This window comes from Micromonospora sp. NPDC048905, assembly GCF_040649655.1.
GTDB lineage: Bacteria > Actinomycetota > Actinomycetes > Mycobacteriales > Micromonosporaceae > Micromonospora.
This window is the reverse complement of the sequence record NZ_JBEZFV010000002.1, coordinates 227,819-343,161: the sequence shown is the minus strand read 5'-3', so window position 1 is coordinate 343,161 and position 115,343 is coordinate 227,819. Positions and strand designations below refer to the sequence as shown.

General features: G+C 71.5%; 90 protein-coding genes (2 of these 90 running past the window's edge). 50 read left to right on the top strand and 40 right to left on the bottom strand.

The features are described from left to right. On the bottom strand, positions 1-713 hold the beginning of the coding sequence (locus AB0C01_RS06400) for a hypothetical protein (protein WP_357570432.1). Its footprint begins 2,386 nt before the window's first position; the window shows 713 of its 3,099 coding nt (coding positions 1-713); it begins with the start codon at positions 711-713; the stop codon falls past the left edge of the window. Between the two features lie 186 nt (positions 714-899). Between AB0C01_RS06400 and AB0C01_RS06395 the strand changes: the two genes are divergently transcribed. After that, positions 900-1,574, top strand: a complete 675-nt coding sequence (locus AB0C01_RS06395) for a hypothetical protein (RefSeq protein ID WP_357570431.1) — start codon at positions 900-902, stop codon at positions 1,572-1,574. Between the two features lie 368 nt (positions 1,575-1,942). After that, entirely contained in the window at positions 1,943-2,797 is an 855-nt protein-coding gene (locus AB0C01_RS06390; RefSeq protein ID WP_357570430.1) for a hypothetical protein, read from the top strand. Between the two features lie 232 nt (positions 2,798-3,029). Here the strand turns inward: AB0C01_RS06390 and AB0C01_RS06385 are convergent, their stop codons facing one another. The 3 genes from AB0C01_RS06385 to AB0C01_RS06375 form a co-directional block, all read right to left on the bottom strand. Continuing rightward, the gene (locus AB0C01_RS06385) at positions 3,030-3,605 is read right to left on the bottom strand and encodes a hypothetical protein (protein WP_357240280.1); all 576 of its coding nucleotides are present in this window, start codon (positions 3,603-3,605) and stop codon (positions 3,030-3,032) included. Between the two features lie 203 nt (positions 3,606-3,808). Continuing rightward, complete coding sequence (locus AB0C01_RS06380) at positions 3,809-4,786, bottom strand: hypothetical protein (RefSeq protein ID WP_357570429.1); 978 nt, start codon at positions 4,784-4,786, stop codon at positions 3,809-3,811. 26 nt (positions 4,787-4,812) lie between these two features. Then, positions 4,813-5,310 (bottom strand): sigma-70 family RNA polymerase sigma factor, encoded by a 498-nt coding sequence (locus tag AB0C01_RS06375; protein ID WP_357240275.1) that lies wholly within the window; start codon positions 5,308-5,310, stop codon positions 4,813-4,815. A gap of 367 nt (positions 5,311-5,677) precedes the next feature. On the opposite strand from AB0C01_RS06375, the gene AB0C01_RS06370 reads away from it, so the two are divergent. Continuing rightward, positions 5,678-5,851 (top strand): hypothetical protein, encoded by a 174-nt coding sequence (locus AB0C01_RS06370; protein WP_357570428.1) that lies wholly within the window; start codon positions 5,678-5,680, stop codon positions 5,849-5,851. A 99-nt stretch (positions 5,852-5,950) separates the two neighbouring features. Here the strand turns inward: AB0C01_RS06370 and AB0C01_RS06365 are convergent, their stop codons facing one another. From AB0C01_RS06365 to AB0C01_RS06355, 3 genes are all read right to left on the bottom strand, one after another. Continuing rightward, positions 5,951-6,490: an RNA 2'-phosphotransferase gene (locus AB0C01_RS06365; protein WP_357570427.1), complete on the bottom strand. Its 540-nt coding sequence runs from the start codon at positions 6,488-6,490 to the stop codon at positions 5,951-5,953. A 289-nt stretch (positions 6,491-6,779) separates the two neighbouring features. Beyond that, positions 6,780-6,914 carry a hypothetical protein gene (locus tag AB0C01_RS06360; protein ID WP_357240266.1) on the bottom strand — a complete coding sequence of 45 codons (135 nt, stop codon included), beginning with the start codon at positions 6,912-6,914 and terminating at the stop codon, positions 6,780-6,782. Between the two features lie 238 nt (positions 6,915-7,152). Further along, positions 7,153-7,581 carry a DUF4440 domain-containing protein gene (locus AB0C01_RS06355; protein ID WP_357240263.1) on the bottom strand — a complete coding sequence of 143 codons (429 nt, stop codon included), beginning with the start codon at positions 7,579-7,581 and terminating at the stop codon, positions 7,153-7,155. Between the two features lie 66 nt (positions 7,582-7,647). On the opposite strand from AB0C01_RS06355, the gene AB0C01_RS06350 reads away from it, so the two are divergent. After that, positions 7,648-7,989, top strand: a complete 342-nt coding sequence (locus AB0C01_RS06350; RefSeq protein ID WP_357240670.1) for a helix-turn-helix domain-containing protein — start codon at positions 7,648-7,650, stop codon at positions 7,987-7,989. Between the two features lie 81 nt (positions 7,990-8,070). Here the strand turns inward: AB0C01_RS06350 and AB0C01_RS06345 are convergent, their stop codons facing one another. The 3 genes from AB0C01_RS06345 to AB0C01_RS06335 form a co-directional block, all read right to left on the bottom strand. Continuing rightward, positions 8,071-8,583: a hypothetical protein gene (locus AB0C01_RS06345; protein ID WP_357240260.1), complete on the bottom strand. Its 513-nt coding sequence runs from the start codon at positions 8,581-8,583 to the stop codon at positions 8,071-8,073. Then, entirely contained in the window at positions 8,573-10,372 is a 1,800-nt protein-coding gene (locus AB0C01_RS06340; RefSeq protein WP_357240257.1) for a RyR domain-containing protein, read from the bottom strand. The genes AB0C01_RS06345 and AB0C01_RS06340 overlap by 11 nt, the downstream gene beginning before the upstream one ends. Positions 10,373-10,448: 76 nt before the next feature. Continuing rightward, positions 10,449-14,663, bottom strand: coding sequence for a HEAT repeat domain-containing protein (locus AB0C01_RS06335; protein ID WP_357570426.1), 4,215 nt, complete (start codon positions 14,661-14,663; stop codon positions 10,449-10,451). Positions 14,664-14,955: 292 nt separating this feature from the next. On the opposite strand from AB0C01_RS06335, the gene AB0C01_RS06330 reads away from it, so the two are divergent. Continuing rightward, positions 14,956-15,912 carry an SCO2521 family protein gene (locus tag AB0C01_RS06330; RefSeq protein WP_357240251.1) on the top strand — a complete coding sequence of 319 codons (957 nt, stop codon included), beginning with the start codon at positions 14,956-14,958 and terminating at the stop codon, positions 15,910-15,912. A 6-nt stretch (positions 15,913-15,918) separates the two neighbouring features. On the opposite strand, the gene AB0C01_RS06325 is transcribed toward AB0C01_RS06330, so the two are convergent. The 4 genes from AB0C01_RS06325 to AB0C01_RS06310 form a co-directional block, all read right to left on the bottom strand. Continuing rightward, entirely contained in the window at positions 15,919-16,875 is a 957-nt protein-coding gene (locus tag AB0C01_RS06325; RefSeq protein WP_357240248.1) for an SCO2522 family protein, read from the bottom strand. 5 nt (positions 16,876-16,880) lie between these two features. Further along, the gene (locus AB0C01_RS06320) at positions 16,881-17,810 is read right to left on the bottom strand and encodes an SCO2523 family variant P-loop protein (RefSeq protein ID WP_357240244.1); all 930 of its coding nucleotides are present in this window, start codon (positions 17,808-17,810) and stop codon (positions 16,881-16,883) included. After that, positions 17,811-19,652: an SCO2524 family protein gene (locus AB0C01_RS06315; protein ID WP_357240242.1), complete on the bottom strand. Its 1,842-nt coding sequence runs from the start codon at positions 19,650-19,652 to the stop codon at positions 17,811-17,813. Positions 19,653-19,782: 130 nt separating this feature from the next. Continuing rightward, positions 19,783-20,574: an SCO2525 family SAM-dependent methyltransferase gene (locus tag AB0C01_RS06310; RefSeq protein WP_357240239.1), complete on the bottom strand. Its 792-nt coding sequence runs from the start codon at positions 20,572-20,574 to the stop codon at positions 19,783-19,785. 382 nt (positions 20,575-20,956) lie between these two features. On the opposite strand from AB0C01_RS06310, the gene AB0C01_RS06305 reads away from it, so the two are divergent. The 4 genes from AB0C01_RS06305 to AB0C01_RS06290 are packed head-to-tail and all read left to right on the top strand — an operon-like array spanning position 20,957 to position 24,955. After that, positions 20,957-22,498, top strand: coding sequence for a phenylacetate--CoA ligase family protein (locus AB0C01_RS06305; protein WP_357570425.1), 1,542 nt, complete (start codon positions 20,957-20,959; stop codon positions 22,496-22,498). After that, entirely contained in the window at positions 22,495-22,941 is a 447-nt protein-coding gene (locus AB0C01_RS06300; protein ID WP_357570424.1) for a DUF4188 domain-containing protein, read from the top strand. Before AB0C01_RS06305 ends, AB0C01_RS06300 begins: the two co-directional genes overlap by 4 nt. Then, a complete protein-coding gene (locus AB0C01_RS06295) occupies positions 22,938-24,035 on the top strand; it encodes a hypothetical protein (protein WP_357570423.1) in 1,098 nt (365 codons plus the stop codon). The genes AB0C01_RS06300 and AB0C01_RS06295 overlap by 4 nt, the downstream gene beginning before the upstream one ends. Beyond that, positions 24,032-24,955, top strand: a complete 924-nt coding sequence (locus AB0C01_RS06290) for a hypothetical protein (RefSeq protein ID WP_357240228.1) — start codon at positions 24,032-24,034, stop codon at positions 24,953-24,955. Before AB0C01_RS06295 ends, AB0C01_RS06290 begins: the two co-directional genes overlap by 4 nt. A gap of 118 nt (positions 24,956-25,073) precedes the next feature. Here the strand turns inward: AB0C01_RS06290 and zwf are convergent, their stop codons facing one another. Both zwf and AB0C01_RS06280 read right to left on the bottom strand, forming a co-directional pair. Beyond that, complete coding sequence (gene zwf / locus AB0C01_RS06285) at positions 25,074-26,567, bottom strand: glucose-6-phosphate dehydrogenase (protein WP_357570422.1); 1,494 nt, start codon at positions 26,565-26,567, stop codon at positions 25,074-25,076. A 227-nt stretch (positions 26,568-26,794) separates the two neighbouring features. Beyond that, the gene (locus AB0C01_RS06280; RefSeq protein WP_357570421.1) at positions 26,795-27,001 is read right to left on the bottom strand and encodes a hypothetical protein; all 207 of its coding nucleotides are present in this window, start codon (positions 26,999-27,001) and stop codon (positions 26,795-26,797) included. A gap of 276 nt (positions 27,002-27,277) precedes the next feature. Here AB0C01_RS06280 and AB0C01_RS06275 point away from each other — a divergent pair, with 276 nt between their 5' ends. The 5 genes from AB0C01_RS06275 (at position 27,278) to AB0C01_RS06255 (ending at position 39,659) form a co-directional block, all read left to right on the top strand. Next, the gene (locus AB0C01_RS06275; protein WP_357240216.1) at positions 27,278-27,922 is read left to right on the top strand and encodes a LysE family translocator; all 645 of its coding nucleotides are present in this window, start codon (positions 27,278-27,280) and stop codon (positions 27,920-27,922) included. A gap of 41 nt (positions 27,923-27,963) precedes the next feature. Further along, positions 27,964-28,626, top strand: a complete 663-nt coding sequence (locus AB0C01_RS06270) for an HAD family hydrolase (protein WP_357570420.1) — start codon at positions 27,964-27,966, stop codon at positions 28,624-28,626. 129 nt (positions 28,627-28,755) lie between these two features. After that, positions 28,756-31,944 carry a hypothetical protein gene (locus AB0C01_RS06265; RefSeq protein WP_357570419.1) on the top strand — a complete coding sequence of 1,063 codons (3,189 nt, stop codon included), beginning with the start codon at positions 28,756-28,758 and terminating at the stop codon, positions 31,942-31,944. A gap of 3 nt (positions 31,945-31,947) precedes the next feature. Beyond that, entirely contained in the window at positions 31,948-35,805 is a 3,858-nt protein-coding gene (locus AB0C01_RS06260; protein ID WP_357570418.1) for a hypothetical protein, read from the top strand. Positions 35,806-35,810: 5 nt separating this feature from the next. Next, positions 35,811-39,659 carry a hypothetical protein gene (locus AB0C01_RS06255; RefSeq protein WP_357570417.1) on the top strand — a complete coding sequence of 1,283 codons (3,849 nt, stop codon included), beginning with the start codon at positions 35,811-35,813 and terminating at the stop codon, positions 39,657-39,659. Here AB0C01_RS06255 and AB0C01_RS06250 read toward each other — a convergent pair. Then, complete coding sequence (locus AB0C01_RS06250; RefSeq protein WP_357570416.1) at positions 39,622-42,372, bottom strand: AAA family ATPase; 2,751 nt, start codon at positions 42,370-42,372, stop codon at positions 39,622-39,624. The two genes, AB0C01_RS06255 and AB0C01_RS06250, sit on opposite strands and share 38 nt — an antisense overlap. Before the next feature lie 48 nt (positions 42,373-42,420). Here AB0C01_RS06250 and AB0C01_RS06245 point away from each other — a divergent pair, with 48 nt between their 5' ends. The 9 genes from AB0C01_RS06245 (at position 42,421) to AB0C01_RS06205 (ending at position 50,414) form a co-directional block, all read left to right on the top strand. Then, the gene (locus AB0C01_RS06245) at positions 42,421-42,759 is read left to right on the top strand and encodes a hypothetical protein (RefSeq protein ID WP_357240198.1); all 339 of its coding nucleotides are present in this window, start codon (positions 42,421-42,423) and stop codon (positions 42,757-42,759) included. Further along, complete coding sequence (locus AB0C01_RS06240) at positions 42,731-43,117, top strand: tautomerase family protein (RefSeq protein ID WP_357240195.1); 387 nt, start codon at positions 42,731-42,733, stop codon at positions 43,115-43,117. Before AB0C01_RS06245 ends, AB0C01_RS06240 begins: the two co-directional genes overlap by 29 nt. Before the next feature lie 146 nt (positions 43,118-43,263). Next, the gene (locus tag AB0C01_RS06235) at positions 43,264-44,013 is read left to right on the top strand and encodes a class I SAM-dependent methyltransferase (RefSeq protein ID WP_357240192.1); all 750 of its coding nucleotides are present in this window, start codon (positions 43,264-43,266) and stop codon (positions 44,011-44,013) included. Positions 44,014-44,174: 161 nt separating this feature from the next. Further along, a complete protein-coding gene (locus AB0C01_RS06230; RefSeq protein ID WP_357240189.1) occupies positions 44,175-45,311 on the top strand; it encodes a histidine kinase in 1,137 nt (378 codons plus the stop codon). After that, positions 45,308-45,976 carry a response regulator transcription factor gene (locus tag AB0C01_RS06225; protein WP_357240186.1) on the top strand — a complete coding sequence of 223 codons (669 nt, stop codon included), beginning with the start codon at positions 45,308-45,310 and terminating at the stop codon, positions 45,974-45,976. The genes AB0C01_RS06230 and AB0C01_RS06225 overlap by 4 nt, the downstream gene beginning before the upstream one ends. 58 nt (positions 45,977-46,034) lie before the next feature. Then, a complete protein-coding gene (locus tag AB0C01_RS06220) occupies positions 46,035-46,958 on the top strand; it encodes an ABC transporter ATP-binding protein (protein WP_357570415.1) in 924 nt (307 codons plus the stop codon). Beyond that, positions 46,955-47,686 (top strand): ABC transporter permease, encoded by a 732-nt coding sequence (locus AB0C01_RS06215; RefSeq protein ID WP_357570414.1) that lies wholly within the window; start codon positions 46,955-46,957, stop codon positions 47,684-47,686. The genes AB0C01_RS06220 and AB0C01_RS06215 overlap by 4 nt, the downstream gene beginning before the upstream one ends. 100 nt (positions 47,687-47,786) lie before the next feature. Next, positions 47,787-48,743: an NAD-dependent epimerase/dehydratase family protein gene (locus tag AB0C01_RS06210; RefSeq protein ID WP_357570413.1), complete on the top strand. Its 957-nt coding sequence runs from the start codon at positions 47,787-47,789 to the stop codon at positions 48,741-48,743. Between the two features lie 84 nt (positions 48,744-48,827). Beyond that, on the top strand, positions 48,828-50,414 hold the full coding sequence (locus AB0C01_RS06205) for a hypothetical protein (protein WP_357570412.1): 1,587 nt from the start codon (positions 48,828-48,830) through the stop codon (positions 50,412-50,414). Between the two features lie 7 nt (positions 50,415-50,421). Here AB0C01_RS06205 and AB0C01_RS06200 read toward each other — a convergent pair whose 3' ends face one another. Continuing rightward, positions 50,422-51,579 carry an NADAR family protein gene (locus tag AB0C01_RS06200; RefSeq protein WP_357570411.1) on the bottom strand — a complete coding sequence of 386 codons (1,158 nt, stop codon included), beginning with the start codon at positions 51,577-51,579 and terminating at the stop codon, positions 50,422-50,424. A 370-nt stretch (positions 51,580-51,949) separates the two neighbouring features. Between AB0C01_RS06200 and AB0C01_RS06195 the strand changes: the two genes are divergently transcribed. From AB0C01_RS06195 to AB0C01_RS06180, 4 genes are all read left to right on the top strand, one after another. Next, the gene (locus AB0C01_RS06195) at positions 51,950-52,525 is read left to right on the top strand and encodes a hypothetical protein (RefSeq protein ID WP_357570410.1); all 576 of its coding nucleotides are present in this window, start codon (positions 51,950-51,952) and stop codon (positions 52,523-52,525) included. A 90-nt stretch (positions 52,526-52,615) separates the two neighbouring features. After that, positions 52,616-53,254 (top strand): LysE family translocator, encoded by a 639-nt coding sequence (locus tag AB0C01_RS06190; RefSeq protein ID WP_357570409.1) that lies wholly within the window; start codon positions 52,616-52,618, stop codon positions 53,252-53,254. A gap of 98 nt (positions 53,255-53,352) precedes the next feature. Continuing rightward, positions 53,353-53,694, top strand: a complete 342-nt coding sequence (locus AB0C01_RS06185; RefSeq protein ID WP_357240157.1) for a hypothetical protein — start codon at positions 53,353-53,355, stop codon at positions 53,692-53,694. A gap of 39 nt (positions 53,695-53,733) precedes the next feature. Beyond that, entirely contained in the window at positions 53,734-54,168 is a 435-nt protein-coding gene (locus AB0C01_RS06180) for an NUDIX domain-containing protein (RefSeq protein WP_357570408.1), read from the top strand. 101 nt (positions 54,169-54,269) lie between these two features. Here AB0C01_RS06180 and AB0C01_RS06175 read toward each other — a convergent pair whose 3' ends face one another. Both AB0C01_RS06175 and AB0C01_RS06170 read right to left on the bottom strand, forming a co-directional pair. After that, positions 54,270-56,840: a DUF6493 family protein gene (locus AB0C01_RS06175; protein ID WP_357570407.1), complete on the bottom strand. Its 2,571-nt coding sequence runs from the start codon at positions 56,838-56,840 to the stop codon at positions 54,270-54,272. Beyond that, a complete protein-coding gene (locus AB0C01_RS06170) occupies positions 56,837-58,171 on the bottom strand; it encodes an SWIM zinc finger family protein (protein ID WP_357570406.1) in 1,335 nt (444 codons plus the stop codon). The genes AB0C01_RS06175 and AB0C01_RS06170 overlap by 4 nt, the downstream gene beginning before the upstream one ends. A gap of 80 nt (positions 58,172-58,251) precedes the next feature. Here AB0C01_RS06170 and AB0C01_RS06165 point away from each other — a divergent pair, with 80 nt between their 5' ends. The 3 genes from AB0C01_RS06165 to AB0C01_RS06155 all read left to right on the top strand — a co-directional run bounded on the left by AB0C01_RS06165 (position 58,252) and on the right by AB0C01_RS06155 (position 60,870). After that, a complete protein-coding gene (locus tag AB0C01_RS06165; RefSeq protein WP_357570405.1) occupies positions 58,252-58,881 on the top strand; it encodes a hypothetical protein in 630 nt (209 codons plus the stop codon). Positions 58,882-58,944: 63 nt separating this feature from the next. Beyond that, on the top strand, positions 58,945-59,553 hold the full coding sequence (locus tag AB0C01_RS06160) for a hypothetical protein (RefSeq protein WP_357570404.1): 609 nt from the start codon (positions 58,945-58,947) through the stop codon (positions 59,551-59,553). A gap of 81 nt (positions 59,554-59,634) precedes the next feature. Further along, positions 59,635-60,870, top strand: coding sequence for a low temperature requirement protein A (locus AB0C01_RS06155; protein ID WP_357570403.1), 1,236 nt, complete (start codon positions 59,635-59,637; stop codon positions 60,868-60,870). 121 nt (positions 60,871-60,991) lie between these two features. Here the strand turns inward: AB0C01_RS06155 and iolB are convergent, their stop codons facing one another. From iolB to AB0C01_RS06120, 7 genes are all read right to left on the bottom strand, one after another. Next, positions 60,992-61,864 (bottom strand): 5-deoxy-glucuronate isomerase, encoded by an 873-nt coding sequence (gene iolB, locus AB0C01_RS06150; protein ID WP_357570402.1) that lies wholly within the window; start codon positions 61,862-61,864, stop codon positions 60,992-60,994. Next, the gene (locus AB0C01_RS06145; RefSeq protein WP_357240132.1) at positions 61,861-63,045 is read right to left on the bottom strand and encodes a glycoside hydrolase family 88 protein; all 1,185 of its coding nucleotides are present in this window, start codon (positions 63,043-63,045) and stop codon (positions 61,861-61,863) included. The genes iolB and AB0C01_RS06145 overlap by 4 nt, the downstream gene beginning before the upstream one ends. Positions 63,046-63,129: 84 nt before the next feature. Next, a complete protein-coding gene (locus AB0C01_RS06140) occupies positions 63,130-63,807 on the bottom strand; it encodes a hypothetical protein (protein ID WP_357570401.1) in 678 nt (225 codons plus the stop codon). 5 nt (positions 63,808-63,812) lie between these two features. Beyond that, complete coding sequence (locus AB0C01_RS06135; RefSeq protein ID WP_357240127.1) at positions 63,813-64,706, bottom strand: carbohydrate ABC transporter permease; 894 nt, start codon at positions 64,704-64,706, stop codon at positions 63,813-63,815. Continuing rightward, positions 64,706-65,569, bottom strand: a complete 864-nt coding sequence (locus AB0C01_RS06130) for a sugar ABC transporter permease (RefSeq protein ID WP_357570400.1) — start codon at positions 65,567-65,569, stop codon at positions 64,706-64,708. Before AB0C01_RS06130 ends, AB0C01_RS06135 begins: the two co-directional genes overlap by 1 nt. Before the next feature lie 116 nt (positions 65,570-65,685). Beyond that, positions 65,686-66,990 (bottom strand): extracellular solute-binding protein, encoded by a 1,305-nt coding sequence (locus AB0C01_RS06125; RefSeq protein ID WP_357240118.1) that lies wholly within the window; start codon positions 66,988-66,990, stop codon positions 65,686-65,688. 42 nt (positions 66,991-67,032) lie between these two features. Beyond that, entirely contained in the window at positions 67,033-69,036 is a 2,004-nt protein-coding gene (locus tag AB0C01_RS06120; protein WP_357570399.1) for a DUF2264 domain-containing protein, read from the bottom strand. Between the two features lie 264 nt (positions 69,037-69,300). On the opposite strand from AB0C01_RS06120, the gene AB0C01_RS06115 reads away from it, so the two are divergent. The 8 genes from AB0C01_RS06115 to AB0C01_RS06080 all read left to right on the top strand — a co-directional run bounded on the left by AB0C01_RS06115 (position 69,301) and on the right by AB0C01_RS06080 (position 78,943). Then, positions 69,301-71,256, top strand: a complete 1,956-nt coding sequence (locus AB0C01_RS06115) for a heparinase II/III family protein (protein ID WP_357570398.1) — start codon at positions 69,301-69,303, stop codon at positions 71,254-71,256. After that, positions 71,253-72,392, top strand: coding sequence for a substrate-binding domain-containing protein (locus AB0C01_RS06110; protein WP_357240108.1), 1,140 nt, complete (start codon positions 71,253-71,255; stop codon positions 72,390-72,392). The genes AB0C01_RS06115 and AB0C01_RS06110 overlap by 4 nt, the downstream gene beginning before the upstream one ends. A 115-nt stretch (positions 72,393-72,507) precedes the next feature. Beyond that, entirely contained in the window at positions 72,508-73,794 is a 1,287-nt protein-coding gene (locus AB0C01_RS06105) for a protein kinase (protein ID WP_357240105.1), read from the top strand. An 84-nt stretch (positions 73,795-73,878) separates the two neighbouring features. Then, positions 73,879-75,645, top strand: coding sequence for an extracellular solute-binding protein (locus tag AB0C01_RS06100; RefSeq protein WP_357570397.1), 1,767 nt, complete (start codon positions 73,879-73,881; stop codon positions 75,643-75,645). A gap of 121 nt (positions 75,646-75,766) precedes the next feature. After that, positions 75,767-76,276, top strand: coding sequence for a hypothetical protein (locus AB0C01_RS06095; RefSeq protein ID WP_357570396.1), 510 nt, complete (start codon positions 75,767-75,769; stop codon positions 76,274-76,276). A 290-nt stretch (positions 76,277-76,566) separates the two neighbouring features. Further along, positions 76,567-76,866 (top strand): hypothetical protein, encoded by a 300-nt coding sequence (locus AB0C01_RS06090; RefSeq protein WP_357240095.1) that lies wholly within the window; start codon positions 76,567-76,569, stop codon positions 76,864-76,866. A gap of 78 nt (positions 76,867-76,944) precedes the next feature. After that, complete coding sequence (locus tag AB0C01_RS06085) at positions 76,945-77,502, top strand: hypothetical protein (RefSeq protein ID WP_357570395.1); 558 nt, start codon at positions 76,945-76,947, stop codon at positions 77,500-77,502. Position 77,503: 1 nt separating this feature from the next. Further along, positions 77,504-78,943, top strand: coding sequence for an NAD(P)/FAD-dependent oxidoreductase (locus tag AB0C01_RS06080; RefSeq protein ID WP_357570394.1), 1,440 nt, complete (start codon positions 77,504-77,506; stop codon positions 78,941-78,943). Between the two features lie 17 nt (positions 78,944-78,960). Here AB0C01_RS06080 and AB0C01_RS06075 read toward each other — a convergent pair whose 3' ends face one another. Beyond that, a complete protein-coding gene (locus tag AB0C01_RS06075; protein ID WP_357240086.1) occupies positions 78,961-79,569 on the bottom strand; it encodes a TetR/AcrR family transcriptional regulator in 609 nt (202 codons plus the stop codon). Positions 79,570-79,804: 235 nt separating this feature from the next. Here AB0C01_RS06075 and AB0C01_RS06070 point away from each other — a divergent pair, with 235 nt between their 5' ends. Beyond that, positions 79,805-80,554, top strand: coding sequence for an alpha/beta hydrolase (locus AB0C01_RS06070; RefSeq protein WP_357570393.1), 750 nt, complete (start codon positions 79,805-79,807; stop codon positions 80,552-80,554). Positions 80,555-80,663: 109 nt separating this feature from the next. On the opposite strand, the gene AB0C01_RS06065 is transcribed toward AB0C01_RS06070, so the two are convergent. Both AB0C01_RS06065 and AB0C01_RS06060 read right to left on the bottom strand, forming a co-directional pair. After that, the gene (locus AB0C01_RS06065) at positions 80,664-81,749 is read right to left on the bottom strand and encodes a hypothetical protein (protein WP_357570392.1); all 1,086 of its coding nucleotides are present in this window, start codon (positions 81,747-81,749) and stop codon (positions 80,664-80,666) included. 115 nt (positions 81,750-81,864) lie between these two features. Further along, the gene (locus AB0C01_RS06060) at positions 81,865-82,707 is read right to left on the bottom strand and encodes a MerR family transcriptional regulator (protein ID WP_357240078.1); all 843 of its coding nucleotides are present in this window, start codon (positions 82,705-82,707) and stop codon (positions 81,865-81,867) included. A 425-nt stretch (positions 82,708-83,132) separates the two neighbouring features. Here AB0C01_RS06060 and AB0C01_RS06055 point away from each other — a divergent pair, with 425 nt between their 5' ends. After that, positions 83,133-83,711, top strand: coding sequence for a hypothetical protein (locus AB0C01_RS06055; protein ID WP_357570391.1), 579 nt, complete (start codon positions 83,133-83,135; stop codon positions 83,709-83,711). A gap of 21 nt (positions 83,712-83,732) precedes the next feature. Here AB0C01_RS06055 and AB0C01_RS06050 read toward each other — a convergent pair whose 3' ends face one another. Then, the gene (locus tag AB0C01_RS06050; protein WP_357570390.1) at positions 83,733-86,315 is read right to left on the bottom strand and encodes an FtsX-like permease family protein; all 2,583 of its coding nucleotides are present in this window, start codon (positions 86,313-86,315) and stop codon (positions 83,733-83,735) included. Beyond that, complete coding sequence (locus AB0C01_RS06045) at positions 86,312-87,058, bottom strand: ABC transporter ATP-binding protein (protein ID WP_357240069.1); 747 nt, start codon at positions 87,056-87,058, stop codon at positions 86,312-86,314. Before AB0C01_RS06045 ends, AB0C01_RS06050 begins: the two co-directional genes overlap by 4 nt. Positions 87,059-87,300: 242 nt before the next feature. Between AB0C01_RS06045 and AB0C01_RS06040 the strand changes: the two genes are divergently transcribed. The 7 genes from AB0C01_RS06040 to AB0C01_RS06010 all read left to right on the top strand — a co-directional run bounded on the left by AB0C01_RS06040 (position 87,301) and on the right by AB0C01_RS06010 (position 101,110). Continuing rightward, complete coding sequence (locus AB0C01_RS06040) at positions 87,301-88,488, top strand: histidine kinase (RefSeq protein ID WP_357570389.1); 1,188 nt, start codon at positions 87,301-87,303, stop codon at positions 88,486-88,488. Continuing rightward, on the top strand, positions 88,476-89,135 hold the full coding sequence (locus tag AB0C01_RS06035; protein WP_357240064.1) for a response regulator transcription factor: 660 nt from the start codon (positions 88,476-88,478) through the stop codon (positions 89,133-89,135). The genes AB0C01_RS06040 and AB0C01_RS06035 overlap by 13 nt, the downstream gene beginning before the upstream one ends. A 103-nt stretch (positions 89,136-89,238) precedes the next feature. Continuing rightward, positions 89,239-90,114, top strand: a complete 876-nt coding sequence (locus AB0C01_RS06030) for a DUF4132 domain-containing protein (RefSeq protein WP_357570388.1) — start codon at positions 89,239-89,241, stop codon at positions 90,112-90,114. Beyond that, a complete protein-coding gene (locus AB0C01_RS06025; RefSeq protein ID WP_357570387.1) occupies positions 90,111-94,841 on the top strand; it encodes a hypothetical protein in 4,731 nt (1,576 codons plus the stop codon). The genes AB0C01_RS06030 and AB0C01_RS06025 overlap by 4 nt, the downstream gene beginning before the upstream one ends. Continuing rightward, positions 94,838-95,953 (top strand): AAA family ATPase, encoded by a 1,116-nt coding sequence (locus AB0C01_RS06020; RefSeq protein WP_357240056.1) that lies wholly within the window; start codon positions 94,838-94,840, stop codon positions 95,951-95,953. Before AB0C01_RS06025 ends, AB0C01_RS06020 begins: the two co-directional genes overlap by 4 nt. Then, on the top strand, positions 95,937-99,386 hold the full coding sequence (locus tag AB0C01_RS06015; RefSeq protein ID WP_357570386.1) for a DUF5682 family protein: 3,450 nt from the start codon (positions 95,937-95,939) through the stop codon (positions 99,384-99,386). Before AB0C01_RS06020 ends, AB0C01_RS06015 begins: the two co-directional genes overlap by 17 nt. Continuing rightward, the gene (locus AB0C01_RS06010) at positions 99,383-101,110 is read left to right on the top strand and encodes a hypothetical protein (protein ID WP_357570385.1); all 1,728 of its coding nucleotides are present in this window, start codon (positions 99,383-99,385) and stop codon (positions 101,108-101,110) included. The genes AB0C01_RS06015 and AB0C01_RS06010 overlap by 4 nt, the downstream gene beginning before the upstream one ends. Positions 101,111-101,130: 20 nt before the next feature. Here AB0C01_RS06010 and AB0C01_RS06005 read toward each other — a convergent pair whose 3' ends face one another. Together AB0C01_RS06005 and AB0C01_RS06000 are read right to left on the bottom strand one after the other, a co-directional pair. Continuing rightward, positions 101,131-101,436: a hypothetical protein gene (locus AB0C01_RS06005; RefSeq protein WP_357570384.1), complete on the bottom strand. Its 306-nt coding sequence runs from the start codon at positions 101,434-101,436 to the stop codon at positions 101,131-101,133. 93 nt (positions 101,437-101,529) lie between these two features. Continuing rightward, on the bottom strand, positions 101,530-102,084 hold the full coding sequence (locus AB0C01_RS06000) for a hypothetical protein (RefSeq protein ID WP_357240045.1): 555 nt from the start codon (positions 102,082-102,084) through the stop codon (positions 101,530-101,532). Positions 102,085-102,467: 383 nt separating this feature from the next. Between AB0C01_RS06000 and AB0C01_RS05995 the strand changes: the two genes are divergently transcribed. Continuing rightward, positions 102,468-103,403, top strand: coding sequence for a cyclase family protein (locus AB0C01_RS05995; protein WP_357570383.1), 936 nt, complete (start codon positions 102,468-102,470; stop codon positions 103,401-103,403). 387 nt (positions 103,404-103,790) lie between these two features. After that, positions 103,791-104,570, top strand: a complete 780-nt coding sequence (locus AB0C01_RS05990; RefSeq protein WP_357240039.1) for a hypothetical protein — start codon at positions 103,791-103,793, stop codon at positions 104,568-104,570. A 46-nt stretch (positions 104,571-104,616) separates the two neighbouring features. On the opposite strand, the gene AB0C01_RS05985 is transcribed toward AB0C01_RS05990, so the two are convergent. The 4 genes from AB0C01_RS05985 to AB0C01_RS05970 are packed head-to-tail and all read right to left on the bottom strand — an operon-like array spanning position 104,617 to position 111,250. After that, on the bottom strand, positions 104,617-105,444 hold the full coding sequence (locus tag AB0C01_RS05985; protein WP_357570382.1) for a M55 family metallopeptidase: 828 nt from the start codon (positions 105,442-105,444) through the stop codon (positions 104,617-104,619). A 12-nt stretch (positions 105,445-105,456) separates the two neighbouring features. After that, positions 105,457-108,855, bottom strand: a complete 3,399-nt coding sequence (locus AB0C01_RS05980) for a S8 family serine peptidase (protein ID WP_357570381.1) — start codon at positions 108,853-108,855, stop codon at positions 105,457-105,459. Between the two features lie 35 nt (positions 108,856-108,890). Continuing rightward, positions 108,891-110,093, bottom strand: a complete 1,203-nt coding sequence (locus tag AB0C01_RS05975; protein ID WP_357240031.1) for a hypothetical protein — start codon at positions 110,091-110,093, stop codon at positions 108,891-108,893. Beyond that, on the bottom strand, positions 110,090-111,250 hold the full coding sequence (locus AB0C01_RS05970; RefSeq protein WP_357240028.1) for a ThiF family adenylyltransferase: 1,161 nt from the start codon (positions 111,248-111,250) through the stop codon (positions 110,090-110,092). Before AB0C01_RS05970 ends, AB0C01_RS05975 begins: the two co-directional genes overlap by 4 nt. A gap of 410 nt (positions 111,251-111,660) precedes the next feature. On the opposite strand from AB0C01_RS05970, the gene AB0C01_RS05965 reads away from it, so the two are divergent. Next, entirely contained in the window at positions 111,661-114,297 is a 2,637-nt protein-coding gene (locus AB0C01_RS05965) for a tetratricopeptide repeat protein (RefSeq protein ID WP_357240025.1), read from the top strand. 52 nt (positions 114,298-114,349) lie between these two features. On the opposite strand, the gene AB0C01_RS05960 is transcribed toward AB0C01_RS05965, so the two are convergent. Both AB0C01_RS05960 and AB0C01_RS05955 read right to left on the bottom strand, forming a co-directional pair. After that, the gene (locus AB0C01_RS05960) at positions 114,350-115,210 is read right to left on the bottom strand and encodes an oxygenase MpaB family protein (protein WP_357240022.1); all 861 of its coding nucleotides are present in this window, start codon (positions 115,208-115,210) and stop codon (positions 114,350-114,352) included. After that, on the bottom strand, positions 115,207-115,343 hold the 3' end of the coding sequence (locus tag AB0C01_RS05955; RefSeq protein ID WP_357570380.1) for an MAB_1171c family putative transporter. The gene runs 1,078 nt beyond the window's last position; 137 of the gene's 1,215 nt are visible here — the last part of the coding sequence; its start codon lies beyond the right edge, outside the window; the stop codon is at positions 115,207-115,209. The genes AB0C01_RS05960 and AB0C01_RS05955 overlap by 4 nt, the downstream gene beginning before the upstream one ends.

Here is a 115,343-nt window from a genome sequence, read left to right as displayed (position 1 = left end):
GCGTCCACCCACGGCGCGCCAGGCAGCACCGCCGACCCGACCACGTCGGTGTTCAGGCCATAGTCGTCACCGGCGGCGAAGACGGCCGGGTCGGGCTCACGCCCCACCGAACCCGCGTCGGTCAGCCGCAGGCCGAGCCGGGGGATGACCACCCGACCCACGTCCGCCGCGGGGAGCGCCTCGACACCGGAGCGGATCCGGTCGGCCAGCCGGTACATCCCGGCTGCCACGCCCGCGACGTCGCCGCCCTGGACGGCCAGCTCGGCGCCGCGCACGTCGAGCCGGTACGACTCGGGCGTCCCGCTGAGGGTGGCCAGCACGCCCGCCCGCAGCGTGCTCACCGCCGACAGGTCCGGGGCCGCGACGCGCGCCGTGCCGGTGCCCGGCGCGGTCGTCGCGGACCTCGCCGGGCTCGACGCGGCCGGGACGAGCACCGGCCGGGGCAGGCCGCGGACGACGACCGCGTCGGCGACGGCGGCTGCGGCCTTCCTGAGACGCGGCTCGTCGGGCACGACGAGGGACGCCAACGGCGGGACCGGCGCGGGCTTCCGCGCCGGCGCGGCGACAGCGTTCTCGTGCGGCACGTCGGCGGGGGTGTGGCTCAGCCCCAACGTGTCGCCGACGCCCCAGGCCGTGGCCGCGCCGAGCGCCACCAGGACCACTGCGGCGACAAGCAGCGGATACGGCCTGCGGACCTGGACAACATGAGCCACGCTCGCATGGTAGTGGCCCCGCCGGCGTCAGTCCTCGACGTACGAAAGCAGGCGGCGAGCGCCGTCGGCTACCGCGAACTCCTCGTACAGCGGGTGGCCGGGTGATACCCACGCCGAGGCGACCCAGATGCCATCCGGACATCTTGCGGAGAGCGGGCCGACCACCGTGGTGTCTACGCTGCCCGGGTGAGCTACGACCTGTGCTTCTGGCCGTCTGGGGCTGCCGATGACCCTCGCCGGCTGGCGGACAGGCTCGCGGATGAGAAGGCCGGTGGTCTGGTGCCGGACGAACGCGTTCTGGCTTTTCGCACCGAACTCTTACGTCGATGGCCGGACCTCGCCGACATGATTGCGCCATGGCACAGCGATGTGGGCTGGCGGCAGCCATGGGGCGACACAGGGCTCGCCGATCGATTCGTCGGCCTGACCCTGCCCTACGGCTGGGAAGACTTGAGTGCGCTGCCTGTTCTGGCCGGATCGTTCGGCCTCGACTCGTACGATCCGCAATCGGAACGGTTGGTGCCGCCCGGATCGCTGCCACCGCACAGGGCAGTCCGCGACGACGTGGCGCAGGTCGAGGGATGGGTGACCGAGGAGAACGTCGTTCGGTTGCTCAGGCAGATCAGCGTCTACGTCGGGTATGCGTACGACGATCTGGACGAGGCGGCGCTGGTCGGCGCACTCGATGACACCGACGACGACGCAGCCGACGGCTGGTTCGAGTACCCGCTGGCAGGCACGCCCATGCTGGTAGTTCGGCTGGCGCTGTCACCCGGCAGCACAGTGGTCAGTGTCCGCGTGGAGGGCGCCATGGATCTGGTACTGGCTACACGGATAGAGACGGCGCTGGACCTGCTGTAGCCACTCCCAGGAACAGCAAGCTGTGCGTGTCGGGATCTGCCGCACCCTCTCCCGTAGAGTGCCTGCGTGCCGGACGATGCCAACGCCCTGCGCCTTCGCTGGGCGATGCTTGGGGCGCCCTTGGCGACGGTCCTCATGCTTGGCGTGGTCGTCGTGGCCGGGACGGCCAGGGGTAGTGATCCGGACGTGTGGATGCGTCCGGTGGTGCTGGCTCCGCCCGAGCCTTGCGGCGGCGGTGCGCCACTTCGCACCTGCGGTGGACATCGTTGACATGGGCTGAGGGTTCGTCGCCAAGTGAACGCAGGCCTCAGGCTGGGAGTGGTCAGAGCGCGTCTGTGGTTGGCGACTATGCGTGGCAGGATGCGCCCGTGCGTCCGCGGCTGTTCCTCCTGTCTGCTGCGGCTCTGTGTGCCGCCGTCCATGTGGCAGGCGTCCTGACCGCCCGTCCGGTCTGGCGCTACGCGGAGCTGTTGAGCGTCGGTTTCCTCCTTGCTTGCGCCGTGGTCAGCCGATCGCCGACTTCGCGCTGGCCGCTGGGGGTAGCCCTCGCGGTCCTGCTCGTGGACGCGGTCCGGACGATGCCGGCCGCTGGGGACAGCGATGGCGACGGCTGGAAGGTGCTCGTGCCCGGCTCGGCCCGGGAGGCACCATCCGCCTTCGAGTCGGGGCTCGCCCTCTGTTGGCCTTCGTTGGTCGCGGTGGTGGTGCTGCTCGTTGCGTGGCGCCGCAGTGGCTGGCATCGGCAAACCGCGGTGCCCGCTGGTGTGCTGGCAGCGCTGATCGCCGGCTATGCGGCCTTCCGTATCGTCAGTATCTGGCGTGCCGTTGCTGCTGAACCTCGGCGAACGGCCGGCACCGAGGTGGCCGATCTGGTGATGGCCGTGAGCATGGCGGTCCTGCCGCCCCTGGTCCTCGGGATTACCGCGCTGGCGCTCGCCTCGGCGCTCGCCGGCCACGGTCGACGGCTCGCCTCGATCGGCGCGACGTTGCTGGCCCTCGTGGCGCTGCCGCTGATGGACACAAGCGTTGGCATGGTCGCGATGCCCCTGTCGGTAGGCAGTGACAGCGGCTTGTTCGCCTGGGCGGGCATCACGCCCACCCTGTCCATGCCGCAACCGATGCTGGCGCTGACGATGGCGGTCGAACTGACCGCGTACCTGCTGCTGGTCGCCGGCCTTACTGATTCACCCGATCCGGTGGATGCGTCGCCGGCCGAGGCTTGAGAGCGTCGGCGTTGGTGGAAGACTGGTGGAGCCGATGACCCCGTCGCTGGCCGGGTCGGCTGTCCGGCGGCCGTGCCGCCGGCATTGCAGTGGCTACGGCGGGAGACGCTTACCGTGGAACGGCTTCCGGACCTCGGCTCCAACGCGATGCTGACGTAGCCCGGCCCCCTGCACGTGGCGGCGGTGATCTGTGCGCTGGCGCAAGGGCAGGTCACTACGTCCAGCCCGGTGTTCAGCTGTTTGAGGACGCGGGCTTGTGGCTCTCAAAGGAGGAGGCGGCGCGTTGCTGGAGACGGTCGGATTGGGAGACTGATCCACCGCTCACACCAAGGCCGCGCCGCGCGGCATGATAAAAGCCGTCACGTCGCGTGTTGGCCTGCTGAACGAGTTCGGATAGCGGCTCGGAAGTCTCCTCGACGCCACGGGCCCGGTGCTCGAGCCTCCAGACCGCCTCTCGCCAGTCTTGCGCTGCAGCGACGGTGCTGGCATCCCCAAGGAGCAGGAGGTTTTCCCATACCAGGGTGTGCCTGATGTCGGCGTCGGCGAGCCGAGGTAGCGCCGCGGCTTTGTCCAACCCCGAGCGATACCGGTCACCGACCGTCGTGGCCAGGACTTTCAGGGATACCGCCTGGATCTCTTTGAGTACCTGGGCGAACTCGCTGTACGCCTCCATTCGCCGATCGTCCCATCGCGCGGCCTGACTGCGTTTCCACTGGCTTCTGCTGGACAGGAAGGTTGCCAGACCTGCGCCAAGGGCACCGACAACGACGCCCAGTAGTGCCGGTAGCTGTGAGACGAAAGCGTCCATCAGCTCAAGGGTGCCATGCAGCGGCAACTCAAGGTCGGCATCAGATCCGCAGTCGACGAGTGGGTTGATGGCCTACAGCACCGGAATGGCATCCACCGGCGTCCGAATGTCGGATATCGCCGCGGAACCAGGCGCGAATGTGGGCGCGACGCGTGCGCGCCGTCCACGTGGTGCGGACGGCGCGCACGGTGCAGGACCGAGGGTCAGAAGCTGCCGGCCTTGACGTCGGCCACCGTCACACGGGAGACCTCGAAGGTTCCGGCAATGGAGGTTCCCGTCTCCGGGGAGTCCATCTTGGCGCTGATCGGTACCCCGCTCTCGGCGTTGATGATCAGCACCTCTTGGGTGTCGTCAGTCCACACCTTGGCGGTGATGGTCAGGGTGGGCTGCCCGCCGGTCGTCGAATCCACGACGGTGACACCGGGGATGGTGGAGGTCAGGCGAAGCACGCCCGCCCGTACCTTCGGATCGCCTCCCCCTGCGGAGAGCACGTCGACGCTGTTGACCCAGAGGTGATTGGCGGCGATGAACTCCCGGTCCTCATCCGTAAGCGGAGACGGGTTGGCGACCCCCTTCTGCCGAAGGATCTCCATTCGCCTTTCCTCGGCGCCGGCAGGGGGCTTTCCCTCGTCGTACACGGAGTTGATCATTTGCTCTCGGGCTTCGGCGAGGTCGCCGGTTACCGCGTTCCGCGCCGCCGCCACCCCACGGGTGTGGAAGCCGTTGCCGAGGTTCTCGCCACGAGCGATCACCCGTGGGAGTTCGTTCCTGGCCTCCGTGTAGTAGTACTCGCCGCCGTCGGTGTACAGGTGGTACCGGGTGCGAGATGGCACGGTGCCCCTACGGACATCGACCTTCTCGATGATCAGCGACGCGTCGCCCGGCAGCGAGGCGTTGTCCGCGGTGAGGTTGGCTGCCAGGGACACGAGCTTGATGTTGCCTGCCGGTGCCCCTGAGGCGGCCCCGGCGTGATTGTCCGTGCCGGTCGGAGCCGGGGCCGTGCCGGATCCCGTGGCCATCGGCAGGGCCAGTGCGAGAGCGACCACGGCCGCGACGCCGCCGCCAGCGGCCAGGCCGAGCACCCGGCGGTTGCGTCGCCGGGCCCGGCCGCGCTGCTCGATCGCCTCGACCGGGCGATCCATCTGTACGTCGGAAAGGGTTTGTTTCACCGCGTCCCACACCTCATTGTCATTCATGATCGAATCTCCTAACGGGCTGCGGGCGCGAGCTGCCCCCGCAGGGTTGCGGTGGCACGGGACAGATGGACGGCCACGGTTTGGGCGGAGATGCCCAACGCCGCAGCCACGGACCTGGTGTCCAGGTCGAGCCAGATACGTAACACGACCACCTCACGCTGCCGCTGCGGCAGCCGGCGAACGGCGGCCAGGAGAGCGTCATTCGGGTCGAAGTCGTCCTCGATGAGAGACGCTCGCTCGTGGCCGTCGAGGGCCACCTCCCGCCGGCGTCGCCGCCACCAGGACACCCGGATGTTGAGGGCGGTGCGCACCACCCACGCCGCCGGTGCCGGGTGCTGGCTCAACTGTCGCCAGGAGGCCCAGGCCCGCGCGTACGCCTCAGCGACCAGATCCTCGGCCAGCGCGCGATCGCCCGTACCAGCTAGTACGGCGCGCAGGCAGTTGTCTCGGGACCGCTGGTAGAAGTCCGCGAAGTCCGTCCGTTCTCGTTCCACACGGGGTTTACGCATCAGCGCCCCGATCCATTTACTTCCACGGAAAAATCTTCAGTTGATCGTGAGGTTAGCGGTGACAAATGGGTTGAACCCTACGTGAACGTCCTGATCGACGGGATGTCGATCAGTTGCTGTCGGACGGAGCAGGCGTCGGGAGACCGAGGCTCTGCGGTCTGCGCCGCGAGGGTGCCGGAGGTGATCAGGGCACCACTGCTGACCAGGTGCCGGGAGGGTCGGCGGGCTCTGGCCGACGCCAAACGAGCACCGCCCGAGGTGACAGGCAGCCACCGATCAGCGCCGCCAGTCGCCCAAGGTGCGGCGAAGGCCGCCCGGCTTGCGGGCCCGACGAGCAGCAGCCCGGAAGACGACGGATACTCGCATGATGACTGAACCGGATCTCGACCCCGAACAGTATCCGCCCATCGATCCGCGTGAACCGGTGCCCGACGACCCGGGCGTCCTTCTGCCTGGCGCGCCGGACGAACTGCCCGAAGCTCCGACCGAACCGATGCCAGACGACGGTGGCAACGCCGGCGGCGTGCGCGAGCCGGCATAGATCCGTCCGCGATCGAGCGCGCGCCGCATGTCTCGTGCCGCATCCCCTTCGAGGCCGCCCGCACCCCGCACCGAAGAGCGGTCCGGGCCAGGCCGGGGCTCAGTCGAGCAGATAGCCGGCCGGGACGGCGTCGGTGAGCCAGACACCGTTGGCACTGCGGTGGAACACGTGCCCGGCGGCGGCCATCGCCGCCGCGTCGATGGTGAGGATCACCACCCGACCGGCCCGTCGGGCGCCGACCCGGTGGGCGGTCTCGGTGTCGGCGGAGAGATGGACGTGATGCCTGCCGCCGCGGTGCAGGCCGGTGGCCCGGATCGACTCCAACGCACCGGCGCTGGTGCCGTGATAGAGCCGGTCCGGTGGGGTCACCGGGGGCAGCCCGAGGTCCACCGGGACCGAGTGACCCTGGTTGGCCCGGATCCGCAGCACCCCGTCGGTGCCGCGCTCGACAGCGAACCGCTGCTTGTCGTTGCCGGCGACGACCGCGTCCAACTCGGCCCGCTCGATCCGTAGGGCGGTGAGCAGAGCGTCGACGGGGGTCCAACCGGCCGGGTCGAGCACCAGGCCGGCCCGGTCAGGGGCGTGCCGGAGCGCCTTCGACATCCGTTTGCTCAACTTCACCAGGCGCTCGCGTTCCACGGTGGCATTGTGGTCGATCCAGTCGTTCGAATCGAGAGGTTTTCCGGCGACACCGCCACCGGGTTTCCCCCCGGTGGGCCTGGCGGGTACGGGCGGCCCGCTCCGACCTGTCTACTGAAAAGGCGGGCCACCCCGAAGGTCCTCGCGTCCCGGACCGCAAGGAGGTCGACTTTGGTGCCCTGAGCGGCCCCTGTCGTAGCTCTACGGCAGCAGCGGCAGGTGGGGATCCGACAAACGTCAGCCCCCACCTTCATCGCCGCATTCTGACAATTGGGCGATGCTGCCGGCGTCAGCGCCCGGTGGACACGATGTTCGAGGATTGCCCGTTCTGCTCTTCGCGCTTCAGGCGCTTCGCAGTCTGCTTCTCCTTGGTCGTCTTACCCTTCTTCTTGACGTTCGCCTTGGTCGTCGAGTCCTTGGACATGATCGAACCTCCTGAAACAGGTCGGTGAACGTGCAGAGTGGTACTCGCCTGATCGCGGCGTGCTGACAGAAGACCCACGCGGCGGGCGCGCAAGTCCTCCACTGCACGCCGACCCTACGCTGTTCCAGCTCCTGCCGACGGTGGGAAGTGCCTCAGCACCAGGCGAACCAAACCACCCCCACGGCGGCTGCGGTCAGCAGCACCACTGGCGCCAGCGGCAGGACGCAGACGTTTGCCGCTAATCGTGGTGAGTCTCCGGCTCGGCAGTGCCGAACGGGTTGTCGATGATGTACCGCCAGCGGCCGTCGGGACCGCGGCGGGCCACGTCGGTGGCGGTGCCTTCGATGTGTACGGGACGGCCGTCGTGATCGGTGCCGTCAATGGTCCAGTCGACGATGAGCAGGGCGATGTCGTCGGCCACGTAGACGTGGCGGGGCCGTACGTCGATGGGGAGCCCGAGGTCGAGGAGGCGCTGGTTGGCGGCGATCCGGGCGGCACCGGTGACGGGCTGACCCGGGACGGTGACGAGTAGGCCTTCGGGTTCGTAGACCTGCTCGACTGCGGCGACGTCCCCGGAATTGAAGGCGCGGGCGAACACCGACGGGTGGTGGGCCGCGCTGTCGCTGAGTGGGACACTCGTGGAGTGGGTGTCGAGATCGCTGGACATGCCGACAGTCAAGGCGCTGGGCGCGTAGGTAACCAAACGGTGAGCGGCGCCTGGGATCGTGACCTGGTGCCGGACCAGCGGGGCGCGACCCGCCGGCCGGAGCCCAGTTGCCCCGTCGAGGTTGCCCTGGCCGCGGTGAGCGGCCGGTGGGCGACCCTGGTGTTGCGGGAATTGATGCACGGCCCGCGATCGTTCGGCCGACTTCAGGCGGCGCTGCCCGACCTGAGCGCCAAGGTGCTCAGCGAGCGGCTCGCGGCGCTGACCCGGCAGGGCCTGGTCGAGCGCGACCGCTCGCGCACCTTCCCGCCGAGTACCTGCTACCGCCTCACCCGCGCCGGTACGGAGCTGCGCCCACTGCTCGTCGAGCTCTACCGCACCGGTGACGCGCTGTTGCGCGAGCGGGCGTGAGAGCTCAGCCACGCACCGAGTCGAGTCCGCGACGACCGATGGACGGACCGCCACTGGTGGCGCCGACAGCGGACCGGCCCGTCAGCCCTCGGTGGGCGTTCGGCGGGCACCGGCGGGCCAGAGGATCGTGGTCGGTACGCCGTGGTGCCGCGCCCAGTCGATGGTCCGGTCCGTCGACGCGGGGTGACAGCCCGGTTTGCCGTCCCACACCGCCACGAGTCGCTGCACCCGTCGGACCAGCTCCCGGTTGGCGACCACGTAGGCGGCGGTGCCCGAGCGGTCGTAACCGGTGTGCACGACCGCTGCCGCCCGGTCGAGCAGCTCGTCGAAGGCCAGCCGATTCTCCGGCCTGATCACCGCGACCCGGTAGTCGCGGGCCGGCAGGACCACCTCGTAGGTGCCGCCCAGGTCGAGGATCGTGCGCGCGAAGACCTGGTCCGCGCCGGCCGCCAGGCAGGTCACACCGTGTACGGGCCGGTCGCTGATCCGGCCCAACTCGACGCGGAGGGCGTCGGCGACGAGCAGTTCGGTGTCGCGGGTCAGGTTGATGTGCCCGGTCACGCCGACGCGGACCGGGCCGAGGTCAGGCGGCATCCCTCGGGCCTCTCCGCTGCGCGGGCACCGGGGGTGTCAGCCGGATCAGCTCGAACCCGCTGTCGGACAGCACGTCGGGCAGGGCCCGGATCCCCTCGCGGTTCTGCTCCTGCACCTCGGACGGCAGCTCCTCCCACGGCCGCAGGGCGGGATGCCGCCGCTGGACGTCGTCACGCGGGTCGCCGTACGTCCAGCCGTCCCCGCGCCGTTCCCGGCACCACCGGTCGTGCTCCAGGCGGGCGAGTTCCTCGATCCGGTCGTCGATGGCCTGCCCAGCCGCCGAGGCGTCACCGGTGCCACCGTGGCGGGGCGCCACGACGCAACCCAGGTCCAACAGCTTGGCGGCGATGTCCTGCACGTGGGCCCGGTTGGCCCGCCGCAACGACTCGGGTAGTCGTGACCAGTCCACCATCGCCGGGGCACCGCCGAGTCGTACCCCGGCGCGCTGCTGGGCCTGGACGTACCGCTCGTGGATCAGCCGGGCCAGCCGCTCGGTGAGGTCCTCGGCGATCAGCCGGGCGTCGCAGGCGTGGGTGAGCACCGGATACAGGCGGAGCTTGCCGTGCACCTCGTCGAGCAGGTCGTGACGGGAGTCGCCGTGGAAGGCCGCAGCGAGCGCCGCCTGCCGGTAGACCGGCACGAACACGGCACTCTCGGCGCCCTGCCACAGGGCGGGCGTGTCCAGTACGAACTGCAGGCCGCCGATCTCGTCCGGTGCGCAGACGTAGATGCGGTCGTAGCGGTCGCGGCCGAGACCGACGACACCGTCGAGATCCAGGTCGTACGCGGTCAACTGGCAGACGGTGGCCAGGAACGGGTAACGCGACGACGCCAGCGCGATCTCGGCGGCGGCATCCGGTGCCACCACGTCCACCCGCAGGGGTGGCACGGCGTGGCCCGCGGGGGTGTCGGCTCGGGATGCGCGCCAGTGTCGGGCGGTCTCCACCAGGAGGGCCCGGCGGAAGGTGCCGGTGCCCGCGATGAGGATCCGGGTCGGTTGGTCTCCCGCGCTGGGCAGCGGGTGGTGCCGGTGCAGTGCGCGTGCGGCGACGTCGTCGACGTGGAAGTAGTCCAGCCGCAGCCGGCTGGATCCGGCGGCACCAAGTCGTCGGGCCTGCAGGGACAGGCACATCTCCGAGTCGTGGACCAGGATGTAGACCCGTGGTGGTTGCCGTCGGTCCTGGATGAGCCGGTTGGCGGTGTTGGCGATCGCGTGGTTGCGGTCGTCGTCCTCGCTACAGGCGTAGATGGTGTGGGCTCGGGGCAGGCCGGCGCCGCGCAACACCTCGGGGCTGGTCGGGTCGCCGACCACGCCGAGGTACCGGCGCCACCGGTACTCCAGCGGCCCGAACGGTTCGGAGCGCACCACCACCACACGTTCACCGTCGGCGAAGAGCCGGTCGGCGAGCATGTGGGCGAACTGGGAGTCGCCGCAGACCAGGACGTGACCACGTGCCCGCCGGGCGCGCAGGCGGCGACTCTCGGCGGCCAGCAGCAACCGGCTGGCCTCGGCCACGGCGAGGAGCGTGAACAGCGGGGCGGCGAACCGGGCGACCTGCAACTGCCACGGGTAGGGACCGGCGTCCTGGAAGGGTTCGGCGCCGAAGACGAAGAGTTGCAGGTCGTAGTAGAGCAGGTCGTACGGATCGTGGGCGACGTCCGGTCGGGCCTGGAGCAGGCGCTCGAAGCCGACATAGCCGAGGACGAGAGCGGTCAGCCCGATCACTCCGAAGAGGACCCGCAGGCTCCAGCCGGTCGGGCGGGACGAGCCGGCGACCGGATCCGTCATGAGCTCATGGTATTTGACGAGGTCGATCGGACCGTCGCTTGACGCGCACGCGTGTGCACCTACGGCTCCGGGTCGATCACGGAAAGTCGTCGGGTCGGGTGTCGGGCAGCGTGGCCAGCAGTTGTCCGGCCAGCCGCCGCACCGCGCCGTCGTCCTCCTGGTGCGCGAGCCGCACGAGCACCTCCCGGGTCCGGGTGTCCCGGTCGTAGTGACGGGTCAACGCGAGCAGCGCGGTCCGGCGGATCTCCCAGTCATCGTCGTCAGCCAGCCGCAGCAGCAGGTCCCGTACCCCCGTGCGGCCGGCCAGGGTGGCGCCCAGCTGCTCGACGGCCCGGCGGCGGACCTCCAGGGCCGGATCGTCGCGAACCAGCCCGACCAGCAGCACCTGAACCTCCGGGTCGGCGCCGAAGTGCTCGCCGAGCGCGGCGGCGATGCGGGCGCGGATCGCCGGGTCCTGGTCCGACAGGCGGCGCATGAGCCGCAGCGTCACCGCCATGGACGCCGAGCCCTGCTTGGTCAGACAGCGCACGGCCGCGTCGAACACGGTCGGGTCGGTGTCGGACTCGACGCGTTCCAGCAGCACGTCGGTCACCAGTTCCGGGCTCCCGTACGCGCAGAGGGTCTGCACGGCGGCCAACCGGATGCCGACGTAGCTGTCTCGGCGGGCCCGCCGGCACAGTGTCTCCATCAGGCCCGGGGCATCGCCGTGGCGGGCGAGCGCCTGGGCGGCGGCACACAGCACGTTCGGGTCGGGGTCCCGACTGACCTGGTCGGCAAGGCACTCCCGCACCTCAAGGTCGGGTGGGTCGGCGAGACGGGCCAGGCTGCGGGTGACCCGCAGCCGGACGATCGGGTCCCGCTCCTGGGAGGCGCGGCCGATGAGCAGATCTCGGGTCGCGTGGCCGAACAGCGGTCGCCCGGTGAGCAGGTCGACCGCGGCGAGCCGGACGCTCGCGGTCGGATCGCGTCGAGCGCTCTCCAGCAGCAGTTCCCCGGTGCGGTGGTCGGGGTAGGCCTCGGCCAGCGCGCGCACCGCCGCGAGGCGTACCGTCGCGTCCTCGTCGACGTGAGCCGAGCGGGCCACCACGGTCCACCCGGTGTCGTCGGCGCGGTCCCGGTCGATCAGAGCGGTGACCGCGGCGGCCCGCACGGAGGACTCCTCGTCCTGCTCGATCTGATCGATCAGCCGGGCCCGGCAGCGCCCCTCCGGGTCGGGGACGAGCGCCAACCGCTGCACGGCGACCGCGCGGACCCTTGCGGACGGGTCCGAGCAGGCCAGCTTCAGCAGCAGCTCGGTGCTCTCCGGGCTGGGTCGCTCGGGCAGCAGCTCGATCAGAACGCAGCGTCGGACCTCGTCCGGGGCGTCGCCGGTGACCCGCTGCAACGCCGTGCTTCGTGCGGTCTCGGCGTACTCCGGCAGAACCAGCAGACCCTTCAGCACGCACTGCACCACACCGGGGTCGGTGTCGGTGGCCAGCAGCCGCTGCATCGTCTCGGGTGCGTCCGGCAGGTCGGCGCACCGCGCGGTGAGCACTCCGGCGGCGGCTCGCCGCACCGCGGCGGCGCTGTCCCCGGTGGCCCTGGCCAACACCTGGCGGACGTCGTCGGAGAGGTCGGACCGGGTGCCGAGGGACTGCACGGCCAGCGCCCGCACCGCGAGATCGGGGGAGTGGGCGAGGTCGCGCAGCACGTCCACGAGGTCGAGGTCGGCGCCGAAGTGGGCGACCAGTGCGCGTACGGCGGCCTGCCGCACCGCGGTGGATACCTCGGCCTGCGCCTGGGCGAGCAGCATGTCCCGGCATCGGCGACTGCTGCCGCCGGTGGCCTCGAGGCGGCCGGCGGCCTCGGCCAGCCCGGCGACCAGGGTGAGGTGGGCCTGCCGCTCGCGACCCTGGCCCAGCTCCCGGACGAGCAGGTCCTCGATCTGCTCCTCGGCGGTGGACAGCACCGCCGCGATCCGGGTGGCGAAGGCAGAGCCGGATCGCCAACTGGTCCGCACCCCACGGCGGCGGTACCAGTGCAGGAAGATCTCCCGGCCGGGCCAACTCGGGCCGAGCGCCCGGATCGAGGACAGCAGCTCCTGCTCGGTGAGATCCACCAGGTTCGGGTCGTCGGCGGAGATGCCGTGCTCGATGAGACGTACGACCTGGCGCAGCACGGCGTCGCCCGCGCCGGCCAGTTCGGCGGGCTGCGGCGCCTCGGCCACGCACTGCGCCGCCAGCACCAGGTTCCACGGCGGCCCGGTCAGGTTCAGCGGCGGCCACGGTTGGGTGGCCTCGGTGGCGAGCAGGGTGACCAGCTCGTTGGCGATCTGGGCGGGCAGGGCGCTGGCGACCAGTCGAAGCACCTCCCGCCACGACGGATCGGCCCAGTGGTCGCGAAACAGCGAACGCAGACGATCGAGGCCCCAGTTGGCCTTGTCGTGTTCGCACCTGTCCACGATCTCTTCGGCACAGAAGAACTCCAGGAACGCGCGGTGCACGAACCCGAACAGTCGCAGTCCGTACCGTTCCAGGATGAAACTTCGCTGCCGCAATTTGTCGATCATCGAGTAAGCCATGGCGAGCGCCCGCTCATTCTCGAAACCGTAGAACGCGACGAGGTGATCCCGGAAGATGCGAGCCAGTTCGTCGGATTCAATGTAGTTACCGGCGGGGCCGGACTCGCGGACCTGCATCCAGTACGCCAGGTGACGCAGCAGCCGACGCTTCGCCTGCAGGTCCAGCGACGGCACGTCGCCGTGGCTCTCGCGCAGTTGCTTGGTCACATCCCACTCGGAGATCAGTACGTCGGTCACGTGGGCGTAGAGCCGGCGTCGGTTGCGCGGCAGCGGGTGACCCCGGCCGACGATCGCCATGAGCATCAGCAGCAGGGGGTTGCCGGCGATCTCGCGCATCGCCCGGGAACTGCCGACCACGTCGAGGATCTGCCGCCGCTGCCGTTCTGCCTCCGCGGCCGGCGTGGGCATCACGTAGCGGTACCAGTTGCCGAGAAACCTCGCGATCTGCTCGTCGTCGAGATCCTCCAGGGTGAAGTGGTCGAAGCCCGCGTTGGCAAGGGTGTGCCTCTGGTAGCCGGCCACCCGCGAGGTGACCACGGTCAGCACGCCCGGGTATTCATTGGCGAACGTGGCGATCTGCGCGGCCACCTCTTCGCGCTGCGCCGGGTCGAACACCTCGTCCAGGCCGTCGAACAGGAACAGCGCCTGGCCGCCCTGGCGCAGGTACGCCTCCAGCACGTCCTGGTCGATACCGGCCAGCCCCTGCTGGTGGCGGTGGCCGACGTAGTCGAGCAAACCGTCGCACCGGCCGTCCCCGTGATGGGTGGCGTAGGAGCGCAGCTCGATCAGGACGGGGAGGTACCGGTCCAGCGCGCTCAGTCGAGGCTCGACGCAGACCCCGGCCAGCGTCAGCGCCAGGTACCGCGCGGCCGCGGACTTGCCCGAGCCGGGGTCGCCGAGCAGCATGATCGTGCGCCGGCCCGGGTCGGACACCACGTCGAACAACGACAGCTCGTCCTTGGCGGCGTACTCCTCCCAGAGCCGTTCCACCTCCGCCGGGTTGACCACCCCGGGCAGCCCGCCGACGTCGTCGCCCGGTGTGGAACCGGCCCAACGCCACCACGCCAGCGGCATCTCCGGTCGCGCGTCCTCGTGGACGCGCGGCTCCACGAACACCTTGGGCAGCCCGACGGTGAGGTAGCCGATGGTGGGACGCGGTGAGACCGCGTCCACCGAGACGGCCTGGTATCTCAGCGACAACTGCTTGTAGTACTGGTTGCGGACGGCCGTCGGCAGGTGGGTGTCCGGGTCGGCGGGCTCGCGCGCCGGGGACCTGCCGCTGCGTACGTCGGCCAGTGCCGCGGTCACCTTGGCGGTGAGGTCGTCCACGCCGGAGAAGAAGGCGCAGAGGTGGCGCTCCTTGAGCTCACGGCGCAACGCGACGATCTGCTGCCAGTCGGCATCCCGGTCGATCATGTCGACCGGCCAGGGCGTGTCCTCCGCGAGCAGGAACACCAGGCAGGGCTTTCCCGCCGCGAGCGCCTCCCGGTATTCCAACTCGGTGATCGAGGACTCCTGGCCGGGCGGCCGGAACCCGTACCGCCAGGCGAACAGCCCGACGTAGAGGTCGCACCGGCGCACGTCGGAGAGGCAGCGTTCCAGCGGCGGCCGGATGTCGGCGCCGTACGCCTCCATGGCCACGTCGTCGATCTCCAGACGGCGAGCCACGGCGTGCACGGCAGCGCGGTATTCCAGCAGGTCCTTTTGGGTGGCCGAAATGTAGACCTTCATGAACGGCAAACTCCAGGGGGTGGCTGGCGACCGCACCATTGAAAATATCAGCCGCTGTCACGTCCGTCCGACCGCGAACACTCCGAACGCCGGCCGTACATGGGATTCCCGCCGACCCCAGGCCTATGATGGCCATCAACAGATACGGATCCGGGCGGTCGAATCTCGTAATCGTGTTTCGGTTGTCCGGTGCGGATCCGTGTCCGTGCCGGTCGCGAGGGTGTACGTCAATCAGCATGAGCCGCATACCGCGGGATGAGCGCGGGTCGGTGGCAGCGTTGCGGAGGAAGCCATGCTCACGGTCGGTGAGGTGCACACCAGCCTTCTGCAGCACAGCACGGCGTTGGCCCAGGAGCAGAGCGCCGAGGTGCTCAGCCTGATCGAGGGCGAGGCCGTGCTGACCTCCCGGCGGCCATCGCTGTACGCGGTGTCACCCGATGTCCGCACCGGTGTCGACTGCTGGCTCCCGAGTGCCAGGAAGCGCCAGTTGCGGGGGGTGGGAGCCGTCGTCACCCGGGCCGTCATCACCGGCGGCCGGATCGTGCAGGCCTCCTCGGTCATCCACGTCGTCGCCGGCGAGCGCCGCCAGCCGTGGTCGCACTATCTGGCCAACCCCGGCGTCCTGGAGACGGTCGGCAAGCTGGACGTCGCCGACCTGAGCGCGGGCTTCCTGCAGGGCAACAACGCCGACGTGCTCAACCTGGAGGCGATCACCGGCCGGGTGCTCGACGGTGTGCAGATGTCCGAACTGCTGGATCGTCGCCCGCCCCTGCGCACCGCCCGCACCCGGCTGCGCTGGACCGCGCAGGCCGACGAGCGTCCGAACCGGGACGTCTCGGCGGTGGTCACCGTGGACTCGCCCACCCTGCGGACGGTCGAACTCGTGCTCGACCCGCAGGACGTGCCGGCCGCCGTGGCGGGGCTCTGCGAAGATCTCGCGTTGCACGACTGGCTGCTGACCATGCTGTCCTCGCTGGTGGAGTCCGCGGTCACCCGATCGGCCTCCGGGCAGGAGCACGTCGAGCGGCTGCGGCCGGTGCTGGAGCACCTGTTGCACCTGTGGCTGCCCGGCGCGCGGGTGCACCCGCGGCTGCGGCCGATCTGGGACCAGTTGGAGCAGGTACCCGGGTTCAGCCGTCAGTGGAACTCGTCGGTCAACTGGATCCGGGATCAGATCAGCGTGAGCAACATGGCGCTGCTGCGCGACCTGGCCGGCCGGGTGACCGTCGACGAGCCGTGCGGGCGTTGAGCGCGCTCAGTCGCCGATGAACACGTAGCTCAACCGGTCGACCAGCTCGCTGGGCAGGTGCAGGCCCTCGCCGCCGGCCCGTTTGGCGACCTGCTGCGCGACCGCCGGCGGCACCGCCACCTGGCCGAGGATGGTCCGTACGGCCAGCTCCACCGGCAGGTACTGGGTGCCCATCAGGGTCAGCGTGCGATACGCGCAGAACGGCGCGGCCGCCGGGTTCAGCTGGACGATCGCCGGCAGTTCGTCCCAGTCCGTCGGCAGCTCGCCGGTGAGCCGGCACGGCTGCGTCATCGTCTCGCCCTGGTGCCGGAGCACACCGAGTCGGGTCATCTGCCAGACCGAGGCGAGCAGGGCGCAGGCCCACACCCGGGCGTCCGACTCGTCGGACCAGAGCTCGATGTCGACGAAGATGGAGTGCCTGGGATCGCCGGACTGCAACGGCGGAGACCACGGACGTGGCAGGGTCATCGCCGGCGCGTCGACGTGCCCGGGGGACCGCTTACCGTTGGACAGCCAGCCCGACTCGATCAGCGGCGGACGACTCCCGGTGGTGTGCCGAGGTGGTTCAACCACCAGTGTGTCGACCACCAACCGAGCCAGCTCGGCACCGTCGTGCCGGGCGAAGCTGGACTCCCGGGCCACGTAGTCCAGGATCAGGCCGTTCTCCGCCGCGGCGCTCTGCACCTGCGGGATCACCTCGCGGGGGGTGCCGAAGCGGTGGAAGTAGTCGTCCAACATGAAGCAGGTGCTGATCCGCGGCTCCCGGTGTGCGGGCAGCCCTCGTCGGGCCAGAGCCGGGATCGCGGCCGACCAGTCCGCGATCCGCTCGAACTTGCGCCTGAGCTCCGCACACCCGTCGCCGAAGTCCTCCGCGTAGAAGTGCCCCAGCTCCACGGACAGATGCGAGTACGCCACGCTCTCTGTACGTCGCACCGCAGCTGCCTCCTGGAACCTGACATCCATGCCGATCACGCCGTGTCCCATGCCGTCTCGTCGAAAAGCTTCTCGGTCAGGTCAACGAAGGCGTCCACCGTCTTGACGTTGGCAATCTTGGCTTGCACGTCGTGATCGGAGATCAGCTGCTCCCGCCACTGCAGCAGAGGATCCAGCGGCACCATGCCGAGCAGCGTCGTACGCCCGACACCCCGTCGTCGGGCCAGCTCCGACAGCTCCACGTCACACTTGCGCAGGAAGGCCTGCTGGGCGAGGCCGAGGTGGCCGACCTCCGGACCCCGTGAGTCGATCACCGCCGTACGGATGAAGCGCAGCGACTCCCGTAGCTTTTCCGGCTCGTGGCCGTACTCCTTGCCCATGGCCACGATCCCACCCGCCTCGAAGGCCAGGTCCGCCGCTGCGGTGACGTGCTGGGGAGTCCACCTGTGGAAGACCAACCAGCGCACGGCGACCTTGCGCAGGGTCGAGGTCGCGGTGGCGGCCAGCGCGATCTGACTGGCGTACGACCGGCCGGCGCTGAGGTCCACCAGGGTCAGGTCGAACTCCTCCTCCAGGCGGAGGAAGAGCTCGGCGCAGCGCTTGGCGATGTCGTTGGTGAAACCGAACTCGCTGCCGTTGCGTTGCCCCGGCAGGAGCACCAGCGGACCGGACCCGATGGGCCGCTGCCGCAGGCTGGCACGTTCGGAGGTGCCCCACACGTCCAACTGCTCCGGCGACGGGATCTCCCCGCGCAGATACCGGTGCAGGCCGCCACCGTTGGGCCCGGCGCCCTCCACGCCATTGACGGCCTGCGGAATCTGGAACGTGATGCCGGCGGTCGGCGAGCCGAAGTCGTAATCCAGGTAGCAGGTGGGGCGACCGGACAACGCGCTGCGGTAGGCGATGTTCGCCGCGGTCACCGACCGCCCGGTGCCGCCCTTGTGTGACGTGACGAAGACCAGCATTCAGATCCCCTCGCTGGCCTTCTGCTGCCCGGTGGCGACGTCGTTGAGCAGCAACAGGAGAGTGTTCACCAGAGCGGCGGCCGTGCCGGGGCGCTCGTCGACGAGCAGCTGCGCCCGGCCCAGGCTGGCTCGGATGCTGCGCATGCTGCGTTGCATCGCCTCACCGTCGAAGGTGCCGCGCATCAACTCCCGGTCGAACAGGTATTCGGCCTCGTCGATGAGGTCCTGCGCGTAGCCGGCCAGCCGGCCGGCCCGGGGGAACGGCCGCTCCCACAGCAGCTGACCGGAGGTGACCAGCGCCTGCACCACCCGCTCGGTCAGATACCAGGAGGGTGCGTCCGGCTTCGGCGCCAGGCCGGGAAAAGCACCACCGGCGTGGTCCCACAGCCCCTGGTGCCGGCCGTCCGGGATGCGTCGCAGCAGCAGGTGGTCCCACACCTCGTCGGCCAGCTCGAGCAGTTCACTGCGCCGGCGGGCGTTGCTCAGCAGACCGGCGACGGTGGCCGCCCGCTGGAGCAGCACCGTGGAGAACTCGTTCACGTTCCACGTCATGATCGGCTTTGACGTGTCGTCGTTCAGGGTCACCCGCTTGCCCGGCGCGTGCACGAACAGCGCCGGTTCGCCGGGCGACGCCCGCCGGGTGATCCGCGCCCGCTGCGCCAGTTCCACCAGCACCGAGGCGATCCGCCCGAGCTCCTCGTCACCGCCGCGCCCGACGGCGATCAGGCCCTTCACCGCCAGCGACGTGGCCTGGAGGGTGTAGTAGTCGGTCCGGTCACCGTCGGTCGTCCGCCAGGGGATGTCCTCGATGGGCCACCGCCGTCGGTTGCCGAAGGTCGCCACCGTCGCCCAGTACGTCCGGGTGAGCTCCCAACGCAGTTGCAGCGCTCGGGACAGCCGCTGCTGCTCCTCGTTGAGCAATCCGAGCAGCCGGGTGCGTTCGGAGTTCAGGTCCTCGATGGCGTCCATCGCGATGACCGTGAAGTAGAGGTAGGGCGCGTTCTCCGCCGTGCCCGCACGCTGCCGGCCGATCGGCTCGGTGGTCGGCACCTCCTCGGCCCCGGAGATGAGCCCCCACGACCAGCCGCACTCGAACAGCATCTCGCTGTTGTCCAGGTCCTCGGTCACCCGACCCGACCCGATGATGACGCTACGCAGACTCGCCATGGTGTCCCGCAACTGCTCGCGCAGGGCCGCCACCAGCTCGCGGCGCGGCAGCTCGTCCTGGTTGACCATGTCGCACAGACGAATGCCGTACTCGTCGGTGGAGGTGAAGACGAAGGTGCTGAAGCTGCGGAGCAGGCCGACCATCGCCGCCGTGAGGCGCACGCTCGCCATCGTGTCCAGTTCGTCCAGTTGCGCCAACAGGTCGCGCCGCTGGGTGGAGCCGCGGTAGACCTTGACGAAACCGATCGTCGCCAGCGTGAGGGTGACCGACACCGCGAACGAGTCGACGATGTCCAGGGAACGCTGCTCGTCGGTGAGCTCCGGGCCGCCCTCCAGCGGGGTGAGGTAACTGCCCCCGGCGAAGATCGGAGTGCCGGCGTCGTCGGTGTACCGCCGGAAATAGTCGATCATCACGCTGAGCAGGCGGCGGGGAATCTCGATCGCGCCGCCGAGCGGGCTGAGCGCGTCGATCACCTCTTCGTCGGCACGGTCCGGGTCGTCCAGTGACAACACCGGGACCTTGGCCGCGGGGAGCAACAGGGTCAGCAGTTGCTCCGCGTCGCTGATCGAGTTGCTACCACTTCGGCTGCCCCAGTGCCATTCACCGTTCGCCCAGCAACTGCGAACCGTAGCCCGCCAGATGTCGAGGATCTCCTGGCGCGGCTGCATCCGCATGATCCACCGCCGTCTGTTGTAGTCGTCGACTCGAAACCGCTGGTATTGCCGTGCCCACGATGGCGTACAGCATCATGGTAGCGGGCCAGTCGAGTGCCACTTGAAAGGCTTCGACGGACGCGTGTCGGCGCTATCCGCGGGTACGGCCGGTGGCCAGCAGCATGCTCAGATAACCGTCGCGCAGCGGCGGCTTGGGCCGCACCTCGTGGACGTCCAGGTCGTACGCGCCGGCCGCGATGCTGGCCACCACGTCGGCGCGCTGCAGCGCCACCGCCGGGAACATTCGCCGACCGACGCTGTAGCCGAGCGACCCGAGCATGACCGTCACGGCGAAGGGCGACCCGGGCCGCAGTGCGTCCAGAAACCGACCGATCGCGTACTCGGCCTCGGCCCGGTCGGCCGAGATGGAGCAGGCCACGAAGAACATCGTGCCGGCGCTCCAGGCGTGCCTCGGCAGGGTGAAGACGCTGGCCCGCACCACCCGGCCCACCTGCGCCAGGCGCCGGCGCGGGTCCGCCAGTGCGGCGTACGCCGGGTGCTCCGCGCACACCCGCCAGTACGGGTCCCAGAGCTCGTCGTAGCTGTCGACCTGGGTGCGCAGCCAGTCCACGTTCGCCGTCGACCACTCACACAGGTCGACGGCCTTCGCGAACGGCAGAAGCGACAGCGCCGGGTACAGATTCGCTCCCGACCCCACGTCGACGCACCGCGCGTCGGAGAGTTTCGCCTCGGCGAAGAAGTCTCGGATGCGGCAGAGGATCTCCCGATCGTCGGACCGCAGATCCGCGTAGTTGTGCCGGACATAAGCCTGCGGGTCGAAGCTGTCCCACTCGACGTCGGAATTGACCGGCCTCGGTGACTGAATTGGCGAGCGTGGTGTCGACTCACCGCAACCGCCCCCAGTCGCCGGGGTCAACGCCATAGACGGGCCTCCATCGGGTTGGCGGATCACCGTGGTCGCTGAAGCGGCGCTCACCGCACTGCCCATTATGTAGCAGAGGTGGTGTTGGCTCACAAGTGTAGGAACTTCACCATCGGCCGGGAATGACGACGACAGGACGGTGGCCGGATGGCGAGCAGCCGACCAGCACCCCATCCGGCGCACGTACCCAGACCTGTACGACCCGGTGTCCAATATCCGTCACGACGAACAGCGTCGCGGTCGCTACCACTGGGACGGCTATCCGCTGACGCACATCGACACCACTGCCGGGATAGCCGAGCTGTTTGGCGTGGCCCGATACTCAGGCCAGCTGAGTACCCGCCCTCAGGTGGCCGGCTCGACCGACCAATAGTGTTGCCGCGTGGTGACATTCCTGCGTCGGTGGACCCTGCGGGCCGCAAGCTTCGCCCTGACCTGGCTCTACACCCTCTACCGGATCCACCCGGCGGTGTGGCGGCTCACGGCACGTCAGTACCGGCCCTACATGGGCCGCTTCGCCCGGCTGCACGCCTGGATGACCTGCCAGTTCGCCGCGATCGACGTGCCCGCGTACGGCGATTTCCTTCGCCGCCACCACTGGCGGTTCCGCTGGTTCGATCTGTCGTCCTACCCGCCCACCGACAAGCGGTCGTACGTGCAGGCGTACCCGGAGGCGCAGCGTTGTCGGCACGGGGAGATCGAGATCGCCGGCAGCGTGGTCGACGAGTCGTCGGGCTCGTCCGGGCAGCCGTTCAACTGGATCCGCAGCCGCCGCGAGCTGCGCTCGGTGCACAAGAACCTGGCCGGCTACGCGACGATGGTGTTCCCGTCGAAGCGCCGGTTCGTCATCAACGCGTACTCGATGGGCGCCTGGGCCACCGGCACCAACACCGGCATCGCCATGTCGAAGATCGCCATGGTCAAGAACACGGGACCCGACCTGCGGAAGATCGCCGACACCCTGTCGCACTTCGGCCCCGGCTTCGACTACATCGTCACCGCCTACCCACCGTTTCTCAAGCACCTCCGCGACAAGCTCGACGCCGATGAGTTCCCCTGGGCCGACTACCGCATCAGCGGACTGGTCGGCGGTGAGGGGATGACCGAGGCACTGCGCGACTACCTGGAGGAGCGCTTCGTCAAGGTGCGCTCCGGCTACGGGGCCAGCGACCTCACCATCGGCATGGCCGGGGAGAGCGACTTCAGCGTCTGGGTGCGCCGACAGCTGCGTACCGACGCCGCACTGCGGACCGCCCTGCTCGGCGCCGGCGAGCACCGGCTGCCGATGGTCTTCCAGTACAACCCGCTGGAGACCTACCTGGAGACCACAGCGGACCACGAGGTGCTCTGCACGATCAACTCGACGGCGGTGCTCAATCCCCGGGTCCGCTACAACATCGGCGACGAGGGCCGGCTGATCTCGTACCCGGATGTCCTGGCCGCGATCACCGACCCCGCGGCGCGGGCCGCCGCGGACCGTGCCTGGCAGGTCGACCGGATGCGCCTACCACTGCTGTTCCTGTACGGCCGCAAGGACAGCACGATCTCGTACATGGGCGCCAACATCTACCCGCAGGACGTCGAGTACGGCCTCTACGCCGGCAATCCCCAGGCCCACCTGCTGCAGAGCTTCTGCCTCGCGGTGACCGAGCAGGCCGACCTGGAGAGCCGGCCGGTCGTCAACCTGCAACTCCGCGAGGGCCGGACGCTCGACCCGGTGCAGCGGCGAACCCTCACCGACACCTGCCGCGCGGGAGTGCTGCGCCACCTCGCCGAGGTCAGCCGGGACTTCGCCGAATCCCTCGCCGAGGACCCGTCCGCGGCGGACCTGCGGGTGGAGGTCCACGAGTACGGCACCGGCCCGTTCGCCGACGCCGCATCCACAATCAAGAACGTCTACCTGGTGAAGGGCGTGCCGGCATGAGGACGACCGACTTCTCCGCCGCGCCCGCGGTGGGCCAGGCGACAGCCATGTTCGTCGGCGCCACCCGTTACCGGGGGCCACGCTCGATCCTCACGCTCACCCGGACCTGGTTCCGGATGGTCCGGCAGATGAGACGAATGGACGGGTACCGGTGGCACACCGTCTACTACCAGTTCCCGTTCACACTCGGCACCATCGCCTTCTTCAGCGACCGTGACGCGCTCCTGACGTTCGCCCGCAGCCGCCATCACCGTGACCTCATGTGCTGGGTGACCGATCACGGCACGACGAACGCGACAGGCGGCTACATCCGCCTCTACAACGCCGAGCCCGAGGGCTACAGCAACGGCATCTGGCGCGCCGAGTCCGACGGCATGGCGCACATACCGACCTTCACCCCGCTCTCACGCGAGACGTCCGGCCCGCCGGTGCACCGCCCATGAGGCTGGAACCCGTGCAGTCGCGGGCCGACCTGCGGGCATTCGTCGACTTTCCGCTCCGACTCCACCCGGCCGACCGGTACGTACCCCTGGTGTCATCGGTCATCGCGGCCCACCGCGGCGCGGCCGAGCTGTTCGTGGTCCGCGACCGACGCGGCGAGGTCGTGGGCCGCACCAGCATGCACCGCAGTGCCCCCTTCGACGCCAAGGTCGGCCCGCGGCAGCTGTTCGGGCACACCGAGTTCGTCGACGACGACGCCGTCTTCGCCGCCATCATGGACGCGGTGGAGACCCGAGCCGGCGGTCGACCCCTGTTCGGGCCGGTGGCCCTGCTGCCCAACCAGACCGGCGGGGTGATCACCTCAGGCTTCGCCGACCGTGGCTTCGTGGACTCGGCGTGGAACCCCGCCTACTACCCGGACATGTACGAGCGGCACGGCTTCCACCGTCGCTTCGAGGCCGACACCTGGCTCGTCGACCTCGACGGTACGGCCACGGGTGCGGCGCTGGCCGTCGACGCCGACTACGGATTCACCTTCGACGACGCCCGGATGACCGCCGAACAGCTCGTCATCCGGCACGGCTCCCGGTGGCACCTGGGCGGCCAACTGCCGATCCTGCGCCGGATGCTCAACGCGAGCTTCGCGCAGTTGGGCTACTACACCGACATCTCCGCCGAGCAACTGGCGGAGCAGACCGACGGCCTGGCGTTCCTGCTCGACGAGGCGCTGCTGCTCTGGCTGGAGAAGGCCGGCCGACCCGTCGCGTTCGTCGTCACCGTGCCGGACATCTCCGAATACCTCATGCGCGTCGGCGGTCGGCTCGGCGTCCGCAATCAGCTCCGGCTCCTCGCCACCCGCGGCCGGTACCGGCGGGACGCGGTCCTCATCATCAAGGGCACCGTGCCCGACGAGCAGGGCAACGGGTACCTGACGCTGCTGTCCCGCGAGTTGCACCGCAACCTCGCCCGCAACGGCTACCGGACGCTGCGCAGCACCTTCGTCGAGCGGACGAACGTCGCCTCGGCCGCCCAGTACCGGCGCGCGGGTGGGCGGCCACTGCACGGGTACACCTTCTACGAGCGAGGAACCGTGTGAACTGGGTCGAGCAGCTGCGGGCCACCGAGGCGATCTGCCGCCGGGCACCGAGCGCACACAACACGCAGCCGTGGCGACCGGAGTACCACACCGACAAGATCACCATCGACGTCGATCCCGCCTGCCGCCTGCCCGACTCCGACCCGACCGGGCGGGACCTGACCCTCGGCATCGGCGCGTTCGTCGAGACCTGCCTCATCGTCTCCGCCGAACTCGGCCTCGCCGTCACCGTGGCGCCCGGTCCACGACTGGTCCCCGCGGCCCACCGGTACGCGACTCCGTTCACGATCGCCGACATCGAGGCCCGCCGGGTCGCCCGCGGCCCCTACACACCCGGGTACGTCGACGACGCCGTCCTCGCCGACCTCGAACCGGGGATCGCACACGTCCCGACCCGGGATCTCGTAGCGGACCTGGCCGTCGCCGACCGGTGGATGTTCGGCACACCTGCCGTCGCGGTCGAGCTGCGGGACTGGCTGCGCCTGAGCCCACGCCACCCTCGATACCACCTCGACGGACTCACCGACCGAGCGCTCAACCTGTCCCGGACCGAGGCGCGCGTCCTGTCCGCCGCGCTGCGCGCGTACCCGGTCACCCGCCGACTGGGCCTGCCGGCGCTGCTGGCCGCCAGCGGTCGCGGCCTGTTGCGCTACGACGGCAGCGTCCTGGTCCTCCTCGCCGCCGCCGACGACGACCGGATCAGCGCCGGCCGACGCCTGCTGCGGACGTGGCTGACTCTCGCCCGGCACGGGCTGGCGGTCCATCCGCTCAGCCAGCTCATCGACTGCCCCGCGACCGCCGGTCGGCTCGCCGAGCGGGTCGCCGGCCTTCCGCTCGCGGTCTTTCGGGTCGGCCGACCCCGCACCGCCCCGGTCCGGTCCGCCCGACGCGGCGAGCAACCGTCGACCCAGCCGCAGTAGCGCCAGTCGTGGGTAGCGGTCACGGTGACAGCAGTTCCCGCAACTGACCGCACGTACGGTGCGGGCGATGCGGTCGGGGTTGGCCGAGGCGCAGGCTGACCCCTGCGGTGCCGTCGGGTCACGCGGAGTTGCGCCACTTGCGGCCGTGCCGGCCGATGAGCCGGTCGGCGTCGGTCGGGCCCCAGGAGGCGGCCTCGTAGGTGGGGATCGGCGATTTGTCCTTCTCCCAGTTGTCGATGATCGGGTCGACGATCCGCCAGCACTGCTGCACCTCGTCGCTGCGGATGAACAGCGACGCGTCACCGATCAGCGCGTCCAGGAGCAGGCGCTCGTACGCCTCCGGGGACTCCTCGACGAACGTCTGGTCGTAGGAGAATTCCATCGTGGCGGTGCGGACCCGGAAGGAGTGGCCCGGCACTTTGGCACCGAAGCGCAGCGAGATGCCTTCGTTCGGCTGGATCCGCAGAATCAGCGCGTCAGCATCGAGGCCGGTGAGCTGGTCGGTCGGGATCGGCAGGTGCGGCGGCCGCTGGAACTGCAGTGCCACCTCGGTGAGCCGGGCCGGCAGGCGCTTGCCGGTGCGGACGTAGAACGGCACCCCGGCCCAGCGCCAGTTGTCCACGTTGAGCCGCATCGCGGCGTACGTCTCGGTCCGCGACAGGGGGTCGACGCCGGACTCCTCGCGGTAGCCGGCCATCAGCTCCTCACGGGTGCCGCCCCGGGTGTACTGGCCCCGGACCGCGGCCTCGGCGATGTCCCGGTCGGTGGGGAGCCGGATCGCCTGCAGCAGCTTGACCTTCTCGTTGCGCAGGCCCTCAGCCTCGAAGGAGGCCGGCGGCTCCATCAGTGCCAGTGCGAGAACCTGGAGCACGTGGTTCTGCACGATGTCCCGCATCGCGCCGGCGTCCTCGTAGAAGCCGCCGCGGCTGCCGACGCCGAGGGTCTCGGCGACGGTGATCTGCACGTGGTCGACCCAGGAGCGATCCCAGATGGGCTGGAAGATCGAGTTCGCGAAGCGCAGCGCCAGCACGTTCTGGACGGTGTCCTTGCCCAGGTAGTGATCGATACGAAAGACCTGGTGCTCGTCGAACGCGCTGTGCACGACGCCGTCGAGTTCGCGGGCCGTGACCAGGTCGCGCCCGTACGGCTTCTCGATGACCAGGCGGGAGAACGAGCCCTCGCGTGGCTGGTTGAGCCCGACACCGGCCAGTCCGTTGATCACCGGCTCGAAGGCCCCGGCCGGGGTGGACAGGTAGAAGAGCCGGTTGCCGGACGTGCCCCGCTGCGCGTCCAGCTCGTCGAGGGTCTCCACGAGCCGCTTGTAGGTCTCCGGGTCGTCGTAGCCGCCGGCCACGTACCGTACGCCGCCCTGGAGTTGGCGCTTGCTGGCCAGGGTGCGTTCGCCGAGGACGCTCTCGGCGAACTGTTCGTCGGTCAGCGACGTGCGCGCGACGCCGACCAGCGCGAACTGGTCCGGGAGCCGCTCGTGCCGAGCCAGGCTCTCGATTGCGGGCAGCAGCTTGCGCCGGGTCAGGTCACCGGAGGCACCGAAGATCACCAGCGTGGCCGGCGGGGCACTCCGCTCCTGGATGAGTTGAGCTGCGTGGTCCATTGTCTGCGTTCCTCCGGGCACAAGGGGTGTGGGTGGCGTTGTCGCGCTGTCCTGCCAGGAATTGTGCGGGCTTTGACGCTAGCGTCCGGGGCCACGCGGCGTGGCCCGTTGGTCACGGAGCTTGAGCGTCGCATGCCGGGCTGACGGGTGGGTGATCCGGTGCGGCCTCTCGCGTACGCGGTGGCGGTACGAATGATCGTGGCCAGGCGGGCTGCCGAGGTCAACGGTCAGTCGAACCAGTTGAACAGCAGGTCACCGAGTCGCACACCGATCCGGTAGTAGTTTCGGCCGACTGTTGGTTCCTCGACCGAGGTGGTGACCGCGCCACCGGCTCCTCTGATGCTCTCGTGCACCGAGGCCAGCCACGTGGCACGCGCCGCCGAGTCACGGCACGGCATGGTCACCCCGGCTCGTAGCAGATCGATGTGGGGCACGCGGGACATTATCCGGTCATCCGGTCCGCAGTCGTCAGCGCCCACCAGGCACTCAGGCCGGCAGCTTCCCGCACGGCGTCGGTGGGAGCCGAGGCGTCCGGGTTCTCAAAGTACGTGCGCGGGGTGTAGCCGAGGTAGGCGACGCCGGTACCTGGACCAGCCGGACGGTAGGTGAGCGTTGCGCTGTCGCTGTCGTGGATATCGACGAGCAACCACGGCGCATTTCCGGCGCACGAGACCCCGACCGTGGCAGCCGCCCACGATAAGTTCATCATCGTGACAGCCCTCAGCGCTCTGTGGTCCTTCGTCCTCGTCGTCGGCCTGCTCACCATGACTCCCGGGATGGACACCGCCCTCATCCTGCGCACCGCGGCCCTCGGAGAAACCCGCCGTGCCTGGGGAGTCGTTCTCGGCATCCAAACGGGAACCCTGGCCTGGGGTGCGCTCACCTCCGCCGGCGTCACCGCGCTGCTGACGGCTTCGCACCTGGCGTACGAGGTGCTGCGATGGGCTGGCGCCTGCTATCTGATCTGGATGGGGCTGAGCATGCTGTGGGCCAGCCGTCACCGTGGCCCCGACACATCGCACTTACCGATCGACGGACCCGCGACGGCCGGCAACGACTTCTTGCCGGGGTGGCGTCGCGGCGCACTGACCAACCTGCTGAACCCGAAGATGGGCGTGTTCTACGTCGCGCTCCTACCGCAGTTCATCCCCTCCGGCGCCTCCCCGTTCGCCTTCGGTGTGTTCCTGACCTGCGTGCACATCCTTCTGGGTACCGCCTGGTCGGCGGTGCTGGTCGTCCTGGCCCGTCGGCTGCGCACGGTGTTGCGACGTCCCACGGCTCGCCGGTTGTTGGACCGCGTCACCGGGACGGTGATCACCGGGTTCGGGATCCGGCTCGCCACCAGCAGCCACTGACCTCGCCGACCCCCTGCGGCTGCGACGACTACGCTGCGAACGTGATCAAGGGACTGCTGCTGGACTTCTACGGCACCGTGGTCGAAGACGACGACGCGATCATGCAGGCGATAGCTGACCAGGTAGCCGCTGGTGCCTCGACATCCGTCTCCGGAGGCGACGTCCTGGATGCCTGGGCGCGGCAGTACGAGGCGGTCGCCGCCGGCCCGCAGTTCCGGACGCTTCGAGACTGCGCGATGCGCAGCCTGGCCACGGTGTTGACTGAGGTGGGCTGCGCCGGTGACCCGGCCGAACTGTGCGCGGCGCAGTTCGCCTACTGGCAGTCGCCGCCGCTGCGTCCAGGCACCCGGGAGTTCCTCGCCCGGGCCACGGTGCCCATCTGCGTGGTGTCCGACGTCGACCGCGCCGACCTGGACGCGGCAACGGCGCACCACAGCCTGACCTTCGCCGCCGTGGTGACCAGTGAGGACGTCCGCGCCTACAAGCCGGACCGGGCCATGTTCGCCCGCGCGCTCGCCGCCCTGGACCTGGGTGCGGACGAGGTGCTGCACGTGGGTGACTCGCTCAGCGCCGACGTGCGCGGGGCGCACGCGGCCGGCATCCCGGCGGCGTGGATCAACCACCGGGGGCACGCCCTGCCGGACGACAGGACCGTCGAATACGAGCTGACGGACCTGACGGGCCTGATCGGAATCATCCACTAGTCACGTCCTCGGCCGTTGCGTCGACGACGACGTCGGTGGCGGCGGTGCGCGCAACGTAGGTAGCGGGCCGGCACAGTATGGGCAGCGGCTACCGATGTCACCACGGGCGGCGGAGACCAGGGTGGGCGTATGGCCTTTACGCCGTCGTTCGCCCTCACCCGGGCCGAGGACCAGCTCGTGTTGCAGGTGTCGGTCAGCAACCTGCAGCCGCAGCTTCGCCCCGGCCCACCGACCGGTTACGACCTGAAGCTGGTCGCCGGCGCCGCCCAGGGGCACCTGTGGGTGCGGTTCCCCCCGCAGCAACTCCTGGAGAACGCCGCCCGGGGCGCCAGCCCGCGGCTGGTGCAGACCAAGCCGATCTTCACACCACCCAGCGACGTGGTGCTCGTGGTGCGCCCGTCGGACGGCCCGATCGACCTGTCCGTCGCCGGTATCCTGGCCGCGATCTCCCGGCTGGAGATCGTCCCCGGTGAACAGGGCGGCGCGGTCGATCCGCTCGACGCTCGGCCACCCCGGCCGGCCACCTCGGCGTACCACCTGGTCGCGGACACGATGGCCAGGCACCTCGGCCGGCCCGGAGACCCGGCCGCGGCGGAGGACCGGCGCCAGGACCGCGCGGCCCGCCGGGCCGCCGTCGGCCCACCACGATCCAGCGGTACGTCCAGCGCCCGCGCAGTCGACGCCGCGGTGGTGGCCGCCCCGCCGCCGGGCTTTCCGCAGGCGTCGCAGTTCCGCCTGCCCTACCTGCTCAACCTTCAGTCTCCCGGTGGCCACGTCCGGCTGCGCCACGCCGCCGCGGCCCGGGTGAACGCCGGCCGCACCGCCCTGTGGAGCACCCGGCTGGAGGTCACCTCGGTGGACTTCTCGGCCAGCGCCGAAGTGCCACTGGCGGCGCGTTTTACCCACACCCCGCAGAGCGGTGCACCGCAGCCGGGGTGGGCCGACGACGTCAACGACGCGCGGCTCAAGAACACCCTCCGGGCCGACCTGTGCGTCGAGATCTCCGAGCAGTCGCGCACCGTCGCGCCGGCCACCGTGCGGCGGCTCGCACTGAGCAGCCTCGGCGGCTGGCTCAGCGTGCGGGGTGACTGGCCCGACCCGCCGCCGGGCTCCACGCCCGAGCAGATCGCCGCCACTGTCGCGCAGTGGCGCCACGACACGTCGATGGGCCGCGACCAGGCGCAACGGATCGTCGTGGTGGGCCAGCTCTACCCGTTCGGCCACCGGGCGATCTTCACCGAGGAGACGGTTCGGCGCTTCGAGAGCGGCAACACCCGGGTTGCCGCGCTGCGCACCGCGGCGACCATCCTGGTCACCGATCCGCAGATGCCGTTCGTGCCGCCCGCCACGGCGGTGACCAGCGTGGGAGGCGACGCTCACCGGCGCTGGCCATTCACCCGCGTCGACGTCGTCACCACGGTGACCCCGCCGCTGGAGGCCGTCCAGCCGCCCGGTGGGATGACCGGCTCACGGGTGCTGCAACTGGACGCCACCACACCGTTCGCCTATCAACTCATCGGCTACGACCACGAGGGCAGCCCGGTGCCGTTCGCGCTGCCGCTGCTCTTCGTGCCCAACACCGCCTCCGACGCGCAAGCACGCGCGTTGTGGAACACCCTCGGCGGCGGGGCGCAGGTGTCCGAGAACGTCTTCCGGACCATCCAGACCGGTGGGCAGCCGCTGGCGGTCGCCCCGATGCCGGAGCCCACACCAGCGGCGGCCCGGTCGGCGGCCGACCTGGAGGTGCCCACCCCGGAGCAGGCCACGACGGTGCTCACCCGCAAGGTCGACCTGGCGCTGGACGCCGTCACCGGACTGCCGGTCGCCCAACAGATCGTCGGGCGCATCGCCGCGCTGGACCGCTACGCGCCGGGGGCGAAGGAGGCGGTGTTGCAGTACGCCGCGCCGTACACCCAGGCGCTCTTCGACGGGGCGAACGCCCAGGGACAGGTCTTCCTGAAGCTGATCGGCGAATCGCCGGCGGTCGGCCTGGCGCAGGAGGCCACCGGTGGGCTTGCCGCCCTCACCCTTAGCACCTCGGCGATCTCCCGGCAGTTCGGGGCGCTGGCGGGTGGGGACCTGAGCAGCCTGGCAGCCGGGGCGGTGGACCTGTCGTTCCTCAAGGACGCCGACAAGCTGCTGGGCCTGGCCAGGATCAAGGACCTGCTGCCCACCGACGAGGGCATCGTCCGGGAGCTGGGCAAGGCCTACAAGATGGTCAGCGACCTGGTCGAGGGCGTCGCCTCGCAGGTGTTGACCTGGGACACCAAACTCTTCGGCGACAAGCCGCAGGCCCGCTTCCACCAGGGTTTCGTGGTGTTGCGGCCGCTGCGGGACAACCCCGGTGACGCCAACAGGGCCAACCTGAGGATCACCCAGACCACGGAGGTGGACATCGCCCGGCTGGAGACCCGGTCCACCAGCGAGTGCCTGGTCCAGCAGGTGGAGTTGCAGATCCACTCCACCACCACGCCGGCCTTCGACACCGTGCCGCTGCTCAGCGTGCCGATCAGGAGCATCCGGTTCACCAGCAGGGACGCCGGCAAGCCCGACGTCGACATCAAGCTGGGCGCGCTGCGCTACGGCCAGGTGCTCGCCTTCATCGCCACCCTGGCCGAGTTGGTCGACCAGGAGGGCTTCTCCGACCCGCCGGCGCTGACCGTGACCCCGACCGGGGTGCGGTCCGGCTTCAGCTTCCCGGTGCCGTCGCTGGCGATCGGCGTCTTCGCGCTGGAGAACATCGCCATCTCCGCCGGCGCGGAACTGAACTTCACCGGCGACCCGTACCCGCTCTCCTTCGATCTTGGCTTCTCCACCCCGGACAACCCGTTCCGGCTGACCATCGCCGCGCTCGGCGGGGGTGGGCACCTCGCCATCGGCGTGGCCACCACCGGTCTGATCAAGCTGGTCGGCGCCCTGGAGTTCGGCGCCTCGCTCTCGGTCGACCTGTTCGTGGCGCGGGGGTCGGTGGAGGCGATGGGCGGTGTGCTCTTCGACATCGACGCCAGCAAGGACATCGCCCGGATCGGCGGCTACTTCCGCATCCGCGGAGAGGTCGAGGTCCTGAGCATCATCAGCGTCTCGATCACCTTGACCCTCACCCTCGACTACGACCTCAACTCCAACGAGCTGTTCGGCTACGCCGAGATCGCCGTGGAGATCAAGGTGCTGTTCTTCAGTGAGTCGGTGGTGGTGCCGATGGAGCGCCGCTTCGCCGGCCCCAGCGCCGATCCGACCTTCGCCCAGCTGATGGCGCCGACCGGGCGGCCCGGACCGCGCCCGTGGGACACCTACTGCGCCGCGTTCGCACAGGAGTAGACGATGACGTACAGCGTGCTCTGGACCGTCCTGCCGGCCGGCTTCGCCGACGGCAAGGCGCAGCTCAGCCTGGTCGCCGCCCCGCGCGGCAAGGGCATCACCACGATCGACGGTACGCCGCTGGCGGACTGGCCGGCGGTGGTCAACGCCCTCGGGCCACTCTTCCTGGCCGACACCGGTGACGGTGAGCCGCAGCCGCTGACCCGGCGCGGCGACCCGGCGTCGTCGTCGCTGTGGACGGCGCTCTTCGGCCCGGCCACCAGGGTGCGCACGCAGGCTGGCGGCCGCCGTGCGTTGGGATCCGCCCGACCAGGGCCGGCCTTCGCCGCCACCGCCACGGCCCTGGAGCAGATGTACGCCAGCGTCAACGGCACCAACCCCACCGACTCGCTGAGCGCCGACCATGTCGTGCGCCGGGCGATCGCCGCACTGGCCACCGTGGACGGTGATCCCCGGGTGGCGCGGGCGATGGGCCTGGAGGCCGGCGCCGCCCTGCTCGCCCCCGCGGCGACGTCGAGCACGGCGCTGGCCACCGCCGTGCGGCGGCTGCGCCAGGAGGGCCACGACGATCTGGCGATGGCGCTGCCGATCGCCGCCTACGCCAGGTGGCTACGCCGCGCCGGCGGCACCCGCAGGGCACCCGGCCCGGACGGGCGGGCCGCCAGTGGGCCGCTGGCCGGGGTCAACTCGGTCACCCAGGCCGACTTCCACCAGGTCTGCACCCTGCTGATGGCGCACCCCGCACTCTCCGTACCGCTGGGTCTGCGCGTTGACCTCGAGATGGCGGCGTTCGACGGCGCGCGCACCGTCCGGGTGGTGGACGCGGCCGGTCAGCCGCTGAACGGCCCGGTGCCCCGCTCCCAGCCGTTCAGCGCGGTGGTCAGCGACCTGTCCGCGCGTCGGTTCACCATGGCCACCGAGCCGGACGCCCGCGCCGAGATCGTCGGCGGGGTGCTCAACGTGCGGAACCCGGCCACCACCTACGTGCTGACAAGTGTGGACGTGGCCAGCCTGAGCGGTCAGCTGGCGGCGGCGTCGACCGCGTCGGCGCGCTCCGGCGAGCCGCTGCCGGCCCGGCTGCCGGTGCGCCGCGACGTCGGTCTGACCCTTGGCCAGCAGGCCCGCGCCGAGGCGGTGGTCAGCCACGCCACCAGCCGCACCGACGCGATCGCCTCGGCTGGCGTGCAGGCCCCGGCGGTGCTGTTCGCCGACGACGTGACCACCGGCTACCGGGTGGACGTGGCCACCGACGGCGGGGCGTTCCGGTCGCTCATGCGCCGCCGGGTGCGCTACACGGTGGGTGCCCTGACCGTCGACGCCGACGACGAGGGCCGCACCGAAGCGGTGGTCGCCGCCCAGCAGGACGACGAGTTCGGCGCGGCCCGGCTCATCGTCGGCGAGGAGATCGCCGGGTGGGACGGCTGGGGCCTGTCGGTCGGCAAACCGGGGCCGAAGGTGGGCGGCGACGGCCGCAACAGCCCGGAGGTGGAGGAGATCGACAGCGTCCTCGCGCCCGGCTATCCGCTGCGCGCGGACATCACCACCGCGCCGGGCACGCTACCGCGGCTGCGCTACGGACGCAGTTACCAGCTCCGCGCCCGGGCGGTGGACATCGCCGGCACCGCGATCGACCCGGACGTCTGCGACCCCACCCAGGTGCTGCCCGCGGTGCGCTACCTCCGCCACGAGGCGGCCGGCTCACCCACTCTGGTGCCGACCAGGCGCTTCACCGAGGGCGAGTCGCTGCTGCGGCTGGTGGTGCGCAGCGACGGCCAGGGCACCCTGCTGGGCACCTGCGAGCGGCACGTCGCCGCACCGGACGGCCCGCAGATGCTGGCCGAGCGGCACGGCATGTTCGACGCGGCCTTCGGACCGCAGGCCGCCCCGGCGGTCCGCGAGCGGATGTTCGCCATCGCCCGCCGGGAGGAGGGCTCGTTCCTCGACCCGATGGTGCCCGGCCCGAGCGGTGCGATGGTGCCCCAACCGGGCCTGCAGCTGGTCACCAGCGACCCGACCAGGCAGGTCAAGGGCACTCTGCCGGTGCCGCGCGGTCGGGCGCTGCCCAACGGCGCCTACGTGGTGATCGACGCGCCGGCCGCCCTGCTGCCCTACCTGCCGGACCCGTCCGTCGCGGGCGTGGCCATCGGCGGCGTGCCGGGTGCGTCGCCCGTGGTGAGCACGGGGTACGGGGGCAGCTGGCCGGATCTGCCGCCGGCGAAGCTGGTGGTCCGTCCGATGGCGGCCGGCGCCAGCGCGGTGCAGGTCTCGGTGAAGCAGTCCGGTGGCCGATCGGTGCTGACCGTCGAGGTCCCGCCGGGCGTGGAGCAGACCTTCGAGCTGTCCAGCACGCTGCACCCCGACCGGCTGGATCACCTCGCTGTCGGTGCCGCCGACCCGCAGGACGTCCTGGACGGTCAGGTTCTGGGTCTGTCCTCCCGGCAACCGGTCACCGTGGTGCACGCGGTGCAGAAACCACTGGTGGCGCCGGCTCTGGTCGGACCGCCCACGGTCACCGCGACCGGCGTGACCGGGCAGGTCACCGTCACCGCGCAGCTGCAGGCGCACCGACCGACCACCGGCCGGGTGCACCTGGTGGCGTCCTGGCTCGAAGCGGTGGACGCCGGCACCGGCAGCGTCGAGCCGCAGCCGCGTACCGCCACGCTCGCCCCTGTCGACCTGGAGCTCGCCGGTGGACCGGCGGCGCTGACCGCGTCGCAGTTCTTCGGCGACACCCGGCACCGGGCGGTCACCTACCGACCGGTCGGTTCCACCCGGTTCCGGGAGTACTTCCCGGCGGTGCCGGACGGTGATCAGAGCCAACTGCGCGAGGGCACCGAGATGTTGGTGCACGTGCCCAACCGGGCCGTGCCACCACCACCGGACGTGCACTCGGTGGTGCCGTCGTTCCGCTTCACCAGGGGCATGGAGTTCGGCGAGTGGACCAGTACCCGGGAGACGATGGGCGTGCGGGTGTGGCTCAACCGCCGCTGGAACCGCACCGGTGAGGGCGAGATGCTCGGCGTGGTGCTCTTCGCCGGCGTGGCCGACGGGGACGTCGAGGAGGGTCGGGCACTGTCCGGCCTGGTCACCCGCTGGGGCAGCGACCCGATCGAGGAGATCGGCCTCGGCGACCAGCAGCACTTCGTCGCCGGCGACTTCGACTCACCGGGTCAGGTCACGAGCACCGTCACCCTGCTGGACCCGGCCGCGGGCGGCCGGCAGGTCACCGTGATCGGGCACCCGGTGCACTTCGACGCCGAGCGTGACCTGTGGTTCGCCGACATCGACGTGGACGTCGACCTCGCGGTGTGGCCGTTCCTGCGGCTGGGACTGGTGCGTTTCCAGCCGCACTCACTGCCCGGCCGCGCGGTGTCCCGGGTGGTCACCACCGACCTGGTCCAGCTGCCCCCGCACCGACAGATCAAGGTGAAGAAGTTCGGGACCACCGGGGTGCGGGTCAACGTCTTCGGCAAGCCCGCAGCCGCCAGCGAGTTCACGATGCGCCACGAGCGCCGGATGCCCGACCCCTTCCTGGCCAGCTCCGACATCGGCTCCGACGTCGGCGTCCGGGCGCAGGAGGGCACCACCGGCACGCCCGGTGACGGCTGGCGGGTCACCGCCCTGCCCGCCCCGGCCGGGGGCATCGCCGCGATGCGCCTGGAGTGGGTGGCCGCCGGGGCACCACCGGATCAGCTCATGCGCGAGCTGCGCGGCGGCCGGGTCGTGGTGCAGGAGCGCCAGCGCGGCTGGGCGGTCACCGGTCCGGGCGAAGCCCTCCGGACGGTCTACACCGAGATCTTCGACCGCGCGGTGATCGACCCCAACCCGCCAGCCACCACCGCCGCGACCGAGGAGAGCTGAACACAGTGGACGTCTTCCGACTGCACATCCGTGACGAGGTTCGCATCGATCAGGCGCTCGTCGACGGTCTGCCGCAGTCGACCATCATCGGTGGTCGGCCACTGATCTTCATCGGCCGCCGGGTGGTGCTGCTCGGCGCGGTGATCCGCGGCTCTCGCGATGTCGTCATCGTCGGTGACGAGGTGGTCGGCGGCGGCCCGGCCGGTACGCCATCGCTGGCGATGGAGGTGCCCGGCACCCCGGAGCAGGGTGAGGAGGGTATGTCCGGCCGCCAGCTGGTGATCTACGCCCGCAGGCTGACGGGCGTCTCCGCCACCAGCACCGGGCAGCGGGGCGGCAAGGGTGTGACCGGCGACCCCGGTCCACCGGTCAACGACCCGAACGTCTCGCGGACCACGGCGCTCCCGCCACCGCCCCCGCCGCCGATCGGCGGGCATCCCGGTCAGCGGGGTCACCCGGGCGGCCCCGGTGGGGCCGGAGGCCCGGTGCACGTCTACTTCGTCGAGGCCTCCGGCACCAACACCTTCACCGGCGTCGGCGGCCCGGGTGGCACGGGCGGTGATGGTGGACCAGGTGGGCCAGGCATTCCGAACGAACCGGACAACCAGGGCCCGCAGGGGCCGCCGGGGGAGCCGGGGGTGCCGGGCGCCGCCCGCGCCGCCGAGGTGCTGGTCCGCACCCGGCAGCAGTACGACGAGGAGCTACGCCCACAGCTCTCCGGGCGCGGTGGCGACCGCTGGGCCGAACAGCGCGGCAAGCAGGCGTGGTACGAGTTCCGCTCCGGCAACCTGGTGGAGGCCGAACGGGAGTACGCAGCCGCCGAGTGGCTTCGCCCGGGCGCCATGACAGCACAGTTGCGCGCCCTGATGGCCGATCACCGCACCGAGATCGGTGTGGAGCGCGACCTGGAGCTGGACCTGGTGCCGGCTGTCGACTTCTACGCCGGGCAGTGGCGCACGGCGGCGGACACCCTCCGGGCCGCGCTGTTCGCGCCCGACGACGGCCCGCTGCTGCTCGCCGGCGACCACCAACGGCTGCTGCGGGCCCGGGAGGCGGTCCGCACCCAGTTGACCGCGCTGCTGGGCGACCAGGGGCCGCTGGAGGAGACCATCGGGGAGAGCGCCCGGCGTCGACGGGCAGCCGCCGAGCAGGCCCAGCAGGCCTCCGGGCAGTTGATCGGCCAGAGTGTGCTGCGCATCCAGGAACGCCTCGGCGACCTGACCACCGCCGAGGCGCTGATCTCGTACGGCTCCGGCGCTGTCCCTGGGTCCGACCTGGTCACGACGATCGCCCAGGTGCTCGGCGCACCCGACCCCACCCAGCCGCAGGGCGCCGCGGGACTGTTGTTGCCGGCGGACACCGACCTGCTGGTCGACGCCGGCACCGCGGCCGGCGGCCCCTACCTCGCCGGGCGGCCCACCACCACCCAGCTGGCCGCGGCCGGTGTCGGCCTGGCCGCGCACGGTCAGTGGGCCCAGCTCGGCACCCCCGGCTCCGGGCGGGTCGTGCACCTGCGCCGGGTCGCCGCCGACCTGCGCGCCGCCCAGGGCGACGGACCCCTGCGGGACCTGCTGATCGAGCTGACCGAGGCCTGCCACAGCTGGCGGTTGGCAACGCTGCGGCTGCGGCAGATCGCCGGCACGACGGCGGCCATCGCCGACCTCAAACGGCGCGCCCGGGAGGCGATCGGCGACCTGGACTCGGTGGACACCGACGACCGGCCGGCCAAGTCACCGGTGTCCCGACTGCTGCGCGGCCTGCTCTGCCTCTTCGACGCCCTGGACCACTGGAGCCAGCGGGCCCAGCGGGCGTTGAAGCTCTACATCCTGGACCGGGGCAACCCCGGCGGCATCTCGGGACAGACCGCGGCGCTGGCCTACCCGGACCTGGATCTGGACCTGGACGAGAAGATGCCGCCCGACTTCCCGGTGGGCACCTACGACCTGATGATGAACGCCATCTTCACCCGGGATCCGGTGGCTGAGCGCGACCGGCACCGGGCCAAGGGGCGATCACTGGCAGTCCAGGACGGCACCCAGGTGATCCACAACGCGTTCACCGTCGACGCGCACACCGCGGCGATCAACCGGTTCGTCAACGCCAAGTCGCTCTGGTTCGACCTGCCGCTGGCCAAGCTGCCACCCGGGCTGGCCGAGTTGAAGGTGGTCGGCGTCACCGTCAACCTGCGGGGGATGGCCGGCAACGACAACAGCCTGCCGATGACGATCACCCATGCCGGCTTCTCCCAACAGCGCGACCTCGATCTCGGCGTGCACGACCTGACCGGTCCACCGGCCAGCCAGGAGCTGGTGCTGCGCTTCGATCCGGCCACCCAGGTGTGGACCGGCGACACGGCCGCCGTCGCCGGTCAGGAACACCTGTTCAGCCTGTACGGGCGTGGCCTCACCGGCGGCTGGACGCTGGCCTACGACTCGGTGACCGTCCCGTTCACCGGCCTGCAGCAGGTCGACGTCAACATCCAGTACGAGGCGATGGAGTCCCTCGACTCGGTGTCGCTCAAGCGGGTGGAGCACGCCCGCACCGGGCTCTTCGTCGGGGCACGGGCCACCGGCCGGGTGTTGCTCACCGGCCCGGCACCGGACGGCGGCAAGCGGGTCACGCTGCACACCAGTCGGCCCGACCTGGTCAAGGTCCCCAGTGGAGTCGACGTCGTCGCGGGTGCCTCCACGGCCGAGTTCGCGATAGACGTGCTGGCGCCCACCGGTCCGCTGCCGATCGACATCTCGGCCAGCATGGCCGGCGTCCGGCGGGAGGCGATCGTGCACGTACCGCCGCCGGTGCCGGCGGCGCCGCTGGTGACGACGGTGTCCCTGGGTGGCCCGGGCGCCGTCGCGGCGGTGGCGGTGTCCCGCGACGGTGCCGGCGGACGGGTCTTCGCCACCCATTCACCGCACGAGCGGCCTGACGAGGACGGCACCCTGAGCAGCTGGGACCTGGCACTGACCCAGTCGCGGACGGCCGCCGTGGGTCACGGGCCGCGCGCGCTCACCGTGCAGCCGCAGGGCAACCACGGATTCGTGGTCAACGGTGGCCACCACGACTTCGCCGTGCAGCGCTTCGAGGTGAACGCGGGCACGCCACAGCCGGGGATCAGCAGGCCGATCGGGCTGGGCGTGGTCGACGTGGCGCTCGACGCGGCCGCCCAGCGGCTCTACGTGGTGCACCAGGGCGGTGCGCCGCCGGTGGGGGTCGACATGCACGTGCGGGTGCTCGCCCCGACCGACCTCAGCGAACTCGACGTGGTGGGTGACGAGGACGGCTTCGCCGGGATCATTGCCGCCGCGGTGGACAGCACCGCGGGACGCGTCTACGTCGCCCGGACCTACCGTGCCGGCGTACCGCAGACGGCGGCCATCTCGGTGATCACCCGGCGCGCCGACGGCCGGCACGCGATCACCGGCACGATCGACCTGCAGGATGTGCTGCTGCAGCCGGTCGACGTGGCGGTCGACGTACCGGCCGGGTTGGTCTTCGTGTCCTGTCTCGGCGGCAGCACCACCCACCCCGCGGTCGTGGTGCTCGACCAGGGCGACTTTCCCACCGACGGCGGCACCCGGCCGGTGCCGGCCGGCGCGGTGCTGCCGGTGCCCGGCGGTGGGCGGGCGGTGGCCACCCGACCGGGGACCGGCATCGGCTACGTCGCGACCTCTGCGGGTCTGCTGATGGTGGACGGCCGCTCCCGGGCCCTGCGGGTGGCGGTCAAGCTGGGCGCCGCGCCGTGCTCGGTGGCGGTCGACCCGGTCACCGGCGTGGCCTACGTCGGTGACTTCGTCGCCGGCACCCTGAGCCGGGTGCTCACGCCGGCCGATGTGGCGCCTCGGGCGTGGCGCTAGCCGGGCCGATGCCCCGTGCGCGGGCGGCCGCCGCGGCCTCCTGCCGGGTGCGCACCCCCAGCTTGTCGAAGATCGCTGCGACGTGGTGGTCCACGGTGCGCACGGACAGCACCAGGTCGGCGGCGATCTCGGCGTTGGTCCGACCGGCGCTGAGTTGGCTGAGCACCAGCAGTTGCCGCTCGGTGAGGTGGGCCGGGTTGGCCCGGGTGCCGCGGCGTGCGCCACGCGGGACCCGGGCACCTCGATCACGCAGCCGGCCCCGGACCAGGTCGGCCGCCGCCACCGCGCCGAGCCCGTCGAGCGTCTGCAGGGCCCCGGCCACCGTGTCGGCGTCCGGGGACTCGGCCAGCTCCAGAGCCTGCTCGTACGGGTCGCCGTGGGTCGCCCATTGCGCCGCCGCGGTGGCCCAGTCACCACGGACACCTGCCGCGTACGCCTGGGTCACCACCAGCTCGGACGCCTGCGTGCCGACCAGATCCGACGCCTGCCTGCCCGCCGCATCCGACGCCTGCGTGCCCGCCGCAGCGGTCACCGGGCTGCTGGCCGGGTCGACACTGACGCCCAGGCGGACCAGGTACCGCACCGCCTCGGCGCGGAACGGCGCGGCACCCGGGTGCGCGAGGCGGGGCAGCAACTCGGCCGCGACCTCCTCCGCGCGCTGACGGTCGTTGGTGAGCCAGGCCCACTCCAGGTAGGCGAGGCCGGCGTACGCCATGCCCAGCAACAGCCGGCCGCGCCGGGCCCGATCCCAGGCCTGGGCCAGCAGCGGCGCGGCGGCCGGGTCACCTCGGCGGGCGCGTAGCCGGGCGTACCAGGGGACGCTGTAGACGTACAGCATGTCCGGGTGGTCCTGGCGTTGCGCCAGCGCGCGCAGCCCCGGCTCGGCGCGGTCCCAGCCGCCGCGGCGCAGCTCGACCAGCAGGTCGTGTACCCGCATGTTGTACGCGTGCGACCAGAAGCCGTGCTCCTCGGCGAAGGCCAGTCCGGCGCGCACGCACCCGGCCGCCTCGCCCAGGGCGCCCATCCGGAAGAGCATCTCGCCGAGGTTGGTGTAGCCGCGCGCGACATACTCCAGCAAGCCGTCCGCGCGGGCCGTGTCCACGCTCTGGCGCAGCATGGCCAGCCCACCAGCGTCTCCCACCTCGATCCGGGCGATGCCGAGATAGTTGAGGCACAGTGTGTCCAGGTCGGTGCGGCCGGCCCGGCCGGCCCGCTTGCGGGCCGACTCCAGAGCGGTGACCGCCCGCGCGAAGTCGTCGGTCAACGCCAGGATCGCGCCCTGGTAAAGGAGTGCGTGGGCCGCCGCCGCATCGTCGGCACCGTTTTCGAGGATCCGCACGGCCTCGCCCGCGGTCCGCTCAGCGGCGTCTGTCTCGCCGGCCATGAACTGGTGCCGGGAGACGCGGATCAGGCAGCGCCCCCGGGCCGGCTCGTCGCCGAGCGCGGCGTACTCCCGGGCGGCCTGCTCGCCGGCCCGTACCGCCTCGTGGAACCGGTGGGCGTTGTAGAGCTCCCAGCCGTAGTCGTCCAACAGCGCGGCGCTTTCCGCGCCGCCGAGCTGGTCGCGGTAGGGCAGCACCGACTCGAGGAGCACCAGTGCCTGTCGGTGCGAGCCCGCTGCCGCTGCGGCTCGGGCCGCGCTCGGGCCGACCGCGACCACTGTCGCCGGATCGTCCCCGGCGACCGCGTGGTGCACCAGGCGCCCCCGGTCCGGCGACGACTCGGCCCGCAGCGCCGCCAGCACCCGGCGGTGCAGCAGCCGCCGACGCAGCTCGGGCAGGTCGGCCTCGATCGCCCGTCGGGCCAGCTCGTGTCGGAAGGCCAGGCCGTCCGGCCGAACCTCGATCACCCCGTTCTGCTCCGCCTCGGCCAGTGCGGCCAGCGCCTGCGGCCCGAGCAGGATGGCGGCCAGGTCCATCCCGACCGCCCGCGGGACCACGCAGAGTTGCGCCAGCGCCTCCTGGCAGGCGGGTGCGAGGCGGCGGCACCGGGCGCGGACCGCGTCGCGCACCGCCCCCGAGGTGGCCGAGCCGTCGGACGCCAGCGACTCACTGACGAAGAATGGGTTGCCGCCGGTCAGGGCGTGCAGCGCGGCGCCGTCGTGGCCGGTGCCGGCGGCCATCCGCGCCACCGCGGCCGCGGACAGCGCGGCCAGCGGGACGCGGACCACCGGCGCCGCGGTCAACGAGCCCAGCAGTCGGTGGACGGGGTGCGCGTCGTCCACGTCGTCGCGCATGGTCAGCAGCAGGACGGCCGGCAGCGACCCGATCCGCCGGGCGGTGTAGATCAACACGTCGATGGTCGCCTCATCCGCCCAGTGGATGTCCTCCACCACGAGGAGCGTCGCGGGGGCGCCGCGCAGCTCGGCCAGCATCGCGGGCAGCACCGCCACCAACGGGTGCGCCCCGGCCGGCGCGCTCGGCGCGGTCGGCAGGTGCGGCGCGGCCAGGGCGGCCGCCAGCGGACCCCCGTGATTCGCCACCGCCTCGCGCAACGGCGCCAGAGGAGCAGGGGCGATCAGATCGTCGCAGCCGCCGGAGAGCGCCCGCACCGCCGGATCGACCTCGGCGAGCAGGTGGCGCACCACGCTGGTCTTGCCGATCCCCGCCTCACCGGTGAGCAGGGCCACCGAGCCGGCGCCGCCCAGCGCGGCGTCGACGGCGGCCCGCAACGTGGTCAGCGCGGACCGGCGCTCGAGGAGCTGGGCAGGCATTCTCCGATGGTGCCACCCGCAACGGGGGGTGAGTCCGGTTGAGACGGCTTGCTGACCGTGCTGCCCGAGGCCGGCGGAGATGCTGGAGTGTCGTTCGCCCTCGGGTTTCCGGACAACCTTTTCGGGGATGCCCGCGCGGCCTGGTTGTTCGCGAGGGCGGCTGACGAAAGGAGGACGGTCATGACGTTGGCCAACCCGGCACCAGACTGCTTTGAGCTAGAAGACGGGATGATCCTCGCACCGCTCCTGATCGTCCGTGGTCCGACGGGTATCTGGTCGAGGTGGGACAAGGACTCTGCGCCCGGCCGCAACTCCCCGGAACTGCTCGCCCGACTATCCGCACCGGAAGAGGAGAGCAATGCCCATTTCCCGTATCGCGATCCGTGAGGGTAAGTCCGAGACGTACAAGAAGGCATTGCTCGACCAGATCTACGAGGCCATGCGGGAGACCGTCCAGATCAAGGACGGCGACCGATTCATGACCATCACGGAGCATGACGAGAGCACGTTCGCCTACGGTGAGTTTCTCGGCATCCAGCGGTCGGCCGACCTGGTGCAGATCCAGATATTCTGGACATCGGGTAAGTCCTCCGAGGCCAAACTATCGATGTATCGCGCGATCGTCGAGCGGCTCGGGCGCGACCCGGGGGTGCGTCCCGAGGATGTGCTGATTTCGGTGGTGGAGACCGGTGCGGAGAACTGGTCCTTCGGTAACGGGGAAGCTCAACTCTTCAAGGCGCAATGAGCAGCTGTCGGCAGCGGCGAGGTCCGACATCGTCATCCGGACCTGCCGCACACTTGGCGTTGGAGCTTCCCAAGGCTTCCCGATATTTGGGAGATCTTTCCAGATGGCGGGAACTGGCATAGTGTCCGGCGCGGGGGGTGTCCGCGATGGAGCTGTTGGAATGGGACGCGCGCACGTATGACACGCTGCCTCTACCGCACGAGCGGTGGGGTGTCGATGTGCGGGCGCGGCTGGGCCTGACGGGTACTGAGACAGTTCTCGACCTGGGTTGCGGTACTGGCCGGGACACGCAGCAGCTACTGGCGCAACTACCGGGCGGCCGGGTCGTAGCCGTCGACGGCTCGGCCCAGATGCTCGACCAGTTACGCGCCCGGCTCCCCGCCGCCGGTAACCGACTGGTCACCGTCCAAGCCGACCTGCGTGAGCCCCTGTTGCTGGCCGAGCCGGTCGACGCCGCGTTCAGTGTGGCGACCCTGCACTGGCTTCCCGACCACGAGACGGTGTTTCGTTCGGTCCGGAACGCGTTGCGGCCCGGTGGCCGGTTCGTTGCCGAGGCGGGCGGTTACGGCAACGTCTCCGGCTTCCTGGCCACGCTCGGCGAGGTCGTCGACGATGATGGTGCCCGGTTCTGGAACTTCGCCGACGTCGAGGAGACGCGGCAACGGTTACGTGCCGCCGGATTCAGTGAGATCGAGGTCGATCTGGTGCCGGATCCCGCTCGGCTGGCCCGTGGTGCACAGCTGGAGGCTTACCTGGCGACCGTGATGCTCGGGGCGCACCTGCGCGAGTTGCCGCAGCAGCGACGGCGGGCATTCGTCCACCAGATCGCCGAGCGGATGCCGGAGCCGCTCATCGACTACGTCAGGCTGCAGATCTCCGCCGTCCGGGCGAGGTAGTCGAGGCGGAAAGCCGGGGCGATGGTTGCGGCGACGATGGGGACGGTGTCGGGGAGACGCGCCGAGGAGCCCGGCAGCTTGGTGGCCAGACACACAGCGGCCGGTGGCTACGGCATCGGGCGGGTCACCGGATCAGGCGCGCTGAGCCGTAGGCTGAGTCAATGCGGTCCGGACGTGCCCTCGTCGGGCTCACCACGCTCCTGACCATCGTGTTCGCCGTTCCCGAGTGGCGGATCGTCGAGCAGCACCCGCTCCCCGCCATACCCCTGCTGCTCGCCAACACCCTGCCGGTGCTGGCGATCCGATGGAACCCCGTCGCCGTCGTGCTCGTCTTCGGTGTCACGTACCCGCTCTGGCTCGAAACGCCGTTCGACGGAGCGCACGAGGGCCATTTCCTCCAGTCGTTGCCGCTGTTGGTCGCCCTCTACGCCGCCGGCGCCTGGCGCCGGCCACTCTGGCTGCGCGCCATCGCCCTCATCACCCCCCTGTGGATGATGGCCGCGGTCGTCGCCGGCCAGTGGCGGGTGAGCGTGACCGACCTGCTCTACGTCGCTGTGGTCTGCGGCGTCGTCTGGGCCCTCGGAGTTGCCATCGACGACCGGCAGCGCTACGCCGAGGACCTGGAGGTCAAGGCCGAGCAGTTGCGGGCGGCGCAGCAGGCGCTCGCCGAGCGCGCCGTCGCCGACGAACGGTCCCGGCTTGCCCGCGAACTGCACGACGTCATCGCCCACGCGATGAGTGTCATCACCGTGCAGGCCGGCGTCGGCGCTCACCTGGTCGCCGCCCGCCCGGCACAGGCCGCCGAGGCGCTCACCATCATCGAGCGGACCGGTCGGGAGGCGCTGTCGGAGATGCGCCGCATGCTGACCGTGCTGCGCGACCCGGCCCGGAGCGACCAGATCGGTCCGGCCCCAGCACCGCAGCCGGGCCTCGCCGACGTACCGTCGCTGGTGGCCGCCGCAGGCGACGCCGGGGTCGCCGTCACGGTCGCGGTCTCCGGACCGCCGATGCCGCTTCCACCCGGCCTCGACCTGGCCGTCTACCGGGTGATCCAGGAGTCGCTCACCAATGTCATCAAGCATGCTCCGGGCGTACGGACCCAGCTCACCATCAGCTACCAACCTGACCGGCTCACCGTGGAGGTCCACGACCCGGGGGCGGCCGATCCGGCGTACATTCCTGGCCAGGGCCTGCGGGGGATGGCCGAGCGGGTCGCCCTCTACGACGGTGAGCTGTCGACCGCTGGCGGACCGGACGGGTTCCGGGTGACCGCGACCTTCCCACTGGAGGCGCCGTGATCCGAGTGCTGATCGCCGATGACCAGGCGCTGCTGCGGGCCGGGTTCCGGGCGCTGCTCGACTCCGATCCGCAGATCGAGGTGGTGGCCGAGGCCGAGGACGGCGAGCGCGCGGTGGCCGCCGTCGCCGTACACCGGCCCGACGTGGTGCTGATGGACATTCGGATGCCGAAGCTGGACGGGATAGCGGCGACCCGCCAGGTGCTGGCCGCCGCCAACCCGCCGCACGTGTTGATCCTGACGACCTACGACACCGACGAGAACGTCTTCGACGCGCTGGAAGCGGGGGCGGTCGGCTTCCTCGTGAAGGACACGCCGCCGGTACAACTGCTGGAGGCGGTCAGGTCGGCGGTGCGCGGCGGCGCGGTCATCTCACCATCGACGACCCGCCGCCTGGTCGACCATCTGGTCGCCACTCGGCTGCGACAGGACCGGCCGGCGCCGACCGCGCTGGCGGCCCTCACCGAGCGGGAGCGGGAGGTGTTGGGACTCATCGCCCGCGGCTGCTCCAACCGGGAGATCGCCGGCCGGCTCCACATCGCCGAGCTGACCGCGAAGACCCACGTCTCCCGGGTCCTGACCAAGCTCGCGGTGGAGAGCCGGGTGCAGGCGGCCGTGGTCGCGTACGAGACGGGACTGGTCCAGGCCGTACCTCCATCGGAGTAGCCGCGAACGCCGCCTTTGGCGGACGTGCCCAGGCCCGGCGCTCTCGTAGCGTCACCTCATGGACGTCGTGAGGGTCGAGAATCTCCGCAAGAGCTACGGGGACGTGGTCGCCGTCGAGGACGCGTCGTTCGCCGTGCGGCGGGGCGAGATCTTCGGACTGCTCGGCCCGAACGGCGCCGGGAAGACCACGATTGTGGAGTGCCTGCAGGGTCTGCGGAGACGCGACGGTGGGCAGGTCGAGATTCTGGGCCTGGACCCGGCCCGCGAGCCGGAACCCCTGCGCCGCCGGGTCGGGTCGCAACTGCAGTCCTCCGCCCTGCCCGACCGGCTGCGGGTCGCCGAGGCGATCCGGCTCTTCACCCCGCCGGGGTCCACCGGAGACGTCGAGGCGACGCTTGCGGCCTGGGACCTGACCGCGCTGCGGCGTCGGCCGTTCGCCGCGCTCTCCGGCGGCCAACGGCAGCGGCTCTTCCTCGCCCTGGCGATGCTCGGCCAGCCGGAGGTCGTCTTCCTGGACGAGCTGACCACCGGGCTGGACCCGCAGGCGCGCCGCGTGACCTGGGACCTGGTCCGAGGCGTACGCGACCGGGGAGCCACGGTTGTCCTCGTCACCCATCTCATGGAAGAGGCGCAGGCACTCTGCGACCGGGTGGCCATCGTGGACGGCGGTCGGGTCGTCGCGCTGGACCACCCGGACACCCTCACCGCTCAGCACGGCGGTCCGATCACCATCACCTTCACCGTCGACGGTCACGACGTCGGCTTCCTCGCCGGAATACCGGGCATCAGCAAGGTCAGCACCACCGGCGGTGTGGTCACCGTCGCCGGGGTGGCCCGGGCCACGGTGCCGGTGGCGGCCGCCCTCGCCGAACGGCGGCTGTATCCCGCCGACTTTCGGACTCACCATCCGACGCTCGAGGACGTCTACCTCGCCACCACCGGACGCCGGCTTCGCGACGAGCCACCGAGAGGACCGCAATGACCACCCGCATCGTCTGGACCGAGATCAAACTGCTCGCCCGGGAACCGATCACGCTGCTGATGAGCCTGGCGTTTCCCGCTCTCCTGCTGGTCCTGCTGGCCGGCTCGTTCGGCAACGAACCCGACCCGGAGATGGGCGGCATCGGCGGCGTCGACTTCTACGTGCCCGTGTACGCCGCCGCGGCGATCGCCGTGATGGGCTTCCTCGGCGTCCCCACCCACCTGGCCGCCTATCGCGAACGGGGAGTGCTGCGACGGTTCCGCGCGGCCGGGGTCTCCGCCTGGCCGCTCGCGGGTGCGCAGATCATCGTCACGGCGCTGATGGCAGCGGTTGCCGCCGCTCTCATGATCGCTATCGGGTTCGGAGGCTACGACCTCAACGCGCCGTCCTCGACCATCGGGGTGCTGGCCGGGTTCCTGGCCGGCACGCTGGCCTTCGCGGCGCTCGGCGTCCTGCTCGGGACGCTGCTACCGACCGCGCGGGCCGCCCAGGGCGTGGGACTGCTGCTCTTCTTCGGGCTCTTCTTCATCGCCGGTGGCGGCCCCCCGCCGTACCTGCTGCCCGACACCCTCAACACCGCCGTCGACTTCACCCCGATGGGGCCACTGATGGACGCGGTCAGCGACCCGTGGCACGGCGCCGGGTTCAACCCGACCGCCGTAGCGGCCCTGCTCGGCGTAGCCGTGGTGGCCGCGCTTCTCGCCGTCCGTCGGCTCGCCCGAACCTGAACCACGGACACCCACCGGGGCGCGGTGAAAGGCTTCGGCAACCCTCGCCGCCGGCACAGCCGTATCGGTAACGTCAGCCGCCTAGCAATTAGGTGGACTCATGAAGTTGCTGGTACTCGGCGGTACGAGGTTCGTTGGTCGGGCGATCGTCGACGCCCTCCTCGACAGTCACGACGTGACCGTGCTGAACCGTGGAACGCAGCCCCTCTGGGACGGCCGGATCACGCAGCTCGTCGCCGACCGCGACGACACCCGCCAGATGGCCGACGCGTGGACGGTGGCGTACGACGCTGTCGTCGACGTCTCCGCTACCGTGCCCGGGCACCTGCGGCACCTGCCCCGAGCCACGGAGATCCCCCGGTACGTGTTCATCAGCTCGGCGGCGGTGTACAGCCGTGAGTCGGCGGCTCCGCCGTTCCGGGAGGACGATCGGGCCGACGGCGACGCGATCTGGGGCGGGTACGGCGAGGCCAAGGCGACCTGCGAGCGGCTCCTGCGCGAGGCGCTACCCGCACGGTCCCTCACCGTCCTGCGCCCGCCCTACGTCTACGGCCCGCACAACACCGAACAGCGCGAACAGTTCCTCTGGGCCAGGATGGCCGCCGACCAGCCGGTCTTCGTGCCAGGTGACGGACGTACCCGGATCCAGTTCTGCGCCTCGCGGACGGTGGCCGAGACGGTCGTGGCGGCGGTGGAGGGCCGGCTGCCGACGGGCACGTACAACGTCGCCGAACAGCGCGGGTACACGTTCCTGGAGTACCTCGCGGTGCTCGCGGACGTCATCGGCCTGCCCGCCGCCCGGATCGTGCCGGTCACGGACCCGTCCGTACCGGCGCGGGAGTACTTCCCGTTCCGCCAGGCCGAGCTGACGCTCGACGTCAGCCGACTCGCCGCGCTCGGCCTCGTCCCGGACGTGGACCTGGCCAGCGGCCTGGCCGCCACCCTGGCCTGGTTCCGCCGCAACGGCGGTCTGCCCGACGAACCCACCCCACGGGAGTACGCGTGGCGCGCGACGACACCCGGGGCCAGCCCGTGGAGTGGTCAGGGTGGCCGCTGACGGCGCGGTTGACGCGTGCTTCGGTTCGGGGCAGGGCTGGAAAACCGGTGCGGTTGGGTTGGTTGGTTGGGGCAGGATGTCGGCATGATCTGGGGCCGACGCGACAGTGACGTTCGCCCGCCCTCGGTGGCGGGGGAGAGTGAGTTGCTGGGCGCGGTGCGGGTCACGGCCCACGAGGCGTGCGATGGCCGGTGGGAGGCGTTGCACCGTCTGGTCGAGGTGCTGCTGAAGGTCGATGCCCTGGGCGACGAGGTGGTGGCGCGGTCGGCCTTGGCGTTGGTCGCCGGGCTGCCGGGGCTGGTGGTGCGGCTCGACGGGCACGCGCGGTCGGAGCCGTGGTACGCCCACTACCAGGAGCCTGCGACGCGCATCGCGGAACGGTTTTCGACTGTGTCGTCGGGGCCGGTGGCGATGGTATTGGCGAGCATGCATCGGGACGGGCGGATCCGTGAGCCTGCGGTCGCTGCGATGGTCAGTCGGCCGTGCCCGGAGGTGATGCCGTTTCTGGTGCTGCGTACCGCCGATTGGGTCAGGCCGGTGCGGGACCGGGCGCGCGCCGGGCTCGCGGTGCTGCTCGCCGACGACCCCGGTGTCTTCCTGCCTGCGGTGTTGCCGATGGCGCTGCGCCTGGACGCGCGCCTGCGTGCTGGCTTCGCGGTCACCCAGGCTCAGGCAGCGGTGCTGGCGGTGACGGAGCAGGTGTGGCGCGGTGTCCTCGGCGAGGGCGGCCGTCGGGAGCGGCAGTTCGTCTTCGAGCTCGTCCTGACGCAAGGCCGGCTGCGTGTGCCGGATCTCGTGACCTTTGCCGAGTCGGATCCGGATGTACGGCTGCGGGCGCGGGCGGCAGAGGCGGCGTGTCGTGAGGCGGTGTGGACCCGTCGGCTGGATGTCCTGCAGCGTCTGGCGCGGTCGGTCCGGGCCGAGGTGCGGGTGGTGGCGTTGACCGGACTGATCCGCGCCGGCAAGGACGCCGACGTCGTCGGACACCTGGATGATGACGCGCCGCTGGTACGGGCGGTGGCCCGAGACGCGGCCCGCCGCCTCGGTGTCGACGTGCGGGCGCGCTATCGGACTGGCGTCGAGGTCGGCGAGCCTGGTTCGGGGGCGATCGCCGGACTCGCCGAGACCGGCTCCGCAGCGGACGCCCCGTTGCTACAGCGACTGCTCGGCCATGAGCGGGCAAGGGTCCGTGCTCAGGCGGTACGTGGTCTGCGACTGCTGGACGCGGTGGTGCCGGGGGAGTTGGCGGCACTGGTGCGGGATCCGTCACCGGCCGTGGTGCGGGAAGTGACCGCAGCGCTGCGCCCGGTGGCCGGCGCGCTGCCGCCGGACCTACCGTGGGAACTGCTTCGGGATGGGCGAGCGGAACTACGGCGGGCCGGCTACCGTCTCCTGCGCGGTCGGGGTGTCGACGTCGAGCTGCGCGCCGCACTGCTACTGGCCGTCGACGCGCACCCGCGCCTGGCCGAGCGGGGCAGGGCCGATGCCACCCGCATCGCCCGTGACGTGGCGCGGACGACGTGGCGCCGGACCCCGCAGCCGGAACTGCAGGTCACCGGTGCGGAACACGCTGAGCTTGTCGCGTTGGCGGCAAGGGCCGCAGCGGCGCTCGGCGAGGAGACCAGTCAGCAACTCTCGGGCTGGCTCGCGAGCAACCATCCCAGCGGATGACGGCCATTCAGGAGAGCGGAGACCCTGACGGTTGTGGAAGGGGGATTCCGGCCCCAGCGGCGGCGAGTTCGGAGCGGATCACTTCGAGCAGTCGGCCGACCCAGTTGGTGGCTCGTTCGCTACCGATGGACCAGTAGGCGGAGCCGGAGTCGACGTAGACGACGTGGGCGTCGCCGCTGTCCAGCAGGGTCTGTGCCATCTGCGGGTGCTGGGTGTACTTGGCACGCAGCAGGACGGTCATGACGGCCAGCCGCGCCGCAGCCCAGTCGGCATGGCGGGGTGCCTGCTCAGCTAGCAGGCCGGCGTCGTATCCGCGCGGTGCCGCGGTGATCTGGTCGTGCCAGTGTGGGTCGGACGTCGAGAGCGCCCAGTAGGCGTGTGTGACGCTGGGGTAGCTGGTGGCGCCGACGGTGATCACTGCCGGGTAGTCGTTCTGCAGGACTTCGACGCCGGGTGGATCCGGCCAGCCGCGGGGGTAGACCACCTTGGGGATCGTCAGCGTGGGGTGCACCGGGCGTTCGGGGCCATCGGCCGGGACTCGCGCGTCCCAGGTCTCGATCGCGATCTCCCGTTCGCGGAAGTACGCGACCGCCTCGGCCCGCCTCTGCTCGGTGACGACCGGTCCGTTCGGCCGGCCGTGCAGTGGTGCACCGAGGTCGGTGATCAGGATTCGCAGTGGAACGTCTTTGCGGTCCATGTCGCCGAGGGCGTAGACGCGCAGGTGTTCGGGGATGGCCAGGTAGCGCTCACGAACCGTGTGTCGGTTGTCGTCGGTGGGGTCGGCCAGGTAGGTCTGCACCGCTTGTAGGCATCGACCGGTGGAGTCGGGTCGACCGTTGAGCCGGTCGATCTCGTCGGAGACCTCGCCGAGAAGCATCTCGGCGCTGATCGCGGAGCTGGGCTCGGTGAACCGCCACGCCGCCAGGTGATGCGCCGATGCCCATGCGCCCTCCTCCAGAGCGGTGGCGACGCTGCCGCAGCGCAGTTGTTCCGCCAACCCGTCGAGGTCGGTCAGCCCGCCGGTGCCGCAGTCGATCGCGCCGTCGGCGTAGATGACCAGGTCGGCCAGGAAGTACGTGTCCATGCTGCGGGTAAAGACGGGCCGCCAGGTGCCTTCGACTCGTTGGCCGTCCACCTGGCGGTAGGTGCGGCGATATCTGGTCATCGGCGCACCGTAGTCCAACCGTGTCCGACCCACCATGCGCAACGGCCGCCCATTACCCGTGCGCTGCCCGTCGGCGAGCGTCTCGCGGAATCGGGGTCGCCGGATCGGCACCGACCGGGCATGATCCTCTACGCACCGAACCGGCGGATCTTTACCCGTGCGACGAGATGCGATACCAGTTCAGCTGGCCCAGCGAAGTCTCGGCCGCGCCGCTCAGGAGAACACTGTGCACTGTACGAAATGCGGAGCCGAACTCGGACACCCCGGCCAAGGCCACACGTGCCGGTCCTCCACACCTCCGCCCGCGCTCAGAACAACAGGTTGGAACGTCGCGACCTGGTTCGCGATCGGGTTCGCCATCCTCTTCGCCGTGGCCGCGATCGCCGCGGCCGTCCTGGGCAGCCTCCCGAGCGGCCGGGCCCGGCCGCTGCCCCCCTCCGGCACCGGCGCGGCGATCGGCGGCTCCGGCACCGCGATCGGCTTGGCCCTGGCCAACCTGATCCTGTTCGCCGCCATCATCGGCCTGGTGGTCAGCGGGCTTATCTGGGGCCGCGGCACCCGCCAGATCGCCGAGGCGCACGGCTCCTCCGGCCGCTCGTACAGCCGCCACTGGGGCACGCGCGTCTTCTCCGCCTGCATCGTCTCCAGTGCTGCCGTCGCCTGGCTGGCCACCGACCGAACCGCTCCGGCCGTCCTGTTCGGCCAGGCGACCCTGCGTATCCTGGGCGCCGCCGCGCTGATCGGGGGCATGTTGCACAGCCGGGCGCGGGTCCTGCGGCTGATCGCTGACGTCGACCGAGTCGTCGCCGGCCACTATTCGCCGGTCGCCGGGCAGGACCCGGCGTGGCCGCTGTCGCCCACTCCGACCAGCGAGGACTGGAACGCCGGCCAATGGGACCCCGAGGTGATGCGCGACATCGAAGCCCGCCGCCGCAACAGAACCTGACCTCAAGATGCGGCTGGTCTCCAGCGTGACGACAATCGAGTACGGCTAGCAGCCGGACTCGACCGAGGGCTGGGTGAGCGAGGAGACGGTGTGATAAGTCGGAGCCTGCTACTACTCTTCCTCGCCACGACGATCCCGATCGTCTGCTTCCCCGGTCCGTCTGTCGCGTTCATTCTTACCAACTCCGTACAGAAGGGCCGCGCCCTCGGCCTGGCTTGCGTGCTCGGAGTCGAGATCGGATATCTGGTACACGTTTTCGGTGCTGTCGTCGGCGTCTCCGCCGTCATAGCGGCGAGCGCCCAGTTGTTCACCATCGTCAAACTGGCCGGCGCGGCGTGGCTGCTGTGGCTCGCCTGGAAGGCGTTCCGCTCCCGCAAGGAGGGGACTCTTGCCCAAGCGGGTGAGGGTGCCCGCGGAGATCTCAGACCTCTTGCCGCATTCCGCAGCGGCCTGCTTGTCGGTGCCCTGAACCCGAAGACCGCCGTCTTCTTCCTGGCCTTCCTACCCCAGTTCGTCTCCGCCGACACTGGACCCGTCCCCGTACAGTTGCTGATCTTTGGGCTGCTGTTTATCGCACTTGCCAGCATTCCTGACACGCTCTGGGCATTGGCCGGCGGATTCCTGCGAACGCTGACACCGAGGCTGCGACTACGTTCACTTGACCGGGCAGCCGGCGTGGTCTACTGCGTGCTCGCCGCCTTCGCGATAACCACGACCGCGCGGGCCTGAGATTGACTCCTGAGTCAGTGGGTTCCTGAGGTGCTGCGCTGACGGGCGACGCGCCCACAGTCGACGAGGGCGGTAAGGCCGCGCGTATGGTCCGTCGCGTGACGACTGACGAAGAGCGCGACCGCCTCGCCGAGCAGCTCGCGGCGTTACCGGTGTACGAGCTCGTCGACGTGATGCGCCGAGTCTTGCCGCGTCACACCGAGGACAACCACGGCATCCGAACCGAACTGGTCCTGGCTGAGGCGACAGCCTATGAGGACGATCCCGGTCTTGAGGTGGAGCTGGTCGCCTGGCCTGACCGCGACTACTACGACGGTGGGCTTGGGCTTTACCAGGGCCTGTGGGAGAACGGTCACTGCGCGAAGTGCGACATCGAAGTGACATCGAACGCCAAACGTGCCTTCTGTCCTTTCTGCGGCTCCCGGTGCAGCCTGACGTGACCTCCAGGTATCGATCACGACGTCGAGCGGAAGGTCGTCATGCCCGAGAAGGCCGTCACGCAGAAGGCGCTCTGTTACATCGTGCGGAATGGAGGGCTGCTCGTCTTCCGGCACACGGACCACAGCTACGAGGAGGTGGGCGTCCAGGTGCCGGGTGGCACCATCCGCCCCGGTGAGGCTCCGGAGGATGCCGCGCTTCGCGAAGCCCGCGAGGAGACCGGGCTCACGGACTTCAGGGTCGTCCGCAAGCTGGGGGAGGCCGAGTACGACATCAGCCCTCTTCGGTTCGAGATCCAGCGCCGGCACATCTTCCTCATGGAACTCTTGGAGCCCACGCCCCTGCGTTGGTCGAGCCAGGAGGGCCACGACGGCACCCAGCCGCCGACTCCGTTCGAGTGCTTCTGGGTGCCGTTGACGGCGGGGCACATCCTGCAATCCGGTCAGGGTGCGCTCCTGGGCCGAATTTTCGACTGACGCCGCTGCCGCCAGCGGGTCGCGGTGGTGGCTGCTGTTGCGGTGCTGCTCTGGTTGCACCACGAGCCTCGACGGTGCGTCAAGCCCAACCCGCCAACCCCTCAGTGATCAGCAGACTCCGGGTGACGTCCTGGTGCGGGCCTGGAGCCACTCGCGGCGGCCAGGCGCCTCGCCTCGGTGACCAGTCGGCTCGACCCGCCGCGCGCGATGGCCTCGGCCAGCCCGGGCACGTCGATCCGGACGCCTGTCGCGCCCGCCGTCTCCGCCGCCAGGGTCAGCAGGTCCGGGGTGCCGCGCGAGGGCTTCGGTGCCGCCAGCAGCGAAGGCAACGCGGCGGCGAGCAGGCGCCAGACGCTGAGCGGGGCACCGGCGGCGGCCGCGTCGCGCAGCGGCTGCAGGGTGCGGGTCAGCGTGAGGTCACCGACGGCGGCGAGGGTGCCGAGGTGAGCTCCGACCGTGGGAGCGTCCAGGTCGCCGGAGGCGGCCAGCATCAGCAGGGCGTCGACGGCCGCGACCCGGTCGGACTCGTGCCGGGCACCCAGGCCGTACGCGAGGGCGAGATCGACGGCGGGACCGCCGTCGCCGCCGCACTCGGCGAGCAGCGGCAGGATCGCGGCACCACCCGACAGGTCCTGGTCGGCGCCGCTGGCGATGTCGGGCAGCGCGTACGCCGCGACCAGTCCCCGGTAGCTTGGCAGCACGGCCGGCCAGAGCAGAGCCGCGTCGCCGACGTAGCTGTCGACCGTTCCGGCCGGCACGGTGAGCAGGCCGAACGGGTCGTCGACGCCCTCCGGCGGGCTGAGCACCACGTGGGTCCGTTGCCGAGGCGGCTCGTCGTACCCCAGGTAGTAGCTCTGCCGGCGCTCCTGTCGGGGCAGCGTGACCACCCGCTGGTCCGGGGTCGGCAGGCCGCCGGCGCGCAGCCAGCCGGCGAGCCGGTCGCCGGCCGGTGTGCCGAGCGTCGCGGCCCTGGCCGCGAGCGGCTCGTCGACACGCGCGGGCAGCCGCAGCAGGGCCTGCGTCAGGTCCATCTCCCACGCGCCGTGCTGGCCGAGCAGGGCCAGCCGGTCGTACAGCACCTCCGGGTCGAGGGCACCGTTCGCCATCGTCGGGGCCGCGAGCAGACCGGGGTGCTGGGGCATACCGACGCGGTCACCGATCTCGGCCAGCCGGGCGCGCAGCAACCGGTGCGGCGGGAGTACCCGTGCATCGGGCGACGGTCCGCCCGGCGCGCGCCGCCGCACCGCCGCCAGCATCGCGGCCCATCGTCCCCGCCGTCCGCCTCCCTCGACCGGATCGGCCGCCGCGTGCAGCACCCCGCCGAGGAGACCACACAGGCAGTACGGATCCCACGGGTGTTCCTCCGCGCCGGCGCGGTGCCGTCGCAGCACCGGAATCAGGGCCTCCTTCAGCCGGTCGTCACCGGCGAGCCGGACCACCGCGTCGAGAACCCGTTCCAGGTCGGACGCTGTTTTCGGGCCGCCGAGCAGGGAGGCGACCTCCTCGGCCAGCTCGTCGGGGTCGGCGATGGCCGGGGGAGCGGGCAGCGGGCCGGCCGGTGGTGGCAGGTCGTCGCCCACCGCACCGACCACGACCCGCGGGGCGACCACGTGCCCGTGCCGGGCGGCCAGCGTGCCGGCCCGGTCGCGGATGTCCGCCGCCGGGTGGTCGACAGCTGTCGCGATCACCTCGGCGATCTCCGCCGCCCGGTCGGGGTGCCGGCGGGCGAGCTGGTCCAGCCACGCGAGCTGGGCGCGGACCAGCGCCTTGTCGGGCCGGACGAGCACAGCCCGCGACGTGTCGAGCAGCCCCTCGATCTCCACGCCGTCGCGAGCCCGCAACGTCTTCTGCGCCATCGACGCCACCGGCCCTGGGGCGTCGGCGAGCAGGCGCAGGTAGTCGCCGCGATGCCCGTCGACCTCGCTGGCGGTGGGCTCCAGCAGGGCGTGCAGGGTGACGAACGCGCGCAACGCGGCCGGCCGGTCGCCGCGCAACAGCCGGCTCATGCAACCGTCGAGCAGCACCCTCCGGTCCAGGCGGCCCTCGCCGGCCAGTCGTGCCAACGCGCGCGGCAGGGCGAACGTCTCGTCGGTCATGAACTCGTCGAAGGACATCCGCGTCCCGGCACCGTCCAGCTCGAACAGGCGCGGCACCAGGGCGTCGAGAAACACGTCCGCCCGGAGCCGGTCCACCAGCGGGATCGGTCGCTGCCCCTCCGGCGGCCACGCCATCAGGGCGAGCCACCCCTGCACGAACTGGTCACCGGTGGGTGCCGCCGCCTTCTCTGCGGTGAGCAGCTCGGCGACGAATGCCCAGCCGTCCGTCGGGTCATCGCGGCGGAGCCGGTCCGCCAGCCGGTGTGCCAGCTCGCCCAGCCAGGGCACCCCGCGCGTCCGCCCGACCTGGGCCACCAGCGCGGCGTCGACACCCCGCAGCGACACGTTCCGCCGACCGAGCAGCTCGGCCGCCGCGGCGGCGGTCGGCAGGCACCCGACGGCGGCCACCGCCAGGGCACCCGCCTGATCGTTCCACCACCAGTTGTCGCGCCGCCGGCGCACGTGGGCCACCAGCCCACCGGCGAACGACCGCCGTCCCTGCTCGTCGAGGTCGGTGACCGCGTCGACGGCCGCGCGAACGTCGCCCTGGACCAGGAAGTCGAACGGATCGCTCACGCCCCGACCTCCACCGAAGCGCCCACCATCGACGTGGCGAGCGCGTGCTTGCACGGCCCGCGCTGACCGCGGTGCCGCGCCCACCAGGGACAGGAGCAGGTGTACGAGTGGTCCGCTCGGCGGCGCACCCGGTAGACCTCGTCGCCGTGGCGTACGGTCGCCGCCTCGCCGTCCAGGGTGACCGCGCCCGCCTCGACCAGCGCCCGCGCCGCGACCAGCCGCGGATTGTCCCGCTCGGCCCGGCCGGCGTCGTACGGCAGCACCCGGTGGAAGTAGCCCGCCTCGGTCACGTCGAACCCGACCCGTCCGGCGGTGCCCAGGTGGGCCAGGGCGGCCCGGACCCGGTCCGCCGAGATCCCCGCCGAGGCGGCCAACGCGTGGACATCGATCGTCGGGTCCCAGGACAGCAGTGCGGCGACGAGCGCGGCGTCGTCGGCGACGTCGTCCGTGGCGAGCGCGGTCAGCGCGCCGCCCTCGCCGGAGAAGCCCCGGTAGGGCTCCGGCGAGAGGGTCAGCGACAGCCGCAGCGCGCCGGTGTCGAGCTGCCACACGCTCGGTAGCGGCGGCGACCCGGCCGCCGCCGGTGGCCCGTACACCCGCAGGCTCTTCGCGTACCTGAGCAGCCCCCGCAGCGTGGCGAGCCGCCCGGCGCCGGCCAGGCACACCGCGCCGGGCACGGGGCGTGCGGTCAGCCGCAGCGAGCGCCCGGTCGGCACCACCCAGAGCACCGACCGGTCGTTGCCCGCCGGCAGCCGGCGCAGGAAGGCGGACGCCTCCGCCGCGGGAATCTCCGCCCGCGGTTGCATGGCCGCGGCGATCAGATGGACCTCGGCGAACCCGCGCAGCCAACGTCCGGGCAGCGGCACCTTCTTCTCCACCACCTCCCCGTCGAGGGTGGACACCGTCAGGTCGTCCGGACCCACCGACAGGTGCAGGGGGTCGATGCCGCCCACCCGGGCCAGCGCCTCCCGCAGCGGCGCGTTCACGTCGACGTTCGTGGTGCCGTGCTCGACGATGTCGCCGTCGAACCCGGCCGGCACGACGTCCAGCCGCGCGTACACCCCGCAGCAGCCGGAGAACGACTCGAAGCGCATCCGGTCCCGGCTGCCGGTGACCACGGGATCGAGGCTCGCCGGGCTGACCGGCTGGTGGTACCGGGTCCGGGCAACTTCCGCGACCGCCAGAAGCCCGGCGGCCGCCGCCTGCGGAGTCGTCAGAAAACCGGAGAAGAACCGCGGGTTGGTCGCGGGTCCGCCGCTTGTCTGCAGCGCCAGGTCACCCCGGTGCAGTGTGGACGGTCGGAGGTAGCGGTAGGTCTGGAGGACGCTCACGACTGCAGAACGTACGACCGACCCCCGACATCCTGCGAGGGAGGTCAGTCCACCAGCCGCACGGCCGGTATGGTCGGGTCGTGTCTGCGTTGGCCGGTGTGCCCCGTCCTGTCGTGGCGCTCGTCGCGGTGCTTGGCGCTGCCGCCTGTGACGGTGCCCCGGCGCCGGTGGCGGTGCCGACCACAGGTGCGACCACGGCCAGCGCTGCCGCCAGCACGCCCACCGCCTCGGCCGGCCCGGTCTTCCGCGCCCAGGATCTGGACCTGTGCAAACGTACTGATCTTCGACCGTTGGCGGAGCTGTCCCTGACGGTTGCCCGCACCGATCCGAAGCCACCGCTGGGGCACCCGGGGGCGGCGTGTCTGTTCGAGATGCGGACCAGGACCGGCCATCAGGCGAACCTGCTGGTGGAGGCGTCCACGCTGGTCAGCGCGGAGGAGGCTGGGCGGCTCTACCGGGCGACGCAGCAGGTGACGGTCATGACTCCGGCCGGCGGCATCCCCGGTCTGGGCGAGGAGGCCGAAGCCTTCACCAGGCGCTCCGATCCGGGCTTCAAGTACGCCGAGTACATGGTCCACGCCCGCACCGGCAACCTGGTGGTGAAGGTCTGGTTCTCCGTCGGGGGTGCTTCGTACGCCGCGACCGAAACGCTCAGGTCGAAGGCGCTGACGTTCCTCCGGGCGACGCAGGCGGCCGTACCCATCGGGTGACGCACCCGTCGGTCCGCCTGCCGGCGGGCATCGGCCGGCCGACCGGCACAGGATACTGAGCGGGTGCGCGAAGACGAAGTGTTGCGGGGTATCGCCGCTCGCGTGGCAGCTCGCGACTACAGCGATGACGTGTGGATCCGCCCCGGCGACCTGGACGCGAACGGCAACTGGGTGCTGAGTCCCGCGCCCGAGGGCACGCGGTGGCTGGTGGTACGCGGGTCGCAGGAGCATCTCGCCGCGCTGGCAGCCGACGCCGTCGACCCGTTGCCGCCGCTCGAACCGGCCTCGGTGCACGCCGTGGACGACGCGGAAGGGCTGCTGGGGCATCCGCTGCCGCCGCTGCTTCGACGCATCTACCTGGAGGTCGCCAACGGCGGCTTCGGTCCGGTGCTGGGCGTTGCCGGCGGTGGCACGGACGATCTCGGTCGTACCGCGGTCGATCTGCTCAGCCCTCGCGAACCCGCCGGCTTGCTGCCGATCGGTTATTGGGGATGTGCGATCTACTCGTACGTCGACTGCCTGGGGAGGGGAGCGATGATGTGGGGCTTCGACCCGAACTCCGGCCTTGGCGAACACTCGTTCTACGCGGAGGGCATCTCGCTCGTGGACTGGCTCGACGGGTGGCTCCGCGGGAGCCTCGAACAGCCGCACCTCGAACCCGATCCGACGTGAGCGTCGTGGCCCGGGTGAGGGCTGACGCAACTCCTCTGGCGGCCGGCTCGTTGGTGCAACAGGGGCGGACGGAGGCGGACGATGGCGGCGGTGCGGGGTGCCGACCTGCTGCGTCCGCCCACCAGTTCCGGCCGCGCGACGTTCCTGGAGCTGTTCTTCGATCTGGCCTTCGTCGTGGCCCTCACCCGGGTCTCCCAACGGTTCGCCGGCCTGAGCGATGACACCGGCTGGGCGCTCGTCACCGGGTTCGGACGTACCCTGCTGCTCTTTCTCGCGCTCTGGCTGATCTGGTCGCACACCGCGTGGATCACCAGTCGCTACGAACCGGAGCGGCCGATCATTCAGGCCGTCGTGGTCGGCACCATGTTCGCCGGCCTGATCATGGCGGTGACGCTGTCCCGCGCCATGGAGGAGCGAGCGCTGGCGTTCGCGGCCGCGTACCTGATGGTGATGGTGGTGCGGCCGCTGGTGGTCGCCGCCGCGCTGCGGGGTCACCCGCGACGGCTCGTGCCGTTCCGGCTTGCCGTGTGGGCATCGACGACCGCGCCGCTGTGGCTGGCCGGCGCGTTGGGTCCGGACCGACTGCGACTGCCGCTGTGGGCTGCCGCACTCGCGATCGACTACCTCGCCTGGGCGCTGGGCTGGCCGCTGCCGTGGCTCGGGGCGTCGAAGGTGGGTCGCTGGCGGATCGCGGGAACCCATCTCGCCGACCGCTACCAGCAGGTGTTTCTCATCGCACTCGGTGAGTCGATCCTGGTCATCGGCGTGGTTTTCGGCGGCACGGACTATTCCTACGGGCGGGCCGCCGCCTTCACGGTCACGTTCGCCACCAGCGCGCTGCTCTGGCGGATCTACTTCCACCGCGCCGGCCTGCTGCTGACCGACGCGTTGGAGCGGGCGGACATGCCCGGCCGGCTGGGCACGTTGTTGGAACGGACACATCTGCTGATCGTGTTCAGCGTGCTCGTCACGGCAGTCGGCTACGAGTTGGTGATCGATCATCCGTTCGGGCAGCCGCGGCCCGGTTGGCTCCTGTTCGTGGTCGGCGGTCCGATGCTCTTCCTCGTCGCCCGCATGCGGCTGGAGTACGAGATCTTCGGCCGGGTCTCCCGTTCCCGCGCCATCGGATTCGTGGCCCTGCTGCTGTTCACGCCGGCGCTGGTCCGCTGGGCGCCGATGGTCGGGCTGAGCGTGGTGGCCGGAGTGCTGGCCCTGGTCGCGCTGCTCGACGCGCGGCGAAGCTGGGGACAGCCGCTGGAGGTGCCCGCTCCGCCGGTCGGGCGGGAGTCAACCGACGTTCGCGACTCCGAGGCGTGACCGCTCGGCCGCACGCAGGGCGAGGTGAGCGCCGGCCCGGTCGCGATGGTCTGGTCGATCGCATGTCGCCGGTGACCATCGCGACCTGGCCGTCGAGGCGCGGAGGTGTCCAGGACCGTCGCTACAGGCCCAGGCTGCGCAGGGTCGGTACGGTCTGGCCCACCCAGGCGAGGGCGGCGTCTTCGCGGGCGCCCTGGGTACGTTGTGTGCCGGCCAGGAACCACAGGAAGTAGGTGGTGTAGCCGGGTGCGCTGACCACGGTGTGGTAGCCCTCGGGCATCATCTGCATCACGTGGTCGCGGATGGTGACGTTCTCCTCGTACCCCTCGTCGGTGTAGACCCGGCTGATACCGAATCCGTCCGCCGGGTTGACGCGGTAGTAGTACATCTCCTCGTGTGCGGCCTCGGCGGGCAGGTCGTCGACCTTGTGCCGGTGTGGCGGGTAGGTGCTCCAGTTGCCCGAGGGCGTGTAGGTCTCGCCGACGATGAGCCGGCGGGCGGGCAGCTCCGGTTGGGCGATCTCGGTGAGGATCTGGTGATAGGTGCGGCCGAAGTTGGCCGCTCCCCAACGGCCGGTCGCGACCTGCTCCGGCGCGATGACATAGGGCTCGGTGGCCAGGTCGCTGGGGGCGCTGGGCAGGGCGATCTCCACGTCGGTGACGGCCTCGACGGTGATCGAGGAGCCGGCCGGGAGGTAGACCGAGTGCGGCTTGCCGGAGAAAACGTCCGGACGACTGCCGACCTGGGGGAAGTGGTGGCCCGCGACGGTGAAGGTGGCGGTGCCACCGAGGATGACCGCCAGGATCTCCCGGTCACCGGACTCGCCGGTCCAGGACTCCCCGGCCGACAGCCGCAGCAGGGTGAAGTCCAGCAGCTGACAGGGATTGACGGGCAGCGTGTTCCGGCCCTCGGCGGCGGGAATGGTGCAGTGGTAGCGGTAGTTCATGGTCACCTTTCGGGATGCGGGGCGGTGCGGGTCGGTCGCGGTGGTCACCAGGGGCTGGCCCAGCCGGGGATGGTGGCGCGGGTGAGGGCTTCCAGGTAGAAGTAGTCGCCCCAAAGGGTTCCCTCGTCGACGCCGACGTCCTTGGGCTTGTCGTAGACGCCGTGCAGGAGCAGCGCGTTCGAGCCCGGCTGGCCGCCGGTGGAGTAGTGGTCGATGAGTGAGCGCAGGATCTCGGCGGCGGCCGCCCGGTACCGGCCGGCGCTGGCCGGGTCGGTGAGGTTGTCGGCGAGTTCGAGCAGGCCGCAGACGGCGATGGCCGCTGCCGAGCTGTCCCGCTCCTGGCCGCTGCCGTCGCCGAACTCCAGGTCCCAGTACGCGACGCGGTCGTCGGGCAGGTGCGCGAGGAAACGGTCGGCGCAGGTCATCGCGGCGGCGAGCAGCGCGGGATCGCCGAGGTGCCGGTGGTTGAGGCTGAACCCGTAGATGCCCCAGGCCTGCCCGCGAGCCCAGCAGGAGTGGTCGGCGTGGCCCTGTTCGGTCTCGCCGCGCAGCGGGGCGCCGCTGTCGGTGTCCCAGTAGAAGGTGTGGAAGGTGGTGCCGTCCGGACGCAGGATGTGCTGGCGCAGCTGCGTGGTGTGCCGGCGGGCCGCGTCGGCGTAGCGGTCGTCGCCGGTGGTCTGGCTGGCCCAGAAGAGCAGCGGTGTGTTCATCAGGCTGTCGATGATGGTGCGGCCCCGTTGGCGGGGGTCGTTCAGGTCGCCCCAGGCCTGGATGATTCCGGCGGGTTCGAGGACGCGCGTCATCAGGTGGTCGGCGGCGGCGAGAGCCGCGCCGCGGGCACGCGGATCGTTGGTACGGCGGGCCGGGGTGACGCAGGAGAGGGTGTAGAGGAACCCGAGGTCGTGGGTGTCCAGGTCGATGCCGCGGTTCACCCGATCCGCGAAACTGTCCACGTGCGACAGCGCGGCCCGCAGGTGGCGGTCGTCACCGGTCAGGTCGTGTGCCAGCCAGAGCTGCCCGGGCCAGAAGCTGGTGGTCCAGCCGACGTTGGCGCCCTCGGGTTGGCCGGCGCTCGCCGGCCGCAGCGGGTAGCGGTTGGCGTCGGTGGTGTCCGCGGGGTACCGGTCGCCGAAGGTGGCGATGTTCGCGTCGACGGTGCGGATCGCGGCGGCCACCGCGGCCGCCGTGGCCTCTGCGTCGGAGCTGGGACGGACGTCGGTCGCCGTCATGGATGCTGTTCTCCCTCGTGGATCCGGTCCGGTGCCGGGCAGGTGTGCCAGCGGCGTCCCGGCCCGGTGGCAGGAACGTGGTGGTCAGATGCGTTGGGGTTCGACGGTCGGTGGGTCGAGGGCGGCGCGCAGCGTGAAGCGGCTGTTGGCCCAGACGACGTAGAGCAGCGGCGCGGCGGCGAGGCCGAGCGCGATCGCGGGGCGGGCCGCCAGAAGCTGGGCGAGCAGCACGAGCACGAGCAGAGACACGGCGGTGAGGTACCACCGACGCACCGCCAGGTACACGCAGGTACGGGCTACCTCGCGCAACCGCGCGGTGGGTCGGTCGGCGAGGGTCACCAACCCGAGCAGCGCGGTCGCGACGGTGAGGACGATCAGGGTCGCCAGCACCGGCAGGGCAAGCGCTCCGACCCGGTGGCCCCACGCGGCGCGGGCGTCGACGGCGAGCACCACCAGGGCGGTCATGGCCGCCGCCGTCCAGAGCATCGCCGGTCGGGCGGTGGCTCGCCAGGCGCGGCCGTAGGTGCGCAGCACCCCGCCGGTGTCGCCGGCCGAGTAGGCGGACATGACCGCGAAGGCCGCACAGAGCCCGGGCGCGCAGAGCGGAGCGGTCAGCGCATACAGCGGCCAGGACCGCGCCGCGTCGGTGGTGAACGCGAGCGTCACCAGTGGCAGGCAACCGAGCACCAGCAGCACGTTGGTGGTGAGCGCGGCGTAGATCCCGTCGAAGACGGCGGTCATGGTGTGGTGGCGCGAACGCATGGGCCTCAACCCTTCAGTCCGGTCGAGGCGACGCCCTCGATGAAGTAGCGCTGGCCGAGCAGGAAGATGACAGCGACGGGCAGCACGGACAGCACCGAGCCCGTCATGATCAGCGCATACTCGGCGTTGTACTGGGAGATGAAGGTGTTCAGCCCCAACTGGATGGTGCGCAGCTCCGGGCTGCGCAGGTAGACGAGCGGGCCGAGGTAGTCGTTCCAGGTGGTCGTGAACATCAGCAGGGCCAGGCTGGCCAGCGCCGGCCGGGACAACGGCAGAATGATCCGTCGGTAGATGCCGTACTCGCTGAGTCCGTCGACCCGCGCCGCCTCGCTGAGTTCCTCGGGGATCGTCTCGTAGAACTGCTTCATCAGGAACACGCCGATCGCGCCGAACGCCTGGATCGCGACGATCGACCACAGCGTGTTCGACAGGTGCAGCTTCGACATGAGGATGAACTGCGGGATCATGTACGACTGCCAGGGCACCGCGATCGTCCCGACGTACGCCAGGAAGAGCAGGTTGCGGCCGGGGAAGCGGACCCGGGCGAAGCCGTAGGCCGCGAAGCTGCCGGTGAACACCTGCAGGAAGGTGACGATCACCGACAGCAGCAGGGTGTTCCACAGCCACGTCGTCATGTCCGAGCGCTGCCAGATGTCGACGTAGTTGCGCCACACCACCGGATCGGGAAGCCAGGTGATCGGGATGGTGAAGACGTCGTTGTTGGTCTTCAACGACGCCACCACCATCCAGAAGAACGGCAGCAGCAGCCCGGCCGCCGCGAGCGCGAGGGCGGCGTACCCGAGGATCCGCCCGCCCAGGGACCGGACCGGTCGACGGGGCGCGCGATTGCCGGGCGCGGCGACGGCCGGGGTGGGCAGGGAGAGGTCGGTCGCGGTCATCAGCTGTTCCTCCGCTTGTTGACCATGAACTGGATGACCGTGATGCCGAAGCAGATGGCGAACAGGACGATGGAGACCGCCGAGGCGTAGCCGAACTGGTTCTCCTCGAAGCCCTTCTGGTAGATGTACTGCGAGAGCACGAGTGTCGACTGGCCCGGTCCGCCGCCGGTCATCACGAGGATGAGGTCGAAGACCTTGAAGCTCTCGATGGTGAGCAGCACCGTGACGAAGAAGGTCGTGGTCCGTAACCCGGGGAGGGTCACGTGCACGAACCGCTGCCACGGTGAGGCGCCGTCGGTCTCGGCCGCCTCGTAGAGCTGGGCCGGGATGGTCTGCAGGCCGGCCAGGAACAACAGCATGTAGTAGCCCATGTACCGCCAGGTGCCGACGATGATGACCGCCGGCATCGACCAGGTCGCCGACGCGGTCCAGCCCGGCGGATCGTCCACCCCGACGGCACCGAGGAGAGCGTTGATCGGGCCGTACTCCGGGCTGAACAGCTGGTTCCAGACGACCGCGATCGCCACGATCGAGGTGATGTAGGGGAAGAAGGCGATGGTGCGGAAGAACCCCACGCCGCGCAGTTTGCGGTTGAGCAGCAGCGCCAGCCCGAGTGCTGCCCCGAGGGTCAGCGGGATGTGGAAGACGGCGTAGTAGACGGTGTTGCGCAGTGCGGTCCAGAAGCTCGTGTCGTCCCACATCCGCCGGAAGTTGGCGGTGCCGGTCCACTCGGCCACCCCGAAGACGTTCCAGTTGGTGAAGGCCACGTAGAACAGCACGACGACGGGTAGCAGGGTGAGCGCGGCGAAGCCGAGGAAGTTGGGAAGGATGAACGACCAGCCGGCGACCGTGTTGCGCGACACCAGCCGCCGGTTCCTGGGTCTTGTGGACGGCAATGTTGCCATAGGGAGTCTCCGGAAGCGTTCGGCCTGGGGGCGGGACCGGCGTGCGGCGTAGGCGCGCCGGACCCGCCATCAGCTCACTGGTTGAGGACTTCGTTCTTGGCGCGGTCCTGCGCCTTGCTCAGTTCCGCGTCGACGCCCTTGCTGTCGGAGAGGATCGCCGAGTGCGTCTCGTTGAGGAGGTTCTGCAGGCCGGCGGTGTGCTTCGACACCGGGTTCTCCGGCTTGATGGTGTGCTTGGCGTAGGCGAACTTCGACAGCTCGTCCTGCGGCACGCCGTCCAGCCCGAACAGCGTCGCGGTGACCGCGTCGGTGACCTGGGCCGGGGTGATGCCGATCCCGGTCAGCGCCTTGCCGGCGTCCGGGCCGGCCGCGTACTTGAGGAAGTCCTTGGCCGCGGCGGTCTTGGACTTGCTGATCTTCGGGTTGATCCCCAGGCCGGTCGGATCACCGAAGGTGACGGGCGTGGCGGAGGTGCCGGTGGTGGACTTGTCGAACTGCGGCGCCGGCGCCATGCCCCACTCGAACTTGTCGGCGTCACCGCTCTTGCGCTGGTTGAGCAGCGTGGCCACGTACCAGGTGCCCATCAGCAGCATCGCCGACTGCTGCTTGCCGAACTGCGCCTGGTAGGTGAGCTTGTTGGTCTTCGCGGTGCCGAAGGTCGGCTGCGCGCCGGACGCCTGCAGGTCCAGTGACTTCTCGTAGTACGGCTTCAGGAAGCCGAAGTTTCCGGAGAGCAGGTCCGCGTTGGGGGTCTGCGCGAGCGCGAATCCCTGCACCGTCGACTGGAAGGTGTGCTGGTACGCGCCCGTCGCGTTCGAGCCGGCCCCCTTCAGCCCGGTGTGCAGTCGCTTCGCCGCGTCGGTGTAGTCGTCCCAGGTCCAACTGCCGTCCGGGGGCGTCACCTTCGCCTTCGCGAACAGGTCCTTGTTGTAGAACAACACCCACGAGTCCTGCCGGTACGGCACCGCGTACGCCTTGCCGTCCACCTGGTACGACGCGAGTCCCGGGATCGAGCCGAGACCGGAGGCGGCGTCGGAGACGTCGAGCAGCTGACCACCGCTCTGGTACGTGTAGAAGTTCTTGAGGTTCTTCATGACGTAGACGTCCGGGGCGGTGCCGGCGGCCAGGTCCGTGATCATCTGGGTGTCGTAGTCGTTGCCCGGGGCGTACTCCTTGAGCTCCACCGTCACGTTCGGGTGGGTCGCCTTGAAGCCGTCGGCGAGCGTCTTGAACTCGGGCGTGGACGCCAGGCTCCAGCCGGCCAGGGTGATCGTCACAGGGGCGTTGGGGTCGACTGGCTCGTCCCCGCCTCCGCAACCGGTGAGTACGAGCGTCAGGGCCGTCGCAGCGCTGATGACGGCCGGTATCGCACGCTTCATCCCTTTCTCCTTCAGGTCAAGGGCCCGGACGGGCCCGCACTGCTACCAGGCCGCTTGGGTGGGCCTGGGATGTTCCGTGTCCAGACGGGTCGACGTGCTGACCCCGTCGGGCCAGTCGACCGCCAGGTGGAGGCCGTGGCCGTCCTCGTCGACCACGGCCTGGCATGCCTGCCCGGCCGTGGCCACCGGCACCCTGGACAACTCGGTGAAGGTGGCGACCCAGGTGCCCGGCCGGACGGGGTGATCCAGCCAGGGCACGACCAGCCCGCCGGCCAGGGGTCCGCCCTGCGGGACGGCGGTGGTGCCGGCCGTCCCTCCGCCGTGCACGCTCTCGAGCAAGCTGGTCAGGCCGGCGCCGGTCACGACCGCCGCCCGGTCGCTGAAGGTCGCCGTGGCGTCCCCGGGAACGGCCCAGCCACCGATCCGCAGCCACAGCGCGGCCGCCTCGACGCCGTCGGCGAGGCCGTCGACGCGGGTCAGGCGCAGCTCCCAGGGGCCTCGGACCAGCGAGTACACCGTGAGGTGCCCGGCCGGTCGGTAACGGCCCACGCGGCCGCCGCCGTGATCGCGCTGACCCGGATCCGGGTCGACCCAGTGGGCGAGGGCACGTGACCCGGCCACCCCCACCCCGTCGGCGTCGACGTGGACGGTCAGCAGGCGCATGCCGGCGCGGTGGGTGACCCGACCCGCGTCGTCGACGAGAGTGACGGACTGTTCGAGCGGGCTGGCCCAGCCGCTGTCGTCGAGGACGGGAGTGGTGGCGGTGGAGTAGCCCAGTCGGGCGTAGAGGGGGGAGTCCGAGACGGTGGCACCCTCGACGGCGTGGTCGGTGCCGTGGTTGACGACGCGGACGATGCCGTCGGCGCGGGTGCTGGAGACCAACCAACCGGGCGCGTGTATCGCCCGTACCGCGTCGCGCTCCTGCACCGGCAGCGGCTCCTCGGGCGCCGTCCACACCGGATGGTCCGCGGGTAGCGCGATGCCGAGCAGACCCTTGCTGGCCCAGTACGGCGAGCCCGGCCCGGAGTACGACTGCGCCAGTCGCGGCCACGGCCCGTGCCAGCCGAGGGTGAGCAGGCCGCGTTCGTCCAGGGCGTCGTTGGCGACGAAGTGGCGCACGATGCGGGTGGCCGCGCCGCGCAACCGGCCGAGGCTGACCGAGGGCACGCCGGCGATGGCGCCGACCCAGAACGGCGCCGCCGCGGCGAAGCGGTAGATCAGGCTTCGCCCCTGGATCAACGGGGACCCGTCGGCGCCCACGAGCGCGACCGCGTCGCTCAGGAAGCGGTCGAGGCCGGCCAGGTCCCGTTCGCGGCGCTGCTCGGCCAGGTCGGCGGCGCCGGCCATCCGAGACCACAGCGTCGGGTAGAGGTGCAGGGCCCAGCCCACGTAGTGGTCGTAGGCGCGGTCCGGCCCGTCGGACATCCAGCCGTCGCCGCGGACGAAGCCGTCGTGCGTGGTCAGGTCCTCGTTCATCTCGTCGAGCGAGTGCGGCCCGCCCACCGACCGCAGGAACGTCTGGACGACCAGCCGGAACCAGACCCAGTTGATCCGGGGGTACGTGTCGTCGCCGACCGCCGGGCGCAGATAGTCCACCACCCGCTCCCGCACCGCCGACGGCAGCCGGTCCCAGATCCACGGGCGGGTCAGGTCCAGGACCAGCGCGATGGAGGCCGCCTCCACCTTGGCCTGGGGGTGCTCGTCCAGGCGTACCCAGCGGTCCGGAGAGCGCGGGTCGGTGCCGGCGGTGATGCCGGCCGTGTACCGGTTCACGAGGTCGTCCACGCCCACTCCCTGGGCGCCGGCGATGCGGAAGCCGGCCAGCAGGAAGGTGCGGGCGAAGCCCTCCAGGCCGTCGACGGCCCGTCCGTAACCGCCCTCCGGCCCGGGGAACGTGACGAGGGCGTGCCCGGGCGACGCGAACGGACGGGCGGCGGCCAGCATCCGGTCGGCGAGGGCCAACCAGTCATCCCGGCTCCAGGTCGCGGCGAGCGCGGCACCCGAGTGCGTCCCCGGTGCCGGCTGGCCGGTCGTCCCGAACGTCATCCGAGGTCCTGTCGCATCGATCCGTCTCCGTGAAGGTGGCGAGCGGGGCGTGCCGCTAATGTGACGCGCAGGCATCCGCAGGGTTTCCGAAGTAAAACGCTCACAACAGAGCAAGTCAATGCTTCTCTTCGACCGATGTGAACACACCTGATCAAAAGGATGCACGTTGCGGCGTCAACCTGGTGTCCCTGTGGGCACTCGACTGCCATAAGTGCTCTGATACGATCAAAATCGTTCAGACTCGCTCTACCAGTCCGAGGGGCCATGACCGTCGCAGAGCGCTTCGCGGGCCCTCTGGCTGCGGCCTGGCCGGGCAACCGCACGGACCTGCTGGCACGGGCACTCGCGCCACCGGACGGATCGTTGCCGGTGCCGCCGGCGCGCGAGCGTGCCGTGTGGGCGCACCCGCACGCCCCCACGATGCGACAGCTGCGCACCCGGGCCGAGGACGACCTCGCCACCCCCTGGCCACTCCCACTGGCCCACCAGTACGCCCGGTACTTCCGCGACGGCGAACGCGACACGTACGAGCAGGTGGTCTTCGCCCGGCAGCGGCGCCTGACCCGGGCCGCCGTGCTCGCCGCGGTCACCCTCGACCCGACCTGGCTGGACGAGGTGGTCGACGGCGTGACCCTGCTGTGCGAGCAGAGCAGCTGGTGCTGGCCGGCGCACGACGACACCCGCGCCGTGCACGGCGCGGTGCTGCCGACCGTGACCGATCCGTATGTCGACCTCGGGGCGGGAGAGGTCGCCGCCCAACTGGCCTGGGTCGACCACCTGCTCGGCGAGCCGCTCGACGCACACGCCCCCGGCCTGCGGGCCCGGATCCGGCACGAGGTCGACAGGCGCGTGCTCACACCGTTCGCCCAGCGCCGCGACTGGCACTGGCTCGGCCTCGACGGCGACGTGCACAACTGGAGCCCGTGGATCCACGGCAACGTGCTCGTCGCCGTACTGCGCCTGGTGGACGACCCACCCCGGCGCGCCGGGCTTGTCGACCTGGTGGTCGAGGGGCTCGACCGGTACGTGGCGTCGCTGCCCGCCGACGGGGCCATCGACGAGGGCTACGCCTACTGGTGGAACGGCGCGTGTCGGGCCCACGAGGCACTGGACCTGCTCGCCCACGCCACCGGTGGCGCGTTCGACGGCGTGCCGGCCGATGCCCTGCGGCACACCGTCGCCTTCCCACACCGGATGCACCTGGGCGGCGACTGGTACCTCAACCACGCCGACGGGCCGGCCCGGCCCTCCGGGGGCCAGCCCTGGCACGCCCTGCACCGGGCCGCCCGCCGGGTCGGGGACACCGACGCGCTGGCGTACGCCGCGGCGCACCGCCGTCCCGACGCGCCCGTCGCGGACGAGGGACACGGCCTGGGCCGGCTGCTGCTGGCAGTGACCGACCCGGCGTGGATCTCCGCCACCCCAGAGCCGGCACCGCTGCCGCGCGACGTGTGGCTGCCCTCCGTCCAGGTGCTGCTCGCCCGCGCGGCGGCCGGCAGTCCCGGCGGGCTGACCCTGGCGGTCAAGGGCGGGCACAACGGCGAACACCACAACCACAACGACGTCGGCAGCATCGTGGTGGCCCTCAACGGGGTGCCGATGGTCGTCGACGCCGGGCGGCCCACCTACACGGCGCAGACCTTCGGGCCCGGTCGGTACGACATCTGGACCATGCGCAGCGACTGGCACAACGTCCCGCACATTCGCGGCACCGAGCAGGCGCCCGGTCACACTTTCGCCGCCCGGCACGTCACCGCCACCACCGACGACGCCGACGCCGAGCTGCGGCTGGACGTCGCCGGGGCGTACCCGCGCGCGGATGTCCGGCACTGGTGGCGCAGCTCGCGGCTGGAACGCCACAGTGGACGCGTCGTCATCGTCGACGCCTGGCAGCTCGACCCCTGGGCGCCCGACCGGGACCAGGCAGTCCCGCCGACCCACGTCCACCTGCTCGTCGCCGGCCAGGTACGGCTCGGCGACGGCCGCGCCGAGGTCACCGCGCTGGACGGCGCCGGTCGACTCGGGCTCAGCTGGCAGCCGGCATCGGCGCCCTGCGCCGCGACGATCCGGCAGATCACGGATCCCCTGCTCCTCGACGTGTGGGGAGAGCAGCTGACCCGGCTCGCGATCGACGTCACCGCGTTCGGCCCGGCCGGCGAGCTCGTCGTCGTCATGCAAGAGCTCTCGCCGCACGAAGCGTTCCTCGGAGGTCCCTCATGACCAAGGACAGTCCCGTCGTCACCACGGCGGAGTCCTCCCGCGGGCCGCTTCAGGTCGTCCGCCGCCAGCAACTGTTGGCCGCCCTGCAACGCGACGGCTCGATGCGGGTCTCTGACCTGTCCCAGGTGCTGGGCGCCGCACCGGTCACCATCCGGCGCGACATCGCGGAGCTGGCCGCCGAGGGACTGGTCCGCCGCGTCCACGGCGGGGTCGCCCTGATCCTGCCGGACGACGCCCCGGCGGCAGACGAGGCGCCGGTCGCCGGTCTGACCCCGCTGGGCGGGCGCGCCCTCGGCATGCTCGTGCCCTCGTTGGACTACTACTGGCCGGACGTGGCCCGCGGGGTCGAGGGCGCCGCCCGCGAGCTCGACATGCGTGTGGTTCTGCGGGGCTCCTCCTACGACACCGAGGATGACCAGCCGCAACTGGTCCGCCTGGTGGAGCGGATGGGCGTCGACGCGCTCATCGTCGCGCCGAGCATGGACGCGCCGAGCGCCGAGCGCACCATCGAGTGGCTCGACCAGGTCGGTGTCCCGGTCGTCCTGTTGGAACGCACCGCCACGGTGGGCAGCCACCACGCGGTCATGGAGTCGGTGGTCACCGACCACGCGCTCGGCGCGGCCATGGCGGTACGCCACCTCACCTCGCTCGGGCACCGCAAGGTCGGCCTGGTGCTCGACGCCAACAGCCCCACCAGCCAGCACGTCCGGCGCGGCTGGCTCGACGCCACGACCGAGTACGGCCTCGACCCGGACGCGACGGTGGTGGCCACGGTGCCCGACGCCCGGTCGCCGGAGCGGGACAGCGTGCTCCACGACGTCCTCGACAGGTGCCGGGCGACCGGGACGACGGCGCTGCTGGTGCACGCCGACGCCGAGGCCATCGCGCTGGTGCAGCACTGCGAGGAGCGGCACCTCTCCGTTCCCGGTGACCTCTCCATCGTGGCGTACGACGACGAGGTCGCCGGGCTCTTCAGCCCGCCGCTGACCGCGGTCCGACCACCACGACGCTCGATCGGGCGGGCCGCCGTGCGTCTCGTCGCCGACCGGCTCGTCGACCCCGACCTCCCCACCCACCGGATCGTCATCAGCCCGTCCCTGCGAATCCGGGGGTCGACCGCGCCGCCACCCGCGTAGGTGTTGCCCTCGACCTCAACCCATTGCCGAACGTCCTCGGTCACCGGCGATGGACATGGCACGATGGCCGTGTCCTGCGCCGCCGGTGGCCGGGCACGACACTGATGGAGTCGGGATGTCAGAGCTGGCCGGCGCACCGGTGCCGGGGTTGGCGAAACTGTGGACGCACGACCCGCTCACCGCCGGCCCGTACCGGCTGGTCGGCCGGCTGGGCGCGGGTGGGCAGGGGGTCGTCTACCTCGGTGAGGACGACGCCGGTGACCGGGTCGCGGTCAAGATGGTGAACGTCGATCTGAGTGATCCACGGGCACGGTCGCAGTTCGTGAAGGAGATCGCCGCCGCACGGCGGGTCGCTCCGTTCTGCACCGCGCAGGTCCTCTTCGCCGAGGTGGACGGCGAACGGCCCTACGTGGTCAGCGAGTTCATCGAGGGCCTGACCCTGCACCGGCACGTCCGCGAGCGCGGTCCGGTGACCGGCAACGCCCTGCACCGGCTCGCGGTCGGCACCGTGACCGCGCTCGCCGCGATCCACAGTGCCGGCGTGGTGCACTGCGATCTGAAGCCGGACAACGTGGTGCTGGGCGAGGACGGTCCTCGGGTGATCGACTTCGGCATCGCCCGCGCGTTGGGCGTCACCGACACGGCGACCAGCCGGGTCATGGGGACCACCGCGTACATGGCGCCCGAACGGTTCCGCAACGACGCGGTCGGCCCGCCCTGCGACGTCTTCGCCTGGGCGGCCACGATCGCCTTCGCCGCCGGTGGTCGGCCGCCGTTCGGCAACGACTCGCTCTTCGCCGTGATGCACCGGGTGCTCAACGACCCGCCCGACCTGCCGGCGCTGCCTCCCGTCCTGGACGAGCTGATCCGGGAGTGCCTGTCCAAGGACCCGGCGGACCGGCCGGCCGCGGAGCGTGTGCTGGTGCGGCTGCTCCGGCAGGATGGCCGGGTCACCGATCCGCTGCGTCGGGACCACCTGCTCGAGGTCGGTAACAAGACCGCGGGCGCGCCCACACCGAACCACCCGCTGCCACCGGTCACGCCCACGGCACCGCACCCGACGCGACCGCAGATACCGACCCAGCCGACCCAGCCGGCGCACGTGTCGGTGCCGGCCCGGTCGGCGCCCGTGCCGGTGACCCAGCCGGCGTACCCGCCGGCGACGGAGTCCGTCGTCGGCGCTGGTGATGGCGGCGCGATGCGGCGGCTCCGGACGGAGGCCCCGGACGCCTGGGGCATCTCGACCGCGCTCTTCCTGGGTTCGGTCGGCGCCGCCGCCGGTTACGTCGCGTCGAGCGCGGTCGGCCCGGCCGCCGCCGTCGGGGCGATCACCCTCGTCGTGGTCTACCTGGTTCGACTGCTGGTCGCGACGGCGATCGGGGGGCGACCCGACCGGGGGTGAGACGCGCGCTGGGGCCGCGATCGCCGGCTGGCGTCGCATCGATAGGTTGACTGCCACCAGCCGCCCGCCGAGGAGGACGTCCCGATGCCCCCAACCGCCACGCGTACGCGGCAGTGGTTGCCGTACACCGCCGCCGTCACCGCCGGGCTGGTGGTCATCGCCGGGGCGTTCGTGGTCGTCCGGCAGCGCGAAGCCGACTGCACCACCACGCTCGAGGTCAACTCCTCCACGGAGAAGGCGGCTCTGCTCGTCGACCTGGCCGAACGCTACAACCGCAGCGACCGGTCGATCGATGGCGGCGGCTGCGCCCAGGTGCACGTCAGCGCGTTGAACTCGGGCAAGGCCACCGAGGCGCTGGGCACCGGCTGGGCCAACACCGGCCTGCCGCAACCGCAGGTCTGGTTGCCGACGTCGAGTCTCTGGACCGGCCAGCTCCGCCTGCTCGACCAGGCCGCCGGCCGGGAGCCGCAGACCCCGGACCACTACCCGTCGATCGCCAACAGCCCACTGGTGATCGCGATGCCGCAGCCCAAGGCCGAGCTGGTACGCCAGCGCGGGTCGCTGGGCTGGGGGGAGATCCTGGGCCTCTCCGGGCGGGACGGGTGGGCGGGCTTCGGCAAGCCGGAGTGGGGCCGCTTCACCTTCGGCAAGGACAACCCGAACCTCTCCACCTCCGGGCTGGCGGCAACCATCGCCACGTACTACGCGGCGGCGCAACTGTCCAGCGACCTGAAGCGGTCCGACCTGGCCAACCCGACGGTCACCCAGTTCGTCAGGCGGATCGAGGCCAACGTGGCGCACTACAGCGACGACTCGGTGGACCTGCTGCGCAGTCTCGCCGAGGCGGACCTGGCCGGTGGCGCGGACCGCCCGGACGACATGAGTGCCATCGTCCTGCAGGAGGAGCTGGTCAACCTCTACAACACGGGTGCGCTGAGCCCCCGGCAGGACGGGCAGGAGCGGGGTCGCCGGCCGAACGTCCCGCTGGTCGCCGTCCATCCCAGGGAGGGCACGTTCAACCTGGACCACCCGTTCGTGGTGCTGCCCTCGGCCGATCGGCAGCAGAGCGCGGCGGCCGCCGACTTCCAGAAGTTCCTGACCGAGGACGACCAGCAGGAGAGCTTCACCCGCCTCGGCTTCCGGGATCACCAGGGCCGCGCCTCGGCGGAGTTGCTCGCCAGCGTCGGCCCCGAGCCCACCGCCGGACTCACCTACTTCAAGCCCCCGGATCCGCAGGTGGTCGGAGCGATGCTGGACGGTTGGCGCACGCTCCGCAAGAAGGCCAACATCCTGATCGCCCTGGACACCTCGGGGTCGATGGACGTGCAGGTCGGCACCGCGGGTAGCCGTTTCCAGGTTGCCTCCGCGGCGGCGGGCAAGGGTCTCGCGTTGCTCAACACCGAGGACCGGGTGGGGCTCTGGTCGTTCTCCTCCGAGACGCCGCCGAAGCGCCCCTACCGGGAGGAGGTCCCGCTCGGCGATTTCGACCAGAAGCGGATCAACAGCAAGATCGCGGGCCTTAACGTCGCCGGCGGCACCGCCCTCTACGCGACGATCCGGGCCGCACATCAGGAACTGCGCGACAGGTACGACCCGCAGCGGATCAACGCGATCGTCGTGCTGACCGACGGCAAGAACGAGTACAACCCGGACAACGACCTGGACCGGTTGCTCGCCGAGGTGGCCCTGGACCCGGATCGTCCGGTGAAGGTGTTCTGCATCGCCTTCGACCGCGATTCGGACTTCGCCACCCTGGACCGGATCGCCAAGGCATCGTCGGGTAAGGCCTTCGACGCCACCGATCCTGCCACCATCGAGGAGGCGTTCGTGAAGCTGGTCAGCAGCTTCTGACGTACTCCCCGGCCGTCACCGGACCTCGGGAGACCCCGAATGCCGGCAGCGCGTGCGACCTCCGGAGCGGGTGACAGCGGCCGGTAGGGTGAGTTACCGATCAACGCGAACGGTGGTGCCGGTGAGTCTGATCCAGGCGGGTGTCACCGCGATGACGACGATGCTGGCGGTCCTGATCGGTGGGTGGCTCACCGTCCGAGCCCAGGATCGGCTGTGGCGGCGCGACCAGGATCGACAGTGGCGTGACATTCGGCTGCACGCGTACACCGACTTCGTCGGCGCGGTCCGGGAGTACGTGGCTTTCGTCCTCAACCCGGCCGCCCGCATCACCGCGGTGCCGCGCCCGCGTGATCCAGGTGATCTCATGCCGTTCTTCGACGACGAGGGCAGCCGCTACCGGGAGCGGCTGGAGAGCACCAAGACCGCGCTTCGGCTGGTGGCCGGCGATGTCGAGGTGGTGAGCGGTTCGTCGGAGCTGGTGCGACAGGCCCGGCTGTTGGCGGCCGCACGGGCGGGTAGCGGCGCCGAGGCGTTGCCCGCGGATCGGTTCGACGCCCTGTGGGAGGCCGAGCGCCGATTCATCGAGGTGGCCCGGGCCGAACTCGGCCTGGCCTCCGCGTTCGCGCGCTGACCGGTCAACGCCGTCGTCGCAGTCACGCCAGACGCGTCACCACGACCGGGGTGGGCGTTGGTCGGTCGATCGCCGCGATGACCCGTTTCGCCGCGTAACCGCCCGATGCGGCACGTACCGCTCGATGCCGGCACTTATTGACGCGTAGTGGCGCGTCACCCGCGCGCACATGGGGAGATAGAACGGTCGGTCTTGATGAGGTGAGTCGCGATCGGTACGGTATTCAGGGACAGAACGTTCGTTCTACCCGGTGCCAGCCGGGTGTGCGGCTGTGCCTGAAGGAGACCGCTATGCCCACCAAGATCACGCTTGTCATCGGTAATCCCGCCGACCCTGGCGAGTTCGAGAAGGTCTACGCCGACGTGCGCCGGGCCGCGGAGACCTTCCCGAAGCTTCAGCGGGCCGAGTCGGCCAAGGTGTGGCCGAAGGAGGACGGCACGCCCGCCCCCGCGTACCGGACGCTCGACCTGTACTTCGCCAGCTACGAAGACGCCGCTGCCGCAGTCGCGACGCCCGCTGCCGGCATCGTCTTCGGCGGCCTCCAGGGCGCTCAGGTGGAGATCACCGGGCTGTTCTCGAACATCGAGTAGCACCGCCGTCTCGTCCCGGTGGTGGTCCGCACCCCCGCTGGGCGTCCCCTTCGCTCCGCAATCCCCGAGAGGATGACCATGACCACCGTTGCCGTTCCCGGCATCTCGACGACGGCCGCCGCCCTGCGGCGGTTGTACTTTGGTCGCTTCGCCTTCGCGATCGTCTGGGCTGCCGTGACGTTCCCCCTCGCCAAGCACCTCAACCCCCTCACCGCGGCGCTGCTCGTGCTCTACCCGCTGTTCGACGTGGCCGCCGCCATCGTCGATGTCCGCACGTCGCGCACCACCGGATCGCCCACGCTGCTGTACGCGAACATGGCGATCAGCCTGCTCGCCGCGGTGGGCCTGGGTATCGCCAGCGCGTCCGGCATCCCGCCGGTCCTGCGCGTCTGGGGCGCCTGGGCGGTCGTGGCCGGGCTGATCCAGTTGGTCGTGGGCGTCACCCGCCGCAAGATGGGCGGCCAATGGCCGATGATCATCAGCGGGGGTATCTCCGTCGTCGCCGGTGGGTCGTTCTTCGCGGCCGCCTCCGCGGACAACCCGGTGCTGACCAACGCGATCGGCTACGCCATCCCCGGCGCGATCTTCTTCCTCATCGCGGCCATCCGACTCGGCCGTGTCGCGAAGGGACACTGAGGTGGAGAACGCCACGTACGACGTCGTTGTCATCGGCGCGGGGCCGGTGGGGGAGAACGTCGCCGACCGGATCGTGCGGGGCGGCCTGACCGCCGCGATCGTCGAGCGGGAACTGGTGGGTGGTGAGTGCTCGTACTGGGCCTGCATGCCGACCAAGGCGTTGCTGCGCAGCCAGACCGCGCTCCGGGCGGCGCGTCAGCTGCCCGGTGCGCGCGAGGCGGTGACCGGCGAGTTGGACGCGGCGGCCGTGTTGCGCCGCCGGGACGCCTTCGCCGCGCACTGGAAGGACGACGGCCAGGTGTCCTGGCTGAACTCGGCGGGCATCGCGCTGTATCGGGGCCAGGGAAGGATCAGCTCCGACCGGATCGTCGAGGTGACCGGGGCGGGCGGCGCCACCACCTCGCTCACCGCCCGGCACGCGGTCGTCATCGCGACCGGAACCAGCGCACTGGTGCCGGACATCGCCGGTCTGCGCGAGGTGGCGCCGTGGACCAGTCGTGCGGCGGCCGCCGCGAGCGAGGTGCCCGGCCGGCTCGCGATCATCGGTGGCGGTGTGGTGGCCGCGGAGATGGCGACCGCGTACGCGGGCCTCGGATCGGCGGTGACGGTGCTGGCCCGGGACGGCGTGCTCACCCAGGCGGAGCCGTTCGTCGGCGAGCGCGTCACGCGGTCCCTGCGGGACGCCGGCGTGGCGGTCCGTCTCGGTGTCGAGGCCACGTCGGTCAGCCGCGACGGCGACGGTACGGTGCGCATCACGCTCACCGACGGCGCACCCGTCGACGCCGACGAGATCCTCGTCGCGATCGGCCGTACGCCGAACACGCAGGACGTCGGCCTCGACCGGGTCGGCCTGGAGCCCGGCGCCTGGCTCGCGGTCGACGACACACTGCGGGTGGTCGACGGTGCCGGAGCGTTGATCGGCGACGGATGGCTGTACGCGGCCGGGGACGTCAACCGGCGTGTGCTGCTGACCCACCAGGGCAAGTACCAGGCTCGCGCGGTGGGCGACGTCATCGTGGCGCGGGCCAGGGGCGAGGCGGCAGACGACCGCCCGTGGGGCCGGCACGTCGCCACCGCCGACGAGCGCGCCGTGCCGCAGGTCGTCTTCACCGATCCGGAGGTCGCGTCGGTGGGGCTGACCGCGGCCGCCGCCGAGACCGCCGGGCTGCGGATCCGGGTCGTCGACTACGACCTGGCCGCCGTCGCCGGGTCCGCGCTGCACGCCGACGGCTACCAGGGGCACGCCCGGATGGTCGTGGACGAGGACCGACGGGTGATCGTCGGCCTCACCCTCGTCGGTCCGGACGTTGCGGAACTGATCCATGCCGCGACGATCGCCATCGTCGGCGAGGTCCCACTGGAGCGGCTGTGGCACGCCGTGCCCGCGTACCCGACCGTCAGCGAGGTGTGGCTACGCCTGCTGGAGGCGTACGGCCGCTGACGGGACCCGTGCGGCGGTTAACGGGCCGGCTCTGCCGACTGGCGCTCCGAGTTGATTCTGAGGAGCCCCTCGACGCCGCGCAGGAAGGTCTCGGACACCAACGTGGGGTCGGACAGGCATCCGGCCGCCATGGCGCCGTCCCGGAGCATGACGAAATGGCGTGCGGCGGGATCCGCCGTTCCTTGGTGGACCTGCGCCATGAGCGTGGTGATGGTCTCCAGGAACCATTGCCGGTGGGCCGTGAGTTCTTGGTGCACCGGATGGTTCAGGTCGGGATATTCCGCCGCGGCATTCAGGAACGCGCACCCACGGAAACCGGGGGACTGGATGTTTCGGGCGATGGAACCGGCGATGGCCAGGAGGGGATCGACAGGCGATCGGTTGGCGGCGAGGGCCTCGTCGACCATGCCGCGCTCCAGCTGATGCACCTCGCGCAGGTAGGCCAGGATGAGGTCGTCCTTGCCGGGGAAGTGCCGGTAGAAGGTGGCCCGGGTTACCTTCGCCTCGGCGATGATCCGGTCGACGCCAACGGAGTGAATGCCCTCGGCGTAGAAGATCCTGGTCGCCGTCTGGAGAAGCCTGAGTCGTGCCGCAGAGGGCCGGGCATCGGGTTCGTCGCGCGTCACCCGACCATCTTAGCGAATAGAACGTTCGGTCCGCCCCGACGTTTGACGATGGGCTGCGTTTTGTCGATCTCGCTGACAATGGGCTCGTCGGTGCTGGATTCTGAAGACTGCGACCCCCCGGAGTTGAGGTTGCGGACTGCATGCGCTGCCGGGAAATGCTCCGTCGACCGTTCTCGCCCATCCGTTCCGCGTACCACACGCAGCGGTCGGCGAGGCCTCTCGAAAGGATTTCCAGATGAGCCCTGCTGCTGACCTGCCTGCCCAGGAGGCAGGAATGCCGACAATCGTGCTGATCCACGGGGCATTCGCCGGCTCGTCGAGTTGGAATGGGGTGATTGCCAACCTCAAGCGTCAGGGCTACCCGGTCATTGCCGTCGCCAACCCGCTGCGCGGTGTGCAGAAGGACGCCGCCTACGTCCGGGCTCTTCTGGACAGCCTGTCCGGACCGGTCGTGATGGCCGCCCATTCCTACGGCGGGCTGGTCATGACCGAGGCCGCCGATGGTGCATCCAACGTCAAGGCCCTGGTGTACGTCGCCAGCGTGAGCCCGGACGTCGGCGAAAGTGTGGTCGGGTTGCTCGCCAAATACCCCGGAAGTCAGCTCGCCACCAGCATCAACATGGTGCCGGTCCCTTCCGACGACGGTGGAATGACCATGGATCAGTACCTCGTGCAGGACAAGTTCCCGGAGGTGTTCGCCGCCGACGTCGACCGCGCCACCGCCGAGATCATGGCGGTGACGCAACGGCCCGCGTCGGCGAGCGCCCAGGAGGAGAGTGTGACCAAGGCGGCCTGGAAGACTATTCCCTCCTGGACTCTGATCAGCACCCAGGACCAGGGCATTCCCCCAGACCTGCAACGCTTTCTGGCCGACCGGGCGGGGTCCACCACAGTCGAGATCGCCGCCTCCCACGCGGTGGCAGTCTCGCAACCCGGCCCGGTAGCCGACCTCATCGACACTGCCGCTCGCGCCACCGCCCGCTAGTGCTGGACCCGGGTGCGCTGACCCGTCGCCGCCCGCGCCGGGACGACCCGTTGGTCACCGCCGCGCCCGGCGGTGACCTGGGTACGGCCACCGCCGGTCCGGCTCGGCGTCAGAGCCGGGAGGTGAAGGTGGCCAGGAAACGGTGCGGGGTGACCACGCCGGCGTTGTCGAAGCAGATCACGTCGACGTCGGCGTTCGTGGTGTAGGGCCAGGGTTGGGTGAGGTGGCAGTAGTTACTGCCGGTGCCCTGCGCCACCACCTGTGCGTGCGTCTCCTTGAGGCCGACCTGCGGGAAGGTCGCCAGGTAGCGGCCGGCGGGCGCGAGCGCCGCCACCGTGTTCGCGCCGACACCGAGTACCGAGTTGTCGTTCGTCGGACCGCCGACGGCGGTACCGAGGTAACCGAAGTACGACGGTGGGGCGAGGGAGCCGATCACCGGCCGCCGACGGTGGTACGAGAGGACGAAGTCGGTGTTGACGAACGCGCCGGCCTGGTCGTAGCAGAAGACGTACACCTGCACACCGGTGCCGACCGCGCTCCAGGAGTAGACCTTGCACCGGCGCGGGCCGGCGTTCGGCTGCACGGCGGTGACCTGCACGTTGCCGGCGAGCACCCCGGCCAGCCCCACCCCGGGCAGCCGCACCAGGTACTGCCCGACGCCCACCGGTCCGGCCGTGTTGACCGCGCCCGTGGAGTTGTACGACTGCGCCAGCAGGGCGCTGCTCCACTGCACGTACGCGTGGGAGGTGCCGGCCGGCAGCACGCCCGAACTGGTCGTCCAGAGCACGGTGAACGGGGTGTCGTCGCGTGTGCCGCCCGGCTTGTGGCACTGCACGTCGACGATCTCGTCGACGCCGGACTGGAACCAGCGAACCACCTCGCAGTAGTGCCCGGTCCGGTTCACCGGGGTCACGTGCGGCACGCCGCGCGCGCCGGCGCCCACCTGTGGGAAACGTACCTGGAACCGGCCCGGCGCGAGCTTGATGCCGGTGGCCCAGGCGGCCGGGAACGCGGTCTTCCAACTACCCCACTGCCGGCTGGTATCGAGCACGGTCCAGACCGCGACGGTGGGGTCCTTGACGTACGCGAAGCCCCAGCGGTCGGCGGTGGCCGCGGCGGCCGGTGCCGCCGGGGCGAGCGCGCCGGCGGCCAGGACCGCGGCCAGTGCCGCGGTGACGAACGATCGGAGACGCATCTGTTCCTCCAATTCGACGGGAACATGTCGGGGAGGAGTGTGCTCGCGGTGATCTCATGGTCACAGTCAGCTAGCAGGTGCGGCGGTGTCGGTTGTCCGCTACTGGTGGACGGCGTCAGGTCACCTGGCCGGCGTCCGTCTCGTCGAGGGTGCAGATCGCGACTCTGGTCTCGACGCCGTCGTCGTGCAGCAGGTGACGGGTGCGGGAGAGGTCGGGGAAGGCGCCGTCGAGGGGATGTGTCAGCAGGCGGGAGAGCGCGGTGGCGTACTTGGCCATCGTGGTCCTCCCCGGAATGAAGATCGACAGTTCGTCCCGGGCGTCGAAGGCCTGTACCTCGACGACGCGGGACAGGGCCGCGACCGCTCCCGCGTCCGCCGTGACGGGCACCTTCACCAACCACCACGGCCCCCCGCCGCTGCTGCTCTGCCGCTTCTGTTCCGGGGTTTCGATGGCCGGGGTCCGCCACGGCACCCCCGCCACGACAGCGCCGCACGACTCCACGGTCTTGACCACCTCCTGAACGGTGGCGACGGCCTCGGACTCGTCCCACTCGGACCGGTCGTGCCCGGCCGGCCGTCCAGCAACCAGCGTCGACACCACTGTCATCTCGGGTGCGTGGCGCAGGTGCACCTCCGGCCACGAGGAGAGGAACTCCCGCGCGTCGCGGATCGCCTCGTCCTGGGTCTGTCGCTGGCGCTGCACGTCGCCGCTGTGCGCCTCCAGCAGGGCAGCCGCAGTGTCCGGCTCGTCGAGCGCCCGGCGGACAAGCTTGACACTCATCCCGGTGCCGCGCAGCACGGTGATCAGCATGGCGCGTTCGACCTGGTCGAACGTGTACGAGCGGTAGCCGGTCTGCTCGCTCACCGCGGCGGGGACCAGCAGACCCTCGGAGTGGTAGAACCGCAACGTCTGCGGCGACAGATGGCACATCTCGCTGAAATCGCTGATGGACAACATGGCACCATGCTGGTCCCTGCGGTAACCACAAGGTCAAGCGCCGGTCGACGGCGACGCAACGACCCGCTGGGTGGCTGCCGAGAAGACAGCCGGGCCGAACTAACGCTGACGCTCGTCGATGTTGCCAGGGCGCATCCAGACGTGTTGGAATGGGCTCATATCGCCGCAGCGCGGGGGCAACCGTGCTGAGAACGGCCAGCACGGGAGCAGCTCAGTGCCGGCAGCGCGCCGCCTTGGCGGTCGCTCGCCTGCCGTATCGCCGGGTCATCGCCATGACGACGGGCGTCCTGCCGGGCAGGCAGCCGCGCCCGCCGTCCGTGTCCCCGGTCCGTGCCGTCGACGGCTGACGTGGTCGACGTTCGACACTCCGGGGCGTCCGATTCGGTCTGCCCACGCACAAACCGGCGACGAGGTGAGAAGCAATCATGGTTTCCCGAGAGAGTTTCGCGGGATGGTACCGACACCGCCTGGTGTGGGTGGCGGTGATCCTGCTGGCGGTGTCGGCCGGCGCGGTCGTCCTGGTCAACCGGGCCGGCCCGGAGACGAAGCCGGCGGACCTGCAGACGCAGATCATGGCCCGGATGCGTACCGTGCTGGAACAGGCCGACCCGGGCCAGCACAACCACGCCGGGCACAATGCCCAGCAGGCCGCCGCCGGGGAGAAGCCCGCGGTGATCTGCGGGGTCCGCGTCTACGGCTACGAGCCGACCGAGGTCACGGCGCTCGCCGACGTACGCACGGTCTACGGCTTCCACCTCTGCGGGGTCGCGGAGCGAGGGCGGCCCTGGGACGTGGCGGTCAAGCTGGCCGGCCCCGTGATCATGGACATGTCCAAAGAGCCGCCGGGCATCCAGGTCGTCGAGGCGACCGCCGAGGTCATGTTCACCGACCGGGTGAAGCAGATGTTCCCGGCCAAGTACGCGGAGTTGGCGCTCAAGGAGGCGCTTGCCGAGTCGGAGATGGCCGACCAACGCCGCCGGTACGACGCCGCGGCCGGGATGTGATTCCTCATCCGGGGCGGGATCTCACTCGCGAGCGCCGATCGCGACGACGGGCTGCGACCGCATGGCGAGCCGAGTCGAGATCATGATGGCGGCCGAGCCGAGGAGCGCGGCGACGGCGACGATTCCCAGATAGACGAGCGGTGGCACCGACGGGATCGGCGTTCTGGTCAGCGCGATGCTCGTGCCGACCACCGGCGGGGCGGCGGCCAGGGTTCCGATGAGGACGGCCGCCACCACGATGATCCTCGTCTCGCCGCGCATCATCGCGAACACCTGGCCACGGGTGGCGCCGACCAGTTGGAGCAGCGCGAATTCGCGAAAGCGTGCGGCGGTGGCCATCACCAGGGTGTTCACCACGGCGATCGCGAGGTAGCCGAGGAGGACCGCGTTGAGAATCAGACCCGTCGCCGACTCGCCGGCGGCCGCTGCGCTCTGCGCGGCGACGAACGACTCACGGTCGTTCACCTGGACGGTCGGAAGGTGGTGGACGGCGGCTCGCAACGCATCGCCGAGTGCCCCGACGTCGGTGCCCGAGGCCGCCGCGACCAGCATCGCGAAGTCCAGGTGGTCGGTGGTGTGCTCCAGGACGAGGTCGTGCGGCAGCGTGACGTCACCGAGGCCGAGCCCTCTGTCGTACCGCGCCACCACAGTGGGTCTGATCGGCGTGCCGTCACCGAGACGAAGGTCGACGGTGTCGCCGAGCGCGGCGCCGAGGGTGTCCGCCGCGATCCGGCTCAACGCCACCGTGTTGCCCCGCAGATTCGCGACATCGCCGTCGAGGACGGCGAGATCCATGGTCTCGACGAGCCGGTCACCGATGACGCCCTGCGCCGCGTAGGTCCTGATCTGAGGGCTCTCCTCCGGTCCGAAGACCGCAAGCGTCCGCGTGCGGACGACCGGGGTCACCGCCGAGACGCCGGACACCCCTCGGAGTACGTCCGCGACCTCGGGCGACACTCCGGCGGACGTGGACGTGACCGTGTAGTCCGCGCGCAGTCCGTCCGCGGCCTGATCCTGGGCGGCCGCGCTCGCGGTCGTTGCGCTGAAGAGCTGCCCGGCGGCCAGGGTGATGCCCATGATCAGCGGAGTGGTCGCCGCGGCGAGCCGCCGTGAGTTGGCGTGCGCGTTCGCGGTCGCGAGGAACCCGCTGACGCCCGGCCGGCGGTTCGACCAGGGGCCCAGCACGGTGACGGCGCCCCCGAGCAACCGCGGTCCCAGCAGCGCAACGGCGAAGATGAGCAGGAACGCGGAGAAGGCCGCGCTTTCCGCGGCTCCCTCACCGGGTAGCACCAGCGGAAGCACGAACGCCATGGCGAGACCGGCGGGGACCAGCAGCACGCCGACGGTCAACCGGATCCACCCGAGTGTGGGTGGTTCCACCGCGGCCTCGCCGAGCGCGTCCACCGGCTTGAGTCGGGCCGCGCGCCGGGCGGCTATCCAGCCGCCCAGACGAGCGCCGACCAGGCACAGCACCATCGCCCCGAGTACCGGCAGTGGGCTGATCGACAGCTCGAAGTCGTCGGGTACCGCGCCGGCCAGGATGAAGGCTTCGCGGAGGAGGAGGCTCAGTCCGATGCCGGGAATCACCCCGAGCACCGCCCCCAGCGTGCCCACCACCATGGTCTCGGCGCCGATCATGCCGAGCACCTGCTTCGGGGTCGCGCCGATCGCCCTCAGCAGCGCCAGTTCCCGTAGCCGCTGCCGAACGGACAGGGCGAGTGTGCTCGCCACGACGATCATGATCACCAGAACCATACTGCCGCCGAACGCCAGGGACATCTCGCTGATGAACGAACGTGTGCTGCCGATGTCCAGGAACTCGGCCTCGCTCCGGTCGCGGTCGGCGTAGACGACCACGTCGGCGACGGCCGCCTCGATGGCGCTCGCCAACTCGTCGGCATCGACACCCGGTGCGGCCAGCACACCGACCGCGTCCACCCGGTCCGGTTGGCCGGTCAGTTCCCGAGCCCGATCGTCGGTGAAGAACACCGCGGACTGCCGGGCGAGTTGTCGTCCAGGCAGACCCCCGATGCCCACCACCCGGTACGTCGACACGGTCGAGCCGACCGCGAGTCGTACCGACGCGCCGACGGTGACGCCGGCCCGCTCGGCCAGCGCGGAGTCCAGCACCACGTCGTCCGGTCCGGTCGGGGCGCGGCCGGCACCCGTGGTGAACGGGCCGAGCGCCGCCGACGACCAGCCATGCCCGAGCGTCGGTGTGCCGTCCGGCCCGGCGAGCACCTCGGCGTCCGCTGTCACCAGGCTGACCGGGACGGTGACGTCGGCGATCGCCGCCCGCACGCCCGGCACTCGCGCGACGTCGCCGACCCGGTCGGCCGGCAGCGTGGCCCGCTCGCCGAACCGGGGATCCACGTCGTCGGCCACCGGCAGCGCCTGCCTGGCGCCCACCACCAGGTCGGCGGCCTGGTAGCGCTCGGTCGGCACGCCCGAGCGCTCGCTGCTCTCCAGCAGGATCCCGCAGGCCGTGATCACCGCCGAGCCGCACAGCACCGCGACGAATGCCGCGACGAACCCGCCCTTGCGCCCCCTGATCGTGCTCCAGGCCAGCGCCAGCGAGCGCTGCGACAGCACGCGGCGACTCACGGCTCTCCCAGGTGGGTCATCCGCTCGGCGATCTGCTCGACGGACGGTCGGGTCATCTCGCCGGCCAACCGGCCGTCGGCGAGGAACACCACGGTGTCGGCCTGCGCGGCCGCGACCGGATCGTGCGTCACCATCAGCACCGTCTGTCCCAGGTCGTCGACGATCTTCCTGAGCAGTGCCAGGATCTGCCGCCCGGTACGGCTGTCCAGCGCACCCGTCGGCTCGTCGGCGCACACCAGGTCGGGTCGGTTGATGAGCGCTCTGGCGATCGCCACCCGCTGTTGCTGGCCACCGGAGAGCTGACTCGGGCGCCGGTCGTGCTGCTGGGTGAGCCCGACCGCGGCCAGGACACTCGCGAGTCGCTCGGGATCGACAGGTCGCTCGGCCAACCGGACGGGCAACGTGACGTTGTCCGCCACGGTCAACGCGCCGAGCAGGTTGTACGCCTGGAAGACGAACCCGATCCGATCCCGGCGCAGCTCGGTCAACCCGGTCTCGGAGAGACCGGACAGGTCCGTGTCGCCCAGCACGACCCGGCCCGACGTCGGGCGGTCCAGACCGGCCGCGCAGTTCAGAAACGTGCTCTTGCCGGAACCGGACGGACCCATGACCGCGGTGAACGTGCCGTGCGGGAACCCGGCCGTGACCCCGTCGAGGGCGCGTACCTCGTTCCTCCCCGACCCGTAGACCTTCGACACCGAATGCAGTCGCACGGCGCACGGTGGCGTCGTGGCCGTCGGCATCGCGCCCGGCGGGAGCGAACGGGTCGCGGTGGCCTCGGCCAGCGGGCCGCGCCGTCTCGATGGGTTCCTGCTGTCGCTCCTCATTCGTCCGACGCTAGGGTCCGCAGCGTCGGATACCGATACCCTGTACCACCGGATGCGAGGTACAGCTGGCTGTAGTGCCGCGGGCGGTGGCCACCGGGCAGACTCGCCGCCGTGTCGGGAACGCGAGGGGACGCCACCCCGAGCAGAAAGGGCATCCGGTGACGTCGGCTCAACGGTGGGCGCAGGTGTGGCGGGGCGGCGCCTACCTCCTGGGATCGCTGGCCACCGGGATCGCCACGCTGCTCGCGCTGCCACTGCTGTGCCATCCGAGGCTCGCCCGACGATGGGCGAACTGGCACCGTGACCGCGCCGGCCGACTGCTCGGGACGCCGTTGACGTCGCGCCCGCCCCTGCGTGCGAGGGGCCGCCAGGCGTGGACCGATCCGGCCACGCCCCGCGACCTGCTCTGGCTGCCGGTGAACGTCATCACCGGAGTGGCGCTGGGCCTGTTCGCGCTGCTGTGCGTGGGCAACCTCCTGACCGCGGCGGTCGCCACACCACTGTGGTGGGCGTTCGCGCCGGAGAGTCGACCACGGCTGTTCGTCGACATTGCGGTGACCGACTGGGCGACAGCCCTCACCCTCGGTCCGCTGCAGATCCTGCTGCTCGCCGCGCTGGCGTACCTGGCGTTCGTGCCGATCGCCCGCGCGCACGCCCGGCTCTGCCTGGTGGTGCTGTCGCACTCGGCAGCGGAACAGCTCGCCGACCGGGTCGCCGTGTTGACCCGTACCCGGGCGGACGTGCTCGACGCACACGGCGCGGAGCTGCGCCGCATCGAGCGCGACCTGCACGACGGCACCCAGGCGAGGCTGGTGGCCATCGCGATGCGGCTGGCCGTGGCCCGGCGGGCGCTGTCCGACAATCCCCGGGACGAACAGTTCCTGGAAGGACTTCTTCGCGACGCGCACGAGGGAACCGAGGAGGCGATGACCGAACTCCGCGACGTGATCCGAACCGTCTACCCGCCGATCCTCGCCGACCGCGGTCTCACCGGCGCACTGACCGCGGTGACGGCTCGCTGTGGTGTGCCGACCCGGCTGGACATCGACAACCTCGGAACGGTACCGGCGGCGGTGGAGTCCGTCGTCTACTTCGCCGTCGCCGAGGCACTCACGAACGTCGCCAAACACAGCCGGGCGACCACGGCCGGCGTACGGGTGCGCCGTACGGCGGACCTGTTGTCGGTGGTTGTCACCGACAACGGTGCTGGCGGCGCCGACGATCAGTTGGGCACCGGCCTGGCCGGAATCCGTCGCCGAGTGCTCGCGCTCGACGGCACCGTCGACGTCGACAGTCCGGCCGGCGGGCCGACGACGATCACCATGGAGCTGCCGTGCGGGTCGTGATCGCCGAAGACAACGTGCTGCTGGCCAGCGGATTGGAACTGTTGCTCAACAGCGTGGGGTTCGACATCGTCGCCATCGCGGGCGACGCGACCGGCTTCCTCACCGCTGTACGGGACCACCGGCCCGACGTCACCATCGTCGACGTCCGGCTGCCGCCGTCATTTCGCGACGAGGGCATCCGAGCCGCGTTGCAGGCCCGTCGGGAGCACCCCGGCCTGCCGGTCCTGGTGCTGTCGCAGTACGTCGAGCAGCAGTACGCCGCCGAACTCCTCTCCACTACCGGTGGCGGCGTCGGCTACCTCCTCAAGGACCGCGTCAGCCGGGTGGACGAGTTCGTCGACGCGCTGCGCCGAGTAGCCGCCGGTGGCACCGCCATGGACACCGACGTCATCGCCCAACTCCTCGTCAACCGCAGCGACCCGATCGCCGTCCTCACCCCCCGTGAACGCGAGGTACTCGCCCTGATGGCACAGGGGCACGACAACAACACCATCGCCGCACGGCTCGTCATCACCGACAACGCCGTGCACAAGCACATCGGCAACATCTTCCACAAGCTCGGCCTCGCCGTCACCGACAGCGGCCACCGCCGCGTCCTCGCCGTCCTCGCCTACCTCAACGGCGCGGGCCAGACCGACGGCGACTGAGCAGGCCGTCAGCCTGCGCACCCTCCCGCCAACCCGGAGAGGGAACCGCGGTGTCGGTCGCGGATGGCACAATCCCGCTCACTGCCCGCGGGAGGAGATCAACATGGGCTGGCTGGCGGCTGGTGCCGACTACGAGGTGAGCCTGGAACGCGGGAAGGTGGTCGCGCGAAACCGCCAGGGCAGGCTGCTCAAGAGCCTGCCCAAGGCGTTGCGGGACACCGACGCGGTGGTCGGCTTGCGGCAGCTCTCGGAGTGGTTGAAGCGGCACGAGGTCTCCTGCCGGCGGGAGGTCGAGCAGTGGATGGTGCGGTCGCTGCCCGTGCCGACGACGGTGATCTGCGAGGTGTGGGCGGACGAGGCGTGGCGTACGTCGCTGCGTGATCTGGTCGTGGTGCCGATCGACGGCGCGGGGCGATGGGATACCGACCGGGCCGGGCTGCTGCGTGACGCGGACCCGGAGAAGGGCCTCGGTGTGGTGGACCTGGACGGCGAGAGCGGCCGCGTCACCGCCGTGCAGGTTGTCCTCCCACACCCGGTCCGCCTGCCGGACCTGGCGGACCTGCGGGAGTTCGCCGTCGACCTGGGGGTGCGCCAGGAGACGCTGCAGTTGTTCCGGGAGGTGTGGGCACTGCCGGAGTCACTCGACGAACGGCGTCGCGACCTGTCCCGTTACGCCCGGGGGCGGTACAAGGAGTTGCGGCACGTGCAGGCGCGGGCGACGTCGGCGGGCTACCGGGTGCAGGGTGGCGCCGCGTCGGTGCGGGTGTGGGAGGACGGCGTTCCGATCGTCGCGTCGGTGTGGATCGGCGAGGGCGATCCGCTGTACGAGACCGAGACCGGAGCGCTCTACTTCACCGATCCGGAGGGGGAGGCGGTGGCGTTGGCGGCCGTCGGGCCGGTGGCGTGGTCGGAAGGAATGCGGATGGCGGCGAATCTGCACGCCGGACGGGTTGTCGACGAGGACGGTGAGCGGGCGTGAGTGAGGCGCTGTTGGAGGCGGGGGCGATCCTGCCGGGCGGTGAGGCACAGGCCGGACGTGATGTGGTGGCCGCGCGTCGCTACAACCATCCGGCGCTGACCGGTCGTACCGTCGTCCGTCTGGCCGGGGCGACGCTGGGCGAGGCCGAGGACCTGTCGATGGAGTTCCTCGGGTTCAGCCGTACCGCCGAACCGACGCCGGTGGGCACGGCCCGGCGGCAGTCGCTCGGGTTCCCGGCGTGGGCACTGATCAATGATCCGGCGAACGGTCGGCACGCGCTCGCCATGGTCAAGGACATGGCACGGCTCGCGCGGACCGCCGCGTCGAAGCCGGGTAACGCCCGCGACGGTTACCAGCAGCTCGCCGTCCGGCTGGGTGCGGCGGCGCCGCATTTCCTGCCGACGTTCTGGGAGGAGGCCGGGCGGGCGTTCCGCGCCGCCGACAACCCCCGGATGGCCGGCGGCTGCTTCGCCGAAGCCCGACGGGCCGAACAGGTGCACGGGCTGACCGTGGACGAGGAGCGACTGCGGGAGGTGCATCTGGAGTTCGCCTTCGCCGGTGCCCTCACGGCGAAGATGCTGACCGAGTATGCGCGCGGGGTCGCGACGCGGCGGCCGGCGCCGGAGGCGTACGAGCTGGTGCGGACCCTGGCCCTCCGGCGCGTCGCCGGCGGGCTGCCGCCGTACGCCGGGATGGCGGAGGACCTGCGGCGGCTGGCGAGGGCGGCCGGCGTGGACGCCGAGGAGCAGGCCGAAGCGGTGATCCGGCAGTTGCTGGCGTTCCCCGCGATGGCCCGCTCGAACGAGGCGGTGTGGAAGGCGTACCGCAAACCCCTGCTGCGGCTGGCGGAGCGTGACCCTTCGGTGCGCCTTCGGCTGGTGGAGATCCTCCCCGAGCCGCCCGGTTGGTCCACCGACGTCACCGACTTCTGGCTGGAGCTGTTGGACGCGGCCGGCACGCTCGATGTGTTGCGGGACGAGGCGGCGACGGTGTCCGCGGCGCGGTGGCTGGAGCGGCTGATGGCGCTGCGGGAACGGCGCAGCCGGCGACGCTGTGAGCGGCTCGTGCGCGTCGTGGCGGACCTGGTGCCGCGGCTGCGGGCGGAGGGTCGGCCCGTGACGTTGTGGAGCGGCTTCGCGCACCGGGCCGACCTGGACGTTCTCGACGTGTGCCTGGCCGGCGGGGTGCCGGTGGCGGTCGACACGGACAGCGGCGCGTTCAACGTGTCCGCCTGGGTGCGCGACGCCGCCCCCGGCCGGCGGGACCTCCGCGCCGTGGCCGCCGACCCCAGATGTCGGGCGCTGCTGGCGCGGGGGGTCGCCGACACCCTGTCGCAGCTGCACAGCAGACACGGGTCGGGGCCACTGCCGGCGCAGTTGGTCACCGAGACGCTGGGCGCCGCCGGCCTGCGGGAGGTGCTGTCCGAACTGCTCGTCGAACGGGCCGCCCGGGTGTCGGAGGGCACTCTGCTCGGCTTGGACGAGGCGCTGTCACAGCTCGCGGCCGTGTGGTCGCCCGCCGGGGTGGCGTTAGCGCCGGACGCGTTCACCGCCTTGACGGAGGTCGACGTGCCCGCGGTACTCGCCCGGTCCTTGCGGGCCGGGCTGGTCACGGAACTGTCCTGGCCGGCGTACGAGCAGGTGGCCGAGGACAAACTCGGCCGACGCTTCGGCGACGCCTGGCCGCAGTTGGTCGTGCACGACAACCAGACGGCGCACGTCGTCGACGTCGACGCCCCGACCAGCGAACACATCTTCCGGTACCCGCCCCCGGACAGCCCGCACGCGCGCAACTCCCACGCCGACACCACCTGCCGGCTGGTCGACGGGCAACTCCTGGTCAGCTGGTACGGCAGCAGTGGCCGGTTCGCCGGCTACTGGTCGGCCGACCCGGACATGCTGGTCGAGCCCGGCCGACCGACGGACCACGCCCTGTGGGGCCGCCGGTCGCTGCCGTTGCCGTTGCCCGACGGCGCGACGACCACGGGCAGTCGGCCCTGGCACGCCGGGGACACCCGCGGTCCGGCCGCGACGTATCCGGTCGCCGGTGACGGCGTCTCGTTCTGGCGATGTGAACAGCCTGCCGATCCGACGCCGGAGGAACGGCGTTGGCGGGAGTACGACCCGGCGACCGGCGAGGCCGGTCGGTACAGCCTGCCCGCGTTCTTCGCCGCGGACCTGCCCCCGGGCGCGACCCTCCTCGCCGGCCTGTGCGAGTTGCGGCCGGCGCCGGCGCGGTTCGCCTCGTCGCCGCTGGGCTGGCGCGACGGGCTGGTCGGGTGGCGGGTGACCCGCCTGCCGGACGGCACGCAGGTGGGGGAGGGCGTCGACGGACGGCGGGTGTCCTGGCACTCGAGCGCGGTCCGGGCCAGCAGCAACCCGTTCCACGGCGACGCGCTGGTTGCCGGCCTGCGGCTACCGGGCAGCGACGTCGTGCTACCGGTGACCGGGCGGCCGCAGCACCGGGGCGAGTTGGCGCTGACCGTCTGGAGTGCCGACGGCCGGGAACCGGTGGACCGGTGCCACCCATCCCGGCACCTCCCGCCGCTGGCCTGGTGGCACGCGCTGACCCCGCGCGATGTGCCGGGCTCGGCCCGGCTGCGGCGGCTCGACGCCGCCGACACGGCCCGGCTGATGGCGATCGACGACACCGTCACGACGTCCACCGAGACCAGTGCGGTGGCACTGGCCCTCGTCACCGAGGTGCTGACGGAGGTGACCGACCCGGTGCTCCGTACCGCCCTGGCGGAGGAGGTCGTGCGCGCGGTGCGGCTGCGCCGGCGACTGGAAGCGGTGCCGCAGTTGGTGGCGACCGAACTGGTCGACGAGACCCCTGTCGACGCCGTCGCCGATGACCTGTTGCGCACCGCCTGGTCCGGGTTGTTGCCGAGGGATCGGTTCACCTACTACGGCGGTGGCGCCCAGGCGCGGCGGGAGATCCTTCGGCAGATCACCGCGGTCGCGGACCTCCTCGCGGCCGGGACGGTCGAGGACGTACCGCAGGCCACCCCGATGTGGGTGGACGCGCTCGGCGGGCTCGGCGCCCTCGCCGTCCGCGCCGCCGCGCCGGTCACCGATGAGCGGGAACGCCACGCGCTGGCCCAGATGCTGTCCACCCTGGCCGGTACCGCGCTGACCGACCCGGCGCAGGCCGTGCGGGTGCTCACCGTGGCGTGGGACGAGGCGCCACCGGAAGACCACCGGGTCGTGCAGCGTGACGGTGCCCAGGTCACGGTGCTGCTGTCCCAACCTGGCCCGACCTGGTATCCGGCGAACGGCAAGCAGTGGCGCCGTACGGCCGTGCAGTTGTCCCCGGACGGGCGGTTCATCCCACCGGCCGGTGCCACGGTCGAGGCGGAGACCGTCGCGGCGGGCTGGCGCGGCGCCGATCGCATCCGGGAGTTCTGCCGGTTGCTCACCGAGCGGGGCCCGGCGCCCTGGCGCGCGGAGTACGTCGACGACCTGGCGCACCGCACCGGCATGACGCGCGCCGAGGCCGCCCTTCTGCTGGCCGGTCTTCCCGGCATCGACGACTGGCAGGCCAACTTCCTCACCGCCGACCAGCGGCGCGCCCTCGGGGTGAACAACACCCAGGCGCGCACCGCCCGCGACGCGTTGAAGTCCCTGCCGTACGGGCAGCGAATCGCGCTCGTGGACGCGGCGATGCCGCAGGACCCGGCCGAGCTGTGGCGCACCGGCCCGGACGTCGACGGCCTCGCCACGGCCTGGTTGGCGCTGCGCGGCGCCCGCGTCGTCATCGACGAGCACCTGCTCGCCGACGCCACCCGCGTCCTACCCACCAACCGAGCGGCCGACATCCTGCAGACGATCGCCAACCCGGCCCCCGGAAGCTGGCTGACCACCGACGGGGAAAGCCAGCCCGGCGACTGGGGCCGACTGCAGACCACGACCACGGACGGCACCCCGTTCGACGGCAACCATCTGTACGAGTGCACGGCGGCGCTGCTGTGGCTGGCCTACCAGCTACCGTGGGGCGACCCGATGCGCGACGCTCTGCCGCGAGCGTTGGAGCTGCTGCGGGAGCGGCTGCGCAATCCGCGACTGCTGATCGGCGGCGGGCAACACGAGGCGGGTGAGCAGCCCCAGGTGGGGCCGGCGCTGGTGGTCGGGCACGCCTTTCGGGACATGGTCGCGCACCATCTCGCCCCTGCCCACCTCAGCGGACCGCAGGACCCGGCCCTCGGCTTCATTTCCGGCCCGGTCGCGGACGCGTTGCGGCTGGTGCTCGCGCCGGACCTCGCCGCCGTGCTGTCCACTCCGGAGGGCGCCCGCGGTGACCACCGCGACCCTCGGGTCAGCGCGCCCGACCTGGTCGACGCCGTTGCGGCGCACACCGGTCTCGACCGGGATTCTGCCAGCTACTACCTGCAACTGCTCGCCCTGCCGAACCCCAACGACGTCAACGTGCGCGCCTGGAACGCGTGGAAGCCCGCCACCCTCAAGCACGCCCAGGCGGCTCTGCTCGACTCCAAACTGGTGGTGGCAGGCAAGCGGGAGCGCGCCGGCCGGGGGGTCTTCCTGCCCGGCGGCTGGCTCGCGGCGAAGAACCCCACCCCGCCCATGGAGAGCTGGAAGCAGCCGCTGTACCTGTCCCTCAACGGGTTGACCCTGGTCACCCGCACGACGCCGGAGCTGTTCCGCACGGTCTGGGACCGCGTGACCTCCGGTGACGAACCCCGCTACCTCGACCTGCAGGAGAAGGCGTGAACGCCCGACAGATCGACCCGCCGGAGCACCAGTACGCCGACGAGTTGGCGTTCCTGGCCGCCGCCGACCGCGGTCCCCGCCCGCCCGGCTGGCAGCTCACCCCGCAGGCGGTGGTCACCTTCATCGCCGGCTCCGCCGGCCGCCCCGTGCCCGGCGCCGACGGCCGGCAGGTCACCATCGCGCCGAAGTTCGTGGGGGAGCGGGCCCTCGTCGAGCGGTGCGTCGTGACCCTGGCCGGTGAGCGGGGCCTGCTGCTCGTCGGCGAACCGGGGACCGCCAAGTCGATGCTGTCCGAGCTGCTCGCCGCCGCCGTGTGCGGCACGAGCGCGCTGGCCGTGCAGGGTACGGCCGGCACCACCGAGGAACAGCTGCGCTACGGCTGGAACTACGCGCTCCTGCTGGCCAAGGGACCGTCGCGGGAGGCACTGGTGCCCTCACCGGTGCTCACCGCGATGACCACCGGCGCGGTCGCCCGGGTCGAGGAGATCACCCGGTGCCTGCCCGAGGTGCAGGACGCGCTGGTGTCGATCCTGTCCGACCGTCGCTTGGTCCTGCCGGAACTCGCCGAGGACCCGGTCGCCTACGCCGCGCCGGGCTTCTGCGTCATCGCCACGGCCAACCTGCGGGACCGGGGCGTGTCGGAGATGTCCGCGGCGTTGAAACGGCGGTTCAACTTCGAGGTGGTGCCTCCGATCGCCGACTTCGACGCCGAGGTCGCCCTCGTCACCCGGCAGGCCCGCGCCACCGTCGAACGGGTCGGCGCCGCGTACACGGTGGACGAGGCGGTGTTGGAAACGCTGGTGACCGCCTTCCGCGACCTGCGCACCGGCAGCACCGTCGAGGGCTGGGAGGTGGAACGCCCGTCCTCGGTGATGAGCACCGCCGAGGCCGTCGCCGTCGCCGCGTCGATCGGCCTCTCCACCGCGTACCTGCCCGGCCCGGACCCGTTGTCCCTGCTACCCGGGCACCTGGTGGGCGTGGTACGCAAGGACGACCCGGCCGACCACGCGCGGCTGTTGGCGTACTGGGACGGCGCCCTGCGCCGCCGCGCCGAGGCCGGCGGCCGGATGTGGCGGCAGTTGTGGGAGCAGCGCGATGTCCTCCGTGACTGACCACGGCACCGCTGACGACCCGCGTGCCGCCGTCGCGCGTCTCACCGACACCGGCCGGGTCACCCTGATCGGGGTGCGACACCACTCGCCGGTGCTCGCCGCCGCGATCCCCGCCCTGCTGGAGGCGGCGGCCCCGGACGCGGTGCTGGTCGAGCTGCCCGCCGACATGCAGCCGTGGCTGACCTGGCTGGCGCACCCCGACACCCGGGCTCCGGTTGCGCTCGCCGCCGCCGACGGCGACGAGGGCGGACCGCTGGCGTTCTACCCGTTCGCCGACTTCTCCCCGGAGCTGGCCGCGCTGCGGTGGGCGCGCCGCCGAGGCGTGCCGGCCCACTGCTGCGACCTGCCGCTGACCGACCCGGCCTGGCAGGAACGCCCGACCGCCGTCGGCCCCCGGGCGAGCGGGTACGCCGACACCGTGCGGGCCGCCCTGACCGGCCGGACCGGAGACGACCTGTGGGACCGCTGGGTCGAGGCCACGGCCCCCGGCTCACCGCCCGAAGCGGTACGCCGGTCGGCGTTGGCGGTCGGCTGGGCGCTGCGTACCGATGCCGCCGTCGACGGCGTCGACGCCCTGGATCGGCGGCGCGAGGCGTGGATGCGCCAGCGGATCGCGGAGACCCCCGGCCGCCTCGCCGTCGTGGTCGGCGCCTTCCACGCCCCCGCTCTGACCACACCCGGCCAGCCATCGCCCGCCACACCACCCACACCCGATGCCGGGTCGCCGCGGCGGGCACCCGTCATCTCGTTGGTGCCGTACTCGTTCGACCTGCTCGACGCGCGATCCGGCTATCCCGCCGGGATCCGCGATCCGCGCTGGCAGCAGTCCGTCCACGATGCTCGCGCCGACCCCGCCGCCCTTGCCGCCCGCCTGCGCGGCTTCGCCGTCGAGATCACCCGGCACGTGCGCGACCAGGGACACCCCACCGGTCCGGCGGAGGCCGCCGAGATCACCCGGCTCGCCCAGGATCTGGCCCGACTGCGCAACCTGCCCGCCGCCGGACGCGGTGAACTCGTCGAAGCGTTGCAGACCGTTCTGGCCCAGGGTGAGCCGGTAGGGCGGGGCCGGGCGGTCGCCGCCGCCATGCAGCACACCCTGATCGGGCAGCACCGGGGTCATCCCTGCCCGGACACCCCCGTCAGCGGGCTGACTCCCGCGACCATCGCCCTGTTGCGGCAGCTGCGCCTGCCCGGCCCCGGTGAGCCGCCCCGCACGGTTCGCCTGGATCCGTTGCGTACCCCGCTCGACCGGCGACGAGAGACCACCCTGCAACGACTGCTCGCCTGCCAGGTGCCCTACGCCGAGCCGGCCGAGACCACCACGCCCGACACCCTCACCACCCGCTGGCGGCTGCACTGGCAGCCCGGCACCGACGCCGGTCTCGCCGCCGCCAGTCCACACGGCGTCACCCTCGCCCAGGCCGCCGCCGGCATGCTCCACACCCGGCGCCGCCGAGAGGTGGCCGACGGCGGCCCCACCGCCGCACAGGCCGTCACCGGGCTCGCCCGCGCGGCCGCCTGCGGCCTCCCCGACGCCGTCGACGTCCACCTCGCCGACCTGCACACCGCCGTGACCGGCACCGCCAGCCTCGCCGAACTCGCCGCCGCCGGCCACCTGCTCCAGCGGCTGCACCGCGGGCACATCCCGGCCACCCCGGCACCACCGATCGGCCTCGACGAGCACCTGACCCACCTGCACGCGGCAGCGGTGCGCGCCATCGACGGACTCGCCGGTTCCACCGACCTCGCGGATGCCCGCGCGCTGCTCGACCTGGTCCGCAACGCCGACGACAGCGGTCACCTGCTGCGACTCGGCGACTCCGTCAGCCGCCTCGCCCGCGACGGATCACCGATGATGCGGGGAGCGGCCCACGCCGTCCAGGTGCTGCTCGGTCTCGCCGCCCCCCGCGTGTTCGGCGCGGCCCTCGCGTCCTGGACCGAGATGCCCGCCGCCGAGTGCACCGACCGGCTCCGCGGAGCGCTCAGCCTCGCCGGCGCACTGCTCGAGGCCGGCGGGGACACGCTTGCCCCGCTGCTGGACATCGTCGACGGCTGGGACGACGACCACTTCGTCCGCCGGCTGCCCGCGCTGCGCGGCGGCTTCGACGCGTTGAGTCCCGCCGACCGGGACCGTCTTCTGCACACCGTTCGCCACCGCATCGGCGACGTCGACGCGACGGTGCGGGTCTCGCCGGGCCTGCTCGCCGAGTGGCTCGCCGTCGACCGGGCCGGCCGGCAGGCCCTGGCCGCCCTCGGGCTGCCCACGGACAGCAGCGCCGAATGCGCGGGTGCGCCACCGTCCCCGGCGGAGCCCCGCCCGGCGTCCCGGGCGCAGACACTGCCCGCCGCGCAGCGCTGGCGGCTGCTGCTCGGCCGCCGTCCCGACGAGCTGCCACCGCGCGCACGCCAGCTCGCCACCGCTCTCGATGAGCTGTACGGAAACGGCAGGGGAGAGGGCTCCCACACCGCCGCGGGACCCGGCGGCGGACGGCAACCCGCGTACCCGCGGGTGCGGGACTGGGCCGACGACCTCGAAGCGCTGTTCGGCACGGCAGTACGCGACGAGGTGCTTGCCCGCGCCGCCGAACGGGGACGCGCCGACGCCCTCCTCACCATCGCGCCCGAGAGCGTCCGACCCTCGGTGGCGCTGCTGCACACCGTCCTGGCCCTGGCCGGCGGTCTGCCCGAGGCGCGGCTGCACCGACTGCGCCCACTCGTCGCCCGGCTCGTCGCCGAGCTGACCGCGCAGTTGGCCCGGGACATCAGACCGGCACTGAGCGGGCTCGCCACACCACGACGCAGTCGCCGATCCACCGGGCGCCTCGACCTCGGGGCCACCGTCCACGCCAACCTGCACACCGCACACATCGGCTCCCACGGCGCGGCTCAGCTCCGCCCCGAACGTTTCGTCTTCCGCAGCCGCGGTCGACGCAGCGTCGACTGGCAGGTGATCCTCCTCGTCGACGTCTCCGGGTCGATGGAACCGTCCACGATCTGGGCGGCGCTGACCGCGTCGGTCCTCGCCGGCGTGACGACCCTGCGAACCCACTTCGTGACCTTCTCCACCGAGGTCGTCGACCTGACCGACCGGGTCGTCGATCCGCTCAGCCTGCTGATGGAGATCAGCGTCGGCGGCGGCACCCACATCGCCGGGGCCCTGCGCTACGCCCGGCAGATCGTCACCACCCCGAGCCGCAGCCTCGTCGTGCTCGTCAGCGACTTCGAGGAGGGACATCCCATCGGGGGACTGCTGACCGCCGTCCGGGCGCTCGCCGACGACGGGGTCACCCTGCTCGGCTGCGCCAGCCTCGACGACCGGGGCCAACCCCGCTACAGCACCGCCGTCGCCGGGCAACTCGTGGCCGCCGGGATGCCCGTCGCCGCGCTGAGTCCCACCGAGCTGGCCCGTTGGATCGGAGACCAGGTCCGGTGAGCCTGCCCCCCGTCGCACCACACGTCACGGCCGCCGCCGTCGTCGCTCTCCCCACCCGGCTGCGGTCCAAGCTCGACCAGGCTGTCGAGAAGCAGGGGAGCTGGACGGTCACCGCGTCCGACTCCGGCGTGACGATCGCCGTCGACGGCGACGTCACCGTCACCCTCACCACCCCGGTCGACACCCCGGACGCAGCCGTCTGCACCTGCCTGCTCGCACCACGCTGCCTGCACCGAGCCGCGGTGCTCAGCGCCGCACCCGTCCGGACCACGCACCCCCACCACGCGGCCGCAGCCGGACCGGACATGGCCGTCCCCGAGGCCGTCGCGACCACCGAGACCGGCCCGCCCGCCACCGCCGCCGAGAAGGCCGCCGCCACCCAGGTACGCGACGTCGCCGCGCTGATCCTCGAACACGGAGTGGCAGGCGCCGGCGCGGTGACCCAGGCGGACCTGCTCCGCGCCATCCACCAGGCACGCGCCGTCGGACTGCCCCGACTGGCGACAGCAGCCACCAGAGTGGTGGAACACCTGCGCGCAGCCCGCCGGAGCACCCCCGGATTCCACCTGGCCGACCTCACCGACGACCTGCGCGAGACACTGACCGTCTGTCACCTCCTCGGTGCGGGCACCGGTGACCAGCGAGCCGCCCGGGGCACGAGCCGGCGCGGCTACGAGCCGGTCGGCGACCTGCACCTGTACGGGCTGTGCACCGAGCCGCTGCGCACCTCCACCGGCCACGTCGGCGCGGTCAGTTACCTGACCGACGGCACGGCGACCATCTGGAGCCTGGCGCAGGCGCGCCCCGGTGACGGCGACACCGCCCGCACCGCCGCGCACGCGAGCGTCAACCTCGGCGACGTGACGCTCAGCCACCGCGAGCTGGGCCGCGCCGGGATCATCGCCAGCAACGCCCAGGCCTCCGCCGACCGGCGCCTCAGCCACGGCAACGCCGTGCAGGCCGTACGGACCGCGGGCCGCACCTGGCACGAGGAACCAGCCGACACCCTCTGGCGGCAACCGATCCCCGAGCAGGCCGCCCGCTGGCTGAGCGCCCGCGAACTCGCCCGACCCGAGCGGCCCGCCGGCCACGACCTCGCCTTCCTCGACGGCGTCCTCGCCACCGACCAGCGAGGTCTCCTCCTGCGGACGGCGGACCGGCCGGGGCCGATCATCGTCGTCGCGCCACACGACGATCCGGTGCTTCCGTACGTCGCGAACCTGCGTCTGCTCGCCGCCCACGCCACCGGCATGCCGGTACGGATGATCGGACGCTTCGACGGACCCCGCCGGGTCCACGGCCTCGCCGTTGCCGCGTCCTGGCTGCCGGACCGCTTCGGCGGACACGTCGACCTTGGCGTCGACCAGATGCAGCGCGCCGACCTACCCGGCGCCACCGCCACGACGGAGCCGTCCGGCGCCGACCGCCCGCAACCACCGCTGCACCTGCTCACCCACCACCTGCAACGAGTGGTCGCCGTCGGTCGCAGCGCCCTGGTGCCGGACGTCGAACGGGACGCGCGGGCGCTCCTGGACGCCCAACTCCCGACGGCCGCGTCCGTGCTGCGCGAGCTGCGGCGCGCGGGTCACCGGCGAAGCCGAGACGCGTTCGGGCGGTTGAGCCAGCAGGACTCCATCGCTCTGGCCCTGGCCTGGCTGGTCGCCGGTGCCTACCAGGACGCCGCGGCGACGGCCGCAACCGCGGGATCATGGCAAGCCGACTGAGGCCGAGGCCGTGCGAACGCCTACCGACCGAGATGGAGCGTACTGGCGATACGGTCCACCGCCTGCTTCGCCTCGATGAGGCTCGCGCCAGTCTGGTTCCGGTAGGCGCGAACAGCGTGGATCGTCCGCCCGCCCTCCAGGTGCCGGACGACGTCCGGGTCCACGGGCTCGGCGATGCCGAGGTGATCCATTATCAGGTCGAGCTTGCGCTGGACGGCCGCGAGTTGGGTCGCCGAGCGGCGCCTATCCTGGGACATGGCCCCGAGCGCGACCCCCACCGACCCGATCACGGCGATGACGACAAACACTGCTTCCCACGGATCCACCGGCCCATCCAATCACCGCTACGCAACCGAGGGCACCGCCGAGGTCGCGTGGGTCCGGGCCGGAAGAGCCTGGAACTGAGGACGCCGTCGCGGTCAGCTCAAGGTGAGCGTGACGTCGTCGACGTCGAAGGCCGTGGCGCCGTTGCCGGCGGTCTCGCTGGCGAGGAAGCTGACCGTCGCGGTCCGCTCGGTCGTTGCCGTCCCGGTCGACATGGCGTACTGCCGCCACGGCGCCCCGCCGTCGAAGGCCAGCGAGAACCTCGTCTTCGGGGGTGTTCCGGTGACGGCCAGCCCGACGTTGAGGTAGTCGCCGCGGCTGGTCTCCGTGGTGGTGGTGCGGACCCAGAAGCGGACCGTCAGGGTGCAGCCGGCCGGCACCGTGGCGGTGGTGCGCAGCAGGTCACCACGCGTCACGTCCAGTCCGGCGAAGGTGGCGTACGCCTGACCGGTGAGTGCGGGCCGGGTCGCGTCGCCGAGCACGACGATGCGGGGGCCGGCGGTCCAGCCGGTGGTGCCGCTCTCGAACCCGGGGTTCGGGTGGATCTGCCCGGCGCAGGGCGCGTCGGCCGTGGGTCGGACGGGGGATGCGCCGGCCGTGGCCAGGAGCAACAGGGCCGCGGCCGAGGCGGTGGTGACGAGGGTCTTCATCAGTTCTCCCAGGACAAGAGATTTGAGATGGTCGATATCATCTGACCATGCGTCCTGCCCGTCGGCACGTCAAGGCCCTGGCGGCGCCGGCTCTGCTGCGGGCGGCGGGACGTCGTCCGGGCCGGTGTGACACCTGGCGGTCGGGCATGCTGTACGGATGCGACAGGTCACCGATCGCTGACCACACTGGCTGCCGTGCCGCACACCATCAACCACCGCGGTACGGGTGCGCCGTGCCCGATCTGCTGCTGGCCCGCTGGGGTACTGTCAGGCCAGCTCAGCGGACCGTGGGACGTCAGGGGAGAGGTCGGAATGCCGTCGCCCGCGGCGCCCCGGACCGCGTGACCGGAGGAGTCGGTGCCCAGATGACGGCAGGGCGGTCAATGCCCACCCAGGACGACGTGCTCGGATACTTCGACACACTGTCGAACTGGGGGCGGTGGGGCGACGACGACGAGCGCGGGACGCTCAACCACATCACCGACGACGTCCGGCTGGCGGCGGCGCGGGCCGTGCGCCACGGCAGGAGCGTGTCGTGCGCGTGGGAGGTCGCCGTCCCGGAGGACATGGAACGGGCGACGACGACGTGCCCGTGCGCCGCCGACATGCCGGGTGCCGAGAACATGCCGCCCCGCTTCCACGGTGACCGGCGCTGGGGCTTCTCGTCTGAGCGGCTCGGCATCACGTTCCACGGCAACACCCTCACCCACATCGACTCGCCGTGCCACCTCTTCTGGGACGGCGCCATGTACAACGGGCGGTCGCACTCGCTCGTCGACGCCGCGACGGGATCGGGGTGGGCGGCCGTCACGGCAGCGGCGGACGGGATCATCACGCGAGGTGTCCTGCTGGACATCGCGGGGGTCCGTGGTGTGCCGTGGTTGGAGCCGGGCGAGGGTGTGTTTCCCGAAGACCTGGAGGAGGCCGAGCGTCGCCAGGGTGTGCGGGTGCGACCCGGCGACGCGGTGCTCCTGCGGACCGGCTTCGGCCGCTTTCGGCACGAGACCGGTGCGGCCATCGGCCTCACCCAGGCCGGCTGGCATGCGTCCTGCCTGCCGTGGCTGCGGGAACGGCAGGTCGCGCTGATCGGCGCGGACACCCCCCAGGACGTTCAACCATCGGGGTACGACGGCGTACTGATGCCGGTTCACGCCGTGAGCCTCGTCGCGATGGGTCTGTGGCTGCTCGACAACTGCGACCTGGAGGCGTGCGCGGCAACGGCTGCCGAGCTCGACCAGTGGGACTTCCAGCTCGCGGTCGCGCCGGTCCGCTTCGCCGGTACGTCCGGCAGCCCGGTCAACCCGATCGCCACCTTCTGACCGCGCGTCCCGAGGGGGCTACGCGGTCATGGTCGGTGCGGTCCCGGCGGAGGCAGGGCACGCGTCGACGTAGGCCGCAGCGGATCACGTAGCGACGCAAGTCGATATTGCTGGAACGGCTGCGGGTGTGCTGGAATGGCTCTCATCGCCGCAGCACGGGGGCAACCGTGCTGGAAACCGGCAGCACGGGAGCAGCGCGCCGCATCGCCGGGCCGACGACGGGCAGGTGTCCGTCGTACGTGTCCCCGCCCCGTATTCCCACGACACCGAGACGCCGCCCTTCGCCATGTCGACGCACCGAGATCGACGACGAGGTGAGCAGGGTCGCGATGTCCGGTGGAGGCATTCCGGCCCTGCCCACACGGTAGAGGCCCAACGTCATGGAGGATGACTATGCGCCGTTTCCTCGCGGTGTGCACCGCCGCCCTGATCCTCGGCACCACGGCAGGCAGCATTCCGGCCGCCGCGTCCGGTGCCTCGTCGCGCTCGTGCACCCGTGGCCTGCTCTTCTGTGAGGACTTCGAGCGGTTGCCGAGCGGTGGTGCCAGCACGCTGGACTGGGGCGTCGACACGCGCAACGGCACGCTCACCGTCGAGCGTGCCCGCCACGGCAACCAGGTGCTGCACATCCACACGGTGGACAACGGGCGCGCCTTCCTGCGGGTCGACGATTTCGCCGCGCCGGGCAACCGTTTCTACGGCCGGATGCGGCTGCGCGTCGACGCCTTCCCCACCGCCCCCGACTGGGCGCACTTCACCCTGGTCGAGGCGACCGGCACCGGCAGCTCGGAGGTCGTCCGTCCGGTCGGCGGTCAGTACGCTCCCACGGTCCCTGGAGTCTTCTGGGGTGTGGGCGCCGACGGCGGCCCGACCGGCGACTGGACCAACTGGCGGGAGTCCGCCCCGGTCACGGAGGACACCTGGCAGTGCTTCGAGTGGAAACTCGACCCGACGGACAACCGCGTCACGGTGTGGATCGACGGCGTGGCGAACCCGGACCTGACCGCGTCCACGACCGAGCACGGCGGCAACGACGTGCCCTTCGTCCTGCCGACGGTGAACACGGTGAAGGTTGGCTGGCAGCTCTACCAGGGCGGCACCACGCCCGGCGAGTTCGACCTCTGGATCGACGACATCGCTCTCTCCACCAGGAGGCTCGGCTGCTGAGTGGTTCGGCCGTTGCGGCGGTCGGACGGCGCGAGGTGGGCGCTGCCTAGCCGGGTTTGACGCTGGCCAGTTGGACGAGCAGGTGCACCAGCCGGTACGCCTCGGCCACGTCAGCGGCGCGGAAGGCAACCGTCCGGCCGCCGCGCAGGCGGGTCACACCTGGCACCAGGAGCGCGAGGTCGACCATGTACGGGCCGTACAGGTCGACCTCGACGTCCAACGGCCCGGTCATCTTCGGCGCGGCGATCGACGCGCGCCGGGTGACCGCGTCGGCGGCAGCGCGGCGCAGCCGCTCCCGCGCCTCCTGCGGGTGCAGCGCCACCGCGGCGGCCTGACCCAGGGTCTGCTTGACGGCGACGGTGACCGCCGAGGGCACCAGTTCGCTGAACTCGGCGCAGGCGGTGTCATCCCCGCTGAGCAGGACGACAGGCACGTCCAGGTGTCCGGCCATTGCGGCGTTGAGGCCGATCTCGCCCAGGGACCGTCCGGCCACCCGCACGTCGAGGACGGCGTCACTGATCGTGTGCGCCAGAACGGCGGGCCCGGCGCCGGCCCGAGCGTGGTAGCCGACGAACAGGACAGCGTCGGTCTGCTCGTCCAGCCCGGCGAGCATGCCCAACGGGCGGGGCTTGCCCCGGACGAGGTGAGCACGCCTGTCGAGATCCTCCGGCAGGAGGTTCCGGAACGTGCCGTGTGCGTCGGCGACCCACACCACGGCATCGGGTTCGGCGTCGAACACACCAGCGATCACCGCGTTCGCCTCGGCCGTCATCAGGGCCCGGCCGCGCTCGTAGTCGTACCGATCCGGGTTCGTCTCGCTGGGATGCACGATCCCCGAGATGCCCTCCAGGTCCACCGAGATCAGCGCCTTCATGGTCCTGGGACCCTACGCCCTTCCGGCTCCATGGTCGACTGCACCACCACGCACCCAGTAGGCGTAGGGCACCGCGGCCACCTCCGTGCCGAACCCGGTACGGGCGTCCAGGGTGGTCACCGTCAACGACCCGGTGACCAGGTCTCCCACGGGTTCGTCCGCGCTGAAGAACACGGTGACCCGGCCGCTCTGCCCCGGCGCCAGCGTGAGCGGCGTGGTGGGCTCGGTCGACCCTTCGACCACTCGCCGCCAGTGACTGCCGGTGGACGAGGTGATCCGCCCGTCGAAGAGTCGGGTCAGGGCGGTCGCCGCGCAGTCCACCCGGGCCGGCGGCTGGGGTGCACCGCCGAACGGCCCGGCCCGGTTGGCGTTGCAGATCCAGGTCGTGGCCGACACCTCCGGCGACGAGACGAGCACCTCCGAGCGCCGGCCGGCGGTTCCGGCCAGGTCCGGGTCACCGACGTAGTAGCCGTTCTCGCCGTACGGCTGCGTGTCCAGCACGTGCGGCACCGTCGAGTCGGCCGACATCCGCAGCCGGGTCGTGCCGGTCGGCACCGCGAAGCGAGGGTAGACGTCGACGGCGGACACCGGTGTCTGATACGTGGCGGACGCCACCGGCCGCAACGGCACCTCGCCCATGGCGTCCAACCGGGCGTCCACGAGGTACGACGCCGGTGCCGTACCGGTGTTGGTGATGGTGAGGGTGGCCTCGGCCGGTCGACCCGCCGGCAGAGTGGCTCCCGCCGGCACGCCGCTGGCCACCACCGAGGCCGGGGCGAATCCCACCCGGCCGCGGAACGGCTGGCTGGTCCGGACCGTGGCGGTCGGTGCGGTGAGCACCAGCAGCACGGTCCATCGACCTGGCTGCGGGGCACGCCGGACCAGGTCCAACCGGGGCGACGCCGTGGCTCCGGCGGAGCGTGAGCTGCTGGCCGCGAGCGGCATTCCGGTCGGGTCGACGAGCAGGCCCCACACCTCCAGCCCCGGGTCGTCGCCGGCGTGCACCGACACGGCCAGCGCCGGCTTCCCGGCCGGTACGTCGAACTGGAAGCTGCGCCGCTGCCCGAGCAGCGCCCACCCGGCGAGGGCGCCGTTGCCCCCGGAGAAGGTGCCGCCGAAGCTGCCACCGGATGGACCGGTCGGCACCAGCGCCCGCAGTCCCAACGGAAGCGCCGCGTAACCCGTCGCGCCGGCGACGACGGTCACGGCTGCCGACGAGTCACCGGCCGTGGGTGGCAGGCGGACCGGCAGCCAGGCGGTCCGCGTACCGCCGGGCGGCACGACGACCGAGGGACCGCCGCGCGTGGTCAGCCGCAGCGCGGTGACGTCGTACCGAACCGCACCCACCGGCGGTGTCCCGTCGTCACGGGTCCAGATCGCCACGGTCCAGGGGCCCGGCTGCGGCCGGGCCACCGTCACCCGCCCGTACCCCCCATTGCCCAGCGGCAGTGAGTAACCGGCGAGCCGGCCGGCAGGGTCGAAGACGCTCACCGCGACCGGCGCGGTGTGCCCTCGGGGGTCCCAGGCCACCGCGGCCTGGATCTGGTCGGTCCCGCCGGGCACGGTGACCGGCACCCGGCGGGCGTTCGCCGGTACGCCGTCGGAGTCGACGAAGGCCGTCCCCGCCCCCGCGGCCGGCGTCACCTGGCCGGCGGCGAGGCTGCGGGCCGGCGCGGTGGAGCGCAGGCCGACGGTGACGCGACGGGCGCGCCCGCCCGGATTGGTGAGGTGCACGGCGACCGGCGTGGCCTGCCCTGGCGCGCCGGTGACGCTCGCCGTCGACGTGGCGACGAGCAGCCCCGCGACGGCCCCTGGGGCCGGCCGACCGGCGGCTCCGGCAGAGGCGTCGGCGGGCCGGGCGGCGGACTCCCGGTGGTCGGCCAGGGCGGCGGCCAGCCGCACCGCGGCGAGGGTGTCCACCCGCCCGGCACCCTGCTGACCGGCCGGCTGCCGCAGGTCGGTCGCCGAGCTCATGAGGATGCGTTTGACCTGCTCGGGGGTCGGGGTGCCGCCGGTGTGCCGGCGGACCGTCTGGATCACCAGCGCCGCCGCCCCGGCCACGAACGGCGCTGCCGCGCTGGTGCCGCCGAACAGGAAGAACGGGCTGGGGGTGCCGCCGTCGAAGAAGGAGACACAGCTCTGGTAGCGCGCGGTGTCGGTCGAGCAGGCAGCCCACCCGGTGTCGCCGGGCGCCACGAGGTCGACGGTGCGGGGTTCCTCCTGCGCCGTGCCGCCGGAGCTCAACGCGGACACCGAGTCGGACCGGTGGCCGCCGTCGCCGAGCGGCGACCCGCCGTACCCGAGCTGGCCGTAGGCGCGCAGCTGGGTGCTCGCGCCGACGGCGATGACGTCCGGGTCGCTGGCCGGCGAACCCAGGGTGTCGTCCGGCCCGGCATCCCCGGTTGCCACCACCACTGTCACTCCCGCCGCGACGGCGGCGTCGTTGGCCAGCCGCAGGGCGTTGGCGGCCGTGTCCGGATAGCCGTAGCCCACCAACGACTCGTTCAGCACGTCGACACGTTCGTGCAGCACCGCCCACTCGATGCCCTGCAGGACAACCGACGTGGGCGCCGCGACGTTGCTGAACACCTTGGCGACGTGCACGGTGGCGGCCGGTGCGACGCCGAGGATCCGCATCGGGCACGGTCCGTCGGGGCGGTGCGCCGGATGCGCGTACCGCCCGGCGTCGTAGACGCCGACGCCCTGGGCCGCCACGACGCTCGCGTCGCCGAAGGATTCCAGGATGTACGAGGGGGTGTCCAGGCCGTCGCCGGTGAAGTCGGCGTAGCCGGCCACGACCGATCGCCCGTCGCGGACGAACTCGGCCGCCGCCGGGTCGATCGCCCCGCCGAGCACGCCGACCCGCACCCCGGACCCGTCGGCCAGGTCGTGGGCGCCGGGCGAGCCGACGGTACGCGTCAACGCCAGCCCCTCCGGTTCGGTCAGCGGCGGCCCATCCGGGCCGGCACAGCCGCGAGCACCCGCCGCGGCCCCGCCAGCCGGTGGCGCGGGCCGGGTCGGGGCGACCGGTTGGCGCAGTCGCAGCGGGGCGTCGGGCAGGACGGCCCGCACCCCGGGTCGGGTCGCCAGCTCCGCGACGGCCCGCTCCGGCAGGGTCGTGGCGATGGCGTTCACCAGGCGGAAGGGCGCCACCCGGGTGGCCCCGACGCGGCGCAGGTCGGTGAGCATCGGCTGCTGGTCGGCGGTGATCCGGGCGGCCCGGTCGGCGAACAGTCGCCCGGGAGCCGTGTCGTGCTGGTCGGCGAGGACGACGATGACGGCCCGGACCGGTCCGGCGTCGACCACGGCCGGTGGGGTCATGGCGGCTACCGGTCCGGTGGCCAGGGTCGGCGTCAGGAGGGCGGCCAGCAGTCGGTGCGGGGCGGTCAGTGGCACGGTGGGCGTCCTCACGTGCTGGTGGTGGTGGGCTGCGGTGGACGAGCCGATCAGGCGGCGGTTCGACGTTCGGTGACGAGGACCCAGCCGAAGGTGGCGAGTTGCAGGGCGACGAGCGCGAGGAAGCCGACGCCGTTCCAGAAGGCGAGCCCGTCGACCGGGGCGTCGATCCCATCGACGGCCAGCCGGACCATCGTGACCATGGCGGGCGCCGTGAGGGCCAGCAGCGCTGCGGTCACGGCGAGCGAGCCCAGCAGGTAGAACGGCGCGTACCAGCGGATGATCCGCAGTTCCCGGGACGGCACACCACCGAGGTCGTGTCCGGGGTCGCGGCCGACCAGCCGCCGCAGCTGGTTGGCCAGCCACCGCCGGGTGTCACCCATCAGGTCGCCCAGCCGCAGCCAGTTGCCCAGCACGTAGTAGATGTCGGTGCGCATGAACACCAGAAACTGGTAGACCACCGACAGCGTGAGCGTGTAGACGACGCCGCGCACCAGCCGCTCGTGCATCCCTGCGAGTTGCAGCACCAGGCAGACCGACATGAGCAGCAGGTCCCAGGTCAGCCCGGCCAGGTACGGGGCGTAACGGCGCCGCCGGGGCACGGACCGGACGGCTGACATCTCGGTCTGCGCCACCAGGAACCACAGCCTTCGGCTGATGGAGAGCCGTCCGGTGACGCCCAGCGCCCGCACGGTGGCCGCGTGCGCCAACTCGTGCAGCAGCACCAGCATCCAGGCCACCATCGCGACGACCAGGGCGTTGGCCAGCACCCCGTCCAGCAGGAACGCGTCGGCCGGGGTGGGCCGCAGCGAGGGTACGAGCACCAGCAGCACCGGCACGGTCAGCCAACCGCCGACGTAGAGCAGCCGCATCGGCGGCGCGAGCAGCCAGGACACCCGGTGCGGCGGCAGGTTCGCCAGCACCGCTATTCCCCGGCGGTCCGCGGTCGCGCCGGTCGCCGGCGCGCCTGCTTCACCCGTCGTGGCGTCCACGCGCAGGAAGCCGCAGGACGCGATGCCGTCGAGGAAGTCGGCGAGGTCCGGCTCGGTGCCGTACCGGTCGGCGAACCGCCGACGGACCTCGCCGAGCGGTAGTCCCGCGCCGAGCCACCGGACGAGGTCGACGCCCTCGGCCGGCAGCTCGACGAAGTCACCGGTGTCGACCCGGCCGACCTCGCACACACCGTCCTCGCTCTCGCCGATGTGCAGCGGATACAGCCGGACGACCGCGGTGTCGGTGAGCGCGCTGGTCACGTCGCGGACCCGGACGCGACGGTGGCCCGCAGGTCGCCGGGGCGGGGGACCCGACCATCCGGGCCGCAGGCGGCGCAGTCGTCGAGCAGCGTGCCCTCGGCGAACTGCGTCTCCATCCGGTGCACGTCGACGACGAGCTTCCGGCCGACGATGACCGGTTCCGCCATGCCGGTGAGGTACTTGACGGCCTCCAGGGCGGCCAGGTTGCCGATCATCCCGGCCATCGGCGCGTTGCACGGATTGATGGTCCGGTCGCCGATCACCCCGACCACGTACTCGGCCATCGGCGTGTACTCCGGATGGTTGGCCGCGGCGTCCTGCTCGACGCACTGGAAGCAGGCGGTCTGGTGGGGCACGTGCAGGAAGAGGCTGACCGTGAGCCCGTCGTTGGAACCGCGCATCCACGCGGTGCCCTCCCGCAGGGCAGCCTCGTTCAGCCACTGGTAGAGCGTGAGTCGGGGCCGGTCCGCGGCGCAGATCACCAGGTCTCGGCCGGTCATGGCGGCGCGGGCGGCCTCCACCCCGTCGACCCGCGCGTTGCGCGCGCTGATGTTGACGTGCGGGTTGATCTCGGCCAGCCGGCGGACGGCGGCGGTCACCTTGGGCTGTCCGACGTCGGCGTCGGTGTAGAGCACCTGGCGGTTGAGGTTCATCAGTTCCACGTCGTCGTCGTCGACGAGCAGGATGTCGCCGACCCCGATGGCGGCCAGGCTCATGGCCACGTACGACCCGAGGCCGCCGATCCCGAGCACCGTGACCCGGGCGTCGCGCAGGCGGAGCTGGAAGTCGGCCGCGGTCAGCGGCGGCTTGTGGAAGTAGGAGAAGAACTCCAGGTTGCGCCGATACCGCTCGCGTTCCACGGCGGGCAGCCGGGCCGGCGGGGGCACGGCGGCGTCCTCCACGAAGCCCATGCCGATCAGCGCGTCGACGGAGTCGTCGACGTCGACGGCGGTGATGCCCGGATCGTGCTCCGCCATCGCCTCCGCCAGTTCCTGCCGGGTCCGGGTGCCGTCCAGCAGGTTCAACAGGTGCCAGGTGTTGCCGCGCTCGTCGTCGACCATCTCCGAGGCGATGCCGTAGTCGCCGCCGCCGATGCGGATGCGGCCGTCGCCCAGCGGGATGGGTGGGAACACGCTCTTGATTCGGGGTCGCCTCATCCGTACTCACTCCTTCGGGTGCTCAGGTCGTCGTGGCGGTCCTGGTCACCGCCCGGACGGGCGGTGACCAGGACACTCGGGTCAGCAGTCCGTGCAGGGGCTGCAAGCGCAGATGACAGTGGTCTCGATCTTCTCGAGACGACGGATCTGGATCTTCATGGCGACACCTCCCTCCCGGGTTCTCCGACCGGCCCGGCCGTGACCGGCGGAGTCCGCCGGTGCCCGGACCAGCACCTCGGTGAAGTCTCTGGCGGGCCGCCGGGCCGTGGGGAAATCCCGGACGATCCCGGACGGCCACCACGGGTGGCTCCGGTTCCCTCGGCGGATCAAGGACAGATCAGGTGACGCTGCCGGACCGCAGGGGTCTAGTAGGAGCACAAGCCCGAGATCAGGACCGTCCAGGAGCCGCCGTGACCGAGTCGCTGTCGAGTGGAGGCGGTGTGGCTCCGCCGGATCCCGGACCTGCCGACTCACTGGACGAGGTGGCCCAACGACTACGGATGTTGAAGGTCTGGGCTGGTGACCCGTCCTACGACACGATCAAGACTCGGATCAACGCGGCCGGGAAGGCCACCGGCCGGACCGGTGGTGTGCTGGCCCGCAGGACGACCGTCGCCGACTGCTTCAAGGGCGGGCGAAGGCGGCTCAACACCGATCTGGTGATCGCCGTTGTCGAAGCGCTGCATCCGGACGTCGGGTACGTGGCGCAGTGGCGGCAGGCGCTTCGAGTCGTCGGCGGGGAGGCCCGGGCGGCAGCGCAGGTACGGGTGCAGGACAACCTGCCGCAGGACCTCGTCGGCTTCGTCGGTCGTACCGCCGCGCTGAACCGGCTCCGGCGGGAGCTGCGCAGGGGCGACCTGGACGGCGGGCCGGTCGTGCTGGCGATCCAGGGCATGGCGGGCGTCGGCAAGACCCAACTCGCCATCCACGCCGCGCATGCCCTGCACCGGCGGAAACCGTTCGACCGGATCCTCTTCGTCAACCTGCGCGGATTCCACCCCGACCCCGGTCAACCGCCGGCCGATCCGGCCTCGGTCCTGGAGGGCTTCCTGCGCCTGCTCGGCGTCGCCGGCCAGCAGATCCCGTACGACCTGCCTGCCCGGGTTGCCGCCTACCGCCGCCTCCTGGTCGGCACCCGCACTCTGGTGGTGCTGGACAACGCCGGCGACGCCGAACAGGCCCGCCCGCTGCTGCCCGGCATCCCGGGCTGTCCGGTGCTGATCACCAGCCGACGCGACCTCAGCGAACTACCACACGCCACGCTGCTCACCGTGGGCCTGTTCACTGCGGACGAGTCGGCCGCGCTGCTCGCCGGGGGTGGCCCGCCCCTGCCCGGCGGTCCCGACCCGAACGCGGTGGCCCGGATCGCGCAGCGGTGCGGCCACCTCCCCCTTGCGCTCGGGCTGGTCAACGCGCACCTCAGAAGCACCTCCGGCTGGACCCTCACCGATCACGCCGACCGGCTCGACGAGCGTCACCACCAGCGGCGTCTCGACGTCAGCGTGGAGCTCGCGTTCGACCTCTCCTACCGGGAGTTGCCCACCGAGCGGCGACGGCTGCTGCGTCTCGTGGCGGCACACCCCGGGGATGATTTCGACGCCCGGGCCGTCGCCGCCCTCACCGGCGTCCGCCCGTCCGACGCGGAGGTCCACCTGCGCCACCTCCACCGGGACCACCTGCTGCAACAGGTCGCCCCCGGCCGGTACGCCCTGCACGACCTCGTTCGCGCGTACGCCGCCAGCCGGTGCGGTGACGAGGACCCACCACCCGAACGGCGGGCCGCCCTGACCCGCCTGTTCGACTACTACGTGGCCACCGCCGCCGCGGCCATGGACGTCCTGTACCCGGCCGGGGCGCACCGCGAGGCGTCATCCGGTGGCGCGCCGTTCGCGGCGCCGCTCGACTCGGACACCGCCCGCGGCTGGCTGGACACCGAACGCCCGGCTCTGGTCGCCGTCGCCGCGCACACCGCCGCCCACGGCTGGCCAGCCCACACCACCCGACTGTCGGCCAGTCTGTTCCAGTACCTGCACGGTGGGTATCCCACTGACGCCCTGGCCATCCACGAGCACGCGCGTACCGCCGCCCGCCGTGCCGGTGACTCAGCCGGACAGGCCCACGCCTCGACCAGCCTCGGCGCCACCTACGCGCAACTCGGCCGGTACGGGCCGGCCACCGAGCACCTCCAGCAGGGCCGGAGCCTGTTTCGACGGGTCGGCGACCAGGTCGGTGAAGCCCGCGCGCTTGTCAACGTCGGTGTGATCGAGTCGCAGCTCGGCCGCAACCGGTCCGCCGCTGCCAGCTACCGTCAGGCCCTGGCCCTGTTCCGGCAGGCCGGCCACCACGCCGGGGAGGCACACGCGCTGAACAACCTCGGTGAGGTCGAAGCGCAACTGGGTCGGTACGGGCTGGCCGCCGAGCACGTGCAACGGTCCCTGATCCTGTTCCAGCGACTCGGCGGCCGTACCGGCGAAGCCTGGACACTGAACACCCTCGGCGACATCGAGATCCGGCTGGGTCGGCACCGGGCCGCCGGGATCCATCTGGAGCGGGCCCTGGCCATGTACCGCCAGCTCGGCAATCACACGGGTGCGGCGTGGACGCTGAACAGCCTCGGCACGCTGCACACCCGTCTCGGCCAGACCAGCTGCCATCACCAGCAGTCGCTGGACATCTTCCGCGAGACCGGCGAACGGTACGGGGAGGCCAGCGCGCTCAACGGGATCGCCGAGGCGGCTCGCGTCACGGGCAACGCCGCCGACGCCCTCGCCCACCACAGCGCGGCACACGTGATCGTCGTCGAGATCGGCGCGTATCACGAGCATGCCCGTACCCACGCCGGCCTCGGTCACGTCCACCGCGCTCTCGGGGCTCCCACCTCCGCCCGTGACCACTTCCAGCGGGCGCTCACCCTCTACACCGACCTCGACATGCCCGAGGCCGAAGAGATTCGTGCCCACCTCACCTCCCCCGACAGCGAGGGCGTCGGGCACGGGAGCCCGGACCTGACGGGACAGCTCCTGGTGAGCACCGTGAGCTGCCGTTGATCACCGCGGCGTGGCCGGCGAGGTGAACGACCGGCCACCGCCGCGGCGGGCGTCAATCGGGTACGCCGTCGGGCCGCGGACCGAGCTGGCTGATCTCGTACCCGTCGGGGTAGCTCTTGGTGGTGATCCCGTCGGCGAACAACGCCGTCGTCCGGGGCGCTCCGAACCACCGCTGCGCCCTCGCGCGCGTCTTCAACGCGACGTGCAGGCCAGCCCGGACCGCCCACGGTGGCGCGTCAACCCGCATCGCGCGGCGGAGCGGCGCATCGTACATCGCACTGACCAGCGCGTTTCCCAGCGGTGCGAGCGGCCGGGGGATCCGGGTGAGCATCAGCATCCGGGTGGCCCGCTCGATGACCGCCGCGTCGTCGTTGGGCTGGAGGTGAGTCGCGTCGTGGGCGTCGAACCAGGTCTCGAACTCGTCGTACGACCCGGGGATGTCCGTGATCCCCATCCGCCGACCCAGCTCCCGGTAGAACAGGTACGTGGCCTGCCGCTCGTGGCAGCAGGGCGGGCGCCAGCCGTACGCCTGCAACCACCGGGTCGGAACCACCACGAGGCAACCCAGGACGTAGCGAAAGTCGTCGTTGCTGATGTCGTACGGGCGGTGGATCTGGTTGACGCGCCGCAACGCGTCCCGACCCCGAGGCTGCTCGAACCCGTTGAGCACCATCTCGTACATCAGCAGGCCGGTGTCGTCGATCCGCTTCTGGGTGCGTTCGGTCAGCTCACCGGTGGTCGTGTGCACGGCGGCCATGGCGGGGATGGAGAAGGACCTGTTGAAGGCCAGGTTGAGCCCGAGCTTCAGGTCCCACGGAAACTCGAGACGCAGCATGGTCTGGTAGATGTCCAGGTAGTCGCGCTCCGGGTCCAGAGCACGGGTATGGGTCAGGTTCGCGTAGCGGCCTCTCATCGGTGGGCGTCTCCAGTGGTGAGCTTGTCGGTCGCGGCGAGCGTCTGCGCCACCACCGGCGAGTGGGCGTAGGCGTCGGTGACGAGCGTCAGCCAGGCCACCTCGCCGGCGTAACCATCGTCGGGGCGGTGCA

Excerpts from the sequence above, each read along its gene's own strand:
- AB0C01_RS06055 (WP_357570391.1), top strand. The coding sequence starts at position 83,133 with ATGGTTTCCCGAGAGAGTTTCGCGGGATGGTACCGACACCGCCTGGTG.
- AB0C01_RS06320 (WP_357240244.1), bottom strand. The coding sequence starts at position 17,810 with ATGCTGGTCTTCGTCACGTCACACAAGGGCGGCACCGGGCGGTCGGTG.
- zwf (WP_357570422.1), bottom strand. The coding sequence starts at position 26,567 with ATGGACCACGCAGCTCAACTCATCCAGGAGCGGAGTGCCCCGCCGGCC.
- AB0C01_RS06260 (WP_357570418.1), top strand. The coding sequence starts at position 31,948 with ATGACGTACAGCGTGCTCTGGACCGTCCTGCCGGCCGGCTTCGCCGAC.
- AB0C01_RS06200 (WP_357570411.1), bottom strand. The coding sequence starts at position 51,579 with ATGACCAGATATCGCCGCACCTACCGCCAGGTGGACGGCCAACGAGTC.
- AB0C01_RS06360 (WP_357240266.1), bottom strand. The coding sequence starts at position 6,914 with ATGTCCAAGGACTCGACGACCAAGGCGAACGTCAAGAAGAAGGGTAAG.
- AB0C01_RS06295 (WP_357570423.1), top strand. The coding sequence starts at position 22,938 with ATGAGGCTGGAACCCGTGCAGTCGCGGGCCGACCTGCGGGCATTCGTC.
- AB0C01_RS06100 (WP_357570397.1), top strand. The coding sequence starts at position 73,879 with ATGCCCCCAACCGCCACGCGTACGCGGCAGTGGTTGCCGTACACCGCC.
- AB0C01_RS05985 (WP_357570382.1), bottom strand. The coding sequence starts at position 105,444 with ATGAAGGCGCTGATCTCGGTGGACCTGGAGGGCATCTCGGGGATCGTG.
- AB0C01_RS06385 (WP_357240280.1), bottom strand. The coding sequence starts at position 3,605 with ATGGACGCTTTCGTCTCACAGCTACCGGCACTACTGGGCGTCGTTGTC.
- AB0C01_RS06300 (WP_357570424.1), top strand. The coding sequence starts at position 22,495 with ATGAGGACGACCGACTTCTCCGCCGCGCCCGCGGTGGGCCAGGCGACA.
- AB0C01_RS06345 (WP_357240260.1), bottom strand. The coding sequence starts at position 8,583 with ATGCCGCCTGACCTCGGCCCGGTCCGCGTCGGCGTGACCGGGCACATC.
- AB0C01_RS06070 (WP_357570393.1), top strand. The coding sequence starts at position 79,805 with ATGAGCCCTGCTGCTGACCTGCCTGCCCAGGAGGCAGGAATGCCGACA.
- AB0C01_RS06210 (WP_357570413.1), top strand. The coding sequence starts at position 47,787 with ATGAAGTTGCTGGTACTCGGCGGTACGAGGTTCGTTGGTCGGGCGATC.
- AB0C01_RS06120 (WP_357570399.1), bottom strand. The coding sequence starts at position 69,036 with ATGACGTTCGGGACGACCGGCCAGCCGGCACCGGGGACGCACTCGGGT.
- AB0C01_RS06045 (WP_357240069.1), bottom strand. The coding sequence starts at position 87,058 with ATGCCGACGGCCACGACGCCACCGTGCGCCGTGCGACTGCATTCGGTG.
- AB0C01_RS06135 (WP_357240127.1), bottom strand. The coding sequence starts at position 64,706 with ATGACCGCGACCGACCTCTCCCTGCCCACCCCGGCCGTCGCCGCGCCC.
- AB0C01_RS06015 (WP_357570386.1), top strand. The coding sequence starts at position 95,937 with ATGTCCTCCGTGACTGACCACGGCACCGCTGACGACCCGCGTGCCGCC.
- AB0C01_RS06240 (WP_357240195.1), top strand. The coding sequence starts at position 42,731 with ATGCCCATTTCCCGTATCGCGATCCGTGAGGGTAAGTCCGAGACGTAC.
- AB0C01_RS06140 (WP_357570401.1), bottom strand. The coding sequence starts at position 63,807 with ATGCGTTCGCGCCACCACACCATGACCGCCGTCTTCGACGGGATCTAC.
- AB0C01_RS06180 (WP_357570408.1), top strand. The coding sequence starts at position 53,734 with ATGCCCGAGAAGGCCGTCACGCAGAAGGCGCTCTGTTACATCGTGCGG.
- AB0C01_RS06155 (WP_357570403.1), top strand. The coding sequence starts at position 59,635 with ATGGCGGCGGTGCGGGGTGCCGACCTGCTGCGTCCGCCCACCAGTTCC.
- AB0C01_RS06230 (WP_357240189.1), top strand. The coding sequence starts at position 44,175 with ATGCGGTCCGGACGTGCCCTCGTCGGGCTCACCACGCTCCTGACCATC.
- AB0C01_RS06235 (WP_357240192.1), top strand. The coding sequence starts at position 43,264 with ATGGAGCTGTTGGAATGGGACGCGCGCACGTATGACACGCTGCCTCTA.
- AB0C01_RS06355 (WP_357240263.1), bottom strand. The coding sequence starts at position 7,581 with ATGTCCAGCGATCTCGACACCCACTCCACGAGTGTCCCACTCAGCGAC.
- AB0C01_RS06325 (WP_357240248.1), bottom strand. The coding sequence starts at position 16,875 with ATGGATGTCAGGTTCCAGGAGGCAGCTGCGGTGCGACGTACAGAGAGC.
- AB0C01_RS05990 (WP_357240039.1), top strand. The coding sequence starts at position 103,791 with ATGACTATGCGCCGTTTCCTCGCGGTGTGCACCGCCGCCCTGATCCTC.
- AB0C01_RS05960 (WP_357240022.1), bottom strand. The coding sequence starts at position 115,210 with ATGAGAGGCCGCTACGCGAACCTGACCCATACCCGTGCTCTGGACCCG.
- AB0C01_RS06090 (WP_357240095.1), top strand. The coding sequence starts at position 76,567 with ATGCCCACCAAGATCACGCTTGTCATCGGTAATCCCGCCGACCCTGGC.
- AB0C01_RS06220 (WP_357570415.1), top strand. The coding sequence starts at position 46,035 with ATGGACGTCGTGAGGGTCGAGAATCTCCGCAAGAGCTACGGGGACGTG.
- AB0C01_RS06310 (WP_357240239.1), bottom strand. The coding sequence starts at position 20,574 with ATGGCGTTGACCCCGGCGACTGGGGGCGGTTGCGGTGAGTCGACACCA.
- AB0C01_RS06250 (WP_357570416.1), bottom strand. The coding sequence starts at position 42,372 with ATGCCTGCCCAGCTCCTCGAGCGCCGGTCCGCGCTGACCACGTTGCGG.
- AB0C01_RS05970 (WP_357240028.1), bottom strand. The coding sequence starts at position 111,250 with ATGAGGCGACCCCGAATCAAGAGCGTGTTCCCACCCATCCCGCTGGGC.
- AB0C01_RS06000 (WP_357240045.1), bottom strand. The coding sequence starts at position 102,084 with ATGAAGACCCTCGTCACCACCGCCTCGGCCGCGGCCCTGTTGCTCCTG.
- AB0C01_RS06145 (WP_357240132.1), bottom strand. The coding sequence starts at position 63,045 with ATGACGGCGACCGACGTCCGTCCCAGCTCCGACGCAGAGGCCACGGCG.
- AB0C01_RS06115 (WP_357570398.1), top strand. The coding sequence starts at position 69,301 with ATGACCGTCGCAGAGCGCTTCGCGGGCCCTCTGGCTGCGGCCTGGCCG.
- AB0C01_RS06340 (WP_357240257.1), bottom strand. The coding sequence starts at position 10,372 with ATGACGGATCCGGTCGCCGGCTCGTCCCGCCCGACCGGCTGGAGCCTG.
- AB0C01_RS06315 (WP_357240242.1), bottom strand. The coding sequence starts at position 19,652 with ATGCGGATGCAGCCGCGCCAGGAGATCCTCGACATCTGGCGGGCTACG.
- AB0C01_RS06030 (WP_357570388.1), top strand. The coding sequence starts at position 89,239 with ATGGGCTGGCTGGCGGCTGGTGCCGACTACGAGGTGAGCCTGGAACGC.
- AB0C01_RS06265 (WP_357570419.1), top strand. The coding sequence starts at position 28,756 with ATGGCCTTTACGCCGTCGTTCGCCCTCACCCGGGCCGAGGACCAGCTC.
- AB0C01_RS06105 (WP_357240105.1), top strand. The coding sequence starts at position 72,508 with ATGTCAGAGCTGGCCGGCGCACCGGTGCCGGGGTTGGCGAAACTGTGG.
- AB0C01_RS06065 (WP_357570392.1), bottom strand. The coding sequence starts at position 81,749 with ATGCGTCTCCGATCGTTCGTCACCGCGGCACTGGCCGCGGTCCTGGCC.
- AB0C01_RS06330 (WP_357240251.1), top strand. The coding sequence starts at position 14,956 with ATGCTCACGGTCGGTGAGGTGCACACCAGCCTTCTGCAGCACAGCACG.
- AB0C01_RS06370 (WP_357570428.1), top strand. The coding sequence starts at position 5,678 with ATGACTGAACCGGATCTCGACCCCGAACAGTATCCGCCCATCGATCCG.
- AB0C01_RS06085 (WP_357570395.1), top strand. The coding sequence starts at position 76,945 with ATGACCACCGTTGCCGTTCCCGGCATCTCGACGACGGCCGCCGCCCTG.
- AB0C01_RS06215 (WP_357570414.1), top strand. The coding sequence starts at position 46,955 with ATGACCACCCGCATCGTCTGGACCGAGATCAAACTGCTCGCCCGGGAA.
- AB0C01_RS06375 (WP_357240275.1), bottom strand. The coding sequence starts at position 5,310 with ATGCGTAAACCCCGTGTGGAACGAGAACGGACGGACTTCGCGGACTTC.
- AB0C01_RS06335 (WP_357570426.1), bottom strand. The coding sequence starts at position 14,663 with ATGAAGGTCTACATTTCGGCCACCCAAAAGGACCTGCTGGAATACCGC.
- AB0C01_RS06060 (WP_357240078.1), bottom strand. The coding sequence starts at position 82,707 with ATGTTGTCCATCAGCGATTTCAGCGAGATGTGCCATCTGTCGCCGCAG.
- AB0C01_RS06110 (WP_357240108.1), top strand. The coding sequence starts at position 71,253 with ATGACCAAGGACAGTCCCGTCGTCACCACGGCGGAGTCCTCCCGCGGG.
- AB0C01_RS06205 (WP_357570412.1), top strand. The coding sequence starts at position 48,828 with ATGATCTGGGGCCGACGCGACAGTGACGTTCGCCCGCCCTCGGTGGCG.
- AB0C01_RS05995 (WP_357570383.1), top strand. The coding sequence starts at position 102,468 with ATGCCCACCCAGGACGACGTGCTCGGATACTTCGACACACTGTCGAAC.
- AB0C01_RS06125 (WP_357240118.1), bottom strand. The coding sequence starts at position 66,990 with ATGAAGCGTGCGATACCGGCCGTCATCAGCGCTGCGACGGCCCTGACG.